Here is a 114,207-nt window from a genome sequence, read left to right on the forward strand (position 1 = left end):
TACCCACCCTCGGTGATCGCTCGGGCACCATAGGCCACGCGTTTGCCGCCTTTCAAAAGCTCAGCCACCATCGGATGATGCTTGAAGCGCTGGAATTCCATATAGGGGTAGAGATAGGGGTTCTTGTAGTTCAGATGCACCACGAACCCGACATAGACCTGATTGTTTTCAAGATGATAGATGAAAGATCCGCCACCTGCATTGCTGCCCAGCGGCCAGCCCATGGTGTGGGTGACCGAACCTTCCTTGTGCTTGTCGGGGTCGATCTCCCAGATCTCTTTCATGCCAACGCCGTATTTCTGCGGCTCTTTCCCGGCTGACAGATCGTATTTGGCAATGACCTCTTTGGACAGCGATCCGCGCACACCTTCGGACAGGAACACATACTTGCCGTGCAGCTCCATCCCGGGCTCGGTATTGGGGCCATACGATCCGTCGGGCTCCAGGCCAAACACACCGGCCACAACGCCTTTGACTTCGCCATTGTCGCCAAAGACCAGCTCGGAACAGGCCATGCCTGGGAATATTTCGACGCCCAGCGCTTCGGCTTGCTCGGCCATCCAGCGGCAAACATTGCCCATCGAGACGATGTAGTTGCCATGGTTGTTCATCAACGGCGGCATGGGCGCGTTTGGGATGCGCAGCTGACCCGCTTCGCCCAGCATGTAGAAGTTGTCATCCTTGACCGGAACGTTCAGCGGTGCGCCTTTTTCTTTCCAATCGGGGATCAACGCATCCAGACCACAGGGATCAAGCACCGCACCCGACAGGATATGTGCGCCGACTTCCGACCCTTTTTCCAGAACCACGACATTCAGGTCAGCATCCAGCTGTTTCAAACGGATGGCCGCAGACAGACCCGCGGGGCCTGAACCCACGATCACCACGTCATATTCCATCGCTTCGCGTTCAATCTCGGCCATCGCGGGCTCCTTCGCTAACTTTCCGAATTGACGCTTTTCGCGTTCCGTCGGCGCAATTTTGTTTCACGGGTGATTACATGGTCGGAAAGACGTTGGTCAATCGAAACACGGCGTAACGGCGCCTCTAATCGTCACTTCTGCTTTCCGGTGCATCGCCCATCAGGTATCTGGGGCCGCTGCCATGGGATTTGGCGCGATCATCGGGGTTGTAAAGCGCGCATTTGGGCAAGCTGAGACAGCCACACCCGATGCAGCCATCCAAATTGTCGCGCAGCCGGATCAGCGTATCGATTCGCGCGTCCAGATGCGCGCGCAAACCAACGCTGATTTTCTTCCAATCCTGCGGTGTTGGCGTGCGATTGCCCGGCAAGCCGGACAGGACCTCGCGGATTTCCGGCAAGGTCAGACCGAACTGCTGCGCGATCATGACGAAACTCAACCGCCGAATATCCGCACGCTGATACCTGCGTTGACCACCCGCATTGCGCCAAGGGGCAATCAAGCCCTGTGCCTCGTAATAGCGGATAGCCGAAACTGCCAATCCGGTTCGACGCGCCAACGCGCCAATTGCAAGCCCTTCGGAAGCTGCCATGAGACCTCGCAAGAATTTCCTTGACCTAAAGTTAGGTTTAGAAATTATCGTGAGTCGGGACAAGCCCTAATTGAAGGAGATCCCATGATGGCAACGCTTGAACACACCAACATCACAGTCCGCGACCCGCAGGCAACCGCAGCTTGGATGCAGGATGTCTTTGGCTGGAAAACCCGCTGGGAAGGCCCCGCGATATCGGGCGGATTCACGGTTCATGTGGGTGGGCCCCACACCTATCTGGCGCTTTATTCGCCCGACAGTCCCAAACCATCCAACGAAAGCAGCTATGACGTTGTCGGCGGGCTGAACCATGTGGGTGTTCTGGTTGAGGATCTGGATGCTGCAGAAGCAAGCGTGCGCAAAGCCGGATTCGAACCTCATAACCATGCCGATTATGAACCGGGTCGTCGGTTCTACTTCCGTGATGACAATGGGATCGAGTTTGAGTTGGTGCAATATGATTGAGATGCTCTGGCTAACCACCCCCTCTGATCGATGGAGCAAAGGCCCCCGCAAAGACATGAACCGCCGGCGTGGCGAAACCCGCTCCAAACGGCGCAAAGTCGCGAATTTACCGGCGGGGGGCGTCTGAACCCTTGCAATTCCCATTTCATTTGGGTCAGGTATTCTTCAACCAACACTTCGCCCCGACGCTTTTGTGCGGCGGGGCGACTCAATTTTACGTGGACGTTAATCAGTATGGAAAAGATCCCAATGACGCCTGCGGGCTTTGGCGCGCTAGAAGCAGAGCTGAAGAACCTGAAATCGGTCGAACGCCCGGCCATCATCGCCGCCATCGCCTCGGCGCGAGAGCTTGGTGATCTGAAAGAAAACGCCGAATACCACTCTGCCCGCGAAAAGCAGGGCTTTATCGAAGGCCGCATCAAAGAACTCGAAGGCATTCTGTCACTGGCTGATGTCATCGACCCCAGCAAGCTGTCCGGCTCTGTCAAGTTTGGCGCCAAGGTCACGCTGGTCGATGAAGACACCGATGAAGAAAAGACCTGGCAGATCGTCGGAGAATACGAAGCCAATATCGAAAAGGGCTTGTTGAACATTAAATCGCCAATTGCCCGCGCGCTGATTGGCAAGGACGAAGGCGACAGTGTCGAGGTTCGAACTCCGGGTGGGGTCCGGTCCTATGAAATTCTGAGTGTCGATTACGCCTGACGGGAGGGGCGATCATGTCAGAGCCATCACCTGATCACGACGCCAACAGACCGACATCGCTGGGCATCTATGATCGTCCGGGCGAACCGAAAGTAACCGGGATCGAGATCACTGCGGTGGCGCTCAGCCTGGCTTGGCTTTTGATTGCCATTGTCTTTCTTGTCTTGCCCAGCAACCAGCAAGGTGGCGGTGTGATCGTCATCTTTCTGGCCGTGTTCATGCCTGTGGCGATGATCTGGGTGGCGGCTGTTGCGATGCGCACCAGCCGCATCATGCGCGAGGAAAGCGCCCGTCTTCAGACCGCGATAGATGCCATTCGCAACACCTACGTCACGCAGCAGCAAAGGGCCGCCAGCACCTATGCACCGATGGTGTCCAAAAGGCTGGAAGACATCGCTCAAACAGCCCAAAACGCAGAAAGCACCCCTGCGACGTTTTCTTCTCACCGCGCAGAACCGGCGCGCCCGCTTTCAGCCCCGGCCTCTCGCAACGATCAGACATCGCTGGAATTGGGCGTACCCACCGAGGATATGTCGCCACCCCTGCCAAAGGATGTTTTTATCCGCGCTTTAAACTTCCCCGAAACCCAAGACGACGCGCTGGGGTTCGATGCGCTGCGGCTGGCGCTCAAGGACCGGCAGGCCTCGCAGCTTGTGCAGGCCTCGGAAGACATCCTGACTTTGTTAAGCCAAGAGGGGATTTACATGGACGACCTGCGCCCGGATATGGCGCGGCCTGAAGTCTGGCGGCAATTTGCCCAGGGTGCGCGCGGGCGTGCCATTGCTTCGCTGGGTGGCATTCGCGACCGCTCGTCTCTGGCGCTGACCTCTGCGCGCATGAAACAAGACCCGATCTTTCGCGACGCGGCGCATCACTTCCTGCGCAAGTTCGACCATATGATCGTCGATTTCGAGCCCAACGCCTCGGATGCAGAGCTGACCGCATTGGGTGACACGCGGACCGCGCGGGCCTTTATGTTGCTAGGCCGTGTGGCCGGGACGTTCGATTAAAGTCCGAAACTGCCAAAGGGTATAAAGCGCACCGGATCGCCAGGCTGAATATGCTGCGCGCCGTCGCCAAGCTCGACCAGCCCTTCGGCCCAGCTGAGCCCGCTGATCCGGCCAGACCCTTCCGAACGAAACACTTCGACGCGCCCGTCCCGCAAACGCGCGCGAAGGTATTCCCGACGACCGGGCTTTTTACGCTTTTCAAACGCTGCGGGCACATCGAACCCTTGTGGCTCCTTCCACCCCTCACCCGCCATCAACCCCAGCGCAGGACGGGCAAAAATCAGGGTGCAGACCATGGCCGCCACGGGATTCCCTGGCAGGCCAAATACAGGGGTGCCGCCCCACATGCCCAAGGCCAGTGGACGGCCAGGTTTCAACGCTATCCGCCATTCTTGCATCGCACCTGCCTGACGCAACAGGGCCGAGACATGATCTTCGTCACCCGCCGACGCGCCGCCACTGGTCAGGATCACATCGGCCTTATCAGAGGCCTGATCCAACCGGGCGCGCAACATCTCGCGATCATCGGCGACGCGGCCCATGTCGACCGGCTGAAACCCCATGCGCGCCATCATGGACAGCAGCATCGGGCGGTTGGCGTCAAAAATCTGCCCAGGCCCTACCGGGTCGCCGGGTTCGATCAACTCATCCCCGGTCGACAGGACAGCAACACGCAAAGGGGCTTGCGCTGCCACCTCGGCCACGCCCACAGCGGACAACAAGGCAAGATCTGCCGGAGTCAGACGGCGCCCCTTGGACAGCGCCAACGCGCCTTGCGCCACGTCCTCGCCTGCTTTGCGGGTGTTGGCGCCCTGCTTCAGCGGCCCGTGAAAGGCGATATGACCGTCCTGAACGGTAACATCCTCTTCCAGGATCACCGTGTCCACTCCCTCGGGCAGGGCCGCACCGGTCAAAACGCGCAATGCGTGACCTTCAGGGACCGCACCGTCAAACGGGATACCCGCCGCCGCGCGTCCGGGGGTCAGGGGTAATACGTGGCTGCCCTCGGACATGGCCCCCGCAAACCCATAGCCGTCCACTGCCGTATTGGGCTGCGGCGGATTGGACCGTTGTGCCACAACGTCCTCGGCCAGCACCCGGCCAATCGCGTCCTGCAAAGCGACGGTTTCGGGCGCGGTGACAGGGCGCAAGCGGTCCTTCAGCAAGGCCAGAGCCTCATCAACCGGCGTCCAATTGACCCCGGCGGGCAAGGCGAAACAGTCATTCCTGAGTGGCGACGGAGCGATATCCGGCTTTTGTTGTGACACCCCTAAAATCCACCCTTCCTCTGCCGCGCTGACATCAAGTGCCTGCGCCAATTCCTGTTCCGACATCGCCGCCAGCCACAGTGCAACCTGTTCAACCTGCCAGGCGTCCTTGATCTGACCATCCGGTGCTGCGCCCAGTTTCAACGAAGGCCAGATTTCCACGAAGGCCACCGGTCTGTCCAGCGGATGGAACGGCCAAACCGCCACCTGCCCCTCGAATGCACGGCGCAAACGGTTGAGCACGGGCAACCCCATCATCACCTGTCCACCCACCGCCCCGGCGCCCCCCATCTGCCAGCATGTGAAACTGCCCTTGGCCTCGGGTATCAGTTCTACCCGGCGTCGTTCGGGAAACGGGTTATGATAGCTTGACCTGGTTTTTGGCAACCCGTCGATCTTACGCTGCAACCCGTTGAACCAGAACGGCCCTTTGCCCCCGAACCTCAGGTTGATCTGGCCCGCCAGATCGAAACGGTTATTGGCCGTGGGTGTGTCCTGAATATGGGTTTCAAACCAGTCCCAAAGACGCAGCGGATCATCCGATCCGGTCAACGCCTGGGCAAAGCCTTTGGGATAGCCAAAAGGGAAATCGAACCCCAAACACAAGCGTCGCCCGGCCCGGATCTCGGCGTCAATCAGACTGTGCAACCAGCGTTCTGCGATCTGGCGGTTTCGATGATAGACCGGCTCTTCGGCGGACCTGCCTCGCACAACACAAGACCAGATTGCATCTTTGCGGGGTCTTGGGCCAGTGTCTTTTCCACCAGACCAATCGACCATCGCAAAGCTGTCAAATCCGGTCACAAACCGACCTCGTGCAGGATGAAATCTGCAATCGCGGCCGTATCGTTCAAATCGAAAACCGGACGATCCAGAGACAGCGGCACGTCGCTGGCAACAGCGCGGATCGTGTCATTGCCCGTTGCAATCAGGGCGTTGCCCGGTTCTTGCCGAAACGCCTCGATCTTGGGATGTGCCTCTCGTTTGTATCCTTCGATCAACACCAGATCGACCGGAGATAGGCGAGCCAGAAGATCCGACAGTCGTGGCTCCTCGGCCCCGCGCAGTTCTTGCATCAGCGCCACGCGCTGACCCGAGGCCAAAAGCACTTCGTTCGCGCCTGCTGTGCGATGGCGATAACTGTCACGGCCCGGCTGATCAACGTCAAAGCTGTGATGCGCGTGCTTCACGGTCGAGACCGAGAAACCACGGTCAGTGATCTCGGCCACCAACCGCTCCATCAACCCGGTCTTGCCCGCATTCTTCCAGCCGGTGACGCCATAGACTCTCATGCCAGCCTCAACAGTTCTTGCGCGCGGGTCAGGTCGTCGGGCGTGTTCACATTGAAAAACGGATCAAAGGGTTCAGCAGGGAACAATGCCTCACGCCCCTGATGCTTGTCCGTCCACAGCACCACCTTGCGCAGACCGTCTTGCAATTCAGCCCGCAAATCATCGCGCAACGCCACGGGCCAGAGCCCAAAGGTCGGGTGCCGGTTGACCCGCTTGCCACCGCCGGATTTCAGCACCTCATCGCTCGAACGTGGTGTCGTGGCCAGAACCAGCGGATGCGCTTGCCCCGCGGCCGCGTGTTGCAGACGCGCCACCAGATCATGCGGAAAGAATGGCGTATCCGCTGCAGCGGTGACGATACTGTCGGCTCCCTGCCCTGCTGCCCAATCCAACCCAGCCAGAACCCCGGCCAAAGGCCCTGCAAAGCCCTCTATGGAGTCCGGCACAACAGGCAGCCCAAGATCTGCAAACCGCGCCGGATCACCATTGGCATTCAGTGCAAGCCCACCCACTTGTGGCGCCAGGCGTTCAACAACATAGGACAACAGGCTCTGCCCGCCGATCTGCAACAGACCCTTGTCACCGCCACCCATACGCGTCGCCAAACCGCCCGCCAGTATCACGCCCAGAGGTTTTCCCATTCCCGTCCCTTGATTCATTCACCGCAGCGGAACAACCTTTGAGGCTTTGTAGATCGAACTCAGTTCAATTGAAACGCGGTTGGATACAGATGGTGCAGGACAAACAACCAAAGTATCAGCGTTCCGACAGACAAAAAGGATGTCATGGACACGATATGGGCCGCCAGTTTGGGCTCTTGATCATAGTGTTTGGCCAAAAGGAAAACGTTTTTCGCCGTGGGCACCGCCGATGACACGGTTGCCGCGATGGTCCACAGCGGATCGAGGCCAATCAGATGCGCCGCCAGCAGGACCAGCCCCGGTGCAACGATCAGCTTTGCACCCGTCAGGAACAGAAGCAGCGGCCCGGTCTGGACAATGGTACGCACGCTTGTCGTAAATCCGATGGCAAACAGCGCAACAGCCGCCAAACCCTGGCTGAGCAGTTCAAGATAGTCCGAGACGGCGTTCGAGAAACCAAGCCCGGTCGCAGAATAGGCAACACCCAACAAAGTTGCAGCAATAATCGGGTTCTTCAGGACATTCAGAATGATTTTGTAGATTGGCGTCCTAACCCCCGCTTTGTGACCTGCGGTGGTTTCAAGCGTTGTGGTCATGATCAACAGCAATATGGCCACGACCAGATTGGCCAGCACAGCCGGCAACGCGCCTTTGGACCCAAATATCGCATGCAAGATCGGCAGGGCCACCAGCGCCGTGTTCGAAGCCACGGCAGCAAACGCCGCGACCGTGGCCGATCCGGCGTGAAAACCCGTCATGCCTTTGAGAATGAGAAACAAAACCACAAACAGCGCCAGCAGAGTCCCGCCATAAGCGATGTAGAAGCCATAGTTCAGAAGGTTGGTGAACTCTTCCTGACCAATCAGATAAAACATGATGGCCGGGATCAGGACAAAGACTGCGAATTGCACCAACGCATCTGAGGTATCTTCGCTCAGCAGCTTGGTCCAGGAAAAGACATATCCCGTCACGATGACTGCGAAAACAGGGGCTATGAGGTTGATGAGTTCCATATTCACCCGGGCAAAAATGCACCCGCTTTGCTGTTCGTATTATCGCCGCTTAACGAACATCTATCAGAAACGGCTGAAATTCCTAACCACTGCTGTCAGATGATGGAAACTCAGGACTGCGCGCTTTTTCGTTTATGCTTTTTATCTTCATGCGGAACCGTTGCCGGATCCACATCGCGCACCAAACGGTCCTCACCCGACAGACAGACAAACCGCTGACCCCGCATCCGCCCAATCAAAGTCAGCCCAACCTCACGCGCAATCTCGACGCCCCAGGCGGTAAAGCCCGAGCGGGAGGCCAGCACAGGAATGCCCATCATCGCCGTTTTGATCACCATCTCGGAAGTCAGTCGCCCGGTCGTGTATAGGATCTTATCCGCAGCGCTTTCACCTTCGGACAGCATCCAGCCAGCAATCTTATCAACGGCGTTATGGCGGCCCACATCCTCCATATAGACCAACGGGCGGTTTTCGTGGCACAGCACGGTGCCGTGAATGGCCCCGGCCTCAAGATAAAGCGATGGGGTGCGGTTGATCTTGGCGGCCAGATCATACAGCCACGAGGTGCGCACCGACACCTGCGGCAGGCGCACATCCTCAAGCCCTTCCATCATGTCGCCAAAGACCGTCCCCACCGCGCAGCCACTGGTGCGGGTCTTTTTCTTCAGCTTGTCCTCGTATGAGGTTTGCCGCGCGGTGCGCACCACAACGGTTTCCAGATCATCATCATAATCGACCCGGGTGATCTGATCATCCGTCAGCAGCATGCCCTGATTGCGCAGAAAGCCCAGCGCCAGATATTCAGGATAGTCGCCAATGGTCATGGCCGTCACGATTTCCTGAGAGTTGAGGAAAATCGTCAGCGGGCGTTCCTCAACCACGGAAATCTGGCTGACATCGCCGTTCTGATCCACACCTTCGACCGCGCGGGTCAGGCGAGCCGCCCTTGGATCTGGTGCGATCACATAGTCTGACAGGTCAAGCTCCGTGGCCAATTGCAACCCCTCCCCAAGACGGCTACTGCTGCTCTTGGCACCATAGGATCTCACCATGGCAATCACCACAAGCAAGTCATATTTCTGGACGGGTTTTCGCGAAGGTCTGCCCTTTGTGATCGTCGTTGGCCCGTTCGGAATGCTGTTTGGGGTCTTCGCGACCGAGGCCGGGCTGAACATCGCGCAAACCATTGCCTTCTCTGCCACCGTCTTTGCCGGTGCGGCCCAGTTTACCGCGTTGCAATTGCTGCAGGACAATACACCCACAGTGATTATTCTGGCCTCTGCGTTGGCGGTTAATTTGCGGGTGGCGATGTATTCGGCCTCGCTGACCCCCTATCTGGGTGCCGCACCACTTTGGCAAAGGGCCTGCGCTGCTTATCTGATCGTGGATCAATCCTATGCCTGCTCGATCGTCCGGTTCGAGGCAGAGCCCGAGCTGACCACAAAACAGCGTATGGCCTATTTCGTCGGATGCGTCAGCCCGGTGGCTCCGATCTGGATTCTGATGACCTATCTGGGCGCGGTTCTGGGTGCTCAGATCCCTGACAGCTGGGCGCTGGACTTTGCGTTGCCGATTGCCTTTCTGGCGATGATCGGACCGATGATGCGCACGCTGCCTCATGTGATAGCCGCCCTTGTTGCGATTGTTGTCGCGCTGCTTACCGTTCAGGTTCCGGCCAATCTGGGCCTGCTGATCGCCGGAGTCGCTGGCATGATGGCAGGCGCGCAGGCCGAACTGGCGCTGGAGAGGCACAAGCGATGACAACGGTAAGTGCAACAACCATCTGGATCCTGATCATCGGCCTTGCGATTGGCAGCTTTGCGCTGCGTTTTACCTTTATCGGGCTTGTCGGTGACCGCCCGATACCATCCTGGCTATTGCGGCATCTGCGTTATACCGCCGTGGCGATCATTCCAGCTTTGATCGCGCCGCTGGTCGTGTGGCCCGCAGCGACCGACGGCCAGCCTGATCTGCCACGCATGGCCGCAGCAGCCGTGGCATTGACAGTCGGCTTGGTCACAAAAAAAGTGCTGACAGCGATCTTTTCCGGGGCCGCTGTGCTCTATGCCTTGCTTTACTTAATTGGTTGAAGCCCCATCCAACGCGTTCAATTGCGCGTTGTTGGCTGCAAGACCTTTTTGCAAATCCGCGTCATCGTTTTCGCGATATTCAGCTGTCTGAACACCGGGCAAAGCGCCAAACTGCTCGGACAGCTTGACCGGATAAAAAGTGGTGCTGATCCCTTCGAACCCGGGCACCTGCTGAAGCAATTGCGCGGTTGCATTTGCACAGAACGCACCCGCGACCGGCCCGGATTGCTTGGCCAGTTGCAATGCGATTTCTGCCTGTTGTGGCGTAACTTCAATCGTCTGGATACGGGCGTAATGCGTTTCGCGCGCATGACTGCTGCGATAAGCCCGTTCGACATTTGGAGTTATTCCGTAGAGCACATCATCCTTGATCGGCACAACATCCGCGCGGAACGAACCTGCCGGGTCAAAGATCACACGCTCGCTACCGCTGATCATCAACGAGGTATGCGCACCCGATCCGTTGCGCGTGCTGATCATGGTGTAGAGCGTCAAAGTCGAGGGCCCTGGGTCGCGATAAGACCTGGCAACGATCTCGGCCTGCTCCGCCTGCGGGCGTTGCGACCCGGCGCAGCTTGCCAACACCGCAAGTATCAGACAAGCAGTCAGAACCCTGAACACAGGTGTCACCTCAAAGAAAGCTTAAGACGCAAACACCGCCAGGAACAGGCACAGGAGGGCGATGACCACAACGCACCACGTTGTGAATTTGATGAAGCCATCGAAAGTTTTGGTTTGGACGGTGATATCCATCTCGCCGTGCTTGTGTTCAGCCATGATCTAAAGATTCCCAATTCGCGTGTTTACGAGGTTGGATAATGCAATTTTCAGCCCCTGTCACCACGTCATTCGCGCGCACCTTCACGCGATGGAAAAACCGAGCATCCCGGGTATCCGAACCCCCAACGCCAAGGCAGACCGCTGCACGGACCACCACCAAAACGCACCGCCAAGAACATGGCTTCTGCGGTGATGGAATGAACCTGCCCGATCTGATCCTCCGTCATATCGTACCGCTCGGCATAGTCAGAAGCGAATTCCTGACCATGTGTCTTCACGCAGGACCGTAAAGCTTCATCAGCAGTCAAACGCGCCTTGAAACTGTCTTCTGCTGTAAGCGCGCCTCCTGCTGAATGGTAGGCTTTGTCATGCGTTATACAGCAGTATTCCCAAGGCGGATGCGCTTCATAGAGCGCACTGAATTTGGGAAAGGTATCAGCCACAAGGCGCCAACTGCTGGAGAGACCACCGGAACATCCATCGGTCTCAAACGGGGTCAGATCGGCGTCACCCCGTTGATCCATCAAAGCGCGATGCGCCGGCATCTCAATGCTGCTCATGATGTCTTGCGCCTGCACAGGGGTCGCGCAGACCAACAGAAGGCACAGACTGTTACGGATTGTCATCACGCATCGCCTGAGTATCGACAGACAGTCCAAAACTTGTGGCCAACCACAAGAGCAGTCGTTCGCCCGGGCCCATCTCAGCCCGCGCCTGCAACACCGCGTTTGCCATGGCCGGACGGTCGGTGATCAGGCCGTCAGCGCCCATAGATGCCATGGCCGACATTTGCAGCGGATCATTGACCGTCCAGACATAGATGTCCTTGCCCGCTTCATGGACCTTACGGATCAATCCCGGCGATACCGTCGCCGCGTTCACCGCAACAAAATCCCCTTCCAACCCCGAAAGATCGCCCACAGCCGTCGCTGCCAATACTCCCGCCCGCCAATCCGGGCGCAGCTTTTTCATCTTTTGGACTGCGGGGTATTTGAGAGACATGGTCGAGATACTGTCCTGCATCTCCATTTCTTCCACAATGCCCACCACGCGGTTTTCCAATTCGACGTCGTGGCCGTAATATTTCAGCTCAATAATCACATTGGCCCGCCCCTTCGCGGCCTCCAAAACCGCGCGCAGGGTTGGGGTGCGCTCCGCGGCGTATTTCGGATCGAACCAACTGCCGATGTCGATCTCGGCCACATCCGGCATGGTCGCGTCCCAGACCTTGAGGTTGACGCCGCCCAGCTTCATGAAATCACTGTCATGGGCCACGATCACTTCGCCATCTGCGGTTTCCTGAACGTCGATCTCGACCCAATCGGCCCCGTCTTCGATTGCTTTGAGCACCGAAGCAATCGTGTTTTCAGGCCTCAGCGCTGCGGCCCCCCGATGGCCAATGACCTCGGCATGATCCGGCGTCTGCACACGCTCTAACAGCGCCTGCCCCGACCACAAACCGATCAGCAAAGCCACAGCGGCAATTGCTACCGTGACAAGAATCGGCCGTCGCACATTACTGCGGGGTTCGGGATGTGGCAGCGATGCGGCCTCGGGCTCGAAAAACCTGTCTAGCAGGACCGCCAAGGCCCCAAGTGCCAGCGCCGCCAAGACAAGCCCCGCCAGCGACCAAAGACCTGCCACCAAAAGGCCAATGCTCAGGGCGACACGCAGATTTGTACCCTCGCTAAGTGGGACCAGAGCGAAGGCCAGCCCTGCAACAAAGGCAATGGCTGCACCAATCGCCAAGCGCATGGCCAGCCACAGGACCAGCTCGATTTTCAACCGCCCCCGCTTTCCCTCCATCCGCTGCTGGCTCACGACAAATGCGCTGGCCGGGGGCGTGCCTTCAAACAGCACAAGATGCAGACCCAAAGCCCAGCCTGACAGACGTCTGACCAGAACCCAGGCCAGAGCCAGCACCACGATCCCGATCAGGACAACAGCAATCCAGAAGGCCGGGGGGTGAAACGTGAGGTAGTAGTTGATGTCAAACTCCGTCAGGGTCCACCACGCGATCAGGCCAGCAACCGCCACAAACGGAACCGCGATCACCAAAATCCGCAGGATCAGCCGTGCGGCGAAGCCAAACAGGGAAGGTAAGCGTGAGATGATCAGCGAAATGGCGGAGCTACTGGCGCGCCAAGGGTCAGGTTCCCCCATACGCAGCGATGCGGCCATTACGGCAAAGACAAAGACCTCGGCCAACAAAAACAGGCTGAGCACAACAATCGCCGCGACGAACCCGATCGGAGACAAAAGAAACATCGCGATGGCCTGATCGGTCAAAGCAGATTGATCCGACAGCGAGACCGCAAAATTGACGGCAACGGCCATGGCAGGCGCGATCAATGCCACCAACAGCAAGCGCACCGCTATGTAGATCGGCAGGAAAACACGGCGCCGGGCCCAGGACCCGGCATATGCACTTGTAACGGCTGAGAAATATGACACGCGAGGTTCTCCTGAATGATCCACTCATTCAAGGCTGCGATTGCGTGAATTGCAAGGGTTCTGAGTCAGCTTTCTCCCAGATCGGCCGCAAGCCGGAAGCCGATACGGTTGGCCGGTTTATCCTCAACCGATTTGGGCAGCGCACGCAGCATGACATTCAGCTGAGTGACATGCTGAACCAGTTGCGTCTTCGCACCCCCGCCATCTGAACCATAGAACGTGACGATATCAGGCTCGAAAAACCCCATCCCCTCGATCCGCATCACGCCCGCTTCGCCGCCGGTGAATCCCATGGCGACCTCATGATCGGCATCCAGTGCTTTTTCGAAATTCTGGATATACATGATCAGCCGCTCATAGGCCCATTGCGCAGGGCTTTTCGCCTCGACAGGCTTCTGCAATGGCTTGGGCAGGTCTTTGGCACCAGACTTGGCGTCGGAATTGGCATGTACTTCGTAACAGCGCGGCAGGGCCGCCGCTTCGGCAGCTTCGGCTGACGTCTCGATTTCATCCTGCATGACGCTATTCCTTGCGCTGGTACATCCACGCACCATCATCCCGACGGGTTCTGGTAACCGCACCAATGTGGAAGAGATGGTTCATATGTGCAACTGCCTCGACCAGCGCCAGACCATATTCACCCTCTTTGATCGGACGCTTGAACAAAGGTGGAAAGCAATCGGCAGCGGTTCTCGGCTGATCCAATTCGCCCAGCAAACGCGCCAGCGCACCGTGGTGATTGTCAATCAGTTGCCGCATCCGGATCGGCAAACCGGTGAAGGGCAGTTTATGTCCGCCAAGAACCAGATGCTCGGGTCGGGCCAGCGATTGCAGGCGCTCGCAGGCCTCGAGCCAACCGGAAACGGGGTCGGCCATCGGTTCGGTTGCATACACCCCAAGGTTGGGACTGATCGAACTGAGAATCTGGTCGCCGCTGATCACCAGATCGTCGTCGCGGCTCCAGAAGGTTGCGTGTTCGGGCGAATGGCCGTTGCCGATATGCACATCCCAATCGCGCCCGCCCATGCGGATCACGTCATCCTGTTTAATCCGTGTGTAGCCCAGCGGCATAGGAAAGACGCCATCCGCAAAGTTGAACGGTCGGTCCGCCATGCGCTTGGCCAGAATATCCGGCGCCATGCCCGCGCTGCGATAGAAGTTCAGCGTCTCTTCCGGCCAGGTTTCTTGCACATCCAGCGTCAACATCCGCGCAAACAACCAGGCCGTCCGAGTCGCGACCAACTCGGCCCCGTGTTCGGATTGAAACCACCCTGCATTGCCGACGTGGTCGGGATGGTGATGGGTCACAACAACCCGGCGCACGGGCTTTCCGCGCAATGGCCCCGCCATGACGTTTTCCCAGATCGCGCGCGACTTTTTGGAAGAAAGCCCGGTATCGACGATCGTCCAGCTGTCGCCATCATCCAGCGCGTAGACGTTCACATGGTCCAGCGCCATTGGCAAGGGCAGGCGGATCCACAGCACGCCGTCGGCAATATCGATGCTTTCTCCCGGTGCCGGAGGCTCCGGCCAAGGGTAGCGGATGCTCTCGGGCCGATCACCGTCCATCAGCTGGCCAGCTCATCAACGCTGAGCGCATAGAGATCCTCGGCCCCTTTCTGCGCCTGCGCCAACAGCCCAGAATATTCGGGCAGTAGCGCACTGATGTAATAGCGCGCCAGTTTCGCGCGGGGCCCTTCCGGGTCCGCCAAGGCAGCGGACAGGTGGTAATGCCCGCCCAAAACGCGCGCAAAAGCTGCCAGATAAGCCGTCGCCCCGGCAAAACGGGTGTTCATGTCCGTCTGCGACACCAGCCATTCGGTGGTTTCACGCAAGGATTCCGTGGCTTCCCAAACCGGACCGGCCAGATCCGGCAGGGTGGCACGGGCCTTCTCTGCCTGCTCTTCGATCTCGTCCAGCAAGTTCGAGGCGGCTTCGCCCCCATCCATCATTTTGCGCGCCACAAGGTCCATCGCCTGAATGCCGTTGGTGCCCTCATAAATCGCTGTCACGCGGACGTCGCGGTAATACTGGGCCGCGCCGGTTTCTTCGATAAAGCCCATACCGCCATGGACTTGCACACCGGTCTCGGCCACCCGCATCCCGGTTTGCGTACCAAAGGCCTTTCCGATCGGCGTCAGCAGCGCCGCACGGGCCGCCCAATCCGCATCACCCGTGGCTTGGGCCATGTCGATCGCAGCCGCATTGGCCAGCAGGATCGACCGCGCCGCAAATACATCGGCGCGCATATCCATCAGCATCCGCCGCACATCCGCATGGTCAATGATGGTGCCCGAGGGTGTCTTGCCCTGCTTACGCTCCAGCGCATAGGCCAGCGCGTGTTGATAGGCGCCTTCGGCCACGCCAACCCCTTCGCCACCCACCCCAAGACGGGCGTTGTTCATCATGGTGAACATGGCCGCCATACCGCCATGTTCCGGCCCAATCAGCCAGCCTTTGGCCCCGTCATATTGCATCACACAGGTGGGTGAACCATGCAGGCCCATCTTGTGTTCCAGCGAGACCACTTTCAGATCGTTTGCCACGCCGGGATTGCCGTTCTCATCCGGGATATATTTCGGCACCAGAAACAACGATATGCCCTTGGTACCCGGCACCCCGTCCGGCAGACGAGCCAGGACCAGGTGGCAGACATTTTCGGTAAAATCGTTGTCACCCCAGGAAATATAGATCTTCTGTCCCGAGATCGCATAGGTCCCGTCGCCATTCGGCTCGGCCTTAGACGTCAACGCACCCACATCCGACCCGGCCTGCGGCTCGGTCAGATTCATGGTCCCCGACCATTCACCGGCCATCATCTTGGGCAGATACAGCGCCTTCAGCTCGTCACTGGCATGATGTTCCAGTGCTTCGATCTGGCCTTGTGTCATCAGCGGCGCCAGTTGCAGCGACAGGCATGCCGCGCTCATCATCTCATTCACCGCGGTGGTCACGGTCATCGGCAGACCCATACCGCCATATTCGGGATCACCGCTCATCCCGACCCAGCCACCTTCGGCAATGGCTTTCCAACCATCCGCGTAACCGGGGGATGTGCGCAACACACCGTTTTCCAGACGCGCAGGGTGCAAATCGCCCGGGCGCTGCAAGGGGGCCAGAACCTCTTCGCACAGCTTGCCCGCTTCGGTCAGGATCGCGCTGACCACATCCGGGCTCGCATCCGAGAATTTCTCGGTCGCTGCGATCTGGTCGTAGCCGATCACATGGTTCAATAGAAATTCATAATCAGACAATGGGGCGCGATAGGTCATGGCTTCCCTCGGATTTGGTCCTGGCTGGCCTTGGAATTTCCAAGCCACGCCTGTATGCATCTGGGCTTGCAAGCTTACCTACCCGCCCGGGCCACGCAATCAACCAAAACGCCGCGTCACAAGTGATGAAACTGTTTCAAACCAAATATCTGTCCGCTGACGCTGCGGGGTTGGCGCAGGCCGCAGACCTGCTGCGCCAAGGTCAGCTCGTCGCGTTTCCAACGGAAACGGTCTACGGGCTGGGCGGCGACGCGCGAAACGGAGAGGCGGTTGCGGCCATTTATGAGGCCAAGGGGCGGCCCAGCTTCAACCCGTTGATCGCTCATGTGGCGTCGGTAGAGGCAGCGCAGCGTTTCGTCGAATGGTCCGATCAGGCGCAAAGTCTGGCCGATGCGTTCTGGCCCGGTCCCTTGACCTTGGTGTTGCCTTTGCGCCCGGGCCACGGGGTATCGTCCCTCGTCACGGCAGGGTTGGACACATTGGCCGTCCGCGTTCCAGCCCACCCCATTGCACGTTCGCTTTTGGAGGCCGTCGACGGACCGGTGGCCGCGCCTTCGGCCAACCCATCGGGTCGGATCAGCCCGACAACCGCAGGCCATGTGCAGTCGGGCTTGGATGGTCGGATCGCCGCCATCCTCGATGCGGGACCCTGCGGAGTAGGGCTGGAATCCACCATCGTCGGGCTCGCGGGTGAGCCTTCGCTTTTGCGACCGGGTGGCGTGGCTTTGGAAGAGGCCGAACACGCACTGGATACACGGCTGCATATTCATCAATCAGGTGATCTTTTGACCTCGCCGGGTCAGCTGCAATCCCATTATGCGCCGAACGCGCCGGTCAGACTGAATGCCGAGGCCGGTGTTGGGGATGAGGTCGTTCTGGGTTTTGGCCCGGTAGACTGTACCCTCAACCTTTCCCAAAGCAGTGATCTGGTCGAAGCTGCGGCCAACCTGTTTGCGATGTTGCACGATTTGGACAAATCTCACCGTCCGATTGCCGTGTCACCGATCCCCGACCATGGGCTTGGCGCTGCGATCAATGACCGGCTGCGCCGGGCTGCGGCCCCCAGGACTTAAGCGCGCCCCGCGCTGGCTGAAAGCGTCAGTGGGTCAACGCCCAACGTGGCCAGCGCGGCTTCCCACTTCTCGTCATCCGGCAGGTCAAAGACCAGTTTCGGATCGGACTCTGTGGTCAACCAGCCGTTCATCGCAATCTCATCTTCCAGCTGGCCCGGACCCCATCCGGAATAGCCCAGCGCAACAAGCGCATTGAGCGGCCCACGCCCCGAGGCCAGATCTTCCAGCACGTCCAACGTTGCGGTCATGCTGAAATCGCCGCAAATCTGCATCGAATGCAAATTTGCCTCATAATCAGATGAATGCAGAACAAAACCGCGCGACATCTCGACCGGACCTCCGAAATGCACCAGACGCTCACCCACAACCGGGATCCGACACGGAATATTGAGCTGCTCCAGAAGCACTTTGGTTCGCAGGTCCGACGGCTTGTTGATGATCAGCCCCATAGCGCCATCTTCGGCATGGCTGCAAATATAGACCACCGAATGCTCAAAGCGCGGGTCACCCATTCCAGGCATCGCAATCAACAGTTTTCCGGTCAGGTCCATGAGGCAAGGTCTCTTGTCATCCGTCCGAACCAACAATGACCCGGTCCGGCAGGGATTGGCAAGGGATCAGCGCATGTTCTGTGGGTATTCGGACGCATTTCATTCCGCTGAACGGAACGTGACTTGGCAACCTGCACGACTATGCCCATTTAATAGGGCATGATGATGTATAGGACACCTGCTGCCGCCCTGCTGGCTGGTCTTACTTTTGCTGCGCCGACATTTGGTCAGAGCGCGAACGGACTTGCGCAACTTGACATTCTGGATGGGGGCCGTTCAGCGGACGGATCGTATCAGGGCGCATTGCGGATGACCCTGCAGGATGGCTGGAAGACATATTGGCGCGCACCGGGCGATGCCGGGATACCACCGCATTTTGATTGGGGGCCGTCCTCGAATGTCGGTGAGGTTTCGATCACCTGGCCTTCACCGGATGTGTTTGACCAAAACGGATACCAGTCTATCGGCTATGAAGGCGAACTAGTCCTGCCGGTGACAATCACTCCGAAAAACCCTGCTCAGCCGGTTCGGCTGCAAGGCAGCGTTGACATTGGCGTCTGCAAGGATGTCTGCGTGCCCGAGCGGTTGGACTTCGACCATGTTCTGGATGCCGAGGCCGGGCGCAATCCGACCATTGCTGCGGCGCTGGCAGAACGTCCCTTCTCACCGGCCGAAGCAGGGGTATCCGGCGCGGCCTGTCACTTGTCGCCCACAAATGACGGGATGCAGATCGAGGCGCGGATCACCATGCCACCCGCCGGTGGTGACGAGGTTACGGTCATCGAACCGGGCAATCCGATCCTTTGGGCCTCTCAAACCGTGACTGAGCGGCAGGGCGACACGCTGATCGCCCGGTCCGAGGTCATCAATGCCTCGGGCGAGCCTTTTGCGCTGAACCGTTCCGATATTCGCATCACGGTTCTTGGCGCGCATCATGCCGTTGATATCATCGGGTGCAGCGCGGGCTGACCGCATGACACAACTTCCCCGAATCGGCGCTTTGGCCGTTGTTCTGCACGAAAACCAGGTGCTGTTGGTCCAGCGCAGCAAGCAGCCCGATGCCGGGCTGTGGGGCTTCCCTGGTGGTCACGTCGAATGGGGCGAAACGGTTCTTGAGGCGGCTGCGCGGGAATTGCTGGAAGAAACTTCCATCATCGCACAGCCCCTGTCCTACCTGGACAATCTCGACTTGTTGCGCCGCGACTCTCAAGGGCAGGTAAACTCACATTACCTGCTTGTAGGTGTGGCCTGCCGCTATGTCTCGGGCACACCTCAGGCCGGTGATGACGCCTTGGATGCAAGCTGGTTTCCGGTCGAACGCATCTTGCAAGGCGATCTGAGCATGAGCGCGCGTGTGCCCGAGCTTTTGTCCACCGCTCTAAGGGCTGATTAAGTGCCCGCGCGGCCCGACAACCGACCATAAAGCAGCCCCGAAAGGGTTACGCTGACCAGCAAGATCAGCGCCGCACCCGCCGCAAACACCCCAAATCCCATGCGCAGCAGGGCCATCCCGTCTTCGTCCCCGTAGAACTGGGCCAAAGAGGCGAGCGGCGCGCCAGACACAACGGGCCAGACCATCGCCACCACCAGCCAAACCGCCAAGGCTGCACCTGTCGCCACAACCGACCCCTGCACTACTCGATCAGGCGCGCGCAACGCGCGGCGCATCGCGGTCATCGGGCGCGCGACATCGTTGAGGATCGCCAGCAAGGCCGGAACCAGCAGCAACACAAGCAACATGCCAAAGCCCAGACCATAGACCAGAGTGATCACGGTCGGTTTGAGGAATTGCGCCTGTTGCGAGCCTTCGTAAAGCAGCGGTGTCAGACCAAGCACGGTGGTCAATGTGGTCAGCATCACTGGGCGCAGCCGGTCTGCGGTCCCTTCGATGATCGACGGCACCAGCCCGCGTTCCTGCTGGTACCCGTCAATGGTCGTCACCAGAACAATCGAGTCGTTGATGATAATCCCTGTCATGCCAAGCAGGCCGACAACGGTGAACATGCTTAGCGGAACATCCCAGATGTAATGGCCCCAGATCGTACCCACCAGGCCAAAGGGAATGATCGACATGACCACCAGCGGACGGGTCCAGCTTGCAAAGACCCAGGCCAAAACAAGGTAGATGCCGGTCAGACACAGGATAAGCCCCGCCCCGGCTTCGGCCAGAAACTCGTTTTCCTGTTCGCTCAGTCCTGCCATGCGCCATTCAACCTGACGTTCCGCCGCGATGGTGGGCAGGATTTCTTCCTGCATGGCGCGGGCAATCTCGGCTGCTTGGGCTGGATCGTCCTCGGAAATGTCCCCGTTCACGGAAATCACCCGCAACCCGTTTTCGCGCCGCACAGTTGAAAAGCCCGATTTCCGCTCGACCGAGACGATGTCGGCCAAAGGCACGTAAACCCCATCTGGTGTGCGCATCAGCGTGCGTTCCAGGAAATCGGCTGTCAGTTCGCCTTCGGGCAGTTCAACCCGGATTTCCGCGCTACGTGGTCCGTCGGGATAGGTCGCGGCCTCGATCCCGTTCAAGCGATCACGCAGCACGCGGCCCAGTGTTTCGATACGGAAGCCAAGCGCCTGTCCCTGAGGGGTCAGGTCCAGAATGAACTCTTCTTTGTCATAGGCCAGATTATCCTCAAGCGCCGAGACCTCGGGGTATTTTGCCAGTTCGGCCTGCAAATCCTCGGAGGCGGATTTCAGAGTATTTACGTCTGCGCCAAAGAATTGCACATCTATGGCGTCACCGCCGGGGCCGGACCGCCAGCCTCGGAAGCTGAGCAGTTCGACCTTGGGATGGCGTGGCACGGTATCTTGCAGCTCACCCACGAATTCAAAGCTGGAATAGGGACGCAAGTCTGCGTCGATCAACTCAATCGAAATCCCGCCCAGCAGGTCTGCATCCTTGCCATCGGCGGCGGAGAGACCAAACCCGGCCGATCCGCCAACCTCGGCCAGCACATAGTCAATCGGGTTTCGGCCATGGCGTTCTTCATAGACCGCACCCAGCTCTTCGGTGGCGCGCTGCACCATGCGCATCATCTCCAAGGTATCCGCGCGCGTCGCGCCCTCGACCATGATGAAATTGCCAGTAACCGAGCCCCGCTCGGGCGCATTGAAAAACCGCCAGTTCACGTCACCCCGAATGAACAGGGCCGCTTGGCTGGCCAGAATCACAACCATGATCGCCACAACCACATAGCGCGCCCGGATCACCAGCCCGATCATCGGGCGGAACAGCGTGTCGCGCACCCAGCGGAAACCGCGGTTGACCACACGGTTGGGCCAGTCATACCAATGTTCCTTGGCCGAATGCGCAATCGCGTGGGCCATGTGGTTGGGCAGGATCAGAAAGCACTCGATCAGTGAGGCAATCAGAACCGCAATGACCGTAAAGGGAATGTCGCGGATCAACTCGCCAAAGCGCCCGCCCACCAAGGTCAGGCCAAAGAAGGCGATCACCGTGGTCAGGGTGGCGGCAAAGACCGGCATGGCCATGCGCCGCGCGGCTCGTTCGGCAGCGACCATCGGCGGCTCGCCCAACCGGCGCGCACGGAAATCTGCGTGTTCACCCACCACGATCGCGTCATCGACCACGATGCCCAAAGTGATGATCAAACCAAACAGAGAGACCATGTTGATCGACAGCCCGCCCAGATACATGAACGCAACCGCTGCGGACATGGCCACCGGGATACCAACTGCTACCCAAAACGCGATACGCGCGTTGAGGAACAGAAACAGCAGACAGACGACCAATCCCAGCCCGACCAGGCCATTATCAACCAGGATATCCAGACGGTCCGTGATGGCCTGCGCTCGCGTGCGGATCAGTTCGATCGAGATGCCTTCGGGCAGGCTGGCCTGCATTTCGGTCACAACATCCTCGACCGTCCTTTGGATGCCGATTGCGTCGCCAAGATTCGACCGATCCACGCGGATCGACATTGCCGGGTTTTCACCAACAAAATAGCTGCGATCGCGGGTCACACCTTCGACCCGGATATCGGCCAAATCTCCAATCACCAGTTTGGAGCCATCTGGGAAATTGCGAAGCGGTATGCGCTCAATCTCTTCGGGGGTGCGTTTTTCAACACCGGTGCGGATCCGCGCATTGGCGCCGGTGACATCGCCTGCCGGGCTTGCGGTCACTTCGGCGGCAATGGCCGCCGCGATCTCGGACAGGGTGATATCATTGGCAATCAACTGGACGGTGGGCACCTCGACCACCACACGCGGTGCTGCGATGCCTCGGATCGTGGTTCGGGTTACACCAGCAGCAAACAGACGGTTGATCAGTTCATCTGTCAGATTGGCCAGCTGTTCCGGCTCGGTCGGTCCTGTGATCACGACATCCGTCACACGGTCACGCCAAGCCCCACGCCGGATCGTTGGCTCATCCGCATCCTCGGGCAGCTCGGTCACGCTGTCCACTGCGGTTCGGACCTCTTCAACAGCGCGTGACATGTCCCAATTGGGTTCGAATTCAAGCCGAACCCGGGCCGAGCCCTCGCGTGAGGTCGATTCCGTGCTGGCCACACCTTCAACCGCCAGCAATGCAGGCTCCAGAAGCTGAACTATGCCGTTATCGACATCCTCGGGGCCTGCCCCATCCCAAGTGACATTCACATCGACGCGTTCAAGGATGACGTCCGGAAAGAACTGCGCACGCATGTTGGGAACGGCCGCAGCGCCCAACACAAGCATCACCAGAAGCAGAAGGTTGGCCACGGTCCGGTGGCGCGTGAAATAGCTGAGGATACCGCCCGCAGCGTCCGGAATATCGCGCATCATGGTATCTAGCCCCCGGCTCGGGCTTCAAGCCGTTGCACCAGGGATGCGGGAACGCTGGCCTGGCTGAGTTGCCCCAGAAGCCGCTGCTTTACCGCCTCGGGCATCCTGCCGCTGGATTCGACCAAAGCCACCAGTTCAGCCCGGCGCTCATCGGACAGCTCCAGCATCTCGGGTACCGAGGCCGCTTCGGCCTCTTGCCGCAAGGGTCTGACACGGACACCAGAACCCAGCAAAGGCGTGCGGCCGATGACGACCTCTCGGCCTGCCAGGCCCTCGCCGCGCAGCAAAACTTCATCACCTTGTCGGCGGATCAACTCAACCGCCAGGGGCTCTAACCGGTCGTCGCCAGCCAGAACCAACACGTTTCCGGTTGCATCCAACACTGATGACGGCAGGCGCACCACGTTGTCCAAAGGCAGTTCTTCCACCGAGACGGTAACGAAATCGCCCGGCTTGAAGCCCGCTGCCTCGTCCAGCCTTGCAAACAGCAAACGCCCGGTCTGCCCTTCACCCGCCGATCCGCTGTCGCGGCTGATCCGGCCTGTGGCCACCAGATCCGTCCCGGTAACATCCAGCGACACGGTGACAGGCGCCTTTATCAAGTCGCCATTCTGGTCCAGCAGGCGAACAAACTGCGCGGTTGAGACCCGGAATGCGACCTCAAGCGCGTTTGGGTCCACCAGTTCGGCCAGTTTTTCGTTGGCCGAGACCAACCGCCCTTCGACCAGAGTCACCTCGGTTAGCGTCCCCGCAAACCCGGCATAAACCGTCATGTCATTCAGATCGCGTTCTGCCGCCTCCAAGGCAATCACTGCACGAGACAACAACGTTGTCGCCTGATCCACGCGCGATTCCGCTTGCGCCAATGCGATCCGGCTGGACAGAACCGCCTGATTGGCCGAGGTCAGGGCCAGCTCGGCCTCCTCCACCGAGGCCGCAGCCCCGACACCACGATCCAACAGGTCCTGCTGACGCTGCAAGGCCCGTCCGCGCAATTCAACCTGTGCCTCTGCGGCGCGCAATTCATCTTGCGCCAACAACAATGAACGCTCGGCATCACGTTCCTCGAACTGGGCATCCAGCAGATCAGATTTGGCGCGATCCAGTGCAGATTGCGCATCTGCCGGGTCCAGCTCGACCAGCATTTCACCTGCGTCGACCGAACCGCCATCCTGGAAATCTTCGGCCAGCGAGACCACGCGCCCACCCAGCGCCGCGCGCAATTCCAGGCGACGGCGGCTTTGAACCTGCCCGAAGGCCTCGAGATACGGTGTGACCGTCTCAGGCTCGGCCGTGCGCACGCTGACCGCAAAAACCCTCTCACGGGCCTGCGGCGGTTGATTTTCGCGTGAAACGACATCCTGAACCGCGCCCGAGATCAGCTGAGCGGCCACAAGCAGCAGCCCCAGCGTCAAAAACGCCAGAAACACGCCCACAAGACTTTGCCTTAGAAATCGCATCAGTCAGTTCACTCCGGTTGCGCGCCGCTGCCTGTTACAGATGGTAGCCGGGCAATCGCATCTGCCAAGCCACAATGGCTTGATCCAGTGTTCAACGCAGTACCAGACTACTTCCGTCGCAAGTGTTCGTCCAATCTGGGCATTATTTCCACAAAATTGCAGGGGCGGTGCCGATAATCGAACTGTTTTTCCAAAATAGCGTCCCACGCGTCTTTGCAAGCCCCAGGGCTGCCAGGTAGTGCAAACAGGTAGGTTCCGCCCGCCACGCCACCCGTGGCCCTTGATTGGACCGCAGAGGTTCCGATCTTTTCCATCGAGACGATAGTGAACACGGTGCCAAAGGCATCGATCTCTTTTTCGTACACATCCCTGTGTGCCTCGACCGTGACATCCCGCCCGGTTAGCCCGGTACCTCCGGTCGACAAGACAACATCAATCTGGGGATCCGCGACCCAGGCACGCAGTTGATCGGCAATCTGGTCACGCTCATCCTGGATGATCTTGCGGTCGGCCACCACGTGACCCGCCTTTTCAATCCGGTCCACCAAGGTTTGTCCCGATCGGTCCTCGGCCAGAGATCTTGTGTCCGAGACCGTCAGCACCGCGATGCGAACGGGAATGAATTCAAGTGTTTCGTCGATACGCGACATGCGGGGTTACGCCCTTTCCAGAATGGCAAGCCGGAGCGCTAGCGCCGCGAAAATGCTGCCCGTGATCCAGCCCAGAATTCGAGAAGCGCGCGGATTGCCGACCAACATACGCCCCGTGCCGCCGGCAAAGATGCCCACAAATCCGTTCACGACAAAGCCGCCCACGGCGATGATCACGCCAAAGATCAGAAACTGCATCAAAACCGAACCTGCGGATGGGTCAACAAACTGTGGGATAAACGCCAGCACAAACAGAATGACCTTTGGATTGGTCAGGTTCACCAGCATCCCATCCCGAAAGGCGCGGCTCATGGGGGCAGCCGGTGTTTCGGGGGCAACGGCGCCGTTGCGAAACGCGCCCCATGCGAGGAACAGCAGATAGCCCACGCCGAACCAGCGAATGACGTCAAAGAGCCAGGGCAAGGTTGCAACCGCGGCGCCCAAGCCCAGCCCAGCCAGAAGCACATGTACCATCACGCCCGTGGAAACCCCGGCGCTGGCGGCAATAGCGGGGCGTGGGCCCGACCTCAGACCCTGACCGAAACAGAACATCATATCGGCACCGGGCGTCAGTCCAAGCACAAGGGCCGCCGGAATGAAGGTCAGCAAAGTCGCTGTTTCGATCACGATCCCACCTCGAACCAATTCACTGTAGGACCAAGATTTGCCAGCTGGGTCTGGCCCAGATGGCCGCGATAGCCCCAGCTATCATGGATATGGCCAAACACTGCCAACCCAGGCTGTATTCGTTCGATCGCATCGCGCACAGCTATCGACCCTACCGACTGGCCCATCGAGGTTTCATCCCCACAGCCCTTGGGCGGAGAGTGCACGATCAAGACATCTGCGGAAACGCACCGAGCCAGCAGTTCAGTGGCCGCGCCTTCGGAAAGGTCGCAAGACCACTCTCCGAACGGTGTTTCCGGGACACCGTAACCAAGGCCGAAAAGACGCAGATCGTCTAGCTCCATGCCTGACCCATGCAGGACGTGAAAACCTTCCGGCACCGTATCAGACAACTCCTCGGCGCTTTCGGCATTGCCCGGTACCAGAACCAAAGGCGCTGCCATGCCAGACAACATCGCCATCGCTTCATCCAGTCCCTGCCGCATGTTGCAATAGTCTCCGGCACCCACCACCAGATCCGCCGCCTCACTGGCCGCAACCAGATCGGCAGCCCGGCTGCGCGCCATGTGCAGATCGGAAAAAGCCAGAATTTTCACGCCCCACCTCGCAATCGCGCTTTCAACTCCAGCAGATCGGCCCAGGCCTGTCGTTTCATTTGCGGCTGACGCAGCAGATAGGCCGGGTGAAACATCGGGATCACGGGCAAGTCCAGCGCCTGGTCCCAATTGCCGCGCAACCGGGTGATACCGCGTTTGCCCAGCAGCGCCTGACAGCTGATATTGCCCATCACAACAAGGATCTCAGGCTTGGCCAGGGCAACGTGACGCTCCAGAAACGGGGTCATCATGCCGATCTCTTCCGGTTTGGGATCTCTGTTTTGCGGCGGCCGCCAGGGCAGCACATTGGTGATATAAACGTTCTGCGCCCGGTCTAGATCAATCGCAGCCAGCATCCGATCCAACAATTGCCCGGCACGACCCACAAAGGGTTTGCCCTCACGATCTTCGTCACGCCCCGGCGCCTCGCCGATAATCATGACCTTTGCCCCCGGGACACCATCGGCAAACACCAACTGCCGCGCGCCGCGTTTCAGCTCGCAATAGGCAAACGCGTCCATGGCTTCGCGCAGGGCTTCAAGCGATTTCGCACCGCTTGCGGCCGCCTTGGCCACCGCAACAGGATCTACTGCCTCGGGCTTGGCGGGCGTCGCAGGTGCAGCCACCGGGGCCTTGGGTTTGGGGGACGTGTCAGGCAGGTCATAGCGGTTGATCGGCTCGTCCCCGATCGACTCGGTCACGCCAAGTTCGATCTGCCAGTCCAGCAGCGCGCGTGTCGCATAATAATCCAAGCCCGATTCCATGCGGCTAATTTACCTGCATCCCGGCTGAGGGAAAGCGAATAGACCTTGCCTTGATACCCAGACCTGTTGACCATGGACGCTGTTATGTTCCAGATCCTGCGCCTTTTGCTGATCGGATTGCTGCTGACATTGGCCAGCGGGCCCGAGGTTTCAGCCCAGCTTCTGGGTCGCGACAGCCAGTGCCGTGCCGGGCAGTTCCAATGTGGGCGGTCGTGCTGTTCCCCCGGTGAGCGGTGCAGTTTCGACGGAAACTGCATCCCTCTGGGCCACAGCTATTGCGGTGGTGGACGCACGTGCGGACCGTTCGAGCGTTGTGTTGCAGGCGGTGCGCGCTGCGCTCCTGCCGGGGCCAACGCCTGTAACTCGCGCCTTGACTGTCCGGGTGGCAGTACCTGCAACGCCCGTGGCGAATGCGAGCGCATCCGGCCTGAATTTGACCCCACTCCGGCCCCGCGCACGCGCTGTGACGATGGGCTGACCTGTGCGCGGGGCTCGACCTGTCTGCCCGGTGGCGGATGCTCGCGCCCGGGGTGGTTCTTGTGCGAAGAAACCGGATCACAATGCCGCCCGGGCTTCAAATGCTCGGCCCATCAGGGGTGCGTACCTGTCAAAGCTGTCGATTGCGGCTATGGCAAATGGTGTAAACCGGGTGAGCAATGCCTGCCCGATGGCGGCTGCGAGAAACTGCCGGACGGCACCGATCCCTAGCTTGCTTTGAACTGCGCAGCTTTCTATAAGCGGCCCGATTGTCCGACAGGAGCCCGCCCATGCGTTTCGCCCATCGTCACCTTCTTGGGATCGAGCATCTGTCGCAATCCGATATCACTGCCATTCTTGATCTGGCTGAGACCTATGTCGACATGAACCGCCAGTCGACAAAGCGCTCGGACGTGTTGTCAGGACTGACGCAGATCAACATGTTCTTCGAAAACTCGACCCGAACGCAGGCCAGCTTTGAACTCGCAGGCAAACGCCTTGGGGCGGATGTGATGAACATGGCGATGCAGGCCAGTTCGATCAAAAAGGGTGAGACACTGATCGACACGGCGATGACGCTGAACGCAATGCATCCGGATCTGTTGGTGGTGCGGCATCCGCATTCGGGCGCGGTGGACCTGCTGGCTCAAAAGGTGAATTGCGCGGTGTTGAACGCGGGCGATGGGCGGCATGAGCACCCAACACAGGCCTTGCTGGACGCACTGACCATTCGCCGTGCCAAAGGACGGCTGCATCGGTTGAACATCGCGATCTGCGGCGATGTCGCGCACTCACGGGTGGCGCGGTCGAACCTGATCCTGCTGGGAAAAATGGAAAACCGGATCCGCCTGATCGGCCCGCCAACACTGGTGCCCGGCCAATTCGCCGAATTTGGCGCGGAAATCTATGACGACATGAACGAGGGCCTTCAGGGCGTCGACGTGGTCATGATGCTGCGCCTTCAGAAAGAGCGAATGGATGGCGGTTTCATCCCCTCCGAACGCGAATACTACCACCGCTATGGGCTGAACGCCGAGAAGCTGGCGTTGGCCAAGCCCGATGCCATTGTCATGCATCCCGGACCGATGAACCGTGGGGTTGAGATTGACGGCACGCTGGCGGACGACATCAACCGATCCGTCATTCAGGAACAGGTCGAGATGGGTGTCGCCGTGCGTATGGCGGCGATGGACCTGCTGGCCCGCAATTTGCGAGACGCCGCATGAGCCCTTTGAAGGTTGCCCCCAACGAACGCGGCGTGCTTCGCTTATTCGCGCTGGATATGCCGCCCGAAGAAGCCAAATTCCAACGCGAACCCGGTGCGGCCGATCAGATGCTGGGGATCGTGGGGCTGGTGGCAGACCAGATCGATGTTTTCCCGGTCTCCGACCTCGAAGACATGGGGCTTTATGGCTATCTGCACGAAGGCTGCGGCGTTTCGCTGGATCAACTGGACCGGACTGCGCTTGAGGCCGTCAAGGGCTGGGTCATGGTTGTCCGCAGCGCGGCTTTTGGTGGCCGCGCCCTGCGTCTTGAGCCGGACCCGAGGGTGCATCTGATCGGGCCCTATACCGAAGAGGCAACCAACTGGACAGGTGGCAAGATCGAAACAGAAAGCGCCAAGCCGTTTTCGGCCCCGCAAGCAGCCTCTTCAGATCAAAGCCCGCAACGCCTTGGATCTGCGGTTCTGGCAGTGCTTGCTTTGCTGATTATCGGAGGCGCCCTTTGGCTGATCCTGTGACCTTTGCTCCGGACAAATCGGCCTATATCCGCACCTATGCCTGGCTGGCGGCGGTGGCGATGGCTGGTGCGATGATCGTGCTGTGGGTGGTCGGTAACCCCTATGTCTGGACCGGCGCGCCAGCGGGTCTGGCGGCGGTGGGGATCCGGGCGTGGTATCTGGCCTCGGAAGATCTGGCCGCGGTGTGGGAAATGTCGGACACCACCCTAACGGGTCCTGGCCCGCGCACTGTCGCGCTGACCCAGATTGCCGAGGTCAAAACATTGGGCAGCTTTGTCCAGGTCATCACAAAAACTGGCGACAAGCACCTGATCAAATACCAGGCCAACCCCGCCACGACCAAAGCCGCCATCGAAAGGGCAATGCGATGACAGCCAGCAATCTAGATTGGTGGCGCCGTCAATTACCGGAAGACGCGCAAATCATTTGGTCGGGCAGGCCCTATCAGGGGTTTTTTCCACCTCATGTCCGCTGGGCATATGGCATTTTATGTGTTTGCCTGTGCCTGGCCTGGATCGCCAGCCCCTGGTACGCAGATACTGTGCGGGACTATTGGAAAATCGTTGGCTGTACGTTGCTGTTGGCCTTCTACATGTGGTGGGATCGATTCCTTCGGTCACGACGCGTTTACGTTGTGACCGACAATAATGTTTGGTGGTTGAGCGAAGTCTTCCCGGCCAAAAGCCTTTCTATTCACCCCAATCTCAGCTTTTACCGAAGCGGCCAGAACATCGTGTTTTCTCGGCTTAGATTCCTCGTATTCGAGTACCTGACTGACCCAGACGCTGCACTGGCGGCCTTAACAAAAGCCCGAGAATCGACGTCATGACCACCCATTTCTTCATCAACGCCCGCCTGATCGACCCCGAGGCCGGAACGGAAGCGCCCGGTTGGCTACAAGTGGCCGATGGCCGGATCGCCGCAAAAGGCGATGGCACCGTACCTGTGGGCGATCATAAGGTCATCGACTGTCAGGGCCATTGTCTGGCCCCGGGCATCGTCGATATCGGCGTCAAAGTCTGTGAGCCCGGCGAACGGCACAAAGAAAGCTATAAATCCGCCGGTCTTGCCGCCGCTGCTGGGGGAGTGACCACTATGGTCACGCGCCCCGATACGCTGCCTGCCGTGGACACGCCTGAAACGCTGGAATTCGCCACTCGGCGCGCGCAGGCAGATGCGCCAGTGAACGTGCTGCCCATGGCCGCCCTGACCAAGGGCCGCGAAGGTCGCGAGATGACCGAAATCGGCTTTCTGATGGATGCAGGCGCTGTGGCCTTTACCGATTGCGACCATGTTGTCAGCAACACCAAGGTGTTTTCCCGCGCCTTGACCTATGCGCGATCGTGCGGCGCGTTGGTGATTGCCCATCCACAGGATCCGGGCCTCAGCGCCGGGGCTGCCGCCACCAGCGGCAAATTCGCCGCACTGCGCGGGCTACCTGCTGTGTCGCCCATGGCCGAACGTATGGGTCTGGACCGGGACATCGCGCTTTTGGAAATGACAGGCGCGGCCTACCATGCCGACCAGATTACCACCGCCCGCGCCCTGCCCGCACTGGAGCGCGCCAAGCGCAACGGATTGGACATCACCTCCGGTACATCGATCCACCATCTGATGCTGAACGAGCTCGACGTGGCCGACTATCGCACCTTCTTCAAGGTCAAGCCGCCGCTGCGGTCGGAAGACGACCGACAAGCGGTCATCGAGGCCGTTCGGACCGGCTTGATCGACACGATCAGTTCGATGCACACGCCCCAAGACGAAGAAAGCAAGCGCCTGCCGTTTGAAGAGGCGGCCTCGGGCGCGGTCGCGTTGGAAACGCTGCTTCCCGCAGCGCTGCGACTTTATCATGCCGAGCAGCTGGATCTGCCGACCCTGTTTCGCGCCATGGCTCTAAACCCCGCCAACCGGCTGGGTTTGGAGAGCGGACGCCTGACCGCAGGCGCTCCGGCAGATTTGGTTGTGTTCGACCCGGATGTACCCTTTGTGCTGGACCGGTTCGCGCTGAAATCGAAATCGCAGAATACCCCGTTTGACGGCCAGCGGATGCAGGGTAAGGTCACCGCGACCTATGTGGCAGGAAACGAAGTCTACCGGAGAACCTGATGCCCGTATTTGACAGCACCACAGAGCAGCTGATCCTGTGGGCGGCTATCGGTTATCTGATGGGCTCGATCCCTTTTGGCATGGTCATCGCCAAGGTGATGGGTCTGGGAAACCTGCGCAACATCGGCTCAGGCAATATCGGTGCCACCAATGTTTTGCGCACCGGCAACAAGAGTGCCGCAGCGCTGACGCTGATCTTCGATGGGGCCAAGGGGGCCGTGGCGGTCCTGCTGGCGCGCGCTTTGGCTGGCGAAGACGCGATGCAAATCGCGGCGCTGGCCGCATTTCTGGGTCATTGCTTCCCGGTCTGGCTCGGGTTTAAGGGCGGTAAAGGCGTGGCCACCTTTCTTGGGTTGTGGCTGGCTTTGGACTGGCGCGTGGGCATCGCCTGTTGCCTGACCTGGCTGGTGGCCGCAGCGATCTGGAGAATTTCCTCGCTGGGCGCTTTGGCCGCCGCTGCTTTGTCGACCACATGGATCATGGTGTTTTCCGACGGGTCGACCTTTGGTCTGGGGCTTATCCTGACTATATTGGTTTATGCCCGACACAGCACCAACCTTGCGCGGATCAAAGCTGGGACAGAACCCAAGATCGGGAAATCTTGACCAGACAAGACGCGTTTCTGGGCGCCTTTTTTGCTCTGCCGCTTGGGACGTTCATCGGCCATGCGAAAGGGCGGCAGTATGCCGTGTCCCGGTCAGAGTTCGTAGTCGGCAAATCCCACAAGCTTGTCGCGCATGAGCTGGGCGGCACCGACTATATCAGCCTGAACCTCTATCTCACTCAGTCCAGCGGCGCGCTGCTACGCCCGTGTGAAATGTCGCCAGACAAAGTGATAAGCTTCGTTCTTTCCCTGCGCCCGAATGTGCGAAAATGATTGCTGATTGTTCGTCAACGCACAGTCACAATTCATTGAATTGAACGTGAACGCGCCGTCTCCCAATTGGGTTTGCATGGCAGCCAATTACCGGTGCCACGTAAAACAAATCCGGGTCGCAAGGGCAAAATTCAGGTGCTTCAAAGCGGCCCTGTTCACGAAAGGTGAAACCATGAACAAGATCAAATCCCTCATCGGCGGTGTCGCACTGTCCGTCGCAATCGCAAGCTCTGCTCTGGCTGCTGGTGTTGAGCTGAACGCAAGCTCAACCGGTCTGGCGCTGCAAGGCTATGACCCGGTTGCATACTTCACAGTTGGTGAGCCGACAAAAGGTGACTACCGCATCACAGCACTGCACAACGACGCGCTGTACCGCTTTGCCAACGAAGAAAACAAAGCCGCGTTCGAAGCAAACCCTGAGGCGTATCTGCCCGCCTATGGCGGTTACTGCGCGTTTGGTACTGCGATGGGCTTCAAGTTTGACGGTGACCCGAGCTACTGGAAGATCGTTGACAACAAGCTGTACCTGAACCTGTCGAAAGACATCCAGGAACGCTGGGAAGGCGATATCCCGGGCTTTAACGAGCGTGCGGATGCCAACTGGAAAGACATCGCGTACAAGACCCCTGCGGAACTGCAAGAGCAGTAAGCCATTCGGCAAACCTCAGATTGATCGAGCCCGGCAGCGATGCCGGGCTCAGTCGTTTTATGGCTCAAGAACCGTGCTGCCGGTGGTTTGGCGTGCTTCCAATACCCGATGCGCCTCGGCCACCTGATCCAGCGGGAACTGCTGATCGACGTGGATCTTGACCTCGCGACCGTCCACCTTGTTGAACAACCTGCGCGCCATCGCCTGACAGGTCTTGTGATCGGCGATATGGGTGAACAATGTGGGCCGTGTCAGCCGCAAAGAGCCCCGCTGCGCCAGCATCCCCAGATCAACAGGCGGAACCGGACCGGAGGCATTTCCAAACGAAATCATCATGCCCAGCGGTTTTAGGCAATCCAGTGACCCTTCAAACGTGTCCGCACCCACCGAGTCCATCACTGCATCCACACCTTTCCCACCCGTGATTTCGGCGACGCGTTCAACGAAGTTCTCTGTTCGGTAATTGATACAGTACGCCGCGCCATTGAACTGCGCCATGCTACATTTCTCGTCTGTTCCGGCTGTCCCGATCAGGGTGATGCCTTCGGACTTGGCCCATTGGCAGGCAATCAACCCGACGCCCCCTGCTGCGGCATGAAACAGAACCGTGTCGCCCCGCTTGAGGGGTGTGGTCCGGTGAAACAGATATTCCACCGTCAGACCTTTCAGCATCATGGCTGCCGCAGTGCGGAAAGAGATGCTTTCCGGCAAAGGACAAACCTGCGCGGCGGGCATGACCCGCGCTTGTGCGTAGGCACCGGGGGGTGCCGCAGCATAGGCCGCGCGTTGTCCGGGTTGCAGATGCGTCACGTCCTCGCCAACAGCCTCGATCACACCGGCGGCTTCCATGCCCAGCGCGTGGGGCAGCTCGAGTGGATAGAGCCCGCTGCGCTGATAGACGTCGATAAAGTTCAGACCGCAGGCATGGTGCCGAATGCGCACCTCGCCCGGGCCCGGATCACCCACAGGTCTGTCTTCGACCTGTAACACCTCGGGGCCGCCGGTTTCATGGATGACCACTGTTCGCGCCGTTTGCTGCATGCTGCTCTCCCTTTGGTTTGCTGCAAAGCTATCACGGCTGCGAAACAGGGCAATGCATTCAATTGGTCAACCGGCCACCTCAAGAACGATTTTGCCAATATGGCCCGAGCTTTCCATACGTTCGTGGGCTGCTGCTGCCTCGGACAGGTCAAAGCTGCTGTCCATAACCGGCGCGATCTTGCCCGCTTCAAGCAAAGGCCAAACGGCTTCGCGCAAGTTCTGGGCGATCCGGGCCTTGGCCAGATCACTTTGCGGGCGCAGGGTGCTGCCAGTCAGGGTCAAACGTTTGACCATCATCAAGGCAAAATTTACCTCGACAACCGGACCTTGCAGAAATGCGATCTGCACAAGACGACCATCTTCAGCCAGAGCTTTGATGTTGCGCGGGATATAGTCACCGCCGACCATATCCAGGATTAGTTCAACACCGCCTTCCGCGCGCATCGCGGCCACGAAATCCTCATCCCGGTAGTTGATCGCCTTCTCGGCCCCAAGCTTGACACAAGCCTCACATTTTTCGTCGGATCCGGCCGTGGCAAAGACGCGGGCCCCAAAAGCGTTGGCCAATTGAATGGCCGTGGTGCCGATGCCGCTGGAGCCTCCATGCACCAAAAACCGTTCGCCCGCTTTCAATCCGCCACGCGTGAACACATTGGACCAGACCGTAAAGAAGGTTTCGGGCAGGCACGCGGCCTCTTTCAAGCCCATGCCTTTGGGCACCGGTAGACAATGCGCGGCTGGAGTGGCCACATATTCGGCATATCCGCCACCGGGCAGCAACGCACAGACCTGATCACCGATCGCCAGACCTTCGACCCCGGCGCCCAGTGCCACAACCTCACCCGAGGCTTCAAGCCCTGGCAGGTCACTCGCCCCAGGAGGCGGATCGTATGCCCCCGCCCTCTGTAGCGCGTCTGGGCGGTTCACTCCGGCATAAGCAACTTTCAGAACCACCTGACCATGGGCCGGTTCCGGCATGGGGCGTTCGGTCACTTGCAACACATCCGGCGCACCGGGCTTTGTAATTTCAACAGCGCGCATCATCTGGGTCATGGGCAGATCTCCTTTGCCCAATGCCTAGCAGGCCGCACAGCGAAGGCCCAGCCGTTCTGATCACTTTCGCGGGTTCAGCATCCCCGGCAGATCCGTACGCATCCGCATCGGAGCCTTGACCTGGCCCGCCAGCCAATTCGGTACCGCAAGAAATGGCTTGAACAAAGGATTGCCCTGAACCTGCGCCTTTAGCTTTTCGAACTGCATCACGCCTTCGATCCGCCGATCCAGGAACTCCCAGGTCTTTTGATGATCCGGGCTGTCGTCACCCAGCCAGAAGAGAACGGTGGACGAATACACGCCGGACAGGGTGGCGCGTTTGGTATACCAGTTCACATCGTCCGAGGTATCGCCCAGCGCGTCCCAGATCTTGTCGCATGTGCCCCAGATTGCCTTGGCCCCATCCGCCGCATGGGTCGGCAGCGCAAACAGGGTCACACCACGGCGCACCACCTCTTTGTCTTGAACCGCTTGCAGCCGAAAGCGAATGGCAGCCGCGATCTTGTCGCGAAACTTGAGGCCGCTCAGATCTTCGGTCGTGATGCGCTCCAGCATCAATTCATCCCCGCGTGCATGGTAGGCCAGCGCCAGATCGACCGCGCCCCGCGGACAAACCGCGCGCGCCAGCGTGTCTTCTATATCGCAATCAGAAATAGCCGCACGAAAGCTGGCTTCAGACCATCCATCAAACGGGACATGGTTCAAGATGGCATCAAGCAATTGGTTTTTGGCGTCTTCGTAAGTCACGGTCATGGCGTTTCTCCGGGTTCCAAGGCCAGTACTAGACAAGTTAGGAGCGCTTTGCTATACGGCCACCTCCTGCAAATCCTTGCAACTCTATCTAGAAAGGTGGTGACAACCACATGCAGGTTAGTGTTCGCGACAACAATGTCGATCAGGCGCTTCGTGCCCTGAAGAAAAAGCTGCAGCGCGAAGGCGTGTTCCGTGAAATGAAGCTTAAGCAGCATTTCGAGAAACCGTCCGAGAAAAAAGCGCGCGAGAAAGCTGAAGCGATCCGCCGTGCCCGTAAACTGGCACGCAAGAAAGCCCAGCGCGAAGGTCTGCTCTAAGAGCTGCTCAAGCCTCGTCCAGCTTTGGATGACACGATTTGACGACCCCCGAGGCCCCGCCCGGGGGTTTGTCGTTTTTAGACGGAATTCTTGCAACAACAGAGCTTGGCCGAAAATTTCCTATATTATCATAGGCTTGCGGTTCTTTCTCTGAGGCTACCTCGCACATGGTCGGCGATTTTTGACCTCAATTAGTTCAACTTTTGGTAGTATTTTGCCGAGAATCTTTTGCGGCAAAATTGTGACTGCTCTCTGCCAAATTCTCGCCACTAATGTCTCCTCAAAATAACACAACGCACCTGGAGGCAGAATCATGTCCGTCGCAAGTAATCTTGAAAGGCAAATGCTGACGCTTATCAACACAGAGCGCGCAGCCCATGGCCTGAGCCCTGTCAAACTGGAACTGCGGTTGAACAAGGCAGCCGAAGACCACAGCACGTGGATGCTGAACCAAGACATTTTCAGCCATACCGGGGTTGGCGGGTCCACACCTTGGGACCGTATGGAAGATGCCGGATTCGATTTTTCAGGTAGCTGGCGCGCAACAGAAAACATAGCGTGGCAAAGTATCCGGGGCGCTCCAGGGCTGTCTGACGACGTCGTCGACCTGCACAATGCGCTTATGAACAGTCCGGGACATCGTGCCAACATCCTCGATCCAAATGTGACCGTAGTTGGCATCGGTATCGAAGTTGGTGACTTCAATGGCTGGAACGCCATCATGGTAACCCAGAACTTCGCCCGCACGGCTGCCCCCGTGCAACTGGACACCGGCGCAACCCCTCCCCCTCCGTCTGCTCCCGCTCCTGCGCCGTCAGATCCGGTCGCATCGCCTGTCGATCCCGCACCTACAGACCCCGATCCAGTAGAGAAATTTGTTGTTGCGGGCAGGGTTGGCAGTAATTCTGATGACTGGTTCACGCTGAAACCTAACCAAGCCGGCGTCCTGAAGGGACGCGATGGCGATGACCGATTGGTCGGTGCAAAAGGTCAGGACAAATTGTTGGGCCAACAAGGTGATGACGCGTTGTACGGTCGGCAGGGCGCCGATCGCCTCAAAGGCGCCAACGGAAATGACTCGCTCTTCGGCGGTGGTGGTAACGACATCCTCAAAGGTGGCGCCCACAACGACCGACTTGTCGGCGGTGGCGGCAAAGACAAACTGGCTGGTGGTGGCGGAAATGACGTCATGACCGGAGGCCGCGGGGCCGACCAATTTGTCTTTTCACCAGGCATCGATCTTGTGACCGACTTCCAGGGATCGGATGTGATCATCCTCAGGAACGTTCAAACGATCAAAGGCTATAATGACCTGTTCAAGAACCACATCTCGCAATCTGGCGACGACGTCGTTATCGAGGACGGCAAGGGCAACGCGCTTATCCTGGAAGACACGTTGATCGCCGATTTGGACAAAGACAACTTCCTCATTTGAACTGTCGAATGATTAGCCGAGAAAAACACCCCGATGTCTCGGGGTGTTTTTTCTAGTAGATCTTCGGCACGTGCAATTCATCCGGCAAGATGCGCCGTTCATATTCCGGGTTATAGCGGCGGTCCGGTAGAGTGACCTTTTCCTGGGGCACGTCCTCATAGGGGATTTTGGTCAGAATGTGTTCGATACAATTCAGGCGCTCTCGTTTCTTGTCGTTACCCTCGACAATATACCAAGGAGCTTCGGGGATATTGGTGCGGAAGAACATGTCTTCTTTCGCCTTGGTGTAGGCTTCCCACCGAATACGGGATTCCAGATCCATCGGCGACAGTTTCCACTGTTTCATCGGATCGTGAATACGCATGAGGAAGCGCAATTGCTGTTCTTCGTCGGTGATCGAGAACCAGTATTTCAACAAGATGATTCCGGATCGAACCAGCATGCGTTCAAATTCAGGAACGTCCTGAAAAAACTGTTCAACCTGATCATCGGTCGCAAAGCCCATCACACGTTCAACGCCTGCGCGATTGTACCAGGATCGGTCAAAAAAGACGATTTCGCCCGCGGCGGGCAAATGTGGGACATAGCGCTGGAAATACCACTGGCTTTGCTCCCGACGGCTGGGCGCGGGCAAGGCAACAACCCGGGCCACGCGCGGATTTAGACGTTGGGTGATCCGCTTGATCACACCGCCCTTTCCGGCACTGTCGCGCCCTTCAAACAAGATGCACACCTTGGCACCGGTGTGCTGCACCCAGTCCTGAACTTTGATCAATTCCGCTTGCAACCGTAGCAGGTTCTGAAAATAGACTTTCCGATCCAGCATCTCGGGATGCTGCTCGCGATAGATCTTCCGTATCTCCATCGACAGCATCGGTTCGCTGAATTCGATCTCGATATCTTCGTCAAACGTATCCTCAAGCTCGGCCTCCAGCCAATCTTTCGGAGCGTTGTCGTTATCCTGTGCCAAGGTCTTTTCCTTTTCTTCCGTCGGGTTTGGACCGTATCGGGGCTGTGTAACCTGAAAATGTCATTCGACTGAGATACAAGTTCAAATTGGATGATATTCTATCAGCCTCGCCTCGATAGTCGAATTTGAACTGAAGCTGCCCGGGATACAAGCAACGGAACACCCAGATTGCGCCGGGTTGCACTGTTTGCTTGCTTTTTCCGCATCGTTCCTTGCATCAAACAAAGCATAGCGGAGGATATCTTGGCGTTCTTTCTGAGCTTGCTACCACAGATCTGGCCCTGGCTGGTCATCGCGGCCGCCCAGATCACTGCGTTGGGCGGGCGGCGCGAACTGGGCTTGGGAATGATCGCCATCCTCGGGGCATATGCGCTCAGCATTGGGGCGCTGTCACTCTCGGCAACACTTATCATCGCTTTAGGAATGGCCGGTGCCGCTGTACTTCCACGATTGGGTGGTCGTCTGGCTGTGCTCGGGCATCTTGCGTTTGTCGTATGGAGCGTGGCGTTGGGCGCGCATCTGGTGCCTGGCGTGCAGAACTTGCTGATACTGGATCAGGTCACGGCGGGACCGGACAGCGGGATGTTCACGCTTTACCTGAACCTCGACAAGCCCATGGTGTTCTTTGCGGCGCTGCTTGCATGGCCCGCTATCCTGCACACGCGGACCGAATTCAATCCTGCCCCCCTGTTTCTGGGCCTCGCTCTGCTGCCCGTGCTTTTTGCCGTTGGGGTCTGGAGTGGTGCCGTGCGTCAGGAAATCGCGCTGCCCGACTGGTGGCTGCTGTTTGCCTTTTCAAACCTGTTCCTGACTTGTCTGACGGAAGAGGCGTTCTTTCGCGGTTATCTGCAATCCGCCCTGTCAGCGCGCTTTGGTTCCTTGGTCGGTCTGATGCTAGCCAGCCTGCTTTTCGGATTGGCACACGCGCCCGGAGGTTTGGAACTCGTCGTTTTCGCAAGTATTCTGGGACTGGCCTGCGGGCTGGGATATGCTGCGACGGGTCGCCTGTGGGTGCCGACGCTTATGCATTTCGGCTTCAATTTCGCCCATCTGACACTGTTCACGTATCCCGGACCGGTCTGATCAAACCGGCAGCGCCGTGGTCTTGAACACCGTCCGCAGTGCAAACGAGCTTTGCATCTGTGCCACACCCGGCAACCGCGAGAGGTATTGGCGGTGAATTCGGGCGAAATCCTCGGTGTTTTCGGCAACAACTTTCAGAATATAGTCAGCGGTTCCTGCCATAAGGTGGCATTCCAGAACGTCAGGTATGCGGGCGACACTTTTCTCGAAAGCTTCCAGTACTTCTTCCGCCTGCCCCTGCAAGGTGATCTCGACAAATACGGTTGTCGGCACCCCCATTTTTCGCGCGTTCAGCAGAGCCACATAGTCGCGGATATAGCCCTCGCTTTCCAGCCGCTGAACGCGGCGATGGCAGGCAGAGGGCGACAGATTCGCCTTCTCGGACAATTCTGCATTCGACATCCGCCCTTTGACCTGCAAGGCGGCCAAAATCTTTCGATCAGTTGCGTCGAGGCTCATTGTCGCACAATCCTTGCAGATTTGCTTCTGTTCTTCGAATATTTTCCTGTATTTTTGAACTCACGCAAGCAGAGTTTCACAAAAATTGCACGATAAACCGCCCATAATTTAGGCAGTTTATGAATGGAGATCCCCATGAAAGTCGGTTGCCCCAAGGAAATCAAACCGCAGGAGTTTCGTGTCGGCATGACGCCAAACGCGGCGGGCGAAGCTGTGGCGCGCGGCCACGAAGTGATCATCGAAAGCGGTGCCGGACTGGGCGCAGGTTTCGACAATGACGCCTATATCGCCGCTGGGGCCCGCATCGTCGATACGGCGGAAGAGGTGTTCGCGACCGCTGACATGATCGTCAAAGTCAAGGAACCGCAGGCGGTAGAGCGCAAGATGCTACGCGAGGGTCAGCTGCTGTTTACCTACCTGCACCTGGCACCCGACCCGGATCAGACCCATGATCTGCTTGCGTCGGGTTGCACGGCTATTGCCTATGAAACGGTTACGGATGCCTCAGGTGGCCTGCCGCTCTTGGCTCCGATGTCCGAGGTTGCCGGGCGTCTGGCCCCACAAGTCGGGTCATGGACCCTGCAAAAAGCCAATGGCGGGCGCGGCGTACTGATGGGCGGTGTACCCGGTGTCGGACCGGCGAAGGTTGTTGTTATCGGCGGTGGTGTTGTGGGGACACATGCGGCCAAGATCGCTGCCGGAATGGGGGCCGATGTTACGGTACTCGATCGGTCCCTGCCGCGTCTGCGGTATCTGGACGATGTCTTTGGTGCACAATTCAAGAACCGCTATTCGACCGCCGGGGCCACAGCCGAGTTGATTGCCGATGCCGATATGGTGATCGGTGCGGTGCTGATCCCTGGAGCGGCCGCGCCAAAACTGGTCTCGCGCGCGCAATTGTCGACAATGAAACCTGGCGCCGTTCTGGTGGATGTGGCCATTGACCAGGGCGGATGTTTTGAAACCTCAAGGGCAACGACCCATGCGGATCCGATCTATGAGGTCGACGGGATCATGCACTACTGCGTGGCCAATATGCCTGGCGCTGTGGCCCGCACGTCGACCATTGCTCTGGGCAACGCCACCATGCCGTTCATGCTGTCACTGGCAGACAAAGGCTGGAAGCAAGCCTGTCAGGATGATCCGCATCTGTTGGAAGGTCTGAATGTCCACGCGGGGCAACTGACCTATTATGCAGTCGGTAAAGCCTTGGGGATCGACGTCGTGTCCCCGAACCTGGTGATCAAGCCGTAACGCTCCCGCCCCTGAACGCTTCCACTGGCGTGGAAGCGCTACAGCGTTGGGCCAAGCGCCGCGCCAAGGGCGCGGCGCGGTTGCGCAAGACGAAATACCACACACTCTAAGCGCCGCGCGCCAGCGCGGCGCTGGGCCCAACCGGAAAAGGGTATTTCCAATACCTGTATGACGGGCGGGAGCTTACCCCTGTTTTTGTATTTCGACCGAATGCGGATAGGGGATCGACACACCTTTGGCGTCAAAGGCCTCTTTCACCGCTTTGGTCAGTTCAAATTTCACGTCCCAATAGTCCGCTGCCGCGCACCAAAGCCGGGCGGTCAGATCAACCGAACTGTCCCCCAGATTGGTCACCCGCACCCAGGGTTCCGGATCGCCATGGATCCGTTCATCTGCCTTGGCGATATCCAGGATGATCTGCATCGCCTCATCGGCGCTATCGCCATAATCGATACCAAAAACCAGATCGACTCGGCGCGTATCATGAGCAGAGTAGTTGGTAATGACCGACCCCCAGGCCTGACCATTGGGCACAATGATTTGTACATTGTCGGGTGTGACAAGTTCGGTAGTGAACAGATTGAGGTCTTTCACGGTACCCGCAGTGCCACCGATATCCACAAACTGACCCAGCTTATAGGGTCGGAAAACCACCAGCATCACGCCAGCCGCCAGATCGCTCAAGGTACCCTGAAGCGCCAGACCGATGGCCAGCGACGCAGCACCCAATATAGCGACAATGCTTGTCGCCTGGATCCCGAAGATGCCCAGGACAGCCACAAGCACGATGGCCAGCAAAGCCCATTTCACGATGCTCGCGACAAAATTCCCTAATGTTGGATCGATTTGTGGCGTCGCGTTGATCCGTCTCCGAACCATGCCGCTAATGGCGCCTGCCAGTGTCCAACCGACAACCAAAACAATCAGCGCTTTTATTGCACTCAAGATAAGAGGCCCAAATGCGCCCACCTGTGCTGAGATCTCTTCCACCTGCATCTCCTCTGTCCAAACAAGCGAACCGCGCCCCGAGGCGCGGTTGTCTGCAGAAAGTCTGATCTATCGGAACACTTTTTTCTAGGGGAGCGATTGCGCATTTGGTCCCCTTTGTTCTTCAGCAAACACTCACTGACCGATCATGCACAGAGTTGCGCCTGACGCGGCCCGCAAATCTTGCCAATCTACGCAGTAGACAAGCACACCAGGAGCAGACCAGATGAAAGACCTATCAAGTTTCCCGATTATGGCCAGATGGCCCGCCAAAGACCCTTCGGTCTTACAGCTTTACTCCTACCCCACGCCAAACGGGGTCAAAGCTTCGATTATGTTGGAAGAAACCGGCCTTCCCTATGAGGCGCATCTGGTCACTTTGGCAGACTCTGATGTCAAAAGTCCCGAGTTCCTGTCTCTGAACCCCAACAACAAGATCCCTGCGATTATCGACCCTAACGGCCCAGACGGACAGTCCATCGGCCTTTTCGAAAGCGGTGCGATTCTGCTCTATCTGGCGGACAAGACAGGACAGTTCATAGGGCAAACGGCCGGGGATAAACACCGAATAACCCAATGGCTTATGTTCCAGATGGGTGGTGTGGGCCCGATGTTCGGCCAGCTTGGGTATTTCCACAAATTTGCAGGCAACCAGATTGAAGATCCCCGCCCGCGTGAACGCTATATCAACGAGGCCAAGCGCCTTTTGAACGTTTTGAACACACAGCTGGCAGATCAAGATTGGATTGCCGGAGAGTATTCAATCGCGGACATGGCTCTGGCGCCCTGGCTGAATGCGCTTGAGTATTACGGGACCAAAGACCTGGTTGAATGGGACAGCTACAGCAATCTGACGGCCTATCTCGACCGGTTCATGGACCGCCCTGCGGTCCAGCGGGGCAAATTGATCCCTGCGCAAAGCTAAAGAAAACCGTGGCCAGGCGCGCGCTCAGCGTCCCTGGCCGTGCTCACCTCGGAAGTTTTCCGGTCAGTACATAGCGCAGGATTTCAACAACTTGCACAGGCTCTTCGGCCACCGCCAAAGCCGCAGCATCTACTTCTTTCAGCGCGTGCTGATGATCTGGGCCGTGCAGAACGATCAGCGATTTTCCCAGGGCCGCCGCATAGCCCGCATCAAACGCAGCATTCCACTGTTTGTATTTGTCACCAAACCGAACCACCACAACATCGGCATCAGCAATGCCTTTGCGGGTGCGGATCGCGTTCACCATCGCGCCCTTGTGGTCGTGCCAATACTTGTTGGTCTCGGCGCCGAGAATGGCAACCCCGCAATCGTCGCTGGCCCCGTGATCGGTGACCGGGCTGTTGAAAGTCACATCCAAACCCTCTGCGCCATCAATGATTTGATCACGCCAATCGGTGTGGATTTCTCCGGACAGGTATACATTCAGGCCCATGGCATTCTCCGCTATTGCATCAGGCCCTGTTTAAAGCGTGCCCGTGCAAAGCCCAATGCGGAAACGACCTTTTGGTTGTACCTTTGTTACGTTTTGCGGGCGACCAGATACCGGGACGGAGGTGTCGCGGGGAAATTCCCGCTTTCGATGATCTCGAACCCGGCGTTTTCGATGGCCGACTCGAGCGTCTTGATATCCAGCTGATTGACAAAGGGCGCTTTGCCCAAAAGCTGCATCACCGGCAGCAACAGCTTCAACAGACCGAATTTGAACCCCAGACCGCCTTGGGCAAGGCACGGCGTCTTTGAAATGAACAAACCGCCGGGCTTCACAACCTCATGTATCTGCGCAAGCGTGGCTTCCAGATCCTCCACCAGATGTAGAAGGTTGAAGGCCATTGCCACGTCGTAAGACCAATTCGGAGGGTGGCTCGCATCCGCTTCGACAAAAGCGACATTCTCGATCTCATGTTCGGCGGCTAGTCTGCGGCCAACGGCCAACATCCCAGGGGACACATCGCTGGCTGTAATCGTGTCAACGTAGCCAGACAGACGCAGGGCCGTGCGCCCTGTGCCACAACCCAGTTCCAACACGTTGTCTTCCTTCTTCAGGTAGGAAACGGTTCTGTCCAGCGTGTGCTCATAGGCGGCCATATCCCGTATCGGCGAACGGGAATACTTTTCGGCCAAACCATCCCAAAACTTTGCTGCAGTGGTCATAAGAGGGGTCTCCTTTAAGCACACGATACCTATACACTGATCGAATATGAATTGCTCAAATTCGCAGAACACCTATACGTAAATGTATGGATGGATTTGATTGGAACCACATTCGCGCGTTTCTGGCGACGGCTGAGACCGGGTCATTGTCCGCCGCCGCGCGCAAATTGGGGCAAACGCAGCCAACGCTCAGCCGTCAGGTGGCGGCGCTTGAGGATGACCTGGGTGTGATGCTGTTCGAACGCGTGGGCCGAACGCTTGAAATCACTCAGGCCGGGATCGAGCTCTTGGACCACACCAAAGCGATGGGTGAGGCCGCTGATCGTATCGCGTTGACCGCATCCGGGCAGTCCACGTCAATCGAAGGCCTTGTGCGCATCACGGCCAGCGACGTGATGTCCGCCTATATTCTACCGGAGGTGTTAAAGATCCTGCGCTCCGAAGCCCCGCGCCTGCGAATCGAAGTGATCGCCTCGAACGACATCCGTGACCTGATGCGGCGCGAGGCCGATATCGCAATCCGCCATGTCCGGCCCGAACAACCGGATCTGATTGCCAAGCTGATCCAGGATGCCACCGGATATTTCTATGCTGCGACCGATTACTTGGATCGAATGGGGCGACCGAAATCCAAATCGGATCTGGCAGATCATGAATTCATAAGTTTCGGCGACACAGATCAGATGATCGGCTATTTCAAACCGCTGGGTATTCCCGTCGACCACGACAACTTTCGGCTCGGGTCACAAAACGGGATTGTTGCCTGGGAATACGCCAAACACGGGTTCGGGATCGCGCCAATGTCCGAGCATGTGGGCGACATGACCCCAGGGATGGAGCGCGTTTTGCCAGATATGGACCCGTTTCAGTTCCCTATCTGGCTGACCACGCATCGTGAGTTGCACACCAGTCGGCGGATCCGGCTGGTTTTTGACGTGCTGAGCGCGTTTTTCTCGAAATGAAAAGCGCGCAGATCACTCTCTGTCCCAATGGGTTCAGCCGCGCAGCACGCCACCTGTGGCTTTGCTCACTTTGGCGATGATCTTTTCGGCAACAGCTTCGATGTCTTTTTCTTTCAGCGTGGAGTCTGTCGGCTGCAGGCGCACGGTGATGGCCAAGGATTTCTTGCCCTCACCCAGGCTGCCACCGATGAACTCGTCAAAGACACGCACGTCTTCGATCAAGGCTTTGTCGGCGCCTGCGGCGGCGTTCACCAGCGTCAGTGCCTCGACGCCTTCATCAACGACAAAGGCAAAGTCACGCTCGACCGCTTGCAGATCGCGCAGTTCCAGCGCCGCGCGGGTGGCACCGGATTTACGCGGCATCGGGACTTCATCCGGCCAGATTGTGAAGGCCATTGCCGGGCCTTTGATGTCCATCGCCTGAAGGATACGCGGGTGCAATTCGCCAAAGACGCCCAAAACCTTCTTGGGGCCGAGACAAATCTTTCCATGACGCCCGGGATGCCACCATGCATCACCATCGCGCAGGATCTGAACCTTGGCTGGAGCGCCAATGGCCGTCAGAACCGCCTCGGCATCGGCCTTTGCGTCGAACAGGTCAACCGGGCGTGACCCGCCCTGAACATCTTTGGGCCCGTTGCGCCCAACCAAAAGGCCCGCAATCTGGGTTTTCTGGTCCCCTGGCTCGCCATCATGGAAAACCGGGCCAACTTCGAACAGCGCCATATCGGCATAGCCGCGCGCCTGATTGCGGGCTGCGGCCTGTAACAGTCCGGGCAGCAGATCCGGGCGCATATGGCTCATCTCGGATGAGATCGGGTTTTCCAGCTGCGTCGCCTCATCGCCGCCCCCGAACAGGGCTGCCGAGGCTTGATCAATGAAGGTGTAAGACACGCATTCATTATAGCCCAACGCCGCACAGGTGCGCCGTGCCATCGACTGTCGCCGCTGAGTCGGGGTCATCACCGGTTTTGGAATGCCATCGCTCACGCGCGGCAGCGGCTTGCCTTCCAGCTTGGTCAGCGACGCAATCCGCGCGACCTCTTCCACCAGATCCGCCTCACCCATCACATCGGGCCGCCAGCTGGGTACATGGGCCATGTCACCGTCCAGACGGAACCCAAGACGGGTCAGTGTCTGGCGTTGATCGCTTTCGGGAATGTCCATCCCGACCAGAGACTGCACACGCTCGGCATCCAGCTTATAGGCCCGCGCATGGTTTGGCGCTTTGCCCGCCTCAACCACGTTCGAAACCTCACCGCCGCAGATATCCAGGATCATCTGCGTCGCCTGCTCCAACCCTTCACGGGTGTATTCCGGGTCAACCCCGCGTTCAAAGCGATAGCGCGCGTCCGAGTTGATTTTCAGCGCCCGGCCCGTCAGAGCAATCTGCACGTGATCCCAGAACGCGCTTTCGAGAAAGACGTTCACGGTGTCTTCGGTACAGCCGGTTTCCTCACCGCCCATAATGCCCGCGATCGATTCCGGGCCCTTGTCGTCCGAGATAACCATCATGCCGGGCTGAAGGGTGTATTCCTTCTCATCCAGCGCCACCAGCGTTTCGCCACCTTTCGCGCGATGCACCCGCAGATTGCCCTGCACCTTGTCAGCGTCAAACACGTGCAGCGGGCGGTTATGATCGAAGGTCATATAGTTGGTGATATCCACCAAAGCCGAGATCGGGCGCAGGCCAATAGCCTTCAACTGATCCTGCAACCACTGAGGGCTGGGGCCGTTCTTGACACCCCGGATCAAACGCCCGGTGAAATGTGGGCAGCCGTCCAGAGTGTCTTCATCAATCGAAACCTTGATCGGGCTTTCGAAATCCCCCGGTACCGGCGCATAGTCGCGTTGTTTCAGCGTTCCGATGCCGCGCGCCGCCAAGTCGCGCGCGATGCCTTCGACGCCCAGGGCATCCGGGCGGTTCGGTGTGATCGCAATCTCGATCATCGGGTCAACCTTGGACGGGTCGTTCTCGGCCAGCCAGTCGACAAACTGATCGCCAACCTCACCCGAGGGCAGTTCGATGATGCCGTCATGTTCGTCCGACAGCTCCAACTCACGTTCCGAGGCCATCATGCCGAAGCTTTCGACACCCCGAATCTTGCCAACATTGATGGTCATATCCAGACCGGGGATATACATGCCCGGCTTGCAGACCACGACAGTGATGCCTTCGCGCGCATTGGGCGCACCGCAGATGATCTGCAAATCGCCTTCGTCGGTCGCGACGGTGCACACACGCAGCTTGTCCGCATCCGGGTGTTTCTCGGCCTGTTTCACATGGCCCAGCGTAAAGCCCGCCAGCCGGTCCGCCGGGTTCACGATTTCTTCGACCTCAAGGCCAAGGTCGGTCAGCGCCTCGGCGATCTCATCAACCGAAGCATCCGTGTCGAGGTGGTCTTTCAACCAGGACAGAGTGAATTTCATTGCAGCGGGCCTTTTTGGGCAAACATCCGATTGGCACAGGCAATGGCAAAGATTGCACCAAGGTGCAAGCGCTGCGCGTCACGGATAGGTGGGGGTGCGGCCCAAAAGTTCGTCCAACTGCCGTCCGATCCAGCCATGGGGGATGAAATGCCCGCCGGGATGGGTATCCAAGACCACCTGCCCCTGCGCGCAATCCGTCCATTCCACACGGCTGAGGGTCAGGAACGGCTCGACATTCCAATCCCCGCGCGGCGTTGCACCGTTACAGCTGTATTTCGCGCGCCATAGCGCCACCGGATAGGTCGTATCCCCGCCCGGGCCAAAGGGAAAATCCATCACCGTATCGTCCAGCCCGTGTACATGGCGCGCCTCGGCCGGGGCTTCGGGGCAGGATTCGGTTTGCGGGATCGAGCCCGCAACGCCCAACAACGCCGCAACGTCATTGCCGGACTGGCAAACATAGCGCCAGGCCATCGCGCCGCCAAATGAATAGCCCGAGACATAGATACGTTCGGGATCAATCGGATAGCGTTTGGCCACATCCTCCAGCACCGCATCGGCAAAGGGCACGTCATCGGTGTCAGAGGTCCAGAAATTCCAGGTCTTGCGCAGCCCGTTCGGGGCCACCAGCAACACGCCCCGCAGCTTGGTCGCACCCGCGATACGTTCATGGTTCACCACCACGGTCCCCTGCCGCGCCCAGCCGTGGAAATGCAACAGCACCGGCAGAGGCGTCTCACCGTCCCAGCCCTCGGGCTCCAGCACATGGTACGAGCGATCGCCCAGTTCACAGGCCGTATCGCCGTGGCAATCGGTATTCCACGGGCCCATGGCCAGGGCGGGGGTGGCTGTCAGCAGCAGCGCGCAAAGCAATTGATAGATCATGACGCGACCCTACCCAGACCGCTCCAGATGTCACGTCAAAAGCTTGTGCATGTCTGTTACAAGCCGCGCAAATTCCGAAGGCTCAGCCAAATACACAAGCCGCGCTATCGCCAGACCGCGGGATGGCGAAGTTCAGGCTGTGTTAGGCGCTTTATGCTAGCCAAATCCGCACTCTGTCCGAGCGTTGCACTGGTGGAACCAAATCGCCAGCCCGTGCGGGCGGTGTCGTCCATTGGGCTTAAACCAATGGCGCCGCAATGAACGACCGATAGCGCGGCGGCCTATCGGCCTTGTTCCGCGCTGACTACTTTCGGAAACCCTTCAAGAGCTTTCGTGTTTTCTGGAGCTGCTCATACTGGTCTTGGCGAATGGTTGTTTCCTTCATCCAGACTTTCCCAGCGATCTGTAAAGAGTGGAGTACAGGCAGCAAGACGAAGGCGCTAAACAAATAGCCGAACAATTCCCCGCCGAACCCAAAAGCCAGAAGCATCGCAACAAAACAGAGCGCGAACAATCCGATAATTTGCCACAACCGAATACCTTTAGCACGTCGATTGCACCAATCCAAATAACGCGCCAAGCACACGCCCAGTAGGTGCACCTATCTACTCAAACCACCATGCAAATTCGGCATATCCAGCGCTGCGAACCCGTAGTGCCTCAGCCAGCGCAGATCGCTATCAAAGAAGGCCCGCAAATCAGGGATGCCGTATTTCAGCATCGCCAGACGGTCGATCCCAATCCCGAACGCAAAGCCCTGATAGACGTCAGGATCGATCCCACCGGCGGCGATTACCTTGGGGTGGACCATGCCCGAGCCCAGGATCTCCATCCAGTCGTCGCCCTCGCCGATCTTCAGCTGACCGTTATCCCAGGAACAGCGGATATCAACCTCAGCCGACGGCTCGGTGAAGGGGAAGTGTGAGGCGCGGAAGCGCAGTTCGACGTCATCGACCTCGAAAAACGCTTTCACAAACTCTTCCAGAACCCATTTCAGGTTCGCCATCGAGATGTCTTTGTCGATGGCTAGCCCTTCGACCTGATGGAACATCGGTGTGTGGGTCTGGTCATAATCGGCGCGGTAGACACCGCCCGGACAGATCACGCGGATCGGCGCGCCCTGTTTCTCCATCGACCGGATCTGCACCGGCGAGGTATGGGTGCGCAGCACATGCGGCGGGCGGTTGTCGCCCTCGGCGCGATGCATATAGAACGTGTCCATCTCGGCTCGCGCGGGGTGGTGGCCGGGAATGTTCAAAGCGTCGAAATTGTACCAGTCGGTTTCAATCCGGGGCCCTTCGGCCACTGAAAAGCCCAGCTCGGCAAAGATTGCGGTCAGCTCCTCGGTCGCCTGGCTGATCGGGTGGATCGAGCCCTGACGGCGCGGGCGGGTCTGCAGGGTGACGTCCAGCCATTCAGTGCGCAAACGCTCATCCAGCGCTGCGTCCGCAAGGGCTGCCTTCTTGGCCGACAGCGCCGAGTTGATTTCATCTTTCAAAGCATTCAGCGCGGGGCCAGCCACCTGCCGTTCCTCGGGCGTCATCTTGCCCAGCTCGCGCATTTTCAGCGCGACTTCACCCTTTTTGCCAACGGCTGCAAGGCGGATCGCTTCAAGTGCGTCTTCGTCGCCCGCATCCGCGATCTGCCCCAGATATTTTGCCTTAAGATCGTCCATGACGTATTCCGAAACCGGCCTGTTCAATTTGGTCGAGAACCTGCTATCGGCCAACGCCTGTGAATGCAACCCGGCGCAGACGGCTCAGTAACTGTATTCAGGATAAATCCGGGTCAGATCACCGTTCCAGTCGCCGTGATAATGTTCAAGCAGCTCATCCGCCGGAACCTGTCCGGTTTCGATACTGTCTTTCAGCGCGTTCAGGAAATGGGTCTCATCCTGCACCAATCCCCCGGCACCGGGGCGTGCACGGGCTTTCAACCCCGCATCGGCGATACTGACCACTTCGCGAGCCAGATCGTGCATGTTGAGGCCACCCACCTGCGCCTGCAGACCATGGGTCGCGGCCTGAACGCGCAGCTCCTCGCGGGTTTCCGCATCCCATCCTTTGACCAGATCCCAGACTGCATCCAGCGCACCCTGATCATAGGTCAAACCAACCCAAAAGGCCGGCAAGGCGCAAAGGCGGCGCCACGGGCCACCATCTGCGCCGCGCATCTCCATGAACTTCTTGATCCGCGCTTCAGGGAAAGCGGTGGTCAGGTGATCGGCCCAATCACTCAGTGTAGGTGTCTCGCCGGGCAAAGCGGGCAGTTTGCCCTCAAGGAAATCCCGGAAGGACTGACCCAACGCGTCGATATATTTCCCGTCGCGATAGACGAAATACATGGGCACATCCAACGCGTATTCGACCCAGCGTTCGAACCCGAAACCGTCTTCGAACACAAAGGGCAGCATCCCGGTGCGCGCATCATCCAGATGCCGCCAGATATAGCTACGCCAGCTTTTCTGACCGTTGGGCTTGCCTTCAAAGAACGGCGAATTGGCAAAGAGAGCGGTTGCCACCGGCTGCAAAGCCAACGCAACGCGCAGTTTCTGCACCATGTCGGCCTCGGACCCGAAGTCGATATTGACCTGAACGGTGCAGGTCCGGCGCATCATGGCACGGCCCATAGTGCCGACTTTCTCCATATAGTCGTTCATCAGCAGGTAACGCCCTTTGGGCATCAACGGCATGTCTTCATGAGTCCAGATCGGTGCTGCGCCCAGCCCGATAAAGCCCACACCGATCTTGTCCGAGATGTCTTTGACATCGCGCAGATGGGCGTTCACTTCGTCACAGGTCTCATGGATCGTTTCCAGCGGCGCGCCAGACAGCTCCAGCTGACCACCAGGTTCCAACGAGACATTGGCCCCGTCTTTCTGCAGGCCGATCAGCTTGCCATTCTCTTCCAGCGGCTCCCAGCTGTGCAAGTCGCGCAGGCCCTGCAATACCGCCAGAATCGAGCGTTTGCCCTCATAGGGCAGCGGCTTGAGCGTATCCTTGCAATAGCCGAACTTCTCGTGCTCGGTGCCGATGCGCCAATCTTGCTTGGGCTTGCACCCCGATTCCAGATATTCGGCCAGTTGTTCATGGCGTTCGATCGGACCGCCGCCGGACTGAGGGATGGACATGAACCGTGCTCCGATCCTGCTGTGTCTGTCTTTGGGCCAGTGGTGGGCTCAAATGAACCAAGTGTCAATGGAGGGTCAAATGGGGTGGGCGCGAGGGCCTGCGTTCCCAAATGATCACCGGATGCAACGCGCCGCCGTTCAATTCCGACAACATTTGCTCGGTTTTCAGCCCCGGCAGGCTGGAAAACACATCGAACAGAGCTTCGGCCCCTTCGGCATTCACAGGAATGTGAACCGTCGGCTGGCCGTCTTGTTCGAGGATCCAATGCGCCGGGCTGAAGGTGGGATCCAGCGCCAACCGTTCGATTTCGCGTGCTGCGATGATGCCTCCGTTGAGCGGACCCAGATAGGTGATCTGGCCTTCATCTATTGTGACAACGCCCGGCCCACCGGCACCGGTGCGAAAGCGCACGCGTTGAAAACCGATGACTGCAAGAGCAATCGCAACCGCAACCAAGACCCAGCCCAACCAACCCAGCAAACCACCGGGACCGGAAATCCAGCTGAGGCCAACGATCAGTACAACCCCGGCTGCCAGAACTTCGCGCCAGCGCCACAAGGCCATTTTGGCTTCGGGTCGAATAAAACTCATGTCATCACCTGTTCTGGATTCTGCAACAGGGCAATCCGGTACCAGCCCACCTGCTGAAACCCGATTGCCTCATAGACGCGGGCAGCGGGCGGGTTGTTGGCAAACAATATAGCCCAGCGCGCACCTTGGGATCGGGCCCTTTTCATCAGGGCAAGCGTGACCTGACGGCCCAATCCACGTGTCCTGTCGTGGCGCGGCACAAATACTCCGCCAACCTGGATTTGATCTGCGACAGATGCGTTGACCGCCGCCATTGCAACCGGCTTGTCCTGCTCCAAAAGAACGATGGTACGCTGCCCTTGCAATTCGGATTGGAACCGAGCGACAGCCATGGTCTGTGCCTCATCCCCATTCGCTTGCCCGGTATCGGCAAAATAGTCGGCGAACCATGCTTCGATCAAAGGTGCATCTGTCGGTATCAGAGTCCGCGCCGGAGCTGCGCAATCTGGCGCTGTCTGAAGGTCAATCCGATAGAGTGGCTCGTCATCGAACAATCGATAATCCGCGCCACCAAGACCTAATGCGTCGAGTGTAAGCTGAACCTGTGGTGCCACTCCGGTCATGCCCAACACCGTTTCGCCCGCAATCGCCTTGGCAAAACCCGCAGCGGCTTCGGGCTCGCATCCGGGCAGCTGAGCCATCAGGTAACCCTTTTTTGTCAAGCCAAAGACACCTTCGATCTGACCCGTGCCCCAGATGAAATACCGGGAGGAGTGTTCAGAGGCACCAAACCCGACCCCGTGCTGCGACAGGTTGCTGCGCAGAAACATCGACGTCTCGGGATACTGCGATAGGTAATCTTCAAGCGCAGGTGCATCCGCGGGTACTGCTTCGCGGATCATGCCCAATCTCCCAAAGCCTGCTGCCACAAGGTCATCGCCGCCACAGCGGCTGTGTCAGCGCGTAGGATGCGCGGGCCCAGACTGACCACATGAGCAAAAGGCAAGCCGGTCAGCCGAGCGCGTTCGCGGTCGGAAAACCCGCCTTCCGGCCCGATCAGAATGGCCCAGGGCTGGCCTTTCTCGCGCGCGGCGAGGCGTAGCGCCGAGCCGACCTCGGCCTCATCGCAGAACATCAACTGGCGGCCTGCGGGCCATGTGTCAAGAAGGCGATCCAACCGTTCCAGCGCAGCCACCTCGGGCACATAGGTGCCACCGCATTGCTCGGCAGCTTCAACCGCGTGCGCCTGCAAGCGATCTTGGCGGATGCGTTCCGAATTGGTGAACTCAGTCTGTACGGGCAGGATGCGCGCAGCGCCCATTTCCGCCGCTTTTTCAACGATAAAATCGGTGCGCGCTTTCTTGATCGGCGCAAACAGCAACCAAAGATCCGGTGGCAATTGCAGCGGCTTAGTTTGCGTTTGGCACGTCAAAAGGCCAGCGCGCTTTCCAGCCTCGGCAACCTCGGTCAGCCATTCACCGTCTTTTCCGTTGAACACCGAAACCGAGGCACCCACGGTCAGACGCATCACCCCAAACAGGTAATGAGCCTGGTCACGCGACAAAGGAACGGATTGCCCTGCCCCAAGTGGCTGATCTACATACAGTCTGACTTTTGCACTCATGAGGCCTTACATATGCAAGGCAATGCCCCAACACCAGATGGTCAAGTCGCTGATGCGGTGCCCGACAATTGGGTGGATCGTTACGCCCCTGCGTTCAGCCGCCCCTATCTACGGCTCAGCCGGGCGGACCGGCCCATCGGGACATGGTTATTGCTGATCCCATGCTGGTGGGGCTTGGCACTGGCCATTCTCAGCGACGGCGCGGCAGGGTTCGAGGACATCTGGATCGCCATTGGCTGCGCCATCGGAGCCTTCCTGATGCGCGGCGCGGGCTGTACCTGGAACGATATCACTGACCGCGAGTTTGACGGACAGGTCGAACGCACACGGTCGCGTCCCATCCCTTCGGGGCAGGTGAGTGTACGTCAGGCGGTGATCTGGATGGTGCTGCAATGTCTGCTGGCGCTGGGTGTATTGCTGACCTTCAATCAGGCCGCCATTGCCATGGGCGTGCTGTCCCTGTTGCCCGTAACGCTCTATCCGTTTGCCAAACGCTTTACCTGGTGGCCGCAGGTGTTTCTGGGCTTGGCCTTCAACTGGGGCGCGTTGTTGGCCTGGGCGGCGCATACCGGAACGGTCGGATCCCCGGCGATCATGCTGTATCTGTCGGGCATCGCCTGGACACTGTTCTACGACACGATCTATGCCCATCAGGACGCCGAAGATGATGAGCTTGTCGGCATCAAATCCACCGCACGCCTTTTCGGAACGGATACCGCCAAGTGGCTCAAGTACTTTCTGGTGGCAACGGTGACGTGCATGGCGTTGGCGGTCATTGATGCAGGGTTGAACGTGGCTTCGGGCCCTGCCCTGTTTTTGGCGCTGGCCGGGCCTTGGGCCATGGGCTGGCATCTGGCCTGGCAATTGCGCGGCCTGGACATCGAAGACAACGACAAACTGCTGCAACTGTTTCGCGCCAATCGCGACACCGGCCTAATTCCGCTGATCTTCTTCTGCATTGCCCTGCTGCTTTGATTGCACCCCGACGCGCGTGGATATATGAGTGCGGTCCATCCGTTAGGGGGAGACTCGGTTCATCACATGCGACTGCCGTATTTCATCGTTGCGATTGTGATATTCGCGCTATCCGCGGCTCTGTCATATGTCGGGGCCGGATACGCGGTCACCCAGATCGAGGAAGAATCCGAATTTGCCGTTCGTCGCGCCCTGAACCTGGACGGTCACGATTGGGCCGAGGTGCAATCTGACGGGTTGCGCGTTGTTCTGACCGGGACCGCCCCCGATGAAGCAACCCGTTTTGCCGCCCTGACCTCTGCAGGGCGCGAGGTCGACACTTCGCGCGTCATAGACGAAATGGAAGTCGAACCCACTGCCGATCTGACCCCGCCACGCTTTTCCGCCGAAATCCTGCGCAATGACAGCGGCATCTCGATCATCGGGCTTGTCCCCGGTGCTATGGCGCGTGGCGATCTGGTCGAACGGCTGAATGCGGTGGCCCCCGGCACATCCGTATCCGACCTTATGGAAAGCGCTGACTATCCGGTGCCCAAAGGCTGGGACGAGGCCATCGACTATGCGGTTTCATCCCTGATCCGTTTGCCGCGTGCCAAGATTTCGGCCAGCCCCGGTCTGGTCAGGATCACCGCAATTGCAGAAAGCCAACGCGAGAAGGACCGGCTTGAACAGGAACTCACACGTGCCGCGCCGCCCAGCTTGCGGCTGGGCCTGTCAATCTCGGCTCCACGCCCTGTCATCACGCCCTTCACCCTTCGCTTTCTGATCGACGACAATGGCGCAAGGTTCGACGCCTGTTCAGCCCAGGATGAGGTTGCGCGCGATGCGATTGTTCAGGCTGCGCAAAACGCGGGTATGGATGAAACCTATAGCTGCACGATCGGGCTGGGCGTGCCCTCGCCCAATTGGGCCTTGGCCAGCGTGCAAAGCATAAACGCAGTGAAAGAACTGGGGCGGGGCTCGGTCACCCTGTCCGACGCTGACATCACCCTGATCGCAGCCAAGGGCACAAACCCCGCCCAGTTCGACCGCGTGGTGGGCGAGCTGGAAAACGCGCTGCCATCGGTCTTTGCCCTGCATGCCGTTCTTCCCGAGCCCGAGGTCGAAGAGCAAGTCGGCCCACCCGAGTTTTCCGCCACGCGCAGCCCCGAAGGCCTGGTTCAGCTGCGCGGTCGGGTCGGTGATGAAACCCTGCGCGACATGACCGACAGCTTTTCGCGCGCAGCCTTTGGCTTTGAACAGGTCCATACGGCCACCCGCATCGCACCTGATTTGCCGCCAGACTGGCCCATCCGCGTGTTGGCCGGGCTTGAGGCATTGGCTCAATTGAATAACGGTGCGCTGACGGTGACGCCCGACACCCTGGATCTATCCGGCATTACCCATGACCAAGGAGCCCGAGCACGAATCGCGGGTCTGCTTTCGGAAAAACTGGGCGATGCTCAGGACTTCACCCTGTCGATCACCTATGTCGAGCCGCCAAAGCCCGAAGACGCTCTGCCCGACCCTGAGCTCTGTGAAGCACAGATCGCCGAAGTTCAGACTGGTGCGAAGATCGCCTTTGAACCGGGATCGGCCACCATTTCCGAAACCTCGCGCGATACCGTTAATCAGATTGCGGATATCCTGCGCGAATGCGGCCCGATCCGGTTGGAAATTCAGGGCCATACCGACAGTCAGGGCCGGGAAGAGATGAACCAGCAGCTCAGCCAGGCCCGCGCGCAATCGATCCTGAACGAGCTGCGCGGGCGGCGCATCCCGACCTCCAGCTATTCTGCGGTCGGTTATGGTGAAACCCAGCCCATCGCCGACAACGACACCGAGGAAGGGCGGGAAGAGAACCGGCGGATCGAATTCCGGCTGATCCGGCCCGAGCCCATCGAACCGACCGAAACCGCGCTTGAGGCGATGGAGGCCGACGTGGACGCGCCCGAAGAGACAGACGAAGGCGCGGAACCGGATGCAGGAGACCAATAAGTGAACCGCCAAGAATTCATCATCGCCACCGCCGTCATCCTGTTTGCCGCCTTTTGCATGGGTTGGTTCGCCAACTGGCTGGCCCACCGCCTGTCCCGCGTCCGGCAAAGCGACGTGGCCGATCTGGACCGCATGAGCCAGGAGTTACACGAAGCCGAAGAAACCCGTGATCAGGCGATCACCTATTTGCAACAACGCGAGGCGGAACTGTCCAACCAGCTCAGCCAGGTCGAAGCCGAACTGGCCGCCGCCATGGAAGGCCTGCGTACTACACGCCAAGAGGCCGAAGAACTGCGCGAACGTCTGAACAACGCGGATTGACTGCGTCTACCACCGGTTCAATGCGTCTTCGTCCTCGTCTTTGGCGGCGACCCATTCAGCGCCTGCGCGTGTGATTTCTTTTTTCCAGAACGGTGCGCGGGATTTGAGGTAGTCCATCAGGAACTCTGCCGCCTCAAACGCGTCCTTGCGATGGGGTGAGGCTGTCGCGACCATCATGATCCGGTCACCCGGCGCCAGTCGGCCATGGCGGTGGATGATCAGAACGTCCCCCAAAGACCACCGCGCCATCGCATCCTCAGCAATCTTGGTCAGCGCGCGTTCGGTCATGCCGGGATAGTGCTCGATTTCCATCACATCCAGGTCGCCCGAAGCCAGATCACGCACGACGCCGGTGAAGGTCACGATAGCTCCGTTTGCGTTATCGCCCGCGGCGAAGGCATTTGCCTCGGCCCCCAGATCGAACGGGGCTTCCTGAACCGCGATACGCATCAGATCAACCGCCCGTCATGGGTGGGAAGAACGCAACCTCGCGGACGCCAGCCAGGGGCGCATCAAAGTCCGACAATTCCTGATCCAGTGCCACACGCAGGGCCGAAAGATCGGCAAAGGCCGCAGCATAGCGATCTTCGCGGGCGCTGAGTTCAGCCACCAGATCACCTACCGTCGCTGCCTGTGTTTCGACCCGTTCTTTCGGCAGGCCGATCCGTTCGCGTACCCAGGCAAAATACAGCACGTCCATCCCTAGCTCTCCTTCAGATGCGGCAAGGCCTTACGTAGGTAATCATAGCCGGTGATCAATGTCAGAGCTGCCGCCAGTAAGAGCAGCCACAGACCGATCTGGCCCGACCAATACATGCCGTTGGCGTTCCAACGCAATCCGTTCACATCCTCAACCTGACCAGACAGAACCTGTTCGACCAGCGTGGCATCCATACCAAAGCTGGCCATCACCGCGTAATGTTCAAAAATGCCCTGCGAGAATAGCACCGCAATGGCCACCATCTGCGTGGTGGTTTTCCACTTCGCGAGCTTCGTAACCTTCAGCGTGCCCGCCACATCCCCCAGATATTCCCGCAGGCCCGAGACAAAGACCTCACGGAACAGGATCACCGTTGCAGGCAGAACCAGCCACGGGGTCCAGCTGTCTTGCGAATAGCCGACGATGATCATCAGCGCGATGACCACCATGGCTTTGTCGGCAATAGGGTCCAGCATGGCGCCGATCTTGGTTTCCTGTTTCCACGCCCGCGCAAGATATCCATCGAACCAATCGGTGATCGCGGCAGTTAGAAACAGGATCAGAGCGAACCAATCGGCATAAGGCCGAGTGAAATACAAAAACATCACGGCCAGACCGGGCGCGGCCAGCAAACGCAAAACGGTCAGGATATTCGGCAAGTTCCACTTCATAGGGCGAACTCTACATCGGCGGGATAGGACAGAAAAGCCACGCAAGCAAAAATCTGCACCAATCCCAGACGCTTGGTCCATGCTGTCGGAACAGCCAAGCACATCCATTTGCCCCTTGGCGTCGGATCGAATTGGCGTCAGATTGCCGTCGAACTGGTGGCAAGGCAAAACCGTTGAACATGACCCCCAATATTCAGACCGACGCACGTTCAAACCTGATCGGCAGTGCGTGGATGATTGGCGCGATGGCCTGCTTTGCTTTGGAAGACGCATTCCTCAAAGCAGCCGCGACCGCGCTGCCGATCTGGCAAATCCTGGTGTTATTCGGCACAGGTGGAGCGGTCATTTTTGCGTGTGTTGCCGGTGCGCGCGGGACGCGGTTGTTTCAACCGGATGTGATGTCACCCGCTATGAAAATTCGCGCCGTGTTCGAGATTCTGGGTCGGCTGTTCTACGTGCTGGCCATAACACTGACGCCGTTATCCTCGGCCACCGTAATCCTGCAGGCCACACCGCTTGTCGTTGTTGCAAGCGCGGCGCTGTTGTTTGGCGAAACCGTTGGTTGGCGACGGTGGAGCGCCATTTTCGTTGGCCTTATCGGTGTCGTTGTCATCATCCAGCCAACCGGCGACAGTTTCACCTTGTTGTCGTTGCTGGCCGTGCTGGGAATGTTGGGCTTTGCCGGACGAGATCTGGCCAGCCGTGCAGCACCAGCCAGCCTGGGAACCGAGGTGCTGGGGTTTTACGGTTTTGTCTGCGTCATCATCGCAGGGTTTGCCTTTCGCTTTTGGGAACAGGTGCCAGCCGCACCGTTAGAGATCTATACCAGCATATCTCTGGCCTGTGCCGTTGGTCTTGGCACGGTCGCATATTCATCTTTGATGAAAGCGATGCGCACGGGTGAAGTTCCTGCAGTGACACCCTTTCGCTATTCCCGACTTTTGTTTGGCGTCGCGTTGGGCGTGATCTTCTTTGGTGAACGGCTGGACCAAACCATGTGGCTGGGCAGCGGTTTGATTGTCGCATCGGGGCTTTACATCCTTTGGCGCGGGCGGCGCGCCTAGCCCTTGTCATGGAAAAAGTCGTAAACCTTCTGCGCCAGCCCGGCTGATATCCCCTCGACCGCTTTCAGATCTGCCAGATTGGCCCGGCTGACCGCCTTGGCGCTTCCGAAATGCGCCAGCAGAGCGCGTTTGCGCGCCGCGCCGACGCCCGGGATTTCGTCTAACGGTGTCGCCCCAACTGCCTTGGCGCGCTTGGCGCGGTGGGTGCCGATGGCGAACCTATGGGCTTCGTCCCGCAGGCGCTGAACGAAATACAACACCGGATCATTGCGTTTCAACGCAAAGGGTCGCTGACCAATGCGGTGGAATTCCTCTTTGCCGTGATCTCGGTCGATGCCTTTGGCTACGCCGACCATTGGGATGTCTTCGATGCCATGCTCCACCATGATCTCATGCACGGCACTGACCTGACCAGCCCCACCGTCGATCAGCAACAGATCGGGCCACAGCCCCTTGTCGCGATCCGGGTCCTCCTTTTGCAGGCGCGTGAATCGGCGGGTCAGAACCTCTTTCATCATGCCGAAATCGTCGCCCGGTGTCAGGTCATCGCCCCGGATGTTGAACTTGCGATAGGCGTTTTTCATGAACCCTTCGGGGCCTGCCACGATCATACCGCCCACCGCGTTGGTGCCCTGAATATGCGAGTTGTCGTAGACCTCGATCCGACCCGGTGGACTGTCCAGATCGAAAGCTTCGGCCACCCCGCGCAGCAGCTTGGCCTGCGTCGCACTTTCCGACATGCGCCGTGCCAGAGACTCTCGCGCGTTACGTAGAGCACCGGCAACCAGTTCCTGTTTCTCGCCACGTTGCGGCACAAGGATCTCAACCCTGCGTCCAGCTTTTTCGCTCAGCGCGTCTTGCATCAGATCCGCGTTTTCGATCCCGTCTGACAGGATCAATTGCCGCGGCGGCTCCTTGTTGTCGTAGAACTGGCCAAGGAAGGCCTCCATCACTTCGGCAGGTGACACATCCGGCCCGATGCGCGGATAGAAATCCTTATTCCCCCAGTTCTGATTGGCTCGGATGAAAAACACCTGCACACAGGCCTGTCCACTGTCCATATAGAGGCCGATCACATCCGCCTCGGCCACGCCGCGCGGATTGATGCCCTGGCTGGTCTGCACTTGCGTCAGCGCACGGATCCGGTCGCGCAAACCTGCCGCGCGCTCGAACTCCATCGCCTCAGACGCGACCATCATCTGCTCGGCCAGATCCTCTTGCACCTTGGTCGACCGGCCCGACAGGAACCGTTCCGCGTCGCGAACGCTTTCGCGGTAGTCCTCCTCCGAGATCAGCCCGACACAGGGCCCTGAACAGCGATTGATCTGATAGAGCAGGCACGGCCGCGTGCGGCTGTCGAACATGGAATCCGAGCAGTTTCGCAGCAGGAATGCCTTTTGCAACTGGTTCAGCGTCCGGTTCACCGCACCCGCGCTGGCGAAGGGACCGAAATAGGCGCCCTTTTCCTTCTTGGCTCCGCGATGTTTCTTGATCTGTGGAAAGGCGTGATCCTTGGCAACCAGTATGTTGGGGAAGCTTTTGTCATCCCGCAGCAGCACGTTGTATTTCGGCTTGAGCTGCTTGATCAGATTCTGTTCCAGCAGCAGCGCCTCGGTCTCGGTCCGGGTGGTGAGAAACATCATCGATGCGGTCGCAGCGATCATCTTTTCGATCCGCCCTGAATGACCGGGCCGCGTGTAATTCGACACCCGAGCCTTGAGATTGCGCGCCTTGCCAACGTAAAGAACCCGGCTGTCGGCATCCAGCATTCGGTACACACCGGGCGAGCTGTCCAGGGTTTTCACATAACGCTGAATGCGGGCATAGCCGGTCTGGGGGGAATCGCTCTGGGTAGTCATGTTACTGGGATATGATTCTCTGCATGTGGCTGCAATCTTGTGCCGTTTAGATCAAGAGTAAACAAATCCACGACTTCTGTGGATAAGTGTGCAGATAACTTTGTAAGCTTTGGGATTTTCCCTTGATTTATGACCTGTTCGCCGATTTGCTCAAAAAATAAGCACAAATGTAAGCCATTGATTTAATGCAAAACTTTTTCACCTTCCGAACAAGTGTATGAAAAAAAAGACAAATTTGTAACGCGTTTGTAACAGAACCGAGAGCGGTGCAAAACTTCGGTCCCCAAACGCTATTCGACACCCATGACATCCGGAGTTTGCCAGCCTAGATGCTGGCCTCCGTCCACGCAAATAAGCTGTCCTGTGACTGCTGGAGCGTCCAGAAAATAGCCCAGCGCAGCGGTTATGTCCGAGGGATTCGCTCCACGCTCGAGGATCGTATTTTCGCGCTGCGACTTGAAATGGATCTCGCTCTGTCGGTGGCCTTGCAAGGTTGGGCCCGGACCGATTGCATTGACCCGAATGGCTGGTGTCAGGGCCTGCGCAGACGTACGGGTCAGCGCCCACAGCCCCATTTTGGCAATGGTGTAGGTCATGAATTCGGGCGTCAACTTACGAACACGCATGTCGACCATGTTGACGATAAGACCGGTTGCCACCGGCTCGTTCATCTCATCTGTTTCCGGCTTCAGCCCTTGCCGGGCCATTGCCTGTGTCAGCACGAAAGGGGCGCGCAAGTTGCTGTCGATGTGCCGGTCCCAGCTTTCACGCGTCGCGGTCTGAATATTGTCGTACTCAAAGATCGATGCGTTGTTCACCAAACAGGTGATTGGACCGCCCAGGGCTTCGGACGCTTGCGGCAGCAACTGAGCGATCTGTCCCTCATCCAAAAGATCCGCCTGCAAGGCAGTTGATGATCGACCCAATGCTCGGATTTCAGCAACGGTTTCGTACGCCTCGTCCGCAGATGTTGCATAGTGGACCGCCACATCCATTCCTCGACGCGCCAAATAGAGCGCCATGGCCCGACCGAGCCGTTTTCCCGCGCCAGTCACCAATGCTCGGGTCATCGCAGATCTCCGTACTCAGGCTAGAAGGATAACGATATAGCCTGCATATAGCGCGGTCAGAACCAAGCCCCAAGTGCGTGTGATATCTTGTTTCAAGAACACAAAGGGCAGCAACAGAAGCGAAGCCCCAAGCATGACCCAAAGGTCAAAGTGCAAGAATTCTGGGTCCACCGGGATCCGACCAAACAGCGTTGCAATGCCGATAATGGCCAGCAGGTTGAACATGTTCGAGCCGATGACATTGCCCAACGCCACATCCGCCTGACGACGCAAAGCGGCCATGACCGTTGTCGCCAATTCGGGCAGTGACGTACCGATTGCAACCAAGGTCAGGCCAATCACAGTCTCGCTGACACCATACACCCGGGCGATCACGGTGGCGTTTTCCACCAACAGATGCGCCCCGACGGGCAAACCGATCAGACCTAGAACCAGATAAACCGACAGCTTCCAATAGGGCATGTTTGGATCGGCCTCATCCAGACCTTCCAACTCATCATCATCCGCGCAGGCTTCGCCACAGGCTTTGCGATGGGCATGAGCTTCGCGAAAGGCGTTTGCCAGCACCAGCCCCAAGGCCAGCAGCAAAACCGCGCCGCTAAGCAGCGTAAACACGCCACAAAACGCCAGAGCAATGAACAGTACCGTCGCAAGCAACATGAACACATAGTTCTTGCGACTGTCGCACTCACTGGTGTGCAGCGTCGCCAACAAGGCCGGTAAGCCCAATACAAGAAGGATATTCGCGGTGTTCGAGCCGACAACATTGCCCAAAGCAATGCCCGGCGCGTTTTCCTGAACCGCACTGATCGCGATCAAAAGCTCTGGTGCAGATGTCCCGAAGGCTACGATCGTCAGGCTGACAATCAGCGCAGGCACTCCAAGGCGCAGGCTCAGGTTCACTGCGCCGCGCACCAGCGCGTCTCCTGCCAACAACAGGATCAACAGCCCAAGGCCTGAAAACAGCCACGCCGTCATCCGCGGCCTCCCTTTTCACAGGCGCAGGGGCCTTTGCCAATTCGAAACCGACCGCATCGAGGGCATTTGGCCGTGCTCAGCCGCTTTTGCCCCGGAAACCGTAGCTTGCCGAACATCGCCAACACGCCCATGCCAATCAAGAAAAAGGTGACCGCCTTGATGATCACGTCACAAACCGAAACGCGCGTAGGCCGCCCGCTCCTCAAGGCCTGCTATCGCGTCTTGTGCCAGCGACGCACCCAAACGAGACCAAAGCGGCTTGCGCTGCCCATAGCGGCGGAACTTGACCTTATCGCCGAAACGTTCCTGCATCTTGGGTTTCAAATGACCAATCCCGTCGATCAAACCCAGTTCCTGCGCCCGCCGCGCCAGCCAGACCTCGCCGGTAAAAAGTTCCGCGCTTTGGTCCAGCTTATCCCCGCGCCGCGCCTTGACGTGGTCGATGAAGTTGCCGTGGATGTCATTCAGCAAACCGATCAGGCGTGCGACATCCTCTTTCTTTTCAGGCGCAAAGGGATCGAGCATCGATTTGGATTTGCCTGCCGTATGCACCCGGCGTTCAAACCCCTGACGCGCCAGAAAAACATGGGCCCCAAAGCCCGACGAAATCACCCCGATCGATCCTAGGACCGAGCTGTCATCCGCCCAGATCTCATCAGCGGCCGCGGCCAGCCAATACCCGCCCGAGGCGGCCACATCTTCTACAAACGCAATGACGGGCACATCCAACTCTTCCGACAAGCGCCGAATCCGCGCCCCGATCAAAGAACTTTGCACAGGCGATCCGCCCGGAGAGTTCACTTCAAGCGCCACAGCAGCGGGCTTGCCCTTGCGAAACGCCTTTTCCAAAACCGGTGCAAGCGAAGCATCACTCATCGAATTGCGGCCAGCCATTCCGATGGCACCGGACAAACGAACCACGGCCACGCAGGGCTGTTTTTTGAGAAATGGCAGGCTGAACGTCATGGGTGCCGATGTAGAGTGCCCCAAGTCCTTAAACAAGGGAACGCCGCTGGCATATTCACCCCCTCAAGAAAAATAGCACTCATCATGGGTAAAAATGCAACGCTCAACTGCGGATACGCCAGCCTGTTTTGAAGATCCAGCCTATGATGCCAAGGCACAGACCCGTGAACCCAAGGATCGCCAGAAGGCTGAACACAATCGGTACATCCGCCAACCCGTAGAACGACCAGCGAAAGCCGGAAACCAGGTAGACTACCGGGTTGAACAGGGTGATCGTCTGCCAAACTGGTGGAAGCATTGAAATCGAATAAAATGTCCCGCCGAGGAACACCAGCGGTGTCACAACCAACTGCGGAACCAAAGACATCTGTTCGAAATTGCTGGCCCAGATCCCGACAATGAACCCCAGCAATGAGAAACTGAGACAGGTCAGCACCAAAAAGGTTACCATGGCGATGGGATGCTCGACCCTTATTTCCACAAAGAACGTGGCCGTCACCAGAATAACGACCCCAACAAAAAGCGCCTTGGTGGCCGCCGCGCCGACATAGCCGATCACAATCTCGATGAAATTCACCGGGGCCGAAAGCAGCTCATAGATCGTCCCCAGGAACTTTGGGAAATAGATCCCAAAGGACGCGTTCGAGATCGAGAGCGTCACCACGGACAACATGATCAGCCCGGGCACGATGAAAGCCCCGTAAGACACGCCTTCCACCTGCTCGATCCGGCTTCCGATTGCGGTGCCGAAGACAACAAAATAAAGCGACGTCGAGAGTACGGGGGAAATGAAGCTCTGCGCCAATGTCCGAAAGAACCGTGTCATTTCAAAACGGTAAATGGCAGCAATTGCGGACCAGTTCATGCTGCCTCTCCCGAGACGAGGTTAACAAAGATCTCTTCAAGGCTCGATTGCCGTGTTTGCACATCCCGCAACACCAGGCCCGCTTGCGCCACATCATTCAACAGGGTGGTGATCCCCGTGCGCTCGGCATTTGTGTCGTAGGTATAGATCAGCGCATCCCCTGCTGGGCTCAACACCAGGTCATGCGTGGCCAAGCTTTCGGGAATTGCCGAGATCGCTTCGGTCAACATAACCTCGATCTGTTTTTTCCCCATCTGAGCCATGAGGCTATTTTTGTCCTGCACCAACAACAGCTCACCTTTGTCGATGACCCCGATACGATCTGCGATCGCTTCAGCCTCTTCGATGTAATGAGTCGTCAAAATGATAGTGACGCCGCTTTGCTTCAACTCGGCCACGATCTCCCACATGTCCTTGCGCAGTTCGACATCCACGCCCGCTGTTGGTTCGTCCAGAAATAAGACCCGAGGCTCATGCGCCAGCGCCTTGGCGATCAGCACCCGGCGCTTCATACCCCCCGACAATTCCTTGATCGCGTTCTTGCGTTTGTCCCACAGGGAGAGTTTGGTCAGAATTTCTTCGATCCGAGCATCATCTCGGCCATGGCCAAACAACCCACGCGAAAAGCGCACCGTATTCGAAACCTTTTCGAACGGTTCAAGCGCGATTTCCTGTGGCACCAGACCGATCATCTTGCGCGCTGCGCGAAAGTCGTTTTCGATATCATACCCGCCGACCGTAACGGTGCCTGATGTGGGTGTTGTTATACCGCAAATTGTTGAAATCAGGGTTGTTTTTCCAGCACCATTTGGTCCAAGCAAAGCAAGGATTTCACCTTGTTCGATATCCAGTGACACACCTTTCAGTGCTTCGAAACCATCGTCGTAAGATTTCCGCAGGTCCTTGATGGACAGAATTGTTGCCATGTCTTCCCTCGTTCTGGCCCGGACCCTATCGCGAAGGTCTCGGACGGAACAGGCCAAAATGATCCATGTCGAGCCCGAGACCCAACACGACCGCAAGCCCCCCCTTGTCAAACCCTGCCTCAGCGCCCAGCCTGACAGCCGGGAGGACGAGAATGCTGAACGGTATACGTGTGATCGAGATTGAGGCCTTGGGTCCAGGTCCATTCGCTGCGATGCAACTGGCTGATATGGGCGCCGACGTCATTACCATCCACCGCAAGGGCGGCACCAACGCGGCTGGCCTGACCGACCAGCACATTCTGGATCGCGGCAAACGGTCGATTGCGCTCGACCTCAAGAGCCCTGACGATCTTGCAATCGCCAGACGGCTGATCGCAACCGCAGATGCGCTAATCGAAGGGTTCCGCCCCGGTGTGATGGAAAAGCTGGGGCTCGGACCCGCCGCATGCATGAAGATAAACCCGAAACTGGTCTATGGGCGCATGACGGGCTGGGGACAAGACAGCGCTTTATCTGAGCGCGCAGGGCATGACCTGAACTATATCGCGCTTTCGGGGGCGCTGTGGTACGGGTCGCAGCCCGGGCAAATCCCCCAAACCCCACCAACCCTGGTCGGCGATATCGGAGGCGGTGCGATGTACCTTGTCGCAGGCATCCTCGCCGGACTCGTACAGGCCCAAAAAACCGGTCAAGGTACGGTGGTCGATGCCGCAATCTATGACGGTTCTGCCCATATGATGAATCTACTGATGAGTTTGGCGCAAAGCGGCAACCTGTCTGAAACCCGCGGTGAAAGCCTTCTGGACGGTCCTCATTGGAGCCGATGCTACCGATGCGCCGACGGTGGCTTCCTGTCCGTCCAATGCCTCGAGCCCAAATTCTATGCCTGTTTTCTAGAGGTTTTGAACCTGTCCGACGACCCGGATTTCACCGCTCAGTACGACCGCACCCTTTGGCCTGATCAGAGCGCGCGCCTAACTCGGCTTTTCGCCACCAAACCCCGCGACCACTGGGCAGATCTGTTTGAGGGAACCGATGCTTGCGTCGCCCCTGTTCTCAGCCCGCGCGAAGCCCAAGCGCACCCAATGAACCAAACGCGTCAGACCTGGATGACTAAAAACGCCGCCGCACAAGCCGCCGCGGCCCCGCGCTTTTCAACCTATGACTGGCATCTCAAACCCAGCCCGACCCGTGGCGCACACTCTGCCGAGATTCTGGCAGAGCTTGAAGAAAAAGACCGATCCGCGTCGTCACCTGGCAGAACAACCCCCGGCGCTTGAGAGGACCAAAGACCAAAAACAGGCTGGCCCTTTCCCTTTTGTCTAGCTGCCACGCACGGTGTCGATCATCAGCTGTACATTGTCAGGATCCGCATCCGGCGTGATCCCGTGACCCAAGTTGAAAATATGCGGGCCCTTGCCAAACGCCTCTACAATGTGGCGCGTCTCGTCCACCAGGGCCTGACCGCCCGTCACCATATGGTGAGAGGCCAGATTGCCCTGCACGCAGCCATCGACCTGCACATGTTCCGCCGCCCATTCAGGCGACACGGAATTGTCCAGCGCCACACAATCCACACCCGTGGTTCTGGCAAAGCCCACATAGCCTTCACCCGCCTCACGCGGGAAGCCGATCACGGGCACCCCTGGATGTAGCGCCTTGATCGCCTGGGTGATCACCCGGCAGGGCTCGACCGCATATTTGCGGAAATCGTCACCCTTAAGCGATCCGGCCCAGCTGTCGAAGATTTTGACCACCTCGGCACCTGCCTCGATCTGCGCCGAGAGATATTCGATCGTGGCTGCTGTGATCCGATCCAGCAAAGCCTCGAACAGCGCCACGTTTTCTTCACGCAACGCATGGGCAGGCCCCTGATCCGGTGTGCCGCGCCCCGCGATCATATAGGTCGCCACGGTCCATGGTGCCCCGGCAAAACCGATCAGCGTGGTCTCAGCCGGCAACTCAGATGCCAGAATGCGCACCGTTTCATAGACGGGCGACAGGGTCGCGTGGATCTCATCGACCGGTTTCAGAGCATCAAATTCGGATTGCTGCGTGATCGTGGACAGGCGCGGGCCTTCTCCGGTGACGAACCAAAGGTCGGCGCCCAAAGCCTGCGGCACCAAGAGAATATCGGCAAAGAGGATAGCGGCATCAAAGCCGTAGCGTCGGATTGGCTGCAAGGTCACTTCGGCTGCAAGCTCGGGGTTGTAACACAGCGACAGAAAATCCCCGGCCTGCGCCCGCGTGGCCCGGTATTCGGGCAGGTAGCGGCCCGCTTGCCGCATCATCCAGATCGGGGGCACATCCTGAACCTCGCCAGCCAGCGCCCGCAATATCGTTTTTGATTTGGTCATCCCTGCCCCCGAACTGAGTATTGCACATCACGGGTCGGGCCTCAGTGGCAATTTGTCAAGCACTGGCCCCATTGTCAGGGCAAAGTGACGCGACTAAAGCTTGATCCATGACACTGATCCTACCCGATCCCGCTTCGCCGTTGAAAATTGGCACCCGAGGCTCGCCGCTAGCGCTGGCGCAGGCCCACGAAACACGCGATCGGCTGAGCGCCGCGTTTGATCTGCCAGACGACGCCTTTGAGATCGTGGTCATCAAAACCACCGGCGACAACCGCGCGATGATCGATGCGGACCGGCCGTTGAAAGAGATCGGGAACAAGGGGCTTTTCACCAAGGAAATCGAAGAGGCCATGTTGCGCGGCGACATTGATATCGCCGTGCATTCCACCAAGGATATGCCGGTCGAACAGCCTGACGGTCTGGAACTGGATACGTTTCTGCCTCGCGAAGATGTGCGCGATGCTTTCATCTCACCGCGTTTGGGCGCGATCCAGGATCTGCCCGACGGTGCAACAGTTGGAACCTCTTCGTTGCGCCGCCGGGCGCAACTGCTGAACCGTCGCCCCGACCTGAACGTTGTCGAGTTTCGTGGCAATGTGCAGACGCGCCTGAAAAAGCTGGCCGATGGTGTAGCCGATTGTACGTTCCTGGCTATGGCCGGGCTGCGCAGACTAAAGATGGATGACCTTCCCGCCACAGCGATCTCGCCCGACGAAATGCTGCCCGCGATTGCGCAAGGCACAATCGGGATCGAACGTCGCATAGACGATAAACGCGCAGCCGAGATGCTTTCTGCGATCCACCACCCCGAAACAGGTTATCGCCTGAGCGCCGAACGCAACTTGCTGGCCGGGCTTGACGGATCTTGCGAAACCCCAATCGCTGGCCTTGCCGAGATGCGCGCTGGCCAATTGACCTTGCGTGGCGAAGTCCTGCGCACGGATGGATCAGAAGCGATTTCCGAACAGATCAGCGGGCCCATCGAAGACGCCGCCCAATTGGGCCAGCACCTGGCGGCGACGCTGTTGAGCAAGGCCGGTCCAAACTTTTTCGATTGGCGATAGAAATAATTTTAACCATCTGTGAACTTCGTCACTGAAGAGCTGTCACATTTCGTGCAATCTGGGATTGTACCAGCCAGGAAGTGTTGTCTGTCTCAGAATATCGAGAGTTTAGACCGGTTTTGTTTTAGTAGGTAATCGAGGGGGCGAGGCAGGCCACCCGGGCCTGGCACGGCGGGTCGCTGCACTACGGTTGCAGTGACCCGTTCTATTTTCGTCTGGCTTTCCGGTTTGTCATGTTCTTACCGCTGTTGTGGCTGAACACTAGTTTTTCAACCGACGCTTTAGACCGGAAGTCTGCCGTCCGATTGGGAACGCCATTATAGAATTGGAACAAGCCAGGCTCGACTTTTTGTCCAAGAGTTTGACATTCAGTACAGATTTCACGAATTATCTTACGAGGCGCACGGACGCGTATCGCATCAATCAACTGCTGGTGCGCGTTGGCCAGCGCGACAAATTCAGCTGAACCCTTCGTCTTGTTATCACCGACCAGAATGTAGACAGCTTCCGGCTCGCTTTTTCCTTTCAGGTCGATATAGCCGGCTTCCAGCATTGCCAAACGGTCTCCGACCTTGCGCCGGATCTCGGTGGAAAGAAGAATATCATAGTCAACATGACGACAGTTCTGTTCGATACGCGCAGCGACGTTCACAACATCACCTATAACGGTATAGTTGAATCGCTTTTGCGACCCGATATTTCCGACACAGGCGAAACCTGCTGCGCACCCGGTCGCCAATGCTATTGGTGGATTGTTCTTCATTATGGGTGAGGCGTTGAACCTGGCCAGAGCCTGACGCATCAGCAATGCGGCCTGCGCGGCGCGCAACGGATGATCGGGCACCGGCAGGGGCGCGTTCCAAAACGCCATCACCGCATCACCGATAAATTTGTCTATTGTTCCCCGCTCGACCAATATCTGATCGCCAATCTCTGAGAACAACGCGTTCAGGATCGCCACAAGATCGGTGGCCGACACGGCCTCGGACAAGGGTGTAAATCCCCTTATGTCCGAAAACATGACCGTTATATCCTGCGTCTCGCCACCCAATTGCAGGCTGTGCCCACTGCTTTCCAGCTCATCCAGAATTTCCGGGGCGACATAGTGCGAGAAGGTTTGCCGGATCATCCGTTTTTCACGCTCGGATGAGATGAACTGATACCCTACAAGCAGACCAAAATTCGCCATCCCCCCGATTAGAGGGAAGGTGGCATCAAAAAGCACAGCCTGATTCTGGAACGCCATCCAGCTGATTGCCATCACAGCAGCGGCCGCGACGCCACCCGCGATGAAAGACGCCACCGCCCCAAAGCTGGACATAACCACCGTGACAACGACCCCAAGCGCGACAAACGCAACCAGTTCCAACGCCGAGGTTACATCGGTTCGATGCAGCATATCGCCCAACAGGATCTGTTCTATGATCTGCGCGTGGATCGAAACACCAGGAACCGACTCGCCCAACGCCGTCTCGCGCATATCAAAAAGCCCGGCGGCAGAAGTACCGACCAGAATGATGCGACCCTCGATCTGATCGCGCAGAGCGGGATCGTCCTCTGTTTGCATCACATCATGGGCAGACAGGTACAGACGCGGGTCATCGCGCCGATAGCGCACCCAGATCTCACCGTTCTCGGTCGTCGGTAAGGTAAAATCCCCCAAGCCAACACCCAGCATGATCCCGACTTCATCCATTGCTCCGTCGGCAAACAAGACAGGCTCACCCAGCGCGACCCTCAGCGCTTCCAGTCCGAGACCGGGTAAAACACCGTCGGGACCCGACCACAGAACTGGCACTTTGCGAACGACACCCAACCCACCCAATGGTGAAACATTGACGCCTCCGATCCCCGCAGCATGATCTGCCAGAGGTGGGGCGAGCGTTGTCCAATGGGGTGTCGAGAAAAGCCCGACACTTGGCTGCTCGCCAATTTCGACCAGGCCCATTTTGGGCACAACGCCCTTGCCTCCATCGGTGAGCCGAGCAGCTACACCAAGAACGACGGGAAGCTGCTCCATCTTTTCGGCAAATACCCGATCGTTGTCCAATCGCGCGGTTGAGTCCTTGAGGCTCAAAACACCCGCAAGGGCCGGGTCTTTGATCAGCCGAGAGGGCGAATACCGATCAGGTTCGGCAAACAGCATGTCAAAGGCAACCGCAGCGGCGCCGTAGTCGCTCAACCGATCTACCAGCTCTCCCAATTGGGTTCGGGGCCATGGCCATTGCCCCGACCGAGCCAAAGACTTTTCATCGATATCGAGCACTCGCACCGGTAAATCCGGTGTAAATTCACGAGGTGAAAGGCGCTGTAGAATATCAAAGTAGGTCAGGCGCATTGCCCGAACAGGGTAAGGATCCATCACGCGAATGAAGCAGCCAAACAGTATCAACCCCAACCCCACCAGCTGGAAAGCCAGACGACGGGCATTTCGTTTTCTGATATTCGGGGTCAACTTCGCCTCCGATCCGAGACATCTGCCGGGATGTTCCCTTTAGCCCGGCTCACTGATTGCTTCACTACCTAGTATTTCCGCTTCCAATTCGCGCAATTCATCGGCCTCGCTCTTGCGCGGCTCTCCCTCTCGTTCCTCACTTTTTTCCTCACGCGGCTCTTCGCGAGGTTCTTCTCGCGGCTCTTCGACAGTTTCTGGCTGAACTGGCTGAGGCTGCGGTGGCGCTGGCGGGTTGGCTTTCCGCGGTGTTCTTGCGGCACTTTTGACCTGCCTCGCCTGCTCTCGCGGTGGCGGTGGTGCTTGCTTAAAGTCGGATTTCGGTCGCACCCTCCTCAGGGCCGTTTGCTCGCCTGAGCAACCTTCGACTTCAACGCGCAGAGAGCTTTGCAGTTGAGCTTGCGATTGAATGAACGGGAAGCCTTGCTTCAGAGCCGCATCATATTGCGCCTGATCCACAGGTCGTCCGACACCGCCACCTCGCCCCGTAGCGAACAGGCTGCACACGCGCCCTGTTGCACGGCAAGAACCACCCGCGCTGCAGATCTGAACATTGCCTTGCAAAACAACCATCGCGCTTTGGGCGCTCGACGCGACCCAGATATCAAAGATTGTACCACGCACCGCCATGGTCGCCGTTGGGGTCTTGATCTTGTAGGCGCGCTTTCGGCTTTTCCCCGAAATAAAGCGAAAGCTTCCGCCAAGGGCCTGAACGGTGAAGTTTTTGGCTTTTTGCCTGCCACGCAACATCGTTACATCAAGAACCATCTGAGCATTTGGGCCGATGGCGATTTTGGTTTCGTCTACAAAAACCAACTGAACCAACCCGTTGCGATCCGTAGAGATCGCATCGCCCGGAGAAACTTCCATTCCTTTTCGCAAGGTTTCAGAGGCACCCGAACGCGTGATCTTCGCGCCCTGCTTTACCTCGGTAACAGTGCCGATATTCGCCAAAAGTTGCGACGGCAAGAACGAAAGAAAACAAAAAACAAGAAACACTTGTACCCAAGTCAAACGCAGCCCCTTCCCCCAAAAGGATCTTTATTGGCGCTTCGCGCCGCTGCCCTGTTGCCCCAGCAAGTCTTTTTTAAGTTCACAAAATATCCCCAAATATGTGCTAAAACATATACAAAAAGCAAGGGCACGCGCCGGCTGAGCAAAAGCCTGTGCCTTTTCGTTGCTTCGTTTTTCCTCAATACCCTTCGCGTCCAGACCCCGTGTCAGCAACTTGGGCACCATAGTCGGACAGAAAAATTCACCTACGCCGGAAAATCGCCTTGTGTCCGGGGGACAGGCAAGGATATACCCGCCGGCGGAGACGTGGCCGAGTGGTCGAAGGCGCTCCCCTGCTAAGGGAGTAAACCAGGAATGGTTTCGAGGGTTCGAATCCCTTCGTCTCCGCCATAAACCTTTGATAATAATCGTAAATAAATTTGCGCCGCGCTGCAGAATTCCTGATGTTCTTTGCGCCCAAATTGATCGATTTTAACATTGATTCGAAACACTATTTTTCAACACAGTATGAAAAATTGGCACAAAACTGACACAGATTCGCGCTCAAACCGCCGCCTTGTAAATTTGTTTTCACTTTATGGTGCAGTTGCAGAAAAATCGGCGCTGGCTTAGAGCGATTTCCGACCTTGCATATGATATACGTTAACGCGCGTCAGCGTCATCGACACCATCTGTGAAATCTCCAAGAGAATTTAGAGACTGATCTAACATCTCGATGGCGTTCTGGACGATCCAACTCGGGTTTAAGAAGTCTGTCCAAATTCTAGCCATCATACTATCGCTCACATAGAACCAAGGCTCTTCCGTGTAGTCTGAAAGCTCAGGGTGTTTAATGCGGCATTGAATGCTATTTTCGTCAGCTTCAACCTTCAGTTCAATTCCATCGTAAGCCAGCTTCGATTCAAACTTACCCGTGTCCAGGATGGTTACGATCACTACGTCTCCTTGAACAAACTTGGCATAGTTCTTGGTATGCTTAAAGGACAACGCATATGGGTAATGATACGCCCATAGCATATTGGATTTTATGTCATTGACGAATTTTCCAAGAGCGCGGTCACCGTCGATGCCATCCATTAGTCGACTCATATCTCTTTCAGCGCCCTGGAAAACAGCGACTCGCAAGCACTCATCTACATCGAATGTGACCATACCCTCGGATTCCGCATCCTGCATTGCGGCTTCGAGCTGTTCTGAATATGAACTCAACGGGAGAGATGTTTCAATCCGAACGGTGGTTATTGAATTTCCACGAAATCCTTGAGCCCGATCCGATTCAAGAAATTCCATTAGTTTTGCCAGTTTTCGCTTTTGACGTTTCCCACGTTTGTCTTTCGTCTTGGACGACTTGACTTCAATGGGGAAAGGGTCCGCGGCACCCAAGAGGCAAACGTCCCCGAACCTAACGACATTGGTTAGATCACAGAGCACTGCTGGCACGCCTGCTTCGATAGCTTGCTCTAAAACAGCAATTTCTCCGGCAAGTCCAGTTTGACCTGATAGAAACCCTCCACCTTGTTTGGGGTTGTAATTTTCAACATTGAAGTAGGTTTGTTTGAGAGAGAACCTATCAAGATAAAGGAAGGCTAGGCTGTCGCCCAGGCAAAGGAAATTATACCGTAAATACTGCCAGTCTTTTGGATCATCCCCGCTATCTTTCGCAGACTTAATTTCAGTTTCCGTTCTCAGGATTGCGCTTACTAAACTCCTCTGTATTTCAAGAAGGTGATCGAGACGATCTAGGTCCTCAGCAAGAATGTGAACTTCGCTGTGTAAACGAAATAGTTCTTCGTAAAGTGCGTCCTCTTCAGATTGTACACGCGTATCTTTTTTGGGATTTGTATCGATCATCAAATGCTCAGAGAGTTGTATGGCAGTTCGCTTTGGGTCTTGAGGGGTGCGAGTGGTTAGAATTCAGTCCGTACTTATTACGAAGTCCTCTTTCTCCGGGTCATATCGCCACGACACCTTGCTCGGATAATCGTGTGCGGCAAGCTTGAGTATCTTGACGATCTCTATAAGCGGGACTCGATATACCCATTTTTTCTTCTCGTAATCAGAACTTGTATACAGCCCCTCCCAATTTCGGTCTAAACCACGATAGGCGTATGTGAAATCAGCGTGGATAAACTGATTGCATAGAAACATCGGCCCTCGAGTGACGGGTTCCTCGCAATCGAGTTTATATAGCTCCTCAATGTCGCGGTAGATTAGCCTATGTGGCATTCCATCGAAGGCGCAACGAAACACTTTGGCCTTGTGGTTTTTCATCTTGGACGAAAAACGGTTAGCTTCTGCTAGTCGTCGGACCATGAACATCGCCACGGTCACATCCTTTTCGAAATTCACTACTAGCCGTTCGCTCCAACGTGGTGGCTTTCTCACCGGCTGGAAGCTTTTGGCGTAAGCAATCAGATCTTCGCGCCAATAGTGTGATTCAATTACCATCAATATGTTCCATGTCGACGCGGTCAACTAACCGCGTATCCGTGAGCTTCTTTTAGCCTAATTTTCCGTCAACCGGCCTCAAGCCACTACGTCTGTGAACGTTTGAAATAGGCCCAGATTTGGGCAGATACCTTTTTAACGTGCACACCTACCTATCGTACCGAGTCAGGTCGCGCTGCATCTTGGGGCAAAGCTTCGGGTGTTTCTAACCCAAAAATGTCGAAAGCGCATTGCGCTCTAGCAGATCCTGAACCAACGGGTTCGGGAAGCGGCGGCGGAGGGTTATGGCGTAGAATGCTTCTTTGATGCGGGGATGATCTGAGGCTTCTTTCAACCGGCCGGAATTCAACTCGTCCGTAACCACGATGGGTGCGACAAGGGCGAGGCCGATATCTTCGCGCGCCAACAAGCGCATCATCGCCATATCGTCAACCTCGGCCGCGATTTGCGGTCGGACGGACAGCCGGCTTGCCATTGCGTCAAAGGCGGTGCGGACGCTGCTGTCGGTTGTCGGCAAAATGAACGGCTGTTCCGCCAGCAATTCGGCAATCGGGCGATCTCGGCTCAAACGCTCGGGCGTGCCGACGATGCTCACTTCCTGCTCACCAATCTGGTGTGTTTCAAACGGTGTGAGGCTGTCATCCGGCGGGGGGCGGTTCATCAGAACCAAATCAAGGTTCAGGGTCTCTAACCCTTCCAGCAACTCTGTCGGACTGCCGGATCGCAGGATCACCTCGACATCGATCCGCGACAGGATCGGCCTGAGAAACCCGATCTGAAAGTTGCGCGACAGCGTCGCCAGGGCGCCGACGCGCAAGGCTTTTCGATCCTGGAACGAACCGGTGAGGGTCGCGACAAGCTCTTGCCCTGTCGAGAAAATCGCATCCGCATGATCCAAAGCGATCCGCCCGGCCTCGGTCAGGTGCAACTGCCGCCCGCGCCGTTCAAACAGATCGTGGCCAAGACGTTCTTCCAATTGCTTGATCTGCACCGAAAGGGCGGATTGCGACAGGTTCAACCGCTGCGCTGTTCGGGTCAGGTTCCCGTCATGCGCCACGGCCCAGAAGTATCGCAGGTGGTGATAGTTCAGCGGCATATCGTTCACAATAATAGAACATAAATTCAAGAACAATGAATTTTTATTGTCAGAACATCTGCCCTAGATGAGGCGAAAGGCGTCCGACCACTGGAAATCAAGGAACCTGTCCATGGCTTACCTCCTTTTACTGTTGCTCAGCCCGTTGCTGCTGATATCCGCCGCGATTTACGCAGCACAACATCCCGGGAAACGCCCCGGCCTGGTGCCGGTATTGACCGAAGCCGCAGCCTTTGCGGCATTCTTGTTGGCGGCTTTGGCGGCCGCTCTGTTGGTGATGAACGGGTCCGGCACATCGGCCCTGATCGGGTTCTTCGGCATTGGGTTTTCTGTGCGTCTGGACGCGGTAAGCGCAATCATGTTGGTGCTGGTCAGCTTTATCGGATGGATCGTGCTGCGGTATTCCAAGACCTACATGGACGGGGAAGAGCACCAGGGTGCTTTCACAAGCTGGATGGCGGCAACACTGGCCGCGGTTCTGCTTCTGGTCATGTCTGGCAACCTGTTTCAGCTTTTCGCGACCTGGGTCGCCACCAGTCTGCTGCTGAACCGGCTTTTGCTGTTTTATCCCGAACGCGCAACTGCCCAGCGCGCGGCGCGCAAGAAGGCCGTGGTTGCGCGGTTGAGCGAGGGCGCATTGGCTGCAGCATTCATCCTGCTGATCAGCGCCACTGGTACCAGCAATATCGAGACAATCCTCACGACCGCCCAAGCCAATTGGATGACCATGCTGGCCGTGTTGTTGATCGCTGTCGCAGCCGTGTTGGCCTCGGCGCAGTTCCCATTGCACGGATGGCTGACCGAAGTGATGGAAGCGCCAACGCCGGTCTCGGCCCTGCTGCATGCGGGCGTTATCAATGCGGGCGGGTTTTTATTGATCCGCTTTGCCGATGTGATGCTGCTGGCCCCCGGCGTGATGGCGCTGCTGGTCATGCTGGGCGGGTTCACCGCGTTGTTCGGGGGCCTGATCATGTTGACCCAACCGGCGGTGAAAACGTCGCTCGCATGGTCAACGATTGCTCAGATGGGGTTCATGGTCATGCAATGCGGTCTGGCGTTGTTTCCGCTGGCCTTGCTGCATATCGTGGCCCATTCGCTCTATAAGGCGCACGCGTTCCTCAGTTCTGGCGAAGCCGTACGCAACGTGGCCGCAATCCGTCGTCCAGGGCCGATTGCCATTCCCAGCGCGCGCAATGTTCTGCAGGCTTTCATTGTTGCGATCCTCATCTATGGCATCGTCGGGCTGATCGTCGGATTTGACGGCAAGTCAATTCAGGCCATTGCCTTGGGCGTGATCCTGATCTTTGGCGTGGCTTATCTGCTGGCGCAGGGATTTGCAGATGCAGCCCCGCGTGAGCTGATGCAGCGGACAGCGGTCTACGCTCTTGTGACTTCCGTCAGCTATTTTGTGCTGCAGGTCATCGCGCAAAATCTGACAGCCGGAGCGCTGCCCGCAACGCCAAGCCCCGGCCCGCTGGAATGGGCGCTCATCGTGCTGGCTCTGGTTAGCTTTGGCTGCGTAGCCGTGGCGCAATCTACCTTCCCACTATGGGCTTCGCATCCTGCAGCTGCGGGCCTGCGCGTTCACTTGACCAACGGACTTTATGCCAACGCAATCTTCGACAAGCTGCTGGACGGATGGTCCAAGCGGTCGGTTGCCTGAGAGGAATTTTCCATGTTTGCCAAACTCGAAGTCTACCCCGCCGAACTGCTGGAGCTTGTGTCCGAGGCCAATGAGGCCGCCAAAGCAATCCCGCCGCTATTCCCTTTGTCTGCCAATGTCGCCGTGAACCCGTTTCTTGGTCAATCAGGCGAGCCGCTTGCCGTAACCGCCGCGCGTCTTGAGCGAACCGCAGGTACACGGATCATGCCGGAACGCGGGCATTGGGCCAAACAGGTCAAGGCCAATGAGATCACCGAAACTGATCTGAGCGACGCGCTTGTAGCTGCGGCCACGCGATTCAATGCGCCAAGCTTGCAGGACATCAAAGACGCGTTGGACTCCGAAACACCGAAACCAGAGGCGTTGCCGACGGTGGCTGAGCTGGCGGCGGATGTATCCGGCATCGACTGGCCGGGCTTGATCGAAGATCGCATCGGCGCATGGGCAGCCAGCCATTTCGACCAAGGTCAGGCGCTTTGGCAGCAAGCCAACACCGGCGGCACCTTTCATTCCTGGCGCGAGTTCGCCTCACGCGATCTGACGCCGGAAATCCAGGGGCTCAGCGGGTTCTGCGCCTTTGTCGCGGGCACCAACCGGTCTCATTGGCGCGCAATGGGCCGGGCGTCCGAGCGGCTGGGCGTTGACACACATGCGGCAAAAACTGCCTTCCACCGCTGGCTCATGACGTTGGGGGGCTGGGCGCAATACGGTCGGTATTTCCTGTGGCAAGCAGATCTGGACGGCCAACAGGACAGCACAGTGACCGAGCTTTTGGCCATCCGAATGGTGTTTGATGAGGCCCTCTTCGATCTCTACAAAGACCAGATTGCCATTCGTTGGGACGAAGTGATTGAGGCGCACAAAGCGCCGGTCACTCCAACCAAGGATCTTGTGATCGACGCGGTGCTGCAAGACGCATCAGAGCGGGCGCAGCAGCGTGTGCTCGCGCAAACGCTGCTTGGTGGCAATCCGCGTGAAGCCCAGGCGCGGCCCGAACTTCAGGCCGCATTTTGCATCGACGTTCGGTCTGAAGTGTTCCGGCGGGCCTTGGAAGTGCAGGATGCCAAGATTGAAACCATCGGGTTTGCTGGGTTCTTTGGTCTGGCCAGCGCCCACAAGGCTGCCGGGTCGGACGTGACCGAAATGCGCGGCCCAGTGTTGCTGCAGGCTGGTGTGACTTCTTGCGCCGCCGAGCACAAAGCAGACGACCTCAGCCGCCGGTACACGGCGCGTGCCAAACGGGCTTGGGGCCGGTTCAAACTGGCCGCCGTGTCATCCTTTGCCTTTGTCGAAGCTTCCGGACCTCTTTATGCAGGTAAACTGGTGCGAGACTCCCTTGGACTGAACGCGGCATCCAAGACCGATCCTGCGCCCGCGCTGGACCCTTCGATTGATCTTGAGACCCGGGTTGGCATGGCCAAAACTGTGCTTTCAGCGATGTCTCTGACCAAAGAATTCGCACCCGTCGTCCTGTTGGCCGGTCATGGCGCAGACGTCACCAACAACCCCCATGAAAGTGCGCTGCAATGCGGGGCTTGCGGAGGATACGCCGGAGACGTGAACGCGCGCCTTCTGGCCGGGCTGTTAAACGACCGCGACGTTCAAAACGGGCTGCGCGATCATGGCATCGACATTCCGTCAGACACGGTGTTCCTGCCTGCCCTGCACCACACGACCACTGATCGCATCACGCTATATGAACAAGACCTGCCAAGCGGAAAGAAGACCCATGCATTGACGCAGGTTAAGTCGTGGCTGGAATCTGCCGGAAATCTGGCACGCGCCGAGCGCACCAAACGTCTGCCGCGCGCAAACGGGGCCGCAACGCTGCTCCACCGCGCGCGCGACTGGGCCGAAACGCGGCCCGAATGGGGCCTGGCTGGTTGCCGCGCATTTGTCGCCGCCCCGCGCACGCGCACCGATGGCGCTGATCTTTCCGGTCAAGCGTTCCTGCACAACTACGACTGGCATCGCGACGACGAATTCAAGGTGCTAGAACTGATCATGACCGCGCCAGTTGTCGTTGCCAGTTGGATCAGCCTGCAATACTTCGGCTCAACCGTGGCACCCAATCTGTTCGGTGGTGGCAACAAACTGCTGCATAACGTGGTCGGTGGCATCGGCGTACTGGAGGGTAACAACGGGGCGCCGCGTCCCGGATTGCCGTGGCAGTCTGTCCATGACGGGACCGGTTATCAGCATGATCCCCTTCGCTTGTCCGTGATCATCGAAGCCCCGCATGAAGCCATGACAGACATCTTGGCGCGCCATTCTGGCGTGCGCGAGTTGTTCGACAATGGCTGGCTTCACCTGATCGCCATGGATGAGGAAGGTAAGCTTGCCTGGCGATATTCCGGAGACCTGAAGTGGGAGCGCTTCACAGGCTCTGATAGCGCACCAAGCGCAATCGCGGCCGAGTAACCATTGATCCGTACCGACCATCACAAAAGAGGCGACGAGTAACAACGTCGCCTCGTTTGATCTTTGGTCTCGATTGTTTAGGACACGCCGCTAGTAGATCCGGGTTCAAATCTGGTTGGGGCCAAATTCAAGCACAGTCAGGAAAATACCAGCATCGTTCGAACCGAACTAAAGGGCATTGGTGTTTTCCATCTTGGACAGCTACGAGCACAATCGACCGGAATGTTCTCCTTTCAGGACGACCCAAACAGTCTCGTCCGCGATCTGGAAACATTTCCTAATATCTCGTGAAAAGCCGTCGCCGAATAACAGAAGTGGCTTTTATATATTCTGATTTATCAATATGGTCGAAGTTTGAAGATCCCGGTCAGGCAGCTGACGACATATTCGCACCGCTGAAAGAACCTCTCCTGCCTGGCAATGCTATATGTTCACGTCTCGTATGTAGCTGCGGCATAGGGATCGCATTTCGAAAACAGAAAACCAGGAGCTAAGTGATGCGCAGTTTGAGAAAACCAACAGGGATCGCATTAGGGCTTTCATTGGCGACATTGGCGTCTGCGCCCGTTTCGGCTCAGCAATCTGATTGGAGCTACGAGGCTTCGGTTTACCTCTTCATGCCTGAGACGGACGTTTCACTGGACACCCGGCTGGGGACGGTGGACGGCAGCCTGAGCTTTTCCGACGCGCTGGAAAATCTGGACTTTGCCTTTATGGGAGCATTCTCGGCCTCAAATGGACGCTGGTTGGTATTGGCAGATTACAGCTATACCGATTTGTCTTTCAGCAACGACACACCCGGCCCGGCCACATCGGGTTTGGACACGTCGTTCACCACGCAATACCTTAGTGGCTATATCGGCTATCGCGCCTATGACGCGCCCGGTGTTCAGATCGATGCGGTCGGCGGGTTCCGCTGGTTCAGTACGGACACCGTGTTCCAATTGCAGCCCGGGACGGCCCCGGGACGCAGAGCAACCGCAGATGACAGTTGGACCGACCCGATTGTCGGCGCTCGCGCGCGCGTACAATTCTCTGATAAATGGTCGGGCACCGGGTTCTTTGACTACGGCGGCTTTCGCAGTGGCAGTGAAACTTGGCAGGTTCTGCTGACAGCGGACTATGCGATAAACGAACGCTGGCTGATCCGCGGTGGTTACAGATACATCTCGTTCGATCACGAAATCAGTGGGAACGACTTTACGTTCGAGCAGTCGGGGCCACTGTTGGGGGTCACATATCGGTTCTGAAATCGGGCGCAGACCAAGATCAATCGATCTTGTTTCGCTGCATCTGTGGTGTGATGCCGAAATTCGCGCGGTAGACGCGCGAAAAATGGCCCGGGTTTTCGAAGCCGCAGGCGATGGCCACATCAGTGACCGAGGCCTCGGATTGCAAAAGCAGGTTGCGGGCGCGATCCAGTCGCATTTCCATAAAGTACTTTTTGGGTGACGCATTCAGGTATTTGCCGAACAACCGCTCTAGTTGACGGGTGGAAATACCCAGATCTGCAGCAATCTCGGACGGAGAAACTGGGTTCTCGATCCGGGCCTGCATAGTCTGAATCGCTTTGGCCAGATGCGCATTGCGCATCCCGTTGCGCGACTGTAGCGAGACGCGTTGTTCGGCCGTGGCGTTGCGCACGGCATTATAGACCATTTGGTCGGCCACAGCGACCGCAAGGTCCCCGCCATGATCCTGTTCGATTAGATGCAACATTAGATCAGCTGTCGCCGTGCCGCCCGACGCGGTGATGTGCTTTTCGTCGGCCACAAACACACTGCGCACCAGATTCACCTCGGGAAAGGCTTCCATGAAACTGTCGTGATATTCCCAATGGATCGCAGCCTGCATTTCGTCCAGAAACCCTGCCTCGGCCAACAGCCAGGCCCCCGAACACAAAGCCCCGATATTTGCCCCACGGACGCGCTCGCGACGCAGGGCCGCAAGCAACCGGCGGCTGACATGATCGCGCATATTGATGCCCGACAGCACAAACAGCCGATCGCTTTTTCCAATCGCATCCAACCCACCCTGCACCAACGTCACGGTGCCGTTCGAACAGGTTGCTGTTTCTCCATTCTCGGACACAAAAGCCCATTCATACAGGTCTTGGCCACTGACCAGGTTGGCGATGCGCAACGGCTCGACGGCGCAGGAAAACGCGAGGTGCGAAAACTCTTCCACCAGCAAGAACACAAATCGCTGTGTCCGGGACATTGACGCACCTCTTTCTGACATCACATGCGATCCTTACGCTATTTCGAGAATACGAAATCAATCCAGTCCAAAACAACATCATCCTAATGAGTTGTTCTAAGGCCTTATTGTCTTGCAGATTCTTTGCTTGCGGACATGACTCTTCGCGACTTGCGATGTGTCGGTTTCTGTACCGAGGGGTGCGTTTTATGCGAAACCTTTTGCAATCAATGCACTCACAATCAGGCAACGCCGGGACACTGCGATATTGCGCGGGTTCGCACGGCACGTGATTGCAACCCCGAACAGCCGGAAATGGGAGACCAGATGCAGGCTGCATGACGAAGCGCAGATTATCCTGACAGACGAACTCAATTCCATCCGGTATGAGGACATAAATGACCCCCGTGTTCAAATTTGAAGGGATCTACACCCCTCTGGTGACCCCGTATCACGACGATGGCAGCGTCAATTGGGAAGCCCTGTCCGAGGTGATCGAATACCTGATCGCAAATGGTGTGCACGGGCTGATCTCGGGCGGGTCAACCGGCGAGAACTATTCTCAACCCGTTGCCGAACGGCTTGAACTGGCTCGCTTCACGCATGAGCGCCTAAGCGGCCGTCTGCCTCTGGTGGTGGGCACGGGCGCAATGATGACGCCGGATTCAGTGGCGCTTGCCGCAGGCGCGCGCGAGATCGGCGCCGACGCAATCCTGCTGGCCAGTCCGGCCTATTCGGTACCAACCGATCGCGAAAACGCGCTGAATGCGCTTGAGATTGACAAAGCCGCTGACCTGCCGGTCATGCTTTACAACTACCCGCATCGCACCGGAACGATGATGGGTGAGGAATTCCTGGACCGCGTCGGCCGCAGCCGGAATTTCTGCGGCATCAAGGAAAGCTCGGGCGACATAAACCGGGTTCATCTGCTGGCCCGCGACTATCCTCATATCCAACTGGGATGCGGTATGGATGATCAGGCGCTGGAGTTCTTTGCCTGGGGCGCGCCGTTCTGGGTATGTGGTGGGTCAAACTTTCTGCCGGCCGAGCATGTGGCGCTGTATCAGGCCTGCGTCATCGAAGGCGACTTTGCCAAAGGGCGCCGCATCATGAGCGCGATGATGCCTCTGATGCATGTGCTGGAACAGGGCGGAAAGTTCATCCAAACCATCAAACATGGCGTGACCATGAACGGGTTCGATACCGGCGGAATGCGGCCCCCGCTGCGGGGGCTGAACAAGGACGACAAGCGGGCTTTGGAACAGGTCACACGCGTGTTGAAACGCAAAATCGCCGATATCGTGGCAGAAGGGTAAGACACATGGATCTGCTGACACAGGACGAATACAAATCCATCGCCGCCGGTCTGGACCTGCCAACCGGCGCTTTCATCGACGGCGGCTTCCGTCCGGCGATTTCGGGCAAGACCTTTGCCACCGTGAACCCCGCGAATGGCGAGAAACTGACCGACATTGCAGCTTGTGATGCGCAGGACGTGGATTTTGCCGTCGAAAAGGCCCGTGAAGCCTTTGAAGATGGTCGCTGGTCCGGGTTGCACCCTTCCGAGCGCAAGGACATCCTGATCCGTCTGTGCAAACTGATGACCCGAAACGCGCGCGAACTTGCGGTGATGGAGAGCATCGACAGCGGCAAGACAATCTTTGATTGCGAAACCGTCGATGTACCCGAGACGATCCACTGTCTGAAATGGCACGCCGAGGCGATCGACAAGATCTATGATCAGGTCTCGCCCGCATCGGACAACCATATCGCGATGGTTGTGCGCGAGCCGATCGGTGTGGTGGGCCTCGTGCTGCCGTGGAATTTTCCGCTGCTGATGCTGGCCTGGAAGATCGGCCCGGCTTTGGCGGCGGGTTGCTCTGTGGTGGTCAAGCCAGCGGCCGAAACCACCCTGACCGCGCTGCGAGTCGCCGAACTGGCGATGGAAGCGGGCCTGCCGCGTGGCGTTCTCAGCATCGTGCCCGGCGGCGGTGCGGATGTGGGCGAGCCGATTGGGCGTCATATGGACATCGATATGGTTTCATTCACCGGCTCGACCGTGACCGGCAAGAAGTTCCTGACCTATTCGGCTGAATCAAACGCCAAGGAAGTCGTGCTTGAAATGGGCGGGAAGAACCCCGCCATTGTCATGGACGATGCCGAGAACCTGGACCGAGTGGCCCAGCATTTGGTCAATGGCGCGTACTGGAACATGGGCCAGAACTGCTCGGCCAGCTCTCGGTTGATCGTCCACAAAGATGTGAAAGCCGAGCTGCTGGACCGTATCGCGCACCATGCCAGACAGTGGAATATCGGTGATCCGTTGAATCCTGAAACCCGCATGGGCGCACTGGTGTCAGAAGGTCATTACACCAAGGTCTGTGGCTATCTTGAACAGGCCGAGAACATCATCATCGGTGGCAAGGCCCAGAACGGTTATGTCGAGGCGACTGTTGTCGAGGTTGAAGACAACAGCAGCACATTGGCCCGCGAAGAGATCTTTGGCCCGGTGCTTTCGGTGATCGAAATTTCGAGCTTTGACGAGGCGATATCGGTCGCGAATGACACCAATTACGGCCTCTGCGCATCAATCTTCACAGCCAACGCCAAACGTGCCCTTCGTGGTGCCCGTGCCTTGCGCGCGGGGACAGTGACTGTGAACTCATTTGGCGAAGGCGATATATCGACGCCGTTTGGCGGCTACAAACAGTCGGGTTTCGGCGGCCGCGACAACTCGGTTTACGCCCATGATCAGTACACGGAATTGAAAACCATCTGGATTGATCTGTCCGACGACGCCGATGAGGCCGTGAATTGACGCAACACATTGCAAAACATCTGCCATCCCATCGCGGCGTCGCCGCCTGGAACGCCATATTGGGGCCACAGCCTCCGGCGGTGCAGTTGGACAGTGATGTCACGGCCGATTTCGTAGTGATCGGCGCAGGGTTTGCAGGCCTTTCTGCGGCACGCAGGCTGTCGCAATTGCAACCCGGTGCGCGTATTGCAGTGTTGGAGGCCGGGCGCATTGCCGAAGGCGCCGCAGGACGTAACTCGGGCTTCATGATCGATTTACCCCATGATCTGGCCTCGGACGACTATGCAAGCACTGGCGATGATCGAAAGATGATCGAACTGAACCGGCAGGCCATCGCCTTTGCACAGCAAGCGGTCGAAGACTTTGATATCGACAGCAACTTTTTTGATCCGGTCGGCAAAGTGAACGGTGCCCCCAGTGAAAGCGCTGAGGCACTTAACAAAAGTTATGCCCAACACCTGAAAACCTTGAACGAAAACAGCGAAATGCTGGACCCGCAACAAATGCACGAGATGACGGGGTCACAGCACTACATCTCAGGCCTCTACACCCCTGGAACGGTGATGCTGCAGCCTGCGGGATATATCCGGGGATTGGCCAAAGGGCTGACCGATGATGGCGTTCAGATCTTTGAAAACAGCGCTGTGACCCGGTTTTTGCGCGAGGGTTCCACCTGGCGGGTCGAGACGCGAAAAGGTGCTATAGCGGCCCCGAAACTGATCCTGACAGTGAACGGCCACTTGGAAAGTTTCGGGTTTAAGAAAGACCGTTTAATGCAGCTGTTTCTGTTTGCGGTCATGACACCCGAGCTGAACTGCGACACGCTTGGCAAACTTGGCGGTCAGCCTCGGTGGGGCGTGACGCCTTCGGATCCAATGGGCACAACCATGCGCCGGATCGACACGCGGCAGGGTGGCAACCGGATTGTTACCCGGACCTGCGCGGCGTTGCGTCCGCGCATGGCGGCAACGCCGCGCGACATGAGCCGGGCAGCGCACGTCATGCAGCGTAAATTCGACCAGCGGTTTCCGAAATTGGCAGGCATCCAGATGGAATATCAGTGGGCCGGACACCTGTGTCTGAGCCTAAATGGCGTCTCGGTCACGCAAGAACTGGAAAATGGTGTATACTCCGGCTGTGTTCAGAACGGATTGGGCACGGCAAGAGGCACTTTGACTGGGATCGCCGCCGCGGAATCGGCCTGTGGGCACAGCTCGGACATTACACGGTATTTTTCAGCCGAGCCTCAACCCAAGCGCCTGCCACCGCAACCGTTTCGCGAAATCGGTGCGAACCTGGTTTTGCGATGGAAGGAATGGAAGGCTTCAGAGGACTAGAATTTGCGATACCGCCAATAACAACAGCCATGCAATGGCGATCCAATTCGACACGGGAGGAAACAAATGTCGATAAAGGAACCATTCACGGACCTTGAGATAGACACGGCTGATGCCGGGTTCTATGAAAACTACAGCGTCCCCATCGCACTGATCAGCAAAGGTATAATGGTTGCACTGGTGTTATGGGCCTTGGTCTTTCCGGCCAACGCCAACAGCACCTTGGGCAGTTGGAACAGTCGGTTGCTGGAAGTATTCAACAGCTTCTATGTCCTCATTGTCGGGCTGTTCTTTTTCTTTCTGGCAATTGTTGCCATCCTGCCCTCGACCGGTAGGCGGGTCATGGGGACCCCGGGCGAAAAGCCCGAGTTTTCGAACTTTTCGTGGTTTTCGATGATGTTCGGCGCAGGCCTGGGTGTGGGCCTGATGGTTTTTGCCACTGCCGAGCCACTGGGGCTCTGGGGATCAAATCCCGTGGTCGTGTCCGGCGCGGTCGAAGGCAATTCGCCCGAAGCGCTGCAATCGGCATACCGTTTCACCTATTTGCACTACGGTTTCCACGCTTGGGCGATCTATGTGGTGACCGGTCTGTCACTGGCCTATTACGCCTATACCCGTGACATGCCGCTGACCATCCGGTCGGCGCTGACGCCTCTGTTCGGGCGCCTGTTGAATGGGTTTTTGGGTCACGTGGTCGATGTGTTGGGCGTTGTTGCGACGATCCTGGGCGTCTCGGTCACCATCGGGTACGGCGTCAGCCAGTTCATCGACGGGCTTTATGCAATCACCGGTATGCAGTGGGTCATGGATCTGGGCGGAGAAGTTCCGACCCCATCCAAGGTCGGGCTGATCACTGGTCTGGTCGTCATCATGGGTCTGTCGATCATATCAGCTGTGTCCGGCGTGGGACGTGGTGTGAAATACCTGTCGAACCTCAACCTTGTCCTGTCGATCATCTTGCTGGGTACATTTGTCATCTTCGGCTCGTTTGTCTTCGCCATGACCACCTATGGCACAGCTATGGTCGACTATATCCTGCACTTCCTGTCTCTCAGCTTTAATGCCTATGGCCCGCTCTCTGCCGAAGCCTTTGCTGCGGCGCTGCCCGCCGAAGCGCAGGGACACGCGGATGCCTTGATCGGTGGTGCAACCAACGCCTGGGGCAGCTTTGATGGCTTCAAAAGCGGGTTGGAAGGCGCCGCCGCAGAGCTGGATGAGGCCACCCTGGCCGCAGCCTATGCTGCAGGTGAACAAGGCCGTCAGTTTGGCTGGCAAGCCGGTTGGACCACGTTCTACTGGGCCTGGTGGATCGCGTTCTCGCCCTTCGTAGGCCTGTTCCTGGCCCGCATCTCAAAGGGCCGTTCGGTCCGCGAGTTCATCCTGGGCTGCGTATTCGCTCCGGCTCTGGTGTGCTTTGCCTGGATGACCGTTCTGGGTGGTACCGCGATAGATCTGGAGCTGGCAGGCGCAGCCGAAGGTGCGATCATCGGCGCATCAAACACCAGCAAACTGTTCGTGACCCTGTCTTACATGATCGATGGCGGGCTTCTGTCGATGCTGAACGTGATGTGTGTGATCCTGATCATGACATTCCTGGTGACCTCGGCGGATTCAGGCATTCTGGTGATGAACACCATCATGTCGGGCGGCAGCCAGGAAACCGGTATCAAGCACCGCATCATTTGGGGCCTGATCCTGACCGCTGTGATCGGCGCACTGATCCTGGCGGCAGGAGACAACAACCCGATGGACGCCCTGCGCAACGCGATGATCATCGGCGCGCTGCCCTTCACCATGGTAATGGGCTTGATGTGCGTCTCACTGGCCAAAGCCCTTTACCGCGACGGCCTGCGCGACAAACACCAGGCAAGCAGCACGCAAGCCGCCGAATAGCCGTTCGCCAGGTTGATGAACAGACGCCGCCCGAAAGGGCGGCGTATTTTGTTAGTACGATCCTTTAGGGTAAGCTGAGCTTGGCCATCCGACCGCCGTCGACGGTATAGACCTGACCGGTGACAAATCCGGCATCAGGTGATGCGAGAAACGCCACCAATGCGGCGACTTCTTCAGGGATACCTGTGCGTGCGATTGGGTGCACTTTTGCAATATCCCGCCGGAACGCGTCCGGGTCTTCCATACTTTCAATGAAATCGAGATTGAGATCCGTATCGATCCAGCCAGGCGCCACAGCGTTGCACCGTATTCCTTCAGCCCCATGATCCACAGCGACCGCTCGGGTCAGCCCATGTAGCCCCGCCTTGGAAGCACCATAGGCCGCATGTCCTGGATTACTGCCCAAACCTTCGATCGAACCGGTGTTGACGATGTTCCCTTTCGTTTTCCTCAGGAGTGGCAAGGCTGCTTTGATCACCAGAAAAGGAGCTGTCAGGTTCACCGCAAGGGTCCGGTTCCAATCTTCAAGGCTCATGTCTTCTACACTCGCCTCCTGCATCATACCGGCATTGTTCACCAATACATCCAACCGCCCAGCCTGCGCAGTGACGGCATCAATCAATTTTCTTGGGGTTTCGGGATCTGAGAAATCGGCCGGCACCCATTGGAACTCGGGATCCTCGCTGCGCTGCGCTGTTATCACCATCGCACCTTCGTCCTGTAGCCGGTGCGCTATGGCTTGCCCAATTCCGCTGCTACCACCAGTCACCAGCACCACTTTGCCTTCAAACCGTTTCATGAGACCGGCTTTCCCCCGTTGACCTCAACCAAAGCTCCGCAAACGTATCGCGATGCGTCCGAGACAAGAAACAGGACGACATCAGCGATGTCTTCCGGCTCTGCTACGCGACCCAGTGGTACGGTTTGCCCCAGTTCTGCTATGGCACACTCGGGATCAAAGCCGCGTTTGACAAAGCCGGACCGCAACATTGGCGTGTTAACCTCATTCGGGCATACCGCGTTTATGCGTACTCCTTGATGCGCATGGTCCATGCCCATGCACTGAGTCAATGACGCTATGGCCGCTTTGGTCATGCAATACACCGCGTGGTTAGGCCCAGGGTGCAGCCCCCAACAGGACGCTGTGTTTACAATCGTTCCGCCGCCAGAATCTACCATTAGTGGTATTGCCGCCCGGCAGATGCGAAACGGGGCCTCGACGTTGACACCCAAAGACAGGGCCCAATCGGCGTCGGATGTGTCTGTAACAGACCCACGTGTGATAACGCCTGCATTGTTGATCACAATATCCAATCCGCCTATCGCCTCTGCAGCAGCCAGAGGCAGAGCATCAGCGTAGCTCGGGTCTAACAAGTCACCGAGCAATTTCGCCTCGGCATCGATACTGTCCAAATTCCGATCCGCAACAGCGACGAGCGCCCCCGCGGCACGCAGCCTTTGAACAATTGCCCCTCCTATTCCACCGGCGGCACCAGTGACCAAGGCTTTCTTACCCATCAATTCCATAAGCATGCTCCGATACGTCAGAAAAGCGCCCACTTGGTTACCCAAGCGGGCCAGTCGGGGAAACATCCGTCAATAGGTCTGGTTCAGTTCCTCAGCGGCTGGAATCTCGCGCTCGCGGCGGGCGATATAGTCTAGCAGCTCTTCGTTTTTAGCCTCGTCAAGCTTGGGTTCTTCGTACTCCGCCAGCAGTTTATGAGCGTGTTTCAAGGCACGCTCGGTGATTTCGACCTCGCCTTCTGCGGTCCATTGCTCGATCGAGTTGTTGTCGAAAAGCTCGGGCATGAAAAACGCGGTCTGGAAATTATCCTGCGTGTGGGGATGACCAAGATAGTGGCCGCCCGGCCCCACATCTGGCACCGCGGACAGAGCCTGATCGAAATCACCCCATTTCGGACCCTCGGCCATGCGATAGGCCATGGCACATTGTTCTGCATCCACCACGAATTTCGCGACAGAACAATGCATCCCGGCCTCGTTCCAACCTGCCGAATGCCAGATGTAATGCGCCCCTGCGTGAATAACCGCCTGCAACGTGGTGGCGGATTCGTAGCCGGCCTGTGCGTCAAAGGTCTTTGCACCGCCCAGCGTGTTCGATGTGCGCCAGGGCACGTCATAGAACCGCGCCATCTGCCCGATCATGAAATTCATCAGACTGATCTCGGGCGTTCCGGCCATGGGGGCACCGGATTTCATCGAAACCGTCGACAGGTAATGCCCCCAGATCGCCGGACAGCCCTTGCGCACCACTTGCGTATAGGCCAGTGCCGAAAGGGCTTCGGCAGTCAGTTGCGCCACGGTTGCGGGCACGGATGCGGGCGTGTTCGCGCCACCCAAGACAAAAGGAGAGCACAAGACCGGCTGGTTGCGGCGACAAAACGCGCGCATCGCGCCCAGCATGGTTTCATCCCAGACCAGCGGGCTGTTGCCATTGCAATTGCCTGTGGTCACCGGATGGCTGTCGATGAACTCATCGCCAAACAGGATGGCGCACATGTCCATCACATCTTCAGCGTTCTTGGGCGAGGTGGTCATCCCCATGAACATCTTGTCCGAATATTTCATCGACGAATAGGTGATCCGCAAATGCCGCTGGCTTATCGGATGATCATAAGGCTCGACAATATGGTGGGCCGAGCTGTGTAGCGCTGGCATCATGTGCGACAGCTTGTGGAACATCGCCAGATCTTCCAGCAGCGGGTTGCGCCGGACATCCTCCAGATCACGCAGGAACGGTGCCCCGGTCATGGGCACAAAAACCACGTGCTTGCCGCCCAATCGGACGTTCTTTTTGGGATCGCGCGCGTGATAGGTGAACTGTGCCGGGATCGTCGAGATCAACGCGCGCACCAGGTCGCGGTCAAGAAAGACCAACTCATCCACAACCTTGGCACCCGCTTTCCGCCAATCTTCCAGAGCAATCGGGTCCCGAAACTGGACGCCAACGTTTTCAAGAATATCCATGGCCGCGGCGTCGATCCGTTCAACCTGGCTGCCATCCATCACTTCGCAATAGGGAATGGCATTGGTCAGGCCCGGTAGCATGTCAAACTTTGGTGCGGTGCGCAGCGCACGGCGGGCGGAACGCCCGCCCGAGCGGGCGCGGGGCTGGGTCTGGACTGTCATTTGCGATCTCCACGGTTTCGATCACACTGCCCGACAGCACAGGACCGCTGCTTGACGATTCACGAATTTCCGTTGCAGGAAGCGACATTGGCGCAATTTGCCATGCTCACAGACTCCAAAAAGGTGTTGGGTCAGTCTGCGCTATTGATGGCGGCGATCACCGCTTTGGCCAGCGGCAACGAAGAATATTCCGCTTCAGCGGGTGTCAGACCCAGGCGAATGATCGCCATATCATGCGAGGGGAACACACCGATCGATTGACCGTCATGTCCACGCAGCCAGACCGAGCCCGCAAGCGTCGGGTCGGAACCGGTGTGCAGCCAGATATGACCTTTTCCATACCTGCCGTCTGAAGCAGCCACGGGTTCTGCCATCCAATCCGTAAAGCCCAGGGGCAGGATCTGCTGGTCATTCCAAACGCCCTTTTGCAACAGAAACTGCGCGAACCGCGCCCAATCCCGCGCGGTGGCGTACATGTAGCTTGAGCCGACGAAAACATCCTGAGCGTCGGTTTCCAGCACTACCGAACGCATGCCCAAAGGCTCGAACAAAGCTTCGCGGGCATAGGCTAGATCGTCCTGACCCGCTGCGTCCTGCCAGACGCGGGACAGCAAGGTTGAGGTACCCGAGGAATAGTAAAACTCCGTTCCGGTTGGCGCGTCCAGACTTCGCGCTGACGCAAATCTCGTCATGTCATCGCTTAGGTACAGCATTCGCGTCACGTCTGACACATCGCCATAATCCTCGTTCCATTGCAAACCACTGCTCATGGCCAACATGTCGGCAACCGTAATGTCCTTGCGCGCGTCGGCGGCCCAATCCGGGTAGCTTTCGGTCAGGTTATCCGTCAGGGCCATTTGGCCCGATTGGATCAGCGTCCCGATCAAGGCTGCTGTTACGGTTTTTGTCATCGACCAGCCCAGCAAAGGCGTGTCGGCATCGAACCCCGCGCCATAGACCTCGCCAACGATACGACCGTCTTTGACCACAACAACAGCGCGCATGCCTTCGCCCAGCAAGCCCGGGTCAGACAGGACTGTGCCGAGAGTTGGATTATCCAAAGGATTTATCACACCGCCCTGAGGCCAAACGGCATCCGTTGGCAAAGGGTCGGCTTGCGGCAGGCTGGCATCGCTCAGCACCGCGGTATGGACATTGGTACACCCCAACCCCTCGCGGTGATACGAGCGTGCCGGGGCGAGGAACCCAAACAGATGCGCTTGCACGCTTTGCGCTTGCGGGTCGACCTTGACCGAGACATAGCGCAACAAAGGGTGGCCAGGGGCTTGAACGTCGAGCGCCAGCACCTCTTGCGCGTCGCGCCCTGCGATGAACACATTCGAGCAAACGATTTTGGCCGAATAATTCGTGCCCACCTTCAGCAATGCAGGTGGCGCAATCCAGAGGTACCCGAATAGACCCAAACAGAGCAGACCCGCGATACCGGCAACGTATTTCAACACTTTTCCCATGAGAGGTCTTTGCAAACCCGTTGGTTTGCACCTTCAACCTGCTTGTTCCTGTCGGGATTGACCTAACCGCCAATTCCCTGATCGCGCCAGCCTTCCGTTGCGTAGCTGTCTGGATCCAGCCCGGACGCGCTGCACAAAACCTGCACGATTCTTTCTGCATTTCTGTGAACACCACGCGGCAAAGCTGCAATCAGACCCGTCACCCTGTCTGCAAATCAATAACGAAGGAGACAGGTCATGCAGCAAACACTGACGGTTCACGGCGTACCGGACAGAGTAAAGATGGATGCGTGGTGGTTGGACGGAGCTGATGGCCCCGATCAGCCAACACGCGACAAGGGCGCGCTTTTGGCATCGCTTCATGCAAGACACGCTATTGTCCTACTGGCGATATTGGTCACTCTGGCCGATTGGTTGTTTTGGGAACAGCCCATCGGGGTTTCCATGGCCGTTTTTATGCTGACCTTTTCTGCGGCGATTCTGGCGATGAAACCCAAACGGCCAAGTTCCGTGGAATGGGTTTTGGCTATGGGCTTTGCCATCCTGTGCAACCTGCCTCTGATCATAGAATTGCAATTCCTGTCAGTCCTATTCAGCTTAATCGGCGTGGTCTGCCTGGCGGTTTGGGCGGTGCGAGGCCAGGATCTTACGGGCTGGCGTGTCATTCGCGCAGCGGCACGACTATCGACCATCGGCGTTACCCTGTTGGCCCGTGCTGCAATTCGGGGGGCCTGCGCGGCCGAGGTAGGCTCCAGAACCCGCAAGCAAGCGCCAACCCTGGTGTTGCCACTAATGATGGGCACCGTATTTATCGTCCTTCTGACGCTCGCCAATCCGCTGCTCGAAGTCTTTTTCGAACAGTTGGACCCGGGCATCCTGTTTGACCCCGTCTTTTGGCAGAGGCTTTTCTTTTGGAGCTTTGTGGCCTCGTTGATCTGGCCTTATCTGAACCTTGAAACCGCGCTGCCGAACCGGGCAGCGCGGGCGAAAACCCAACCCAAAGCGGGCCCGCATCGCATTTCTTACCTGATCAATCCCGGCTCGGTGCGCAATTCGCTGTTGCTGTTCAACCTTCTGTTTCTGTTTCAAACAGGTATGGATCTGATCATCCTCAGCGGAGGGCTAACCCTGCCTGATGGCATGACATATGCGTCATACGCCCATCGCGGCGCTTATCCTTTGGTTGCAACGGCCCTTCTGGCGGGCGGGTTTGTTTTGGTGACGCATAGAATGATCGCCGAAGATAGGATCATGCGGGGTTTGGTTTACCTCTGGCTGGCCCAGAACATGATACTCGTCGTGACAGCGGCCATTCGGTTGAACCTCTATGTCGAAACCTATGCTCTGACGCATCTGCGGGTGGCCGCTTTCATCTGGATGGCGCTTGTGCTGAGCGGTCTGGTGCTGACCATCATCCAAATTCACCGTGGTCATGACACAGGCTGGCTGCTGCGCCGGAACTTTGTCGCACTGACCTGCACGCTTTATGCCTGCTGCTTTGTAAATTTTGCCGGACTGATCGCAAGCTACAACCTCAACCACACCAACAGCCTCGACCATCGCGACACCTATTATCTGTGCCACCTGGGCCCTAATTCATTTCCCGCGATCCACGCCTATGAGTCGGAACATGACGAACAAGTCTGCGGTGCCTATTGGACGGAACGGTTCACCCCAAAGCCCATAGCGAACTGGCGTGAATGGGGGTTTCGGAACTGGCGCATCCGAGCCTATTATCAGCAGAATTCCTAAGGACCACCTGCCCATGCCCGCACGCATTCTAGTTGTCGACGATGATCCCGACATCCTCGAGGTGACCCGGTTTGCAGTCGAAAAGGCCGGGTTCGGAACAGCCTTCGCCAGCGACGGGCTGGCCGCGATCAGCGCGTATCAGACAGAAAAGCCGGATCTGATTGTTTTGGATATCGGGTTGCCCGAAAAAGACGGGCTCGAGGTCTGCCGCGAGATCCGCAAATCCTCGGACGTGCCGATCCTGTTTCTGACCGCCCGAGATGACGAGATCGACCGGATCATCGGGCTTGAGATCGGCGCAGATGACTACCTGACCAAGCCGTTTTCGCCGCGCGAATTGGTGGCCCGGATCAAGGCCATTCTAAAGCGCAGCGCACCGGCACCTGCTCCGGACGAGCCTGTGCTGCGCCAGGGCGGGCTGGAATTACAGGCCGAGCGTCATCTGTGCCAATTCAACGGATCCGATATTCCGCTGACAGGTTCAGAATTCCGCCTGCTTGCCACGCTGATGACGCGGCCCGACCATGTTCTGTCACGGTCGGCGCTGATCGACGCGCTTTATGGGTACAACATCCACGTCTCGGATCGGACCATCGACAGCCACATCCGCAACGTGCGGGCTAAACTGGCGCAGGCGGGGTGCGCTGACGCGATCGTTACGGTGCACGGGGTCGGCCTCAGGATGGGTCCATGCAAGCAGGGCTGACGCGCAAATGGCGGCCCAGATTGTGGGCCGTTGTCCTGACCGTTCTGGCCATCGTACTATGCTTGCCCTTTGCAGGCCTGTTCCTGTTTCGCTTTTACGACAGCCAACTGGTGCAACAGACCGAGGAAAGCCTGCTGTCACAAGCTTCGGTCCTGTCCGCAACCTATGCAGAGCTTTATGCCAATGCGGTAGGCGTTCCCCCGCCTGAACTGAAATCCACCTCGGCCGAATATGCGGTGTTTCCGTCAATATCGATCAACCGTGAAACCGTTCTGCCCCCGCGCCCTGATCCGCAAAAGGCGCAAACACACCCCGGCGCGGCCTATGAGAAGATCGCCCCGCAACTGACCCGCATTGCCAACGCGGCGCAGGCCGAAACTCTGGCGGGATACCGGTTTCTGGACACATCTGGAACGGTCTTTGCCGGAACAGCTGAGATCGGGCAGGATCTGGGGCATGTCTATGAGGTGCGCCAAGCGCTGGAGGGCGAGGTCGTTTCCGTGGCCCGCACCCGCCTGCGCGGATACCGTGAACCGGTGCTTTACACGCTCAGCCGTGGTGCGCGGGTACGCGTCTTTGTGGCAATGCCAATCTTTGTGGATCAAAAGCTGATCGGAGCGGTTTACCTCAGCCGAACGCCCAACCACATCTTTCGTTTCCTGTATGGCGAACGCTTCAACCTGGCCAAAGCCGCCGCTTTTGTAGCGCTATCAACCGCGTTGATCGGCTATGTGTTCTGGCGCTTTATCACGCGTCCGTTGCAACAGTTGATCCTGCGGACGCGCTCGGCAGGTCAGACCGGGCAAAGCTGGGAACCGCCCGAGAAACTGGGCACACGCGAAATCGCCGATCTGGGGCAAAGCTTCCAAACCCTGACCCAGCGCTTGCAGGGGAAACAAAACGCGCTGAAAACCTATACCGCCCATGTCACGCACGAGTTGAAATCCCCCCTAACGGCCCTCAAAGGTGCCACCGAGCTGTTGCGTGACGGGGATATCTCGGGCGACCAGAAACACAAGCTTTTGGATACGGTCGACAAAAGCAGCCGGCGAATTGAGGACCTGTTGGCCAATATGCGCGCCTTTAGCCTGGCAGACCAACAGGCCATGGCAGGCGTCAGTGACCTGAACAGCGTGTTGCCCCGACTGAAACAAGCCTTCCTCGGGCTGGACATCCTGATCGAAAACGGCGCGCTGCCGCTACCTGTACAGGCAGATACATTGTCCATCATGCTTACTCATCTGCTTGAAAACGCGATGCAACACGCTGCGCAACGGGTTACTGTGGCGGCGCGGTCGGAAGGGTCTGAAACGATCATCGAGATTACTGATGACGGCTCTGGCATAAGCGCAGGGAACATCGATAAAATCATGGAGCCGTTTTTTACCACGCGCCGTGACAGCGGGGGCACAGGCATGGGGTTGAACATCGTCAAAGCAACGACCGAAGCGTTGGGTGGAACATTGACCGTTCAGCCCAGCGTAACGGGTGCCTGTTTTCAGATAAGGCTTGGCTAGGTCAATACCGGGCTGTTTTCAGCGAAAAAGCGCTCTTTGACATCTAAGATTCGTCCAGGGAAATCTGGCCATATTGCCAAAGACAGAAACCTGCTGCACGATCATTAAGCGCGCACCCGATATGCGGCACGTTTGCAGCCCATTGTTGCTGCCGAGCTTTGACCCGGATTCAATTCAGATATAGGGACAAGTTTCGTCACACAGGCGTTGCAAAAAGCCTTCAGTAAGGCACGTCGACCAATACTTTTGAAAGGTGAACCATGTCTCTTTCCAACCGCTCTTCACTCTCGCGCCGCCAGTTTTTGGTGGGCTCTACCGCTGGTGTTGCTGCGATAACTTTGCACCCGTTCTCGGCTGCTGCAGCAAATAACCAAGCGCATCTGCGGATCATGGAGACCACGGATATTCACGTCCATGTCTTCCCCTATGATTACTACGCCGACAAGCCCCGTGACACGGTCGGGCTGTCCCGGACAGCGTCCATTATCAACCAGATCCGTTCCGAGGCGACAAATTCTCTGCTGGTCGATAACGGTGACTTCCTTCAAGGCAACCCGATGGGCGACTACATCGCCTATGAACGCGGCATGAAAGAGGGTGACAGCCACCCGATTATCACCGCCTTCAACACAGTCGGCTATGATGCGGCAACATTGGGCAATCACGAGTTCAACTACGGCCTCGACTTTCTGGACAAAGCTTTGGCCGGAGCCGAATTCCCGGTTGTTCTGGCAAACATCGCAAAGGAAAAGGGCGCCAACCCGCGCGATGACAAGACACTTGTGAAACCATATGCCATCTTGGATCGCGAAATCGAAATGGGGGACGGAACCAAGCACCCCATCAAGATCGGTGTCATCGGCTTTACACCGCCCCAAGTTATGAACTGGGACCGCAAGCACCTGGAAGGCAATGTCGAAGCCCGCGATATCGTCGAAACGGCCAAAGCCTATGTCCCCGAAATGCAGGAACAAGGCTGTGACCTGATCATTGCTCTGTCGCATTCAGGGATCGGCGAAGCCGATCATTCCGAGGGTATGGAAAACGCCTCGGTAGTTCTTGCGGGTGTCGACGGGATCGATGCGCTGGTCACCGGCCACAATCACCTGGTCTTCCCCTCGCCAACATTCGCAGATCGCCTCGGCATCGACGTGGAAAAAGGCACTCTGATGGGCAAACCCGCCGTGATGGGCGGGTTCTGGGGCTCGCATCTTGGCTTGCTGGACCTGCTGCTGGAACGCGACGGAAATGAATGGCGCGTGGTCACCACCACATCCGAGGCGCGTCCGATTTCCAAGCGTAACGAGGATCGATCAATCACCGCGCTGGTCGAGGATCAGCAGGAGGTGCTGGATTCGGTCGCAAAAGACCATGAGGAAACTCTGGCCTATGTCCGTCGCGCCGTGGGCAAAACAGCAGCCCCTCTGCATAGCTATTTCGCTCTTGTCGCCGATGACCCATCCGTACAGATCGTTTCGATCGCCCAGAAATGGTATGTCGAAGAGATGCTCAAAGGGACTGAGCACGAAGGTCTGCCCATCCTGTCTGCAGCCGCACCGTTCAAAGCCGGTGGCCGCGGCGGGCCCGAATACTACACCGACGTCCCGGTTGGGGATGTTGCCATCAAGAACGTGGCCGACCTCTACCTCTACCCCAACACTGTGCGAGCGGTCCGCGTGAACGGTGCCCAGGTCCGGGGTTGGCTGGAACGTTCGGCTGGCATGTTCAATCAGGTCGAAGCAGGTTCGAAAGACGCAATTCTGCTGAATCCCGAGTTCCCGTCATACAATTTTGACGTGATGGACGGGGTGACCTATCAGATCGATCTGTCCCAGCCGTCGCGCTTTGGCCCCAAAGGCGAAGAAGTGAACCCCGATGCGGCGCGGATCGTGGATCTGGCGTTCAATGGCCAGCCCATCACTGATGACATGGAGTTCATTATCGCCACCAACAACTATCGTGCGTCAGGCGGTGGATCCTTCCCCGGAGCCATGGGTGATACGGTGGTATTCGAAGCACCCGATACCAACCGCGATGTCATCGTGCGCTATATCGTTGAAAAGGGAACAATTGACCCCAAAGCCGACGCTAACTGGTCTTTTGCACCCCTCGAAGACACAACGGTCCTGTTCGAGACCGGCCCGAAAGCGCGCGATTACATGAATGATGTAAACGGTGTCACCATCGAAGATGCCGGCGAAGGCGCCGACGGCTTTGCTGCGTTCCGCATCAAGCTTTGATGCGGAACTTTTACTCGCCACCTGGGAACGGGTGGCGAGTACCCATTTGGCTTGCATAAACGGATGTGCCAATCCAACGCGCTATCGGTGTGCGCAGGCATAGCGCTACGCCAACAACACTGACAACATTCAGCAATAATCGATTTTGTCGCCATAGTATTGCGCACGGATTGCAGTATTTACTGACAGCTTTGACCTGTTCAAAAATCTCTTTCAATTGCCGGCAGTTACGGTGCAAATCCCTCAACTATAGTCGTTTTTCTCAATCAAAGCCCCACTTTGATTAGCCCAACGAAACCCCTGTCGGAAGGTCGCGGCTTGCTGAAAAAAGTCGAGGAACCAATTCACCGAATTTCGTGCAGAGCATCGAAAACCCTTTTTTAGTACCGTCTTGTTCTGAGTACAGAAACCTCGATCCGCATTGGCACCGAAATGGTCAGGCCCGCCCTGTCGTGAAATTCCTATAAGCCGATGGCGACATTCCAGTCCATTTGCGGAAGGCCCTCGAAAACGCGGTAGGGTCTGCGTAGCCAAGTCGCAGCGCAGTCTCACCAACGGATTTCCCTGCCGGACCCAACAGCTTCTTTGCCTCTTCCAATTTGATGCCAGATATGACCTGAGAGGCGGATTGCCCGTAAGGGGCCAGCCGATTGTTCAATGTCTCGCGGTGGAACCCGCATAGGCGCGCCAGTTCGTCTACACCAAATCCCGGCTCGCCAAGATGAATCCGGATCAGGCTCTGAAGCCCGGTTAAGAAATCTTGCGGTGCGTGCAGGTCAGGGTCGGTGTTTGTCAGGTCTGAGGGGTTTTCCAGTGCGTCCGGGTGCAACTGGCGGCTAAGCCAGATAGAAGGAAACCGGATCGAAAAACCCTGTGGGCTGCATTTGATGGCTTGGACACCATGAAAGTGCCTGGGCAGCACGTCAGGTTCGCTTACCCGTAAAATGATCTGGCTTGGGTCCCACCTGAAATCCATAACCCGGTGCAATAACGATATCCAAATGCTTGCCAGAAATGCGTCGGTCTGCCCTGGCGAAACCGAAATCTTGAATTTCCGCTTGGCGCTGAAATAAGCGTGCTCGTTTTCCACAAGCAGCGATTGCGTGACCGCATTGGATTCTTTCGAGACAGCTTGAGTGTAGCGCGTGAAGAAGTCGCCCAGCGTCAATGCTGCGGCCAAAGTGTCACCAAGAGGCAGGAACCGGACAAGGTCAATTGATTGACCGACTTGCGCGCAGAAGTCTGGTGAAGTTGAGTCAGCAACGGCTTGATGGATTTTATAGATCGTCTCGTGTGGCAGGAAATTCTGGCGATCCATCACTTGGGACTCGCTCACGCCCAAAGGGTTCAGAACAGAATCCGGTTCTACACCGGCGCCACGCAAAGCAGCGACCACAGGCGCAGCAACCGATGCCCTGACCAGCGGCAAGGCCTTCTTGGTATTTTGCTCAAATACGTCCATGTCGCCCTCAGATATCATGGATTTTACGACAGAAAGACAGCAAACACACAAAAAAGGCGCCGAGAACTTGCAGAATGCCAAATCTTTTTGGCACAGCCTGTCATGCTGTCAGGCAATATCCGGCGATCATTCTAAAATCACATTCAGAAATCTACATCTGTGATTCGTATTTGGAGGGCCTCAATGACGCCAAAATTCAAACGCTTGGTGGCCACCGCGGCCTTTTCTGCAAGCCTGGCAATCGCGGACCAAGGTTTTGCGCAGGAAGAGAGCTTTCCCATCCTCTTTACAAACGTGCACGTGTTCAATGGCGTCGATGAACAGCGACTTGAGAACGCAAACGTTCTGGTCGTGGACAACCTGATCGCAGACGTATCAGCGGAACCCTTGGCCGTTGCCAATGCACAGATCATTGACGGTGGTGGTCGAACCCTGATGCCGGGTCTGATCGACGCACATGTGCATATGACAGTCACGGAACCCGTGGCGGACCTGCGCGATAACTTCGACTGGATGTACTGGGGTGCGGTTTCGACGATTGAAGCTGAGAAAATGCTGCTGCGGGGTTTCACCACTGTTCGGGATGCAGGTGGTCCTGCAATTGGTCTGCAAAAAGCGATTGATCGGGGTAAGGCCGTTGGCCCGCGTATCTACGCCTCTGGGCCTGTGATCTCGCAAACCTCGGGGCATGGAGAACATCGTGTCTATACCGAGCCCCATCCCAACTTCATGGGGGCGCAACCATCCTTCTTTAACCAGCACTTGGAGTTCCTGGCCGATGGCGTGCCGGAAACACTGCGAGCGACCCGCGAAGCCCTGCGGCTTGGCGCAGTCCAGATCAAGGTGATGGCTGGTGGTGGGGTGTCCTCTCAGGTTGATCCGTTACACACCGTTCAGGGTCTGCCGGAAGAGCTTGAGGCTTCTGTCCGGGCCGCTGCCGATTGGGGAACCTATGTAATGGTTCACGCCTATACGGACGAATCCATCGTGCGCTCAATTGAGGCAGGTGTGATCAGCATTGAACATGGACAACTGATGACCGAAGTCGGGGCTCAAGCGATCAAGGACGCGGATGCCTGGATTGTTCCGTTCTATTCGCTTCTGGGGATCGACGAGCAAACCATTGTTACTGCACTTGGGCCTGGGTCCGCCGAAAAATTCCTCAGCGTGCAAGCGGGCGCGCGAAAACAGATGCAGTTAATCAAAGATTTCGGGATCGAGAACGTGGCTTTCTCGACGGATATTATCGGCGATCCCATCGCGCTGACCAAGCAGAACGATGAGTTCAAGTATCGGCTGGAAGCATGGACTTCACACGAAATCCTGCAACAGGCCACGTCAAAATCGGCCGCACTTCTGGCACTTTCAGGAAAACTCAACCCCTACACAGCAGGCCCGCTGGGTGTGATCGAACAGGGCGCATACGCCGATCTGCTGCTTGTTGAAGGAAACCCGGTCGAAGATGCCGAGATTCTGGTCGACTACACCAACAACATCGACCTCATCATGAAAGATGGCGTGATCTACAAGAATACACTCGATTGAGTGTCGCGCGGGGTGAATTTACCTTGGCATCCCGCGCCCCCTTAGTTTGACAAATGGGAGTACTGACACGTGAAAACACTGACCTCACTGACAGCAATCGCTGGATTTGTTTCCTTGGCAGCAAGCGGCGCGTTGGCGCAGGACGCGCCCGCACAAACTTTGTTCACCAATGTGCATATCTTTGACGGAATTAGTGAAGAGCGGATCGAAAACGCGAATGTTCTGGTTGAAGGCAATCTTATAAAGACAGTCTCGACTGACGGCATTGATGCGCCTGATGCGAAGCTTGTTGACGGAGGTGGGCGCACGCTGATGCCGGGCCTTATCGACAGCCATACCCACATTTATGCTACTGGTGTGTTTCAGACATTCGCCGGTATGCAGGCGGCTAAATGGGATCAGATTGGAGCGGCAGCTACCGAGAACGCAGCCGACTATCTTTATGATGGCTACACGACTATTCGAGATACCGGTGGAATGGGTTCCGGTTTGAGAGAACTGATTGATCGAGGCGTTGTAGAAGGTCCCAGAATTTACACCGCAGGGGCAGTGATCGGACCGACCTCCGGACATGGTGACTGGCGCAACCCAACTCAGCGGACGTACGACTATGAAGCTGACGAATTGGGAAAGAGACTGAATCTTTCTTACATCGCTGATGGCCCGGATGAAATTCGCAAGGCATCGCGACTGAACTTCGCCCATGGCGCAAGCTTCCTGAAACTGATGGCCGGTGGCGGAGTGTCGTCAGAACTCGATCCACTTTGGTCAGTGGCATACAGCGTTGATGAAATTGCTGCAGCAGTTGAAGCGGCTTCATTCTTTGATACCTATGTGACTGTCCACGCCTATACGGATGAGACAGTGAACATTGCGCTGGACGCAGGTGTGAAATCACTGGAACACGGCCAGATGGTGAGCGAAGAGACCGTTAAGCGCATTGCGGATGAGGGAATTTTCTGGGCGCTGAATGTTGCAGGTTTGGATCCACAGCTGCTCAATCATCCAAACTATGCGATGCCGACGGTGAAACCGAAACTGGAGTCCTATCTTGATGGGTCAAAAAATCTTGCTGACTACATCAAGAAACACAAGCCCAAGGTTGTGCACAACGTAGATACGGTATTGTCGACAATTGGTTTTGGTCGTTCGCACCGGGATTTTGAGAAGTACTTTTTCTCTCAGATGTTTGGAAACCACGCGATGTTGGTGTCCGCAACGTCAACCGGTGGCGAGTTGGCGCAGCTGACGGGCAAGCGGAACCCATACCCTGGCAAACTGGGGGTGATCGAAGAGGGAGCCTATGCCGACATTCTGATCGTGGATGGTAATCCATTGGACGATCTGTTGGTTCTTGGAGCAAATCCAAAGTGGTTTGATGCAGCACCGAGGGATCGGGGGTTCGAGACCATTCGCGTGATCATGAAAGACGGTGTCTTCTACAAGAATACACTCGAATGAACGGAGTATGCGGGGATTTGACATCAGCGTTCTGCGCCGTCGATACTGAACAAGGGAGCGACCCATGAACAAGGTAATCGCGGTAACTCTTTGCGCAGTTGGGATTGGTGTTGCCGGAGCAGCAGCGGAGGAGTCTCGCAGCCGATACTATCTGGGGATCGGGGAACCAAACCCCGATGCCTGGCAAATCATGATCGACAATCCGACCGACCGGGAAAAGGATATGGGTGCAGCGCTCGCCGCAATGGGCGGTGAGATGATCAGCTATTTCTGGGGGCTGGCAGATGGAAAGAACTACATCACTGTCCGCTTCCCGGACGATCCGGGCATGGTGCAGGCCATGTATATTTCGCGTCTGAGCCAAGGGGTTCTGAAAGACTACACCTTCATCGAACTGATGACGAGCGCGGATATGGTTGAAGCCCTGAAGCGCGTGCCGGAATTTTCAACGCCGGTTGAATGAAGTTGAGAAGCAAAGGAACAATCTATGAAGATCGCATACGGAATTCTTGCAGCCTTAGCAGCTGTGCTTTTCATCCTTGGAGGCAGCGATGCCTATGCCAAAGACAACAAGGGTAAAAAGCCGAACAAGGGGGGCAAGAACGGTGATGTCAGCATTCAGATAGAAGACAAACCCGGAAAAGGCCCAAAGGCTGTGCCACCTGGACAGATCAAGCGCTACACACGCGGTGCCAAGCTCCCATCTGACCTGGAGTTCGAAGATATTGGGGACCTTTCCAAATGGAAGCTGGGGGAGCCGGGCAAAGGAAACCGCTACATTCTGGTCGATGACGAAGTGCTCGAAGTTACAAATGACCTGTCTACCGTTGTCGATGCCGTCGGCATCGTCGGTGATCTTCTAAATTAGGCGAAAGTACGATGTTTCAGGGCAAGAACTACCTCGTTTGCCCTGACGCTGGCCGGGGCGATCATTTTGTGAACCCCGGCCCAAGTTCAAAACCCGGATCCGAGGCGCTATGGTGATGAAGGCCCTTCTTGTTCTTTTTGCGCTTGCTACCCTTTCGTCAGCAGGCGTTGCATACGCGCAGGGAAACGGTGCAACTGAAGTCCCGCAAACAATACATTTTGAGGGCTATGTGCAGCCCAGTCGCGAAGCAGAACTGTCGCCCTTGGTGGACAACGTGGTCACCCGAATAGCGTTTCATGCAGGTCAATACGTTCATGAGGGCGATCTACTGTTCGAGTTTGGCAAAAAGGGTCCCTTCATCGAAATGCGGCTCAGCGAAACAGCTCTGAAGGATGCGAAAGCCCAACGCATGCTCGCGGATGCGGAATTGGGACGGAAAACGGAGCTTTATCTGAAAGACCTGATACCGGAAGCAGAGTTGCAACTTGCTCAGGTGAACCGCGATCTTGCTGAAATCGCAGCGGAAAGGGCCGGCCTCGCTTATGAAGGCGCACAGCTCGCCTATAGCTTCACCGAGTTACATGCGCCTTTTTCGGGGATTATCAGCCAACCGCATGTCAAGCAGTACCAGTATCTGAGCACCGAACGACGGGGGGACGAAACGCTGGCGATCCTGTCAGACATTGACCCGGTCTACGTGGTCGTCAAAGTGCCCTACGAGGAATTCATCAAACGGCGTCAGATATTTGAATCAGATGCCGAGGCGTTTGAGGGGCTCAGCCTGTCTTTGCAGATGCCAGACGGACAATTTTACCCCTATGAGGGACATTACTTTGGTGGGGCATTCACGGTTAATCCCAAAACGCAGCTCATGGATATTTGGGCCGAGTTCCCGAACCCCGATTTGCTGCTCCGCCCAGGAGCAAAAGTCACCGTCATTTCGAGCCTGAGGAACTGAGTGATGACCCGTCGGAGCCAGTGGCCTGTTGTCCAGTCCTGCCTATGATTGAGGAGCATATGACAATGCGTTTTTCTTTTGCAGTTATCGCCGCGTGCTTATTGGCATTGCCGGCTCATTCGGAAGTTAAACGTATCGAATGGGCAGACTTGATCGATGAAACTGCTCAGAACTACGAAGATCCATTCGTCGAATTGACGGGCAAACAGCTTAGCGAACTACGTAACCTGGTTCGGCTGCGTGCGCAGCTAGAGAAAGGCGGTGCGGCGCCAGAACAGCTGGGCCAGATTCAAGTGGATATCGAGGCGACTGAAGCAACCCTTGCTGAGGAAGACATTGATGCGGACTGGTTGATTTCCCAACGCTGGGTTGTGATGGAAAGACGTCAGAAGGCGGGCACGGCCGCCAACGTCGACATCGATGGCGTGACCGTTTCATTGGGGGGATTCGTGATCCCGGCCCCCCGTGACGAAGATGGTTCCCAAATGGCATATATCGTGCCGGAACGTGGAATGTGCAGCCACGTGCCACCTCCGCCCCCAAACCAGATGGTGCGTTTGCGCCTCAGCGATTCCTGGGCGCCCTCGACAGTCTACGAGCCCATCGTCGTAACCGGTCAAATCAGGATCGACCCGACGCAGAAGGAAATGCTGGTTGTTGATGGTCCCGTCCTCATGAATGCTGCGTTCACTTTGAAGGTCGATGACGTTCAGACTTTTGGACCAATCCAGACTTCCGAGGAAGCGACAACCAACAGGGCAAGTGTGCTGACAGGTAGGATCAAAGCGACTGGCGGGGCAACCAGAGACGATTAGTGGTACGTCCCCCTTGAGCTAAGCACGGTTGAGAACACACGTTCGGCCCGCTGAGTTTAATATCTGCTCGTAAGAGACGGAACGGCGAACGCTGCAACAAGATCATAAGTCCCAGCGAACGCATCCGCGTTCCTTTTCGCAAACATTAAGATAATTCGCTAATTAACGCCCAAAGAAATCGGCGACGGCTGCTCGAAAAAATATGCGTTGTTCTTGTTGCAGGTGACCCGTTTGACAGTGCCAACAATCCATTGATTATGTGCGCATGACCAAAGCTCAACGACCGCCAAAGCCAAAACCCATTCCTTACACTCCAGAGCCGGACCGCTATGAGCGGATGATCTATCGGCGATGCGGGCGGTCGGGTGTGAAGCTTCCTGTTGTCAGCTTGGGCCTGTGGCACAATTTCGGTGCGGACTCGACGCACGAAAACAAGCGCGCCATGTGTCGGACCGCGTTTGATCATGGGATCACTCACTTTGATCTGGCGAACAATTACGGTCCGCCACCCGGTTCAGCGGAAGAGGCATTTGGCGAGATCCTCAAAACGGATTTCGCGTGTTACAGGGATGAACTGATCATTTCCTCGAAGGCCGGCTACGACATGTGGCCGGGGCCCTACGGCGACTGGGGGTCGCGCAAATACCTCATTGCGTCCTGTGATCAATCACTCGCGCGAATGGGGCTTGATTACGTCGACATCTTTTATTCCCACCGTTTCGACCCCGACACCCCGCTCGAAGAGACGATGGGCGCCTTGGATCATATCGTGCGGTCGGGCCGCGCGCTCTACGCGGGTATTTCGAGCTACAACTCCCAACGCACACGCGAGGCGGTGAAGATTCTCAACGACCTTGGGACACCTTGTCTGATTCACCAGCCTTCTTACAATCTGCTCAACCGTTGGGTGGAGCGGGACGGTTTGCTCGATACGCTCGACGATCTTGGGGTAGGATCGATTGCATTCACGCCACTGGCACAAGGCATTCTGACGTCAAAATATCTGCGCCATATTCCGGATGGCAGCCGTGCCACGCAAGGAAAGTCGTTGCTCGATGGCATGATCAACGAGCGGTCCCTGGCAAGTGTCCGTGCTCTGAACGACATGGCCGACGCACGTGGTCAGACTCTGGCGCAAATGGCTCTGGCCTGGGTGCTTCGGGGCGGACGGGTGACGACCGCTCTGATTGGTGCGTCCCGGCCGGAACAGATCGTAGATTGCGCGGGCGTCGTTGATAATCTCGACTTCAGCGCCGACGAGTTGCAAAAGATCGATGAAATCAGTTCGGAAGAAGATATCAATTTGTGGGCGCGGTCGTCAGAGACAGAATGACCATCTTTGAACGTTCGCAAAACTGAGGGCCTTTAGAGCATACGATCTTTGGCAGGTCGAACGTTTGCAGTGAGACCAACCAGCTATCAAGAGCGGTCGGCCCAGAGCTACCTTTCTCATGGTTGGTCGATGCTGCAGTCGCACCCCGTATCGCTGACATTCGCCGGACTTGCTCTTGTTCAATGCTGTTGGATTTCTGTAGCGTGCGACAAAGCGGACATCGCAGTTCGCCACACAAATGGCAGCACCGCCCTCCTCGCGGTAGCAGCCAAAACAAAAAAAGCAGGGATTGAACCTTCCCAGCGTCTACGGGTGCAGAGCGCTATCCGGATCTACAACCCATGCTGCAAGACATTCTGGGCGCTGCGGACCCAGGCACTGTGCAGCTTACCGACATCGATTCTAATGCGGTGGACCGTAGGAGCTGTCGCGCAAGCGTCGGATCCAAAAATGAGCAAGCGAAGCTTGAAACCTTTTCAAGCCCCACCTGAATTGAAAATGCAGCTCGGGAAACAGCTCTTGAATTCGGTTCGATAGTCCTTGTAAGGCGCTGCCCAACTGCGCCACGCGGGCCGAAGTGTTATTCCAGATGCGCCGTCGCCTCGATTTCGACTTTCGCACGATCCTCGACCAAACCCGCTACGACCACCATCGACATCGCCGGGAAGTGCTTTCCAAACACCTCGCGATAGGCTTGCCCGACCTCTTTTTGCGCTTCGAGGTATTCTGATTTGTCGGTCACAAACCACGTCAGACGCGTCACGTCCTCAACAGACCCGCCTGCCGTCTCTACAATGGTACGGATGTTCAAAAGAGCCTGACGCATCTGATCGATGAAGCCATCTCCGACAAATCTCTTTTCGGCATCCCAACCGATCTGACCGCCAATGTGCAAGGTGCCGTCCTTGGTCAACACACCGTTTGCGTACCCCAAGGCGGGCAACCAACCTTCTGGTTGAACGACTTTATGTGGCATCAAGCTTCTCTTTTTCTTGTTCGAGTTTCTTTGCGACGTGCGGCGGCCACTTGTCTGGACGCCCATGTGCGTCGACATTGACCAGCGTTCCGGTGGTCTCAAATCGCAGTGCCTCGCCCGCATGTCCGGTCATTTTGTAGCGCGCCGATGTGCGCCCCAGGTGGACAATGCGTAAACGCAGCGTCAGGTGATCGCCGTGGCGGCTTGGTGCCGCGAAACGTGTTTCGATCTGCGCCGTTGGGACCGCACCGGTTTTGTGCAGCGCCTCAAATGGGTGGTCCAAGACCTCGTCGAAGAACGCCTCGACGCAGTCGTTCATCATTTCAAAGTACCGTGGAAAGAAAACGATACCCGCAGGGTCACAATGTTTGAAAAGGACCTTTTGATGAATTTCGAATGCCATCACACCCCCACGTACTCATGAGTGATTTCCGGTGTCAGCTCGGTCATCTTCCCCGTCCAAACGGTATGCCCGCGGGCAAGGATCATCGCGCGGTCCGATACGGCCGAGAGTTCCCTGAGCGATTTATCGATCAATAGGATGGCCATGCCCGTCTCTGTCTTGATCCGGTTGATCGCGGCCCAGATTTCCTGGCGTACGATAGGGGCCAGGCCCTCTGTGGCTTCGTCAAGGATCAAAAGCTGCGGGTTGGTCATCAGCGCGCGACCGATGGCCAGCATCTGTTGTTCGCCACCCGAAAGCGACGCAGCCCGTTGGTGGCGCCGTTCGCCTAAGCGTGGGAAAAGGCCATCCACACCCTTCAAATCCCAAGGACCAGAGCGGGCGGCGGCAACAAGGTTTTCCTGAACCGTCAGGTCTTTGAAACAGCGTCGGCCCTCGGGGACCAGGCCGATCCCCAAACGAGCGACCTTGTAGCTTGGCAGCGCGTGCAGATCGTGCCCGGCAAACTGCAAACCGCCCTGCGACGGAATCATCCGGCAAATCGCCTTGACCGTCGTGGACTTTCCCATGCCGTTGCGGCCCATCAGGGCCAACACCTCGCCTGCGGCTAATTCCAGATCCACACCGAACAAAGCGGGGACCGGGCCATAGGCAGCTTTGAGATCATGAACGCGCAGCAAGCTCATGCCTCTTCTCCCAGATAGGCCTCTTTGACCTCTTTCGAGGCGCGGATTTCGTCGACCGTGCCGGTGGCGATCACGCGCCCGTAGACCAGCACAGAGATCCGGTCGGCCAGTGCAAAAACCGCATCCATGTCGTGTTCAACGAGCAGGATTGGAGCCTCCTCGCGCAGCCCATCCAGGAATGTGGTCATGGTCTTGGAGCCTTCGGTGCCAAGCCCCGCCATTGGTTCGTCCATAACAAAGGCTTTGGGGCCCAGCGTGAGCGCCACGGCGACTTCCAACTGGCGGCGTTGCCCGTGGCTGAGGTTGGCGGTGACCTGTTCAGCGTCGTCTAACAAGCCCACCCGGTCGAGGGCCGCCATGGCACGGTCCAGAAGGTCGGTGCGCCGCGCAGCCGATCGCCAGAACTGCCAGGGACGGCCCGACTGGCCAAGCGCACCCAAGAGCGCGTTTTCCAGAACCGTATCCTCCATCGCCAGCGCGGAGATTTGGAAGGTGCGGCCCAGCCCTGCCTGCGCGCGGGCAGCTGTGCTCAACCCCGAGACATCGCGGCCCGACAGGTGAACAGACCCCGCATCAGGTTGCAGCCCACCGCAGATCTGCGCGATCAGCGTCGATTTGCCCGCACCGTTGGGGCCGATGATGGCGTGGATTTCACCAGGGCGTAGATCAATAGAAACATCATCCGTGGCCTTCAGCGCGCCAAAGCTCTTGTGCAGGTTGCGGGTTTCGAGGACAGCTTCAGACATGCGGCCCCGCCTTTCCGGTCAGAATGCCGACCACTCCGCCCCGCGCAAAGAGCACGATCAGAAGCAGGATCACCCCAAGCCAGACGTGCCAAAAATCGGTGAACGCGCCAAGGAAGTGCTCGAGTGTTACAAACAGTGCTGCTCCGATGACAGGCCCCATCAATCGTCCTACTCCGCCGATGATGATCAGAACGATCAACTCGCCGGACAGCTGCCACGAAAACATTGTGGGACTGACAAAACGGTTGAGATCAGCAAACAGCGCGCCCGCCAGCCCCGTAATCGCCCCCGAGATCACGAAGGCCAGAAGCTTCAATCGAACCGGATTGAGCCCCACCGTCTCGACTCGCGCTGGGCTTTGGCGGGCCGCGTTCAGCGCCAGACCAAAGGGTGACTTGCGTAGCTTCCAGTGGACAAAGAGCGCCGCGCAAAGGGCCGTAAAGCACAACCCAAAGAACTGGATAGGGACCAGGGTGTTCAGGCCGGGGAAGCCATTTCGCACGTAGATCGACAAACCGTCCTCGCCGCCGTACGCACTCCACGAGATGGAGAAGAAGAAGAACATCTGGCCGAAGGCCAGCGTGATCATGATGAAGTAGACACCCGTCGTGCGCAGCGAGAGAAGGCCGATGACAAAGGCAGCCAGGGCCGAAACGATGATCGCCGTCAGCCATATGATCGGCATGGACTTGGTCCCGGCGATGGTGAACATCCCCAGCTCAAGCGGGGTAAAGGTCTGGGCGTGATGGGCCAGAATGCCCATTGCATAGCCGCCAAGCCCGAAAAAGGCCGCATGGCCAAGGCTGACCAATCCACCGATCCCAAGAGCAATGTTAAGACCAACGGCAGCGAGCGCCAACAACACAGCGCGGGTGGCCAGCGTAATGGTAAAGGGCTCGTCCGCGCTCAGCGCCCAAAGCGGTACCACAAGAAAACCCGCAAGAACGATCCAGTTGATATAGCTTTCCCGGATCATGCTCGCGCTCCGAAAAGGCCGGTCGGTCGCCAAATCAACACGAGGCTCATCAATACATAGACTGCCATGGATGCTAGGGCCGACCCAGTCTGTGTGGCCGCACCGGTCTCCATAAAGAGTTTGAACAACTGTGGCAGGAATATACCGCCAAGAGTGTCGGTCAAACCCACAAGGATCGCGCCAATAAAGGCGCCCTTGATCGATCCGATCCCACCGATCACGATCACGACAAACGCCAGGATTAACACCGGCTCACCCATGCCGACTTGTACAGATTGAATTGCCCCCACAAGCGCGCCCGCGAGCCCCGCAAGAGCAGCACCCAGAGCAAAGACGATTGTGTACAACTTCGAGATATCGACACCGAGAGCGGCGATCATTTCGCGGTCATTTTCGCCTGCGCGGATTTGAATGCCGATCCGTGTCCGCGCCGTTAGCCACCAAAGGCCAATCGCGACCGATAAACCGACACCAATCAACACGAGACGGTACAGCGGGTATTGGATGCCTCCCGGCAAACGAATTGGCCCGGACAGATAACTTGGCACGTCAAGGAACAGGGGGAACGAGCCAAAGATCCATCTGGTTCCCTCTGAGAAAATCAAAATCAAGGCGAAGGTGGCAAGAACCTGATCCAGGTGCGGCGCCTTGTAGAGCCTTCGGATCACGACCATCTCGACAATGGCGCCAGCCAACGCTGCAGCAGCAAGTGCTGCCACCAATGCCAACAGGAAAGATCCCGTGGCGCCGGCCACCGCGGCTGCCGCAAAGGCACCGACCATGTAAAGCGACCCATGGGCCAGATTGATCAGCCCCATGACCCCAAAGATCAGGGTCAACCCGGCTGCCATCAAGAACAGCATAATGCCGGACTGCAAGCCGTTCAGGATCTGTTCGATAATCAAGATAGTGGACATGATACGATTTCCGTCCCGGACTTGATCCGGGACCTTTGGGCAGTGGAAAGCGGTGGCCCCGGGTCAGCCCCGGGGCCTTGCCTGACTACATCTTGCAGTCGCCAGCATAGGCGTCTGCGTGGTTTTCCAACGCGGCGCCCAACAGCTTGTTGGTAAAGACATCTCCTTCCTGCACAACTTCGCGGGCATAGATGGTCTGTATCGGGTGATGGTTTGGACCGAAGACAAAGTCGCCACGGGTGCTATCGAAATCGGCAGCGCGCAGGGCCTCGCGGAAAGCATCGGCGTCATCGGGGCTGGCCACGTCCAGCGCCGACAGAATCAGGTTGGCTGTGTCGAACCCCTGGCTGGCATAGAGCGACGGAAGACGGCCATACTCTGCCTGAAAACTCTCGACAAAAGCCGCGTTGGTCGCGTTGTCGAGATCCTTGTTCCACTGCGAGGTGTTCACAACCCCCAAAGCCGCGCCGCCGACGGCCTGCAGAATGCCTTGGTCAAAGCTGAAGGCTGGCCCCACAACCGGTAGGTCCACGCCGCTGTCGGCGTATTGCTTGAGAAAAGAGATCCCCATGCCGCCGGGCAGGAAGAAGAACACACTATCGGCCCCCGAGGCACGGATCTGCGCGATCTCGGCCGCATAGTCAGTTTGGCCAAGCTCGGTATAAAGCTCGCCCGCCAACTCGCCTTCGAAGAACCGTTTATAGCCCGTGAGCGCGTCTTTACCCGCCGGATAATTCGGCGCGAGGATAAAGCTGTTGCCATAGCCCGCACTGTTGGCATAGGCCCCAGCGGCCTCATGCAGGTTGTCGTTTTGCCACGCCACGTTGAAGTAATTCGGATGGCAGCCCTGTCCCGCCAAAGCCGATGGTCCGGCGTTCGGTGAAAGATAGAACACCCCCTGTGCCGTCGCAGCCGGCACCACGGCCATCGCGAGGTTGGACCAGATGATGCCGGTCATGATATCGACCTTCTCTGATTGGATCATCTTGTCCGACAATTGCACTGCAATGTCGGGCTTGCGCTGGTCATCTTCGATCACGACTTCCACGTCGTCACGGCCCGATTGTGAAATTGCCAGCATAAAGCCATCGCGTACGTCGATGCCCAGCCCGGCACCCCCGCCCGAAAGCGTTGTTATCATGCCAATCTTGGTGTCGGCCACGACAGGTCC

At 57.6% G+C, this 114,207-nt stretch carries 110 protein-coding genes and 1 tRNA gene (2 of these 111 cut by a window edge); 47 read left to right on the forward strand and 64 right to left on the reverse strand.

The features are described from left to right. Both GOW40_RS13980 and soxR read right to left on the reverse strand, forming a co-directional pair. On the reverse strand, nt 1-923 hold the 5' portion of the coding sequence (locus GOW40_RS13980) for an electron transfer flavoprotein-ubiquinone oxidoreductase (RefSeq protein ID WP_171130944.1). It extends 724 nt beyond the left edge of the window; the window shows 923 of its 1,647 coding nt (coding positions 1-923); its start codon is at nt 921-923; its stop codon lies off the left edge, out of view. Nucleotides 924-1,047: 124 nt separating this feature from the next. Continuing rightward, on the reverse strand, nt 1,048-1,515 hold the full coding sequence (gene soxR, locus GOW40_RS13985) for a redox-sensitive transcriptional activator SoxR (protein ID WP_171130946.1): 468 nt from the start codon (nt 1,513-1,515) through the stop codon (nt 1,048-1,050). Between the two features lie 84 nt (nt 1,516-1,599). On the opposite strand from soxR, the gene GOW40_RS13990 reads away from it, so the two are divergent. The 3 genes from GOW40_RS13990 to GOW40_RS14000 all read left to right on the forward strand — a co-directional run bounded on the left by GOW40_RS13990 (nt 1,600) and on the right by GOW40_RS14000 (nt 3,695). Next, a complete protein-coding gene (locus GOW40_RS13990; protein ID WP_171130948.1) occupies nt 1,600-1,980 on the forward strand; it encodes a VOC family protein in 381 nt (126 codons plus the stop codon). Nucleotides 1,981-2,214: 234 nt separating this feature from the next. After that, the gene (gene greA, locus GOW40_RS13995; protein WP_171100886.1) at nt 2,215-2,685 is read left to right on the forward strand and encodes a transcription elongation factor GreA; all 471 of its coding nucleotides are present in this window, start codon (nt 2,215-2,217) and stop codon (nt 2,683-2,685) included. Between the two features lie 14 nt (nt 2,686-2,699). After that, nucleotides 2,700-3,695 (forward strand): hypothetical protein, encoded by a 996-nt coding sequence (locus tag GOW40_RS14000; protein WP_171100884.1) that lies wholly within the window; start codon nt 2,700-2,702, stop codon nt 3,693-3,695. Here GOW40_RS14000 and glp read toward each other — a convergent pair. From glp to GOW40_RS14025, 5 genes are all read right to left on the reverse strand, one after another. Next, nucleotides 3,692-5,767: a gephyrin-like molybdotransferase Glp gene (gene glp / locus GOW40_RS14005; RefSeq protein ID WP_371731850.1), complete on the reverse strand. Its 2,076-nt coding sequence runs from the start codon at nt 5,765-5,767 to the stop codon at nt 3,692-3,694. The two genes, GOW40_RS14000 and glp, sit on opposite strands and share 4 nt — an antisense overlap. Next, the gene (gene mobB / locus GOW40_RS14010; RefSeq protein WP_171130950.1) at nt 5,764-6,255 is read right to left on the reverse strand and encodes a molybdopterin-guanine dinucleotide biosynthesis protein B; all 492 of its coding nucleotides are present in this window, start codon (nt 6,253-6,255) and stop codon (nt 5,764-5,766) included. The genes glp and mobB overlap by 4 nt, the downstream gene beginning before the upstream one ends. Next, complete coding sequence (gene mobA, locus GOW40_RS14015) at nt 6,252-6,896, reverse strand: molybdenum cofactor guanylyltransferase MobA (RefSeq protein WP_171130952.1); 645 nt, start codon at nt 6,894-6,896, stop codon at nt 6,252-6,254. Before mobA ends, mobB begins: the two co-directional genes overlap by 4 nt. Nucleotides 6,897-6,955: 59 nt before the next feature. Beyond that, on the reverse strand, nt 6,956-7,909 hold the full coding sequence (locus GOW40_RS14020) for an AEC family transporter (RefSeq protein ID WP_171130955.1): 954 nt from the start codon (nt 7,907-7,909) through the stop codon (nt 6,956-6,958). A gap of 110 nt (nt 7,910-8,019) precedes the next feature. Further along, entirely contained in the window at nt 8,020-8,910 is an 891-nt protein-coding gene (locus GOW40_RS14025) for a formate dehydrogenase accessory sulfurtransferase FdhD (RefSeq protein WP_171131229.1), read from the reverse strand. Between the two features lie 49 nt (nt 8,911-8,959). Here GOW40_RS14025 and GOW40_RS14030 point away from each other — a divergent pair, with 49 nt between their 5' ends. Continuing rightward, nucleotides 8,960-9,670 carry an AzlC family ABC transporter permease gene (locus GOW40_RS14030; protein ID WP_171130957.1) on the forward strand — a complete coding sequence of 237 codons (711 nt, stop codon included), beginning with the start codon at nt 8,960-8,962 and terminating at the stop codon, nt 9,668-9,670. Next, the gene (locus GOW40_RS14035) at nt 9,667-9,999 is read left to right on the forward strand and encodes an AzlD domain-containing protein (RefSeq protein ID WP_171130960.1); all 333 of its coding nucleotides are present in this window, start codon (nt 9,667-9,669) and stop codon (nt 9,997-9,999) included. The genes GOW40_RS14030 and GOW40_RS14035 overlap by 4 nt, the downstream gene beginning before the upstream one ends. Here GOW40_RS14035 and GOW40_RS14040 read toward each other — a convergent pair. From GOW40_RS14040 to GOW40_RS14070, 7 genes are all read right to left on the reverse strand, one after another. Beyond that, nucleotides 9,988-10,620 (reverse strand): hypothetical protein, encoded by a 633-nt coding sequence (locus GOW40_RS14040; protein WP_171100872.1) that lies wholly within the window; start codon nt 10,618-10,620, stop codon nt 9,988-9,990. The genes GOW40_RS14035 and GOW40_RS14040 overlap by 12 nt on opposite strands. Nucleotides 10,621-10,641: 21 nt before the next feature. Then, nucleotides 10,642-10,776, reverse strand: coding sequence for an aa3-type cytochrome c oxidase subunit IV (locus GOW40_RS14045; protein ID WP_171100870.1), 135 nt, complete (start codon nt 10,774-10,776; stop codon nt 10,642-10,644). Nucleotides 10,777-10,844: 68 nt separating this feature from the next. After that, complete coding sequence (locus GOW40_RS14050; RefSeq protein WP_171130962.1) at nt 10,845-11,405, reverse strand: hypothetical protein; 561 nt, start codon at nt 11,403-11,405, stop codon at nt 10,845-10,847. Then, entirely contained in the window at nt 11,392-13,233 is a 1,842-nt protein-coding gene (locus GOW40_RS14055; protein WP_171130965.1) for a glycerophosphodiester phosphodiesterase family protein, read from the reverse strand. Before GOW40_RS14055 ends, GOW40_RS14050 begins: the two co-directional genes overlap by 14 nt. A gap of 65 nt (nt 13,234-13,298) precedes the next feature. Further along, nucleotides 13,299-13,751, reverse strand: coding sequence for a DUF6173 family protein (locus GOW40_RS14060; RefSeq protein WP_171100864.1), 453 nt, complete (start codon nt 13,749-13,751; stop codon nt 13,299-13,301). A 4-nt stretch (nt 13,752-13,755) separates the two neighbouring features. Continuing rightward, entirely contained in the window at nt 13,756-14,802 is a 1,047-nt protein-coding gene (locus tag GOW40_RS14065) for an MBL fold metallo-hydrolase (protein ID WP_171130967.1), read from the reverse strand. Beyond that, complete coding sequence (locus GOW40_RS14070) at nt 14,802-16,505, reverse strand: acyl-CoA dehydrogenase (protein WP_171130969.1); 1,704 nt, start codon at nt 16,503-16,505, stop codon at nt 14,802-14,804. The genes GOW40_RS14065 and GOW40_RS14070 overlap by 1 nt, the downstream gene beginning before the upstream one ends. Nucleotides 16,506-16,630: 125 nt before the next feature. Between GOW40_RS14070 and GOW40_RS14075 the strand changes: the two genes are divergently transcribed. Then, nucleotides 16,631-17,578: an L-threonylcarbamoyladenylate synthase gene (locus GOW40_RS14075; protein WP_171130971.1), complete on the forward strand. Its 948-nt coding sequence runs from the start codon at nt 16,631-16,633 to the stop codon at nt 17,576-17,578. On the opposite strand, the gene GOW40_RS14080 is transcribed toward GOW40_RS14075, so the two are convergent. Next, the gene (locus tag GOW40_RS14080; RefSeq protein WP_171100855.1) at nt 17,575-18,129 is read right to left on the reverse strand and encodes a YqgE/AlgH family protein; all 555 of its coding nucleotides are present in this window, start codon (nt 18,127-18,129) and stop codon (nt 17,575-17,577) included. The genes GOW40_RS14075 and GOW40_RS14080 overlap by 4 nt on opposite strands. A gap of 165 nt (nt 18,130-18,294) precedes the next feature. On the opposite strand from GOW40_RS14080, the gene GOW40_RS14085 reads away from it, so the two are divergent. Both GOW40_RS14085 and GOW40_RS14090 read left to right on the forward strand, forming a co-directional pair. Next, nucleotides 18,295-19,098: a protein-disulfide reductase DsbD domain-containing protein gene (locus GOW40_RS14085; protein WP_171130973.1), complete on the forward strand. Its 804-nt coding sequence runs from the start codon at nt 18,295-18,297 to the stop codon at nt 19,096-19,098. A 4-nt stretch (nt 19,099-19,102) separates the two neighbouring features. Then, nucleotides 19,103-19,522: an NUDIX hydrolase gene (locus GOW40_RS14090; RefSeq protein WP_171100851.1), complete on the forward strand. Its 420-nt coding sequence runs from the start codon at nt 19,103-19,105 to the stop codon at nt 19,520-19,522. Here the strand turns inward: GOW40_RS14090 and GOW40_RS14095 are convergent. From GOW40_RS14095 to GOW40_RS14120, 6 genes are all read right to left on the reverse strand, one after another. Beyond that, nucleotides 19,519-22,920, reverse strand: coding sequence for an efflux RND transporter permease subunit (locus tag GOW40_RS14095; protein WP_171130975.1), 3,402 nt, complete (start codon nt 22,918-22,920; stop codon nt 19,519-19,521). The genes GOW40_RS14090 and GOW40_RS14095 overlap by 4 nt on opposite strands. 5 nt (nt 22,921-22,925) lie before the next feature. After that, nucleotides 22,926-24,380, reverse strand: a complete 1,455-nt coding sequence (locus tag GOW40_RS14100) for an efflux RND transporter periplasmic adaptor subunit (protein ID WP_171100847.1) — start codon at nt 24,378-24,380, stop codon at nt 22,926-22,928. A 107-nt stretch (nt 24,381-24,487) separates the two neighbouring features. Continuing rightward, nucleotides 24,488-25,030 (reverse strand): molybdenum cofactor biosynthesis protein B, encoded by a 543-nt coding sequence (moaB, locus tag GOW40_RS14105; protein WP_171130977.1) that lies wholly within the window; start codon nt 25,028-25,030, stop codon nt 24,488-24,490. Nucleotides 25,031-25,036: 6 nt separating this feature from the next. Further along, complete coding sequence (locus GOW40_RS14110) at nt 25,037-25,657, reverse strand: LysE family translocator (protein WP_171130980.1); 621 nt, start codon at nt 25,655-25,657, stop codon at nt 25,037-25,039. Further along, entirely contained in the window at nt 25,654-26,253 is a 600-nt protein-coding gene (locus GOW40_RS14115; RefSeq protein WP_171130982.1) for a metallophosphoesterase, read from the reverse strand. Before GOW40_RS14115 ends, GOW40_RS14110 begins: the two co-directional genes overlap by 4 nt. Next, on the reverse strand, nt 26,250-27,017 hold the full coding sequence (locus GOW40_RS14120; protein ID WP_171130984.1) for a uracil-DNA glycosylase family protein: 768 nt from the start codon (nt 27,015-27,017) through the stop codon (nt 26,250-26,252). Before GOW40_RS14120 ends, GOW40_RS14115 begins: the two co-directional genes overlap by 4 nt. A 72-nt stretch (nt 27,018-27,089) precedes the next feature. Between GOW40_RS14120 and GOW40_RS14125 the strand changes: the two genes are divergently transcribed. The 8 genes from GOW40_RS14125 (at nt 27,090) to GOW40_RS14160 (ending at nt 32,867) form a co-directional block, all read left to right on the forward strand. Beyond that, the gene (locus tag GOW40_RS14125; RefSeq protein ID WP_254444450.1) at nt 27,090-27,725 is read left to right on the forward strand and encodes a scavenger receptor class F, member 2; all 636 of its coding nucleotides are present in this window, start codon (nt 27,090-27,092) and stop codon (nt 27,723-27,725) included. Nucleotides 27,726-27,784: 59 nt separating this feature from the next. After that, nucleotides 27,785-28,720, forward strand: coding sequence for an aspartate carbamoyltransferase catalytic subunit (locus tag GOW40_RS14130; protein WP_171130988.1), 936 nt, complete (start codon nt 27,785-27,787; stop codon nt 28,718-28,720). After that, nucleotides 28,717-29,235, forward strand: coding sequence for a hypothetical protein (locus GOW40_RS14135; RefSeq protein WP_171130990.1), 519 nt, complete (start codon nt 28,717-28,719; stop codon nt 29,233-29,235). Before GOW40_RS14130 ends, GOW40_RS14135 begins: the two co-directional genes overlap by 4 nt. After that, nucleotides 29,220-29,606 (forward strand): hypothetical protein, encoded by a 387-nt coding sequence (locus tag GOW40_RS14140; protein WP_171130992.1) that lies wholly within the window; start codon nt 29,220-29,222, stop codon nt 29,604-29,606. The genes GOW40_RS14135 and GOW40_RS14140 overlap by 16 nt, the downstream gene beginning before the upstream one ends. A 454-nt stretch (nt 29,607-30,060) precedes the next feature. Continuing rightward, nucleotides 30,061-31,341 carry a dihydroorotase gene (gene pyrC, locus GOW40_RS14145; protein ID WP_171130996.1) on the forward strand — a complete coding sequence of 427 codons (1,281 nt, stop codon included), beginning with the start codon at nt 30,061-30,063 and terminating at the stop codon, nt 31,339-31,341. After that, nucleotides 31,341-31,946, forward strand: coding sequence for a glycerol-3-phosphate 1-O-acyltransferase PlsY (plsY, locus tag GOW40_RS14150; RefSeq protein WP_171130998.1), 606 nt, complete (start codon nt 31,341-31,343; stop codon nt 31,944-31,946). Before pyrC ends, plsY begins: the two co-directional genes overlap by 1 nt. Next, on the forward strand, nt 31,943-32,218 hold the full coding sequence (locus tag GOW40_RS14155) for a hypothetical protein (protein ID WP_171100824.1): 276 nt from the start codon (nt 31,943-31,945) through the stop codon (nt 32,216-32,218). The genes plsY and GOW40_RS14155 overlap by 4 nt, the downstream gene beginning before the upstream one ends. A gap of 172 nt (nt 32,219-32,390) precedes the next feature. Further along, the gene (locus GOW40_RS14160) at nt 32,391-32,867 is read left to right on the forward strand and encodes a YHS domain-containing (seleno)protein (RefSeq protein ID WP_171131000.1); all 477 of its coding nucleotides are present in this window, start codon (nt 32,391-32,393) and stop codon (nt 32,865-32,867) included. A gap of 57 nt (nt 32,868-32,924) precedes the next feature. Here the strand turns inward: GOW40_RS14160 and GOW40_RS14165 are convergent, their stop codons facing one another. The 3 genes from GOW40_RS14165 to GOW40_RS14175 form a co-directional block, all read right to left on the reverse strand. Next, a complete protein-coding gene (locus GOW40_RS14165) occupies nt 32,925-33,908 on the reverse strand; it encodes a quinone oxidoreductase (RefSeq protein WP_171131002.1) in 984 nt (327 codons plus the stop codon). Between the two features lie 66 nt (nt 33,909-33,974). Continuing rightward, nucleotides 33,975-34,961: an NAD(P)H-quinone oxidoreductase gene (locus GOW40_RS14170; RefSeq protein WP_171231060.1), complete on the reverse strand. Its 987-nt coding sequence runs from the start codon at nt 34,959-34,961 to the stop codon at nt 33,975-33,977. A 60-nt stretch (nt 34,962-35,021) separates the two neighbouring features. Beyond that, on the reverse strand, nt 35,022-35,714 hold the full coding sequence (locus GOW40_RS14175) for a COQ9 family protein (protein WP_171131006.1): 693 nt from the start codon (nt 35,712-35,714) through the stop codon (nt 35,022-35,024). Nucleotides 35,715-35,824: 110 nt separating this feature from the next. On the opposite strand from GOW40_RS14175, the gene rpsU reads away from it, so the two are divergent. Further along, entirely contained in the window at nt 35,825-36,031 is a 207-nt protein-coding gene (gene rpsU / locus GOW40_RS14180) for a 30S ribosomal protein S21 (RefSeq protein ID WP_005614280.1), read from the forward strand. 343 nt (nt 36,032-36,374) lie between these two features. Next, nucleotides 36,375-37,466, forward strand: coding sequence for a CAP domain-containing protein (locus GOW40_RS14185; protein WP_254444451.1), 1,092 nt, complete (start codon nt 36,375-36,377; stop codon nt 37,464-37,466). A 52-nt stretch (nt 37,467-37,518) separates the two neighbouring features. On the opposite strand, the gene ppk2 is transcribed toward GOW40_RS14185, so the two are convergent. Further along, entirely contained in the window at nt 37,519-38,436 is a 918-nt protein-coding gene (gene ppk2 / locus GOW40_RS14190) for a polyphosphate kinase 2 (protein ID WP_171100815.1), read from the reverse strand. A 243-nt stretch (nt 38,437-38,679) separates the two neighbouring features. Between ppk2 and GOW40_RS14195 the strand changes: the two genes are divergently transcribed. Then, nucleotides 38,680-39,519 carry a CPBP family intramembrane glutamic endopeptidase gene (locus tag GOW40_RS14195; RefSeq protein WP_171131010.1) on the forward strand — a complete coding sequence of 280 codons (840 nt, stop codon included), beginning with the start codon at nt 38,680-38,682 and terminating at the stop codon, nt 39,517-39,519. Here GOW40_RS14195 and GOW40_RS14200 read toward each other — a convergent pair whose 3' ends face one another. Next, entirely contained in the window at nt 39,520-39,978 is a 459-nt protein-coding gene (locus GOW40_RS14200; RefSeq protein WP_171100812.1) for an Lrp/AsnC family transcriptional regulator, read from the reverse strand. Nucleotides 39,979-40,113: 135 nt separating this feature from the next. Between GOW40_RS14200 and ald the strand changes: the two genes are divergently transcribed. Beyond that, nucleotides 40,114-41,232: an alanine dehydrogenase gene (gene ald, locus GOW40_RS14205; protein WP_171136479.1), complete on the forward strand. Its 1,119-nt coding sequence runs from the start codon at nt 40,114-40,116 to the stop codon at nt 41,230-41,232. A gap of 183 nt (nt 41,233-41,415) precedes the next feature. Here ald and GOW40_RS14210 read toward each other — a convergent pair whose 3' ends face one another. Next, a complete protein-coding gene (locus GOW40_RS14210; protein ID WP_171131012.1) occupies nt 41,416-42,222 on the reverse strand; it encodes a mechanosensitive ion channel domain-containing protein in 807 nt (268 codons plus the stop codon). Nucleotides 42,223-42,445: 223 nt separating this feature from the next. Between GOW40_RS14210 and GOW40_RS14215 the strand changes: the two genes are divergently transcribed. Further along, a complete protein-coding gene (locus GOW40_RS14215) occupies nt 42,446-43,144 on the forward strand; it encodes a glutathione S-transferase family protein (RefSeq protein ID WP_171131014.1) in 699 nt (232 codons plus the stop codon). Between the two features lie 43 nt (nt 43,145-43,187). Here GOW40_RS14215 and GOW40_RS14220 read toward each other — a convergent pair whose 3' ends face one another. Together GOW40_RS14220 and GOW40_RS14225 are read right to left on the reverse strand one after the other, a co-directional pair. Continuing rightward, nucleotides 43,188-43,637, reverse strand: a complete 450-nt coding sequence (locus GOW40_RS14220) for a YtoQ family protein (RefSeq protein WP_171131016.1) — start codon at nt 43,635-43,637, stop codon at nt 43,188-43,190. Between the two features lie 86 nt (nt 43,638-43,723). Further along, nucleotides 43,724-44,356: a class I SAM-dependent methyltransferase gene (locus GOW40_RS14225; protein WP_171131018.1), complete on the reverse strand. Its 633-nt coding sequence runs from the start codon at nt 44,354-44,356 to the stop codon at nt 43,724-43,726. A gap of 86 nt (nt 44,357-44,442) precedes the next feature. Between GOW40_RS14225 and GOW40_RS14230 the strand changes: the two genes are divergently transcribed. Further along, entirely contained in the window at nt 44,443-45,318 is an 876-nt protein-coding gene (locus GOW40_RS14230; RefSeq protein WP_171131020.1) for a LysR family transcriptional regulator, read from the forward strand. Between the two features lie 33 nt (nt 45,319-45,351). Here the strand turns inward: GOW40_RS14230 and pheT are convergent, their stop codons facing one another. The 7 genes from pheT to GOW40_RS14270 all read right to left on the reverse strand — a co-directional run bounded on the left by pheT (nt 45,352) and on the right by GOW40_RS14270 (nt 53,919). Then, a complete protein-coding gene (pheT, locus tag GOW40_RS14235) occupies nt 45,352-47,748 on the reverse strand; it encodes a phenylalanine--tRNA ligase subunit beta (protein WP_171131022.1) in 2,397 nt (798 codons plus the stop codon). 78 nt (nt 47,749-47,826) lie between these two features. Next, nucleotides 47,827-48,633, reverse strand: coding sequence for a PHB depolymerase family esterase (locus tag GOW40_RS14240; protein WP_171131024.1), 807 nt, complete (start codon nt 48,631-48,633; stop codon nt 47,827-47,829). 601 nt (nt 48,634-49,234) lie between these two features. Then, the gene (gene pheS / locus GOW40_RS14250) at nt 49,235-50,308 is read right to left on the reverse strand and encodes a phenylalanine--tRNA ligase subunit alpha (protein WP_171231062.1); all 1,074 of its coding nucleotides are present in this window, start codon (nt 50,306-50,308) and stop codon (nt 49,235-49,237) included. 84 nt (nt 50,309-50,392) lie between these two features. After that, entirely contained in the window at nt 50,393-51,763 is a 1,371-nt protein-coding gene (locus GOW40_RS14255) for a glutamate--cysteine ligase (protein WP_171131028.1), read from the reverse strand. Between the two features lie 64 nt (nt 51,764-51,827). Then, complete coding sequence (locus GOW40_RS14260) at nt 51,828-52,355, reverse strand: hypothetical protein (protein WP_171131030.1); 528 nt, start codon at nt 52,353-52,355, stop codon at nt 51,828-51,830. Then, nucleotides 52,352-53,197 carry a GNAT family N-acetyltransferase gene (locus GOW40_RS14265; protein ID WP_171131032.1) on the reverse strand — a complete coding sequence of 282 codons (846 nt, stop codon included), beginning with the start codon at nt 53,195-53,197 and terminating at the stop codon, nt 52,352-52,354. The genes GOW40_RS14260 and GOW40_RS14265 overlap by 4 nt, the downstream gene beginning before the upstream one ends. Further along, on the reverse strand, nt 53,194-53,919 hold the full coding sequence (locus GOW40_RS14270) for a 16S rRNA (uracil(1498)-N(3))-methyltransferase (protein ID WP_171131034.1): 726 nt from the start codon (nt 53,917-53,919) through the stop codon (nt 53,194-53,196). Before GOW40_RS14270 ends, GOW40_RS14265 begins: the two co-directional genes overlap by 4 nt. A gap of 12 nt (nt 53,920-53,931) precedes the next feature. Here GOW40_RS14270 and ubiA point away from each other — a divergent pair, with 12 nt between their 5' ends. The 3 genes from ubiA to GOW40_RS14285 all read left to right on the forward strand — a co-directional run bounded on the left by ubiA (nt 53,932) and on the right by GOW40_RS14285 (nt 57,192). Then, entirely contained in the window at nt 53,932-54,894 is a 963-nt protein-coding gene (ubiA, locus tag GOW40_RS14275) for a 4-hydroxybenzoate octaprenyltransferase (protein WP_171131036.1), read from the forward strand. Between the two features lie 66 nt (nt 54,895-54,960). Next, complete coding sequence (locus GOW40_RS14280; protein ID WP_171131038.1) at nt 54,961-56,871, forward strand: OmpA family protein; 1,911 nt, start codon at nt 54,961-54,963, stop codon at nt 56,869-56,871. Then, complete coding sequence (locus tag GOW40_RS14285; protein WP_171100779.1) at nt 56,872-57,192, forward strand: hypothetical protein; 321 nt, start codon at nt 56,872-56,874, stop codon at nt 57,190-57,192. 6 nt (nt 57,193-57,198) lie between these two features. On the opposite strand, the gene GOW40_RS14290 is transcribed toward GOW40_RS14285, so the two are convergent. From GOW40_RS14290 to pgsA, 3 genes are read right to left on the reverse strand one after another with little or no spacing between them, the layout of a single operon-like run. Further along, the gene (locus tag GOW40_RS14290; RefSeq protein ID WP_171131040.1) at nt 57,199-57,642 is read right to left on the reverse strand and encodes a molybdenum cofactor biosynthesis protein MoaE; all 444 of its coding nucleotides are present in this window, start codon (nt 57,640-57,642) and stop codon (nt 57,199-57,201) included. A 4-nt stretch (nt 57,643-57,646) separates the two neighbouring features. Then, complete coding sequence (moaD, locus tag GOW40_RS14295; RefSeq protein WP_171131042.1) at nt 57,647-57,892, reverse strand: molybdopterin converting factor subunit 1; 246 nt, start codon at nt 57,890-57,892, stop codon at nt 57,647-57,649. Nucleotides 57,893-57,894: 2 nt separating this feature from the next. Then, nucleotides 57,895-58,563, reverse strand: coding sequence for a CDP-diacylglycerol--glycerol-3-phosphate 3-phosphatidyltransferase (gene pgsA / locus GOW40_RS14300; protein ID WP_171131044.1), 669 nt, complete (start codon nt 58,561-58,563; stop codon nt 57,895-57,897). Between the two features lie 179 nt (nt 58,564-58,742). On the opposite strand from pgsA, the gene GOW40_RS14305 reads away from it, so the two are divergent. Beyond that, nucleotides 58,743-59,627, forward strand: coding sequence for a DMT family transporter (locus GOW40_RS14305; protein WP_171131231.1), 885 nt, complete (start codon nt 58,743-58,745; stop codon nt 59,625-59,627). Here GOW40_RS14305 and uvrC read toward each other — a convergent pair. The 6 genes from uvrC to GOW40_RS14335 all read right to left on the reverse strand — a co-directional run bounded on the left by uvrC (nt 59,624) and on the right by GOW40_RS14335 (nt 66,291). Continuing rightward, nucleotides 59,624-61,486: an excinuclease ABC subunit UvrC gene (gene uvrC / locus GOW40_RS14310; RefSeq protein WP_171231063.1), complete on the reverse strand. Its 1,863-nt coding sequence runs from the start codon at nt 61,484-61,486 to the stop codon at nt 59,624-59,626. The genes GOW40_RS14305 and uvrC overlap by 4 nt on opposite strands. 290 nt (nt 61,487-61,776) lie before the next feature. Then, nucleotides 61,777-62,556: an SDR family oxidoreductase gene (locus GOW40_RS14315; RefSeq protein ID WP_171131049.1), complete on the reverse strand. Its 780-nt coding sequence runs from the start codon at nt 62,554-62,556 to the stop codon at nt 61,777-61,779. 15 nt (nt 62,557-62,571) lie between these two features. Then, nucleotides 62,572-63,534, reverse strand: a complete 963-nt coding sequence (locus tag GOW40_RS14320) for a calcium/sodium antiporter (RefSeq protein WP_171131051.1) — start codon at nt 63,532-63,534, stop codon at nt 62,572-62,574. Nucleotides 63,535-63,702: 168 nt separating this feature from the next. Then, the gene (locus GOW40_RS14325; RefSeq protein ID WP_171131053.1) at nt 63,703-64,500 is read right to left on the reverse strand and encodes a S49 family peptidase; all 798 of its coding nucleotides are present in this window, start codon (nt 64,498-64,500) and stop codon (nt 63,703-63,705) included. Between the two features lie 103 nt (nt 64,501-64,603). Continuing rightward, nucleotides 64,604-65,365: an ABC transporter permease gene (locus GOW40_RS14330; protein WP_171100761.1), complete on the reverse strand. Its 762-nt coding sequence runs from the start codon at nt 65,363-65,365 to the stop codon at nt 64,604-64,606. Then, nucleotides 65,362-66,291, reverse strand: coding sequence for an ABC transporter ATP-binding protein (locus GOW40_RS14335; RefSeq protein ID WP_171131055.1), 930 nt, complete (start codon nt 66,289-66,291; stop codon nt 65,362-65,364). Before GOW40_RS14335 ends, GOW40_RS14330 begins: the two co-directional genes overlap by 4 nt. A 152-nt stretch (nt 66,292-66,443) precedes the next feature. Between GOW40_RS14335 and GOW40_RS14340 the strand changes: the two genes are divergently transcribed. Continuing rightward, a complete protein-coding gene (locus GOW40_RS14340) occupies nt 66,444-67,571 on the forward strand; it encodes a CaiB/BaiF CoA-transferase family protein (RefSeq protein ID WP_171131057.1) in 1,128 nt (375 codons plus the stop codon). A 42-nt stretch (nt 67,572-67,613) separates the two neighbouring features. Here the strand turns inward: GOW40_RS14340 and hemE are convergent, their stop codons facing one another. Then, nucleotides 67,614-68,648 (reverse strand): uroporphyrinogen decarboxylase, encoded by a 1,035-nt coding sequence (gene hemE / locus GOW40_RS14345; protein WP_171131060.1) that lies wholly within the window; start codon nt 68,646-68,648, stop codon nt 67,614-67,616. Between the two features lie 107 nt (nt 68,649-68,755). Between hemE and hemC the strand changes: the two genes are divergently transcribed. Beyond that, a complete protein-coding gene (hemC, locus tag GOW40_RS14350; RefSeq protein ID WP_171131063.1) occupies nt 68,756-69,712 on the forward strand; it encodes a hydroxymethylbilane synthase in 957 nt (318 codons plus the stop codon). 205 nt (nt 69,713-69,917) lie between these two features. On the opposite strand, the gene GOW40_RS14355 is transcribed toward hemC, so the two are convergent. Next, entirely contained in the window at nt 69,918-72,167 is a 2,250-nt protein-coding gene (locus GOW40_RS14355) for a CHASE2 domain-containing protein (protein ID WP_254444452.1), read from the reverse strand. A gap of 39 nt (nt 72,168-72,206) precedes the next feature. After that, a complete protein-coding gene (locus GOW40_RS14360; protein WP_254444459.1) occupies nt 72,207-73,034 on the reverse strand; it encodes a FecR domain-containing protein in 828 nt (275 codons plus the stop codon). 444 nt (nt 73,035-73,478) lie between these two features. On the opposite strand from GOW40_RS14360, the gene GOW40_RS14370 reads away from it, so the two are divergent. After that, a tRNA-Ser gene (locus GOW40_RS14370) sits at nt 73,479-73,568 on the forward strand. A 252-nt stretch (nt 73,569-73,820) separates the two neighbouring features. On the opposite strand, the gene GOW40_RS14375 is transcribed toward GOW40_RS14370, so the two are convergent. The 3 genes from GOW40_RS14375 to GOW40_RS14385 all read right to left on the reverse strand — a co-directional run bounded on the left by GOW40_RS14375 (nt 73,821) and on the right by GOW40_RS14385 (nt 76,722). Beyond that, on the reverse strand, nt 73,821-75,029 hold the full coding sequence (locus GOW40_RS14375) for a hypothetical protein (RefSeq protein WP_171231066.1): 1,209 nt from the start codon (nt 75,027-75,029) through the stop codon (nt 73,821-73,823). Nucleotides 75,030-75,092: 63 nt separating this feature from the next. Then, a complete protein-coding gene (locus GOW40_RS14380; protein ID WP_171131069.1) occupies nt 75,093-75,626 on the reverse strand; it encodes a hypothetical protein in 534 nt (177 codons plus the stop codon). A gap of 205 nt (nt 75,627-75,831) precedes the next feature. Further along, on the reverse strand, nt 75,832-76,722 hold the full coding sequence (locus GOW40_RS14385) for a LysR family transcriptional regulator (protein WP_171131071.1): 891 nt from the start codon (nt 76,720-76,722) through the stop codon (nt 75,832-75,834). Between the two features lie 112 nt (nt 76,723-76,834). On the opposite strand from GOW40_RS14385, the gene GOW40_RS14390 reads away from it, so the two are divergent. From GOW40_RS14390 to GOW40_RS14400, 3 genes are all read left to right on the forward strand, one after another. After that, on the forward strand, nt 76,835-78,385 hold the full coding sequence (locus GOW40_RS14390) for a proton-conducting transporter membrane subunit (RefSeq protein WP_171231067.1): 1,551 nt from the start codon (nt 76,835-76,837) through the stop codon (nt 78,383-78,385). A gap of 12 nt (nt 78,386-78,397) precedes the next feature. Then, nucleotides 78,398-80,806: a YbcC family protein gene (locus tag GOW40_RS14395; RefSeq protein WP_171136476.1), complete on the forward strand. Its 2,409-nt coding sequence runs from the start codon at nt 78,398-78,400 to the stop codon at nt 80,804-80,806. 497 nt (nt 80,807-81,303) lie between these two features. Beyond that, complete coding sequence (locus GOW40_RS14400; protein ID WP_254444453.1) at nt 81,304-82,056, forward strand: outer membrane protein; 753 nt, start codon at nt 81,304-81,306, stop codon at nt 82,054-82,056. 19 nt (nt 82,057-82,075) lie between these two features. Here the strand turns inward: GOW40_RS14400 and GOW40_RS14405 are convergent, their stop codons facing one another. Next, nucleotides 82,076-83,026, reverse strand: coding sequence for a GlxA family transcriptional regulator (locus tag GOW40_RS14405; protein ID WP_171131077.1), 951 nt, complete (start codon nt 83,024-83,026; stop codon nt 82,076-82,078). Between the two features lie 377 nt (nt 83,027-83,403). On the opposite strand from GOW40_RS14405, the gene GOW40_RS14410 reads away from it, so the two are divergent. From GOW40_RS14410 to GOW40_RS14425, 4 genes are all read left to right on the forward strand, one after another. Beyond that, nucleotides 83,404-84,321: a dihydrodipicolinate synthase family protein gene (locus tag GOW40_RS14410; protein WP_171131079.1), complete on the forward strand. Its 918-nt coding sequence runs from the start codon at nt 83,404-83,406 to the stop codon at nt 84,319-84,321. Between the two features lie 5 nt (nt 84,322-84,326). After that, complete coding sequence (locus tag GOW40_RS14415) at nt 84,327-85,823, forward strand: aldehyde dehydrogenase (protein ID WP_171231068.1); 1,497 nt, start codon at nt 84,327-84,329, stop codon at nt 85,821-85,823. Then, a complete protein-coding gene (locus GOW40_RS14420; protein WP_171131083.1) occupies nt 85,820-87,160 on the forward strand; it encodes an FAD-binding oxidoreductase in 1,341 nt (446 codons plus the stop codon). Before GOW40_RS14415 ends, GOW40_RS14420 begins: the two co-directional genes overlap by 4 nt. Before the next feature lie 66 nt (nt 87,161-87,226). Next, nucleotides 87,227-89,053 (forward strand): BCCT family transporter, encoded by a 1,827-nt coding sequence (locus GOW40_RS14425; RefSeq protein WP_171098038.1) that lies wholly within the window; start codon nt 87,227-87,229, stop codon nt 89,051-89,053. A 64-nt stretch (nt 89,054-89,117) separates the two neighbouring features. Here the strand turns inward: GOW40_RS14425 and GOW40_RS14430 are convergent, their stop codons facing one another. From GOW40_RS14430 to GOW40_RS14445, 4 genes are all read right to left on the reverse strand, one after another. Beyond that, nucleotides 89,118-89,852 carry an SDR family NAD(P)-dependent oxidoreductase gene (locus GOW40_RS14430; RefSeq protein ID WP_171131085.1) on the reverse strand — a complete coding sequence of 245 codons (735 nt, stop codon included), beginning with the start codon at nt 89,850-89,852 and terminating at the stop codon, nt 89,118-89,120. Continuing rightward, nucleotides 89,849-90,580, reverse strand: coding sequence for an SDR family NAD(P)-dependent oxidoreductase (locus tag GOW40_RS14435; protein ID WP_171131087.1), 732 nt, complete (start codon nt 90,578-90,580; stop codon nt 89,849-89,851). The genes GOW40_RS14430 and GOW40_RS14435 overlap by 4 nt, the downstream gene beginning before the upstream one ends. A 69-nt stretch (nt 90,581-90,649) precedes the next feature. Continuing rightward, a complete protein-coding gene (locus GOW40_RS14440) occupies nt 90,650-92,203 on the reverse strand; it encodes a trimethylamine methyltransferase family protein (protein WP_171131090.1) in 1,554 nt (517 codons plus the stop codon). 131 nt (nt 92,204-92,334) lie between these two features. Further along, entirely contained in the window at nt 92,335-93,675 is a 1,341-nt protein-coding gene (locus GOW40_RS14445) for a serine hydrolase (RefSeq protein ID WP_171131092.1), read from the reverse strand. Between the two features lie 237 nt (nt 93,676-93,912). On the opposite strand from GOW40_RS14445, the gene GOW40_RS14450 reads away from it, so the two are divergent. The 4 genes from GOW40_RS14450 to GOW40_RS14465 all read left to right on the forward strand — a co-directional run bounded on the left by GOW40_RS14450 (nt 93,913) and on the right by GOW40_RS14465 (nt 99,890). After that, nucleotides 93,913-95,427, forward strand: a complete 1,515-nt coding sequence (locus tag GOW40_RS14450; protein WP_171131094.1) for a DUF4173 domain-containing protein — start codon at nt 93,913-93,915, stop codon at nt 95,425-95,427. Between the two features lie 13 nt (nt 95,428-95,440). Continuing rightward, nucleotides 95,441-96,133 carry a response regulator transcription factor gene (locus GOW40_RS14455; protein ID WP_171131096.1) on the forward strand — a complete coding sequence of 231 codons (693 nt, stop codon included), beginning with the start codon at nt 95,441-95,443 and terminating at the stop codon, nt 96,131-96,133. After that, complete coding sequence (locus GOW40_RS14460) at nt 96,118-97,650, forward strand: ATP-binding protein (protein WP_171131098.1); 1,533 nt, start codon at nt 96,118-96,120, stop codon at nt 97,648-97,650. Before GOW40_RS14455 ends, GOW40_RS14460 begins: the two co-directional genes overlap by 16 nt. A 260-nt stretch (nt 97,651-97,910) precedes the next feature. Further along, a complete protein-coding gene (locus GOW40_RS14465) occupies nt 97,911-99,890 on the forward strand; it encodes a bifunctional 2',3'-cyclic-nucleotide 2'-phosphodiesterase/3'-nucleotidase (protein ID WP_171131100.1) in 1,980 nt (659 codons plus the stop codon). 436 nt (nt 99,891-100,326) lie between these two features. Here GOW40_RS14465 and GOW40_RS14470 read toward each other — a convergent pair whose 3' ends face one another. Further along, the gene (locus GOW40_RS14470) at nt 100,327-101,352 is read right to left on the reverse strand and encodes an AraC family transcriptional regulator (protein WP_171131102.1); all 1,026 of its coding nucleotides are present in this window, start codon (nt 101,350-101,352) and stop codon (nt 100,327-100,329) included. Nucleotides 101,353-101,535: 183 nt separating this feature from the next. Between GOW40_RS14470 and GOW40_RS14475 the strand changes: the two genes are divergently transcribed. From GOW40_RS14475 to mgrA, 7 genes are all read left to right on the forward strand, one after another. Then, on the forward strand, nt 101,536-102,897 hold the full coding sequence (locus GOW40_RS14475) for an amidohydrolase family protein (protein WP_171131104.1): 1,362 nt from the start codon (nt 101,536-101,538) through the stop codon (nt 102,895-102,897). A gap of 132 nt (nt 102,898-103,029) precedes the next feature. Then, nucleotides 103,030-104,358 (forward strand): amidohydrolase family protein, encoded by a 1,329-nt coding sequence (locus GOW40_RS14480; RefSeq protein WP_171131106.1) that lies wholly within the window; start codon nt 103,030-103,032, stop codon nt 104,356-104,358. Between the two features lie 64 nt (nt 104,359-104,422). After that, the gene (locus GOW40_RS14485) at nt 104,423-104,821 is read left to right on the forward strand and encodes a hypothetical protein (protein ID WP_171131108.1); all 399 of its coding nucleotides are present in this window, start codon (nt 104,423-104,425) and stop codon (nt 104,819-104,821) included. A gap of 24 nt (nt 104,822-104,845) precedes the next feature. Next, nucleotides 104,846-105,226, forward strand: coding sequence for a hypothetical protein (locus GOW40_RS14490; protein WP_171098012.1), 381 nt, complete (start codon nt 104,846-104,848; stop codon nt 105,224-105,226). Nucleotides 105,227-105,341: 115 nt separating this feature from the next. After that, complete coding sequence (locus GOW40_RS14495) at nt 105,342-106,184, forward strand: efflux RND transporter periplasmic adaptor subunit (RefSeq protein WP_171131110.1); 843 nt, start codon at nt 105,342-105,344, stop codon at nt 106,182-106,184. 65 nt (nt 106,185-106,249) lie between these two features. Continuing rightward, on the forward strand, nt 106,250-106,999 hold the full coding sequence (locus tag GOW40_RS14500; RefSeq protein ID WP_171131112.1) for a DUF3299 domain-containing protein: 750 nt from the start codon (nt 106,250-106,252) through the stop codon (nt 106,997-106,999). A 301-nt stretch (nt 107,000-107,300) separates the two neighbouring features. Beyond that, nucleotides 107,301-108,332 (forward strand): L-glyceraldehyde 3-phosphate reductase, encoded by a 1,032-nt coding sequence (gene mgrA / locus GOW40_RS14505; RefSeq protein ID WP_371731852.1) that lies wholly within the window; start codon nt 107,301-107,303, stop codon nt 108,330-108,332. A gap of 580 nt (nt 108,333-108,912) precedes the next feature. On the opposite strand, the gene GOW40_RS14510 is transcribed toward mgrA, so the two are convergent. The 7 genes from GOW40_RS14510 to GOW40_RS14540 all read right to left on the reverse strand — a co-directional run. Beyond that, nucleotides 108,913-109,308, reverse strand: coding sequence for a RidA family protein (locus GOW40_RS14510; protein WP_171098006.1), 396 nt, complete (start codon nt 109,306-109,308; stop codon nt 108,913-108,915). Beyond that, a complete protein-coding gene (locus tag GOW40_RS14515; protein WP_171131114.1) occupies nt 109,298-109,711 on the reverse strand; it encodes a thioesterase family protein in 414 nt (137 codons plus the stop codon). The genes GOW40_RS14510 and GOW40_RS14515 overlap by 11 nt, the downstream gene beginning before the upstream one ends. Next, the gene (locus GOW40_RS14520) at nt 109,711-110,397 is read right to left on the reverse strand and encodes an ABC transporter ATP-binding protein (RefSeq protein ID WP_171131116.1); all 687 of its coding nucleotides are present in this window, start codon (nt 110,395-110,397) and stop codon (nt 109,711-109,713) included. Before GOW40_RS14520 ends, GOW40_RS14515 begins: the two co-directional genes overlap by 1 nt. Further along, a complete protein-coding gene (locus GOW40_RS14525; protein ID WP_171131118.1) occupies nt 110,394-111,143 on the reverse strand; it encodes an ABC transporter ATP-binding protein in 750 nt (249 codons plus the stop codon). Before GOW40_RS14525 ends, GOW40_RS14520 begins: the two co-directional genes overlap by 4 nt. Beyond that, on the reverse strand, nt 111,136-112,119 hold the full coding sequence (locus GOW40_RS14530) for a branched-chain amino acid ABC transporter permease (RefSeq protein WP_171131121.1): 984 nt from the start codon (nt 112,117-112,119) through the stop codon (nt 111,136-111,138). The genes GOW40_RS14525 and GOW40_RS14530 overlap by 8 nt, the downstream gene beginning before the upstream one ends. Next, nucleotides 112,116-113,036 (reverse strand): branched-chain amino acid ABC transporter permease, encoded by a 921-nt coding sequence (locus GOW40_RS14535; protein ID WP_171131123.1) that lies wholly within the window; start codon nt 113,034-113,036, stop codon nt 112,116-112,118. The genes GOW40_RS14530 and GOW40_RS14535 overlap by 4 nt, the downstream gene beginning before the upstream one ends. Nucleotides 113,037-113,121: 85 nt before the next feature. Continuing rightward, on the reverse strand, nt 113,122-114,207 hold the 3' portion of the coding sequence (locus GOW40_RS14540) for an ABC transporter substrate-binding protein (protein WP_171131125.1). 45 nt of this gene lie beyond the right edge of the window; only the last 1,086 of its 1,131 coding nucleotides appear in the window; its start codon lies off the right edge, out of view; its stop codon occupies nt 113,122-113,124.

The organism is Ruegeria sp. HKCCA6707, from assembly GCF_013033515.1.
GTDB lineage: Bacteria > Pseudomonadota > Alphaproteobacteria > Rhodobacterales > Rhodobacteraceae > Ruegeria.

Excerpts from the sequence above, each read along its gene's own strand:
- GOW40_RS14330 (WP_171100761.1), bottom strand. The coding sequence starts at position 65,365 with ATGAACTGGTCCGCAATTGCTGCCATTTACCGTTTTGAAATGACACGG.
- GOW40_RS14415 (WP_171231068.1), top strand. The coding sequence starts at position 84,327 with ATGGATCTGCTGACACAGGACGAATACAAATCCATCGCCGCCGGTCTG.
- GOW40_RS14290 (WP_171131040.1), bottom strand. The coding sequence starts at position 57,642 with ATGCGTATCGCGGTTCAGGAAGCCCCGTTCGATCTGGGGGCCGAGGCA.
- GOW40_RS14495 (WP_171131110.1), top strand. The coding sequence starts at position 105,342 with ATGAAGGCCCTTCTTGTTCTTTTTGCGCTTGCTACCCTTTCGTCAGCA.
- GOW40_RS14170 (WP_171231060.1), bottom strand. The coding sequence starts at position 34,961 with ATGACCCAGATGATGCGCGCTGTTGAAATTACAAAGCCCGGTGCGCCG.
- GOW40_RS14530 (WP_171131121.1), bottom strand. The coding sequence starts at position 112,119 with ATGATCCGGGAAAGCTATATCAACTGGATCGTTCTTGCGGGTTTTCTT.
- pgsA (WP_171131044.1), bottom strand. The coding sequence starts at position 58,563 with ATGAAGTGGAACTTGCCGAATATCCTGACCGTTTTGCGTTTGCTGGCC.
- soxR (WP_171130946.1), bottom strand. The coding sequence starts at position 1,515 with ATGGCAGCTTCCGAAGGGCTTGCAATTGGCGCGTTGGCGCGTCGAACC.
- GOW40_RS14520 (WP_171131116.1), bottom strand. The coding sequence starts at position 110,397 with ATGAGCTTGCTGCGCGTTCATGATCTCAAAGCTGCCTATGGCCCGGTC.
- ald (WP_171136479.1), top strand. The coding sequence starts at position 40,114 with ATGAAAGTCGGTTGCCCCAAGGAAATCAAACCGCAGGAGTTTCGTGTC.
- GOW40_RS14230 (WP_171131020.1), top strand. The coding sequence starts at position 44,443 with ATGGATGGATTTGATTGGAACCACATTCGCGCGTTTCTGGCGACGGCT.
- GOW40_RS14485 (WP_171131108.1), top strand. The coding sequence starts at position 104,423 with ATGAACAAGGTAATCGCGGTAACTCTTTGCGCAGTTGGGATTGGTGTT.
- GOW40_RS14305 (WP_171131231.1), top strand. The coding sequence starts at position 58,743 with ATGACCCCCAATATTCAGACCGACGCACGTTCAAACCTGATCGGCAGT.
- greA (WP_171100886.1), top strand. The coding sequence starts at position 2,215 with ATGGAAAAGATCCCAATGACGCCTGCGGGCTTTGGCGCGCTAGAAGCA.
- GOW40_RS14500 (WP_171131112.1), top strand. The coding sequence starts at position 106,250 with ATGCGTTTTTCTTTTGCAGTTATCGCCGCGTGCTTATTGGCATTGCCG.
- GOW40_RS14065 (WP_171130967.1), bottom strand. The coding sequence starts at position 14,802 with ATGGACGGTGATCGGCCCGAGAGCATCCGCTACCCTTGGCCGGAGCCT.
- GOW40_RS14095 (WP_171130975.1), bottom strand. The coding sequence starts at position 22,920 with ATGATGCGCGATATTCCGGACGCTGCGGGCGGTATCCTCAGCTATTTC.
- pheT (WP_171131022.1), bottom strand. The coding sequence starts at position 47,748 with ATGAAATTCACTCTGTCCTGGTTGAAAGACCACCTCGACACGGATGCT.
- GOW40_RS14165 (WP_171131002.1), bottom strand. The coding sequence starts at position 33,908 with ATGCAGCAAACGGCGCGAACAGTGGTCATCCATGAAACCGGCGGCCCC.
- plsY (WP_171130998.1), top strand. The coding sequence starts at position 31,341 with ATGCCCGTATTTGACAGCACCACAGAGCAGCTGATCCTGTGGGCGGCT.
- GOW40_RS14445 (WP_171131092.1), bottom strand. The coding sequence starts at position 93,675 with ATGGGAAAAGTGTTGAAATACGTTGCCGGTATCGCGGGTCTGCTCTGT.
- GOW40_RS14490 (WP_171098012.1), top strand. The coding sequence starts at position 104,846 with ATGAAGATCGCATACGGAATTCTTGCAGCCTTAGCAGCTGTGCTTTTC.
- GOW40_RS14080 (WP_171100855.1), bottom strand. The coding sequence starts at position 18,129 with ATGGACCTGACCGGAAAACTGTTGATTGCGATGCCTGGAATGGGTGAC.
- rpsU (WP_005614280.1), top strand. The coding sequence starts at position 35,825 with ATGCAGGTTAGTGTTCGCGACAACAATGTCGATCAGGCGCTTCGTGCC.
- GOW40_RS14045 (WP_171100870.1), bottom strand. The coding sequence starts at position 10,776 with ATGGCTGAACACAAGCACGGCGAGATGGATATCACCGTCCAAACCAAA.
- ubiA (WP_171131036.1), top strand. The coding sequence starts at position 53,932 with ATGCAAGGCAATGCCCCAACACCAGATGGTCAAGTCGCTGATGCGGTG.
- GOW40_RS14030 (WP_171130957.1), top strand. The coding sequence starts at position 8,960 with ATGGCAATCACCACAAGCAAGTCATATTTCTGGACGGGTTTTCGCGAA.
- GOW40_RS14460 (WP_171131098.1), top strand. The coding sequence starts at position 96,118 with ATGCAAGCAGGGCTGACGCGCAAATGGCGGCCCAGATTGTGGGCCGTT.
- GOW40_RS14510 (WP_171098006.1), bottom strand. The coding sequence starts at position 109,308 with ATGCCACATAAAGTCGTTCAACCAGAAGGTTGGTTGCCCGCCTTGGGG.
- mobB (WP_171130950.1), bottom strand. The coding sequence starts at position 6,255 with ATGAGAGTCTATGGCGTCACCGGCTGGAAGAATGCGGGCAAGACCGGG.
- GOW40_RS14225 (WP_171131018.1), bottom strand. The coding sequence starts at position 44,356 with ATGACCACTGCAGCAAAGTTTTGGGATGGTTTGGCCGAAAAGTATTCC.
- moaB (WP_171130977.1), bottom strand. The coding sequence starts at position 25,030 with ATGTCGCGTATCGACGAAACACTTGAATTCATTCCCGTTCGCATCGCG.
- GOW40_RS14405 (WP_171131077.1), bottom strand. The coding sequence starts at position 83,026 with ATGTCCCGGACACAGCGATTTGTGTTCTTGCTGGTGGAAGAGTTTTCG.
- GOW40_RS14160 (WP_171131000.1), top strand. The coding sequence starts at position 32,391 with ATGAACAAGATCAAATCCCTCATCGGCGGTGTCGCACTGTCCGTCGCA.
- GOW40_RS14090 (WP_171100851.1), top strand. The coding sequence starts at position 19,103 with ATGACACAACTTCCCCGAATCGGCGCTTTGGCCGTTGTTCTGCACGAA.
- mobA (WP_171130952.1), bottom strand. The coding sequence starts at position 6,896 with ATGGGAAAACCTCTGGGCGTGATACTGGCGGGCGGTTTGGCGACGCGT.
- GOW40_RS14265 (WP_171131032.1), bottom strand. The coding sequence starts at position 53,197 with ATGATCCGCGAAGCAGTACCCGCGGATGCACCTGCGCTTGAAGATTAC.
- GOW40_RS14470 (WP_171131102.1), bottom strand. The coding sequence starts at position 101,352 with ATGGACGTATTTGAGCAAAATACCAAGAAGGCCTTGCCGCTGGTCAGG.
- GOW40_RS14320 (WP_171131051.1), bottom strand. The coding sequence starts at position 63,534 with ATGACGGCGTGGCTGTTTTCAGGCCTTGGGCTGTTGATCCTGTTGTTG.
- GOW40_RS14135 (WP_171130990.1), top strand. The coding sequence starts at position 28,717 with ATGAGCCCTTTGAAGGTTGCCCCCAACGAACGCGGCGTGCTTCGCTTA.
- GOW40_RS14260 (WP_171131030.1), bottom strand. The coding sequence starts at position 52,355 with ATGAGTTTTATTCGACCCGAAGCCAAAATGGCCTTGTGGCGCTGGCGC.
- GOW40_RS14215 (WP_171131014.1), top strand. The coding sequence starts at position 42,446 with ATGAAAGACCTATCAAGTTTCCCGATTATGGCCAGATGGCCCGCCAAA.
- GOW40_RS14465 (WP_171131100.1), top strand. The coding sequence starts at position 97,911 with ATGTCTCTTTCCAACCGCTCTTCACTCTCGCGCCGCCAGTTTTTGGTG.
- uvrC (WP_171231063.1), bottom strand. The coding sequence starts at position 61,486 with ATGACTACCCAGAGCGATTCCCCCCAGACCGGCTATGCCCGCATTCAG.
- GOW40_RS14220 (WP_171131016.1), bottom strand. The coding sequence starts at position 43,637 with ATGGGCCTGAATGTATACCTGTCCGGAGAAATCCACACCGATTGGCGT.
- GOW40_RS14060 (WP_171100864.1), bottom strand. The coding sequence starts at position 13,751 with ATGCAGGATGAAATCGAGACGTCAGCCGAAGCTGCCGAAGCGGCGGCC.
- GOW40_RS14000 (WP_171100884.1), top strand. The coding sequence starts at position 2,700 with ATGTCAGAGCCATCACCTGATCACGACGCCAACAGACCGACATCGCTG.
- GOW40_RS14120 (WP_171130984.1), bottom strand. The coding sequence starts at position 27,017 with ATGGAATCGGGCTTGGATTATTATGCGACACGCGCGCTGCTGGACTGG.
- GOW40_RS14395 (WP_171136476.1), top strand. The coding sequence starts at position 78,398 with ATGTTTGCCAAACTCGAAGTCTACCCCGCCGAACTGCTGGAGCTTGTG.
- pyrC (WP_171130996.1), top strand. The coding sequence starts at position 30,061 with ATGACCACCCATTTCTTCATCAACGCCCGCCTGATCGACCCCGAGGCC.
- hemC (WP_171131063.1), top strand. The coding sequence starts at position 68,756 with ATGACACTGATCCTACCCGATCCCGCTTCGCCGTTGAAAATTGGCACC.
- GOW40_RS14385 (WP_171131071.1), bottom strand. The coding sequence starts at position 76,722 with ATGCCGCTGAACTATCACCACCTGCGATACTTCTGGGCCGTGGCGCAT.
- GOW40_RS14375 (WP_171231066.1), bottom strand. The coding sequence starts at position 75,029 with ATGATCGATACAAATCCCAAAAAAGATACGCGTGTACAATCTGAAGAG.
- GOW40_RS14185 (WP_254444451.1), top strand. The coding sequence starts at position 36,375 with ATGCTGACGCTTATCAACACAGAGCGCGCAGCCCATGGCCTGAGCCCT.
- GOW40_RS14410 (WP_171131079.1), top strand. The coding sequence starts at position 83,404 with ATGACCCCCGTGTTCAAATTTGAAGGGATCTACACCCCTCTGGTGACC.
- GOW40_RS14425 (WP_171098038.1), top strand. The coding sequence starts at position 87,227 with ATGTCGATAAAGGAACCATTCACGGACCTTGAGATAGACACGGCTGAT.
- GOW40_RS14255 (WP_171131028.1), bottom strand. The coding sequence starts at position 51,763 with ATGTCCATCCCTCAGTCCGGCGGCGGTCCGATCGAACGCCATGAACAA.
- moaD (WP_171131042.1), bottom strand. The coding sequence starts at position 57,892 with ATGGACGTGCTGTATTTTGCCTGGGTACGCGAACGGATCGGCCTGCCG.
- GOW40_RS14100 (WP_171100847.1), bottom strand. The coding sequence starts at position 24,380 with ATGCGATTTCTAAGGCAAAGTCTTGTGGGCGTGTTTCTGGCGTTTTTG.
- GOW40_RS14435 (WP_171131087.1), bottom strand. The coding sequence starts at position 90,580 with ATGGAATTGATGGGTAAGAAAGCCTTGGTCACTGGTGCCGCCGGTGGA.
- GOW40_RS14325 (WP_171131053.1), bottom strand. The coding sequence starts at position 64,500 with ATGACGTTCAGCCTGCCATTTCTCAAAAAACAGCCCTGCGTGGCCGTG.
- GOW40_RS14020 (WP_171130955.1), bottom strand. The coding sequence starts at position 7,909 with ATGGAACTCATCAACCTCATAGCCCCTGTTTTCGCAGTCATCGTGACG.
- GOW40_RS14450 (WP_171131094.1), top strand. The coding sequence starts at position 93,913 with ATGCAGCAAACACTGACGGTTCACGGCGTACCGGACAGAGTAAAGATG.
- GOW40_RS14430 (WP_171131085.1), bottom strand. The coding sequence starts at position 89,852 with ATGAAACGGTTTGAAGGCAAAGTGGTGCTGGTGACTGGTGGTAGCAGC.
- GOW40_RS14475 (WP_171131104.1), top strand. The coding sequence starts at position 101,536 with ATGACGCCAAAATTCAAACGCTTGGTGGCCACCGCGGCCTTTTCTGCA.
- GOW40_RS14340 (WP_171131057.1), top strand. The coding sequence starts at position 66,444 with ATGCTGAACGGTATACGTGTGATCGAGATTGAGGCCTTGGGTCCAGGT.
- GOW40_RS14335 (WP_171131055.1), bottom strand. The coding sequence starts at position 66,291 with ATGGCAACAATTCTGTCCATCAAGGACCTGCGGAAATCTTACGACGAT.
- GOW40_RS14070 (WP_171130969.1), bottom strand. The coding sequence starts at position 16,505 with ATGACCTATCGCGCCCCATTGTCTGATTATGAATTTCTATTGAACCAT.
- GOW40_RS14050 (WP_171130962.1), bottom strand. The coding sequence starts at position 11,405 with ATGACAATCCGTAACAGTCTGTGCCTTCTGTTGGTCTGCGCGACCCCT.
- GOW40_RS14200 (WP_171100812.1), bottom strand. The coding sequence starts at position 39,978 with ATGAGCCTCGACGCAACTGATCGAAAGATTTTGGCCGCCTTGCAGGTC.
- GOW40_RS14270 (WP_171131034.1), bottom strand. The coding sequence starts at position 53,919 with ATGAGTGCAAAAGTCAGACTGTATGTAGATCAGCCACTTGGGGCAGGG.
- GOW40_RS14085 (WP_171130973.1), top strand. The coding sequence starts at position 18,295 with ATGTATAGGACACCTGCTGCCGCCCTGCTGGCTGGTCTTACTTTTGCT.
- GOW40_RS14455 (WP_171131096.1), top strand. The coding sequence starts at position 95,441 with ATGCCCGCACGCATTCTAGTTGTCGACGATGATCCCGACATCCTCGAG.
- GOW40_RS14125 (WP_254444450.1), top strand. The coding sequence starts at position 27,090 with ATGGACGCTGTTATGTTCCAGATCCTGCGCCTTTTGCTGATCGGATTG.
- GOW40_RS14400 (WP_254444453.1), top strand. The coding sequence starts at position 81,304 with ATGCGCAGTTTGAGAAAACCAACAGGGATCGCATTAGGGCTTTCATTG.
- hemE (WP_171131060.1), bottom strand. The coding sequence starts at position 68,648 with ATGACCAAATCAAAAACGATATTGCGGGCGCTGGCTGGCGAGGTTCAG.
- GOW40_RS14175 (WP_171131006.1), bottom strand. The coding sequence starts at position 35,714 with ATGACCGTGACTTACGAAGACGCCAAAAACCAATTGCTTGATGCCATC.
- GOW40_RS14525 (WP_171131118.1), bottom strand. The coding sequence starts at position 111,143 with ATGTCTGAAGCTGTCCTCGAAACCCGCAACCTGCACAAGAGCTTTGGC.
- GOW40_RS14280 (WP_171131038.1), top strand. The coding sequence starts at position 54,961 with ATGCGACTGCCGTATTTCATCGTTGCGATTGTGATATTCGCGCTATCC.
- GOW40_RS14360 (WP_254444459.1), bottom strand. The coding sequence starts at position 73,034 with ATGGAAGTTTCTCCGGGCGATGCGATCTCTACGGATCGCAACGGGTTG.
- GOW40_RS13990 (WP_171130948.1), top strand. The coding sequence starts at position 1,600 with ATGATGGCAACGCTTGAACACACCAACATCACAGTCCGCGACCCGCAG.
- GOW40_RS14075 (WP_171130971.1), top strand. The coding sequence starts at position 16,631 with ATGAAACTGTTTCAAACCAAATATCTGTCCGCTGACGCTGCGGGGTTG.
- GOW40_RS14130 (WP_171130988.1), top strand. The coding sequence starts at position 27,785 with ATGCGTTTCGCCCATCGTCACCTTCTTGGGATCGAGCATCTGTCGCAA.
- pheS (WP_171231062.1), bottom strand. The coding sequence starts at position 50,308 with ATGGACGATCTTAAGGCAAAATATCTGGGGCAGATCGCGGATGCGGGC.
- GOW40_RS14390 (WP_171231067.1), top strand. The coding sequence starts at position 76,835 with ATGGCTTACCTCCTTTTACTGTTGCTCAGCCCGTTGCTGCTGATATCC.
- GOW40_RS14515 (WP_171131114.1), bottom strand. The coding sequence starts at position 109,711 with ATGGCATTCGAAATTCATCAAAAGGTCCTTTTCAAACATTGTGACCCT.
- GOW40_RS14035 (WP_171130960.1), top strand. The coding sequence starts at position 9,667 with ATGACAACGGTAAGTGCAACAACCATCTGGATCCTGATCATCGGCCTT.
- GOW40_RS14315 (WP_171131049.1), bottom strand. The coding sequence starts at position 62,556 with ATGACCCGAGCATTGGTGACTGGCGCGGGAAAACGGCTCGGTCGGGCC.
- GOW40_RS14440 (WP_171131090.1), bottom strand. The coding sequence starts at position 92,203 with ATGACAGTCCAGACCCAGCCCCGCGCCCGCTCGGGCGGGCGTTCCGCC.
- GOW40_RS14240 (WP_171131024.1), bottom strand. The coding sequence starts at position 48,633 with ATGATCTATCAATTGCTTTGCGCGCTGCTGCTGACAGCCACCCCCGCC.
- GOW40_RS14535 (WP_171131123.1), bottom strand. The coding sequence starts at position 113,036 with ATGTCCACTATCTTGATTATCGAACAGATCCTGAACGGCTTGCAGTCC.
- GOW40_RS14380 (WP_171131069.1), bottom strand. The coding sequence starts at position 75,626 with ATGGTAATTGAATCACACTATTGGCGCGAAGATCTGATTGCTTACGCC.